At 24.8% G+C, this 115343-nt stretch carries 102 protein-coding genes, 8 tRNA genes, 2 rRNA genes, 1 other RNA gene and 1 pseudogene (2 of these 114 cut by a window edge); 60 read left to right on the forward strand and 54 right to left on the reverse strand.

All coding sequences use genetic code 11. The features are described 5' to 3' along the window. Positions 1-757, forward strand: partial view of an Obg family GTPase CgtA gene (cgtA, locus tag U0T63_01780; GenBank protein ID XBC39074.1) — the 3' portion only. It extends 263 nt beyond the left edge of the window; only the last 757 of its 1020 coding nucleotides appear in the window; the start codon falls outside the window, past its left edge; it ends in the stop codon at positions 755-757. 221 nt (positions 758-978) lie between these two features. Here cgtA and rpsI read toward each other — a convergent pair whose 3' ends face one another. Together rpsI and rplM are read right to left on the reverse strand one after the other, a co-directional pair. Continuing rightward, positions 979-1371, reverse strand: coding sequence for a 30S ribosomal protein S9 (gene rpsI / locus U0T63_01785; GenBank protein ID XBC39075.1), 393 nt, complete (start codon positions 1369-1371; stop codon positions 979-981). 19 nt (positions 1372-1390) lie between these two features. Continuing rightward, complete coding sequence (rplM, locus tag U0T63_01790; GenBank protein XBC39076.1) at positions 1391-1819, reverse strand: 50S ribosomal protein L13; 429 nt, start codon at positions 1817-1819, stop codon at positions 1391-1393. 395 nt (positions 1820-2214) lie between these two features. Here rplM and U0T63_01795 point away from each other — a divergent pair, with 395 nt between their 5' ends. The 6 genes from U0T63_01795 (at position 2215) to rplS (ending at position 7150) form a co-directional block, all read left to right on the forward strand. After that, positions 2215-3360, forward strand: a complete 1146-nt coding sequence (locus U0T63_01795; GenBank protein XBC39077.1) for a prephenate dehydratase domain-containing protein — start codon at positions 2215-2217, stop codon at positions 3358-3360. A 364-nt stretch (positions 3361-3724) separates the two neighbouring features. Further along, positions 3725-5068, forward strand: a complete 1344-nt coding sequence (gene ffh, locus U0T63_01800) for a signal recognition particle protein (protein XBC39078.1) — start codon at positions 3725-3727, stop codon at positions 5066-5068. Between the two features lie 93 nt (positions 5069-5161). Continuing rightward, positions 5162-5437 (forward strand): 30S ribosomal protein S16, encoded by a 276-nt coding sequence (gene rpsP / locus U0T63_01805; GenBank protein ID XBC39079.1) that lies wholly within the window; start codon positions 5162-5164, stop codon positions 5435-5437. 32 nt (positions 5438-5469) lie between these two features. Then, positions 5470-5979 (forward strand): ribosome maturation factor RimM, encoded by a 510-nt coding sequence (gene rimM / locus U0T63_01810; protein ID XBC39495.1) that lies wholly within the window; start codon positions 5470-5472, stop codon positions 5977-5979. An 18-nt stretch (positions 5980-5997) separates the two neighbouring features. Beyond that, positions 5998-6753, forward strand: a complete 756-nt coding sequence (gene trmD, locus U0T63_01815) for a tRNA (guanosine(37)-N1)-methyltransferase TrmD (protein XBC39080.1) — start codon at positions 5998-6000, stop codon at positions 6751-6753. A 43-nt stretch (positions 6754-6796) separates the two neighbouring features. Then, complete coding sequence (rplS, locus tag U0T63_01820) at positions 6797-7150, forward strand: 50S ribosomal protein L19 (protein ID XBC39496.1); 354 nt, start codon at positions 6797-6799, stop codon at positions 7148-7150. Between the two features lie 160 nt (positions 7151-7310). Here the strand turns inward: rplS and tldD are convergent, their stop codons facing one another. After that, complete coding sequence (gene tldD, locus U0T63_01825) at positions 7311-8762, reverse strand: metalloprotease TldD (protein XBC39081.1); 1452 nt, start codon at positions 8760-8762, stop codon at positions 7311-7313. Between the two features lie 328 nt (positions 8763-9090). Between tldD and aroQ the strand changes: the two genes are divergently transcribed. Then, positions 9091-9576, forward strand: a complete 486-nt coding sequence (aroQ, locus tag U0T63_01830; GenBank protein XBC39082.1) for a type II 3-dehydroquinate dehydratase — start codon at positions 9091-9093, stop codon at positions 9574-9576. Between the two features lie 326 nt (positions 9577-9902). Here the strand turns inward: aroQ and rluD are convergent, their stop codons facing one another. Continuing rightward, positions 9903-10865, reverse strand: coding sequence for a 23S rRNA pseudouridine(1911/1915/1917) synthase RluD (gene rluD / locus U0T63_01835; GenBank protein XBC39083.1), 963 nt, complete (start codon positions 10863-10865; stop codon positions 9903-9905). Positions 10866-11208: 343 nt separating this feature from the next. Between rluD and alaS the strand changes: the two genes are divergently transcribed. From alaS to U0T63_01865, 6 genes are all read left to right on the forward strand, one after another. Continuing rightward, on the forward strand, positions 11209-13848 hold the full coding sequence (gene alaS / locus U0T63_01840) for an alanine--tRNA ligase (protein ID XBC39084.1): 2640 nt from the start codon (positions 11209-11211) through the stop codon (positions 13846-13848). Positions 13849-14007: 159 nt separating this feature from the next. Beyond that, positions 14008-14193, forward strand: coding sequence for a carbon storage regulator CsrA (gene csrA, locus U0T63_01845; protein XBC39085.1), 186 nt, complete (start codon positions 14008-14010; stop codon positions 14191-14193). Between the two features lie 216 nt (positions 14194-14409). Next, a tRNA-Ser gene (locus tag U0T63_01850) sits at positions 14410-14497 on the forward strand. 18 nt (positions 14498-14515) lie between these two features. Continuing rightward, a tRNA-Arg gene (locus U0T63_01855) sits at positions 14516-14589 on the forward strand. Positions 14590-14706: 117 nt separating this feature from the next. Beyond that, positions 14707-16236 carry a glutamate--cysteine ligase gene (gene gshA, locus U0T63_01860; protein ID XBC39086.1) on the forward strand — a complete coding sequence of 510 codons (1530 nt, stop codon included), beginning with the start codon at positions 14707-14709 and terminating at the stop codon, positions 16234-16236. Positions 16237-16454: 218 nt separating this feature from the next. Further along, a complete protein-coding gene (locus U0T63_01865) occupies positions 16455-17180 on the forward strand; it encodes an endonuclease (protein ID XBC39087.1) in 726 nt (241 codons plus the stop codon). Between the two features lie 120 nt (positions 17181-17300). On the opposite strand, the gene U0T63_01870 is transcribed toward U0T63_01865, so the two are convergent. The 6 genes from U0T63_01870 to U0T63_01895 all read right to left on the reverse strand — a co-directional run bounded on the left by U0T63_01870 (position 17301) and on the right by U0T63_01895 (position 19662). Next, positions 17301-17906 (reverse strand): 5-formyltetrahydrofolate cyclo-ligase, encoded by a 606-nt coding sequence (locus tag U0T63_01870; GenBank protein ID XBC39088.1) that lies wholly within the window; start codon positions 17904-17906, stop codon positions 17301-17303. A 37-nt stretch (positions 17907-17943) separates the two neighbouring features. Then, positions 17944-18231, reverse strand: a complete 288-nt coding sequence (zapA, locus tag U0T63_01875) for a cell division protein ZapA (protein ID XBC39089.1) — start codon at positions 18229-18231, stop codon at positions 17944-17946. A gap of 321 nt (positions 18232-18552) precedes the next feature. Continuing rightward, entirely contained in the window at positions 18553-19212 is a 660-nt protein-coding gene (gene rpiA / locus U0T63_01880; GenBank protein XBC39090.1) for a ribose-5-phosphate isomerase RpiA, read from the reverse strand. A 159-nt stretch (positions 19213-19371) separates the two neighbouring features. Further along, positions 19372-19442: transfer RNA gene (locus U0T63_01885), tRNA-Gln, on the reverse strand. A gap of 32 nt (positions 19443-19474) precedes the next feature. Then, positions 19475-19556 (reverse strand) — tRNA-Leu (locus U0T63_01890). Between the two features lie 32 nt (positions 19557-19588). After that, a tRNA-Met gene (locus tag U0T63_01895) sits at positions 19589-19662 on the reverse strand. 193 nt (positions 19663-19855) lie between these two features. Between U0T63_01895 and glnS the strand changes: the two genes are divergently transcribed. The 3 genes from glnS (at position 19856) to eno (ending at position 24711) form a co-directional block, all read left to right on the forward strand. Continuing rightward, positions 19856-21502 (forward strand): glutamine--tRNA ligase, encoded by a 1647-nt coding sequence (glnS, locus tag U0T63_01900; GenBank protein ID XBC39091.1) that lies wholly within the window; start codon positions 19856-19858, stop codon positions 21500-21502. Between the two features lie 241 nt (positions 21503-21743). After that, entirely contained in the window at positions 21744-23378 is a 1635-nt protein-coding gene (locus tag U0T63_01905) for a CTP synthase (GenBank protein XBC39092.1), read from the forward strand. A gap of 58 nt (positions 23379-23436) precedes the next feature. After that, entirely contained in the window at positions 23437-24711 is a 1275-nt protein-coding gene (gene eno, locus U0T63_01910; GenBank protein ID XBC39093.1) for a phosphopyruvate hydratase, read from the forward strand. 134 nt (positions 24712-24845) lie between these two features. Here the strand turns inward: eno and ispF are convergent, their stop codons facing one another. From ispF to U0T63_01925, 3 genes are read right to left on the reverse strand one after another with little or no spacing between them, the layout of a single operon-like run. Next, on the reverse strand, positions 24846-25340 hold the full coding sequence (ispF, locus tag U0T63_01915) for a 2-C-methyl-D-erythritol 2,4-cyclodiphosphate synthase (GenBank protein ID XBC39094.1): 495 nt from the start codon (positions 25338-25340) through the stop codon (positions 24846-24848). 20 nt (positions 25341-25360) lie between these two features. Further along, positions 25361-26119, reverse strand: a complete 759-nt coding sequence (ispD, locus tag U0T63_01920; GenBank protein XBC39095.1) for a 2-C-methyl-D-erythritol 4-phosphate cytidylyltransferase — start codon at positions 26117-26119, stop codon at positions 25361-25363. Next, on the reverse strand, positions 26088-26357 hold the full coding sequence (locus U0T63_01925; GenBank protein XBC39096.1) for a septum formation initiator family protein: 270 nt from the start codon (positions 26355-26357) through the stop codon (positions 26088-26090). Before U0T63_01925 ends, ispD begins: the two co-directional genes overlap by 32 nt. A gap of 3020 nt (positions 26358-29377) precedes the next feature. Between U0T63_01925 and U0T63_01930 the strand changes: the two genes are divergently transcribed. The 4 genes from U0T63_01930 (at position 29378) to U0T63_01945 (ending at position 32795) form a co-directional block, all read left to right on the forward strand. Next, complete coding sequence (locus U0T63_01930; GenBank protein ID XBC39097.1) at positions 29378-30001, forward strand: DsbA family protein; 624 nt, start codon at positions 29378-29380, stop codon at positions 29999-30001. Positions 30002-30106: 105 nt separating this feature from the next. Continuing rightward, a complete protein-coding gene (locus U0T63_01935; GenBank protein XBC39098.1) occupies positions 30107-31033 on the forward strand; it encodes a 5'-3' exonuclease H3TH domain-containing protein in 927 nt (308 codons plus the stop codon). After that, a complete protein-coding gene (locus U0T63_01940) occupies positions 30994-31248 on the forward strand; it encodes a hypothetical protein (GenBank protein XBC39099.1) in 255 nt (84 codons plus the stop codon). Before U0T63_01935 ends, U0T63_01940 begins: the two co-directional genes overlap by 40 nt. A gap of 113 nt (positions 31249-31361) precedes the next feature. After that, positions 31362-32795, forward strand: coding sequence for a DNA polymerase (locus U0T63_01945; GenBank protein XBC39100.1), 1434 nt, complete (start codon positions 31362-31364; stop codon positions 32793-32795). 23 nt (positions 32796-32818) lie between these two features. Here the strand turns inward: U0T63_01945 and yihA are convergent, their stop codons facing one another. After that, a complete protein-coding gene (gene yihA, locus U0T63_01950) occupies positions 32819-33430 on the reverse strand; it encodes a ribosome biogenesis GTP-binding protein YihA/YsxC (protein XBC39101.1) in 612 nt (203 codons plus the stop codon). Positions 33431-33686: 256 nt separating this feature from the next. On the opposite strand from yihA, the gene typA reads away from it, so the two are divergent. After that, complete coding sequence (gene typA / locus U0T63_01955; protein XBC39102.1) at positions 33687-35513, forward strand: translational GTPase TypA; 1827 nt, start codon at positions 33687-33689, stop codon at positions 35511-35513. Between the two features lie 127 nt (positions 35514-35640). On the opposite strand, the gene gmk is transcribed toward typA, so the two are convergent. The 6 genes from gmk to prfB all read right to left on the reverse strand — a co-directional run bounded on the left by gmk (position 35641) and on the right by prfB (position 42216). Further along, complete coding sequence (gene gmk, locus U0T63_01960) at positions 35641-36261, reverse strand: guanylate kinase (protein ID XBC39103.1); 621 nt, start codon at positions 36259-36261, stop codon at positions 35641-35643. Between the two features lie 70 nt (positions 36262-36331). Continuing rightward, positions 36332-37126, reverse strand: a complete 795-nt coding sequence (thyA, locus tag U0T63_01965; protein XBC39104.1) for a thymidylate synthase — start codon at positions 37124-37126, stop codon at positions 36332-36334. Between the two features lies 1 nt (position 37127). After that, positions 37128-37997, reverse strand: a complete 870-nt coding sequence (lgt, locus tag U0T63_01970; protein ID XBC39105.1) for a prolipoprotein diacylglyceryl transferase — start codon at positions 37995-37997, stop codon at positions 37128-37130. A 187-nt stretch (positions 37998-38184) separates the two neighbouring features. Further along, on the reverse strand, positions 38185-39441 hold the full coding sequence (gene lysA / locus U0T63_01975) for a diaminopimelate decarboxylase (protein ID XBC39106.1): 1257 nt from the start codon (positions 39439-39441) through the stop codon (positions 38185-38187). A gap of 144 nt (positions 39442-39585) precedes the next feature. After that, positions 39586-41085, reverse strand: coding sequence for a lysine--tRNA ligase (gene lysS / locus U0T63_01980; protein XBC39107.1), 1500 nt, complete (start codon positions 41083-41085; stop codon positions 39586-39588). A gap of 33 nt (positions 41086-41118) precedes the next feature. Next, complete coding sequence (gene prfB, locus U0T63_01985) at positions 41119-42216, reverse strand: peptide chain release factor 2 (GenBank protein ID XBC39497.1); 1098 nt, start codon at positions 42214-42216, stop codon at positions 41119-41121. Between the two features lie 277 nt (positions 42217-42493). Between prfB and ygfZ the strand changes: the two genes are divergently transcribed. The 9 genes from ygfZ (at position 42494) to tusA (ending at position 52372) form a co-directional block, all read left to right on the forward strand. Beyond that, positions 42494-43453, forward strand: a complete 960-nt coding sequence (gene ygfZ / locus U0T63_01990; protein XBC39108.1) for a tRNA-modifying protein YgfZ — start codon at positions 42494-42496, stop codon at positions 43451-43453. Between the two features lie 139 nt (positions 43454-43592). Continuing rightward, positions 43593-44933: a tRNA (N6-isopentenyl adenosine(37)-C2)-methylthiotransferase MiaB gene (gene miaB, locus U0T63_01995; GenBank protein XBC39109.1), complete on the forward strand. Its 1341-nt coding sequence runs from the start codon at positions 43593-43595 to the stop codon at positions 44931-44933. Positions 44934-44978: 45 nt separating this feature from the next. Then, positions 44979-45458 carry an rRNA maturation RNase YbeY gene (gene ybeY / locus U0T63_02000; protein XBC39110.1) on the forward strand — a complete coding sequence of 160 codons (480 nt, stop codon included), beginning with the start codon at positions 44979-44981 and terminating at the stop codon, positions 45456-45458. A gap of 45 nt (positions 45459-45503) precedes the next feature. Then, on the forward strand, positions 45504-46385 hold the full coding sequence (gene corC, locus U0T63_02005; protein ID XBC39111.1) for a CNNM family magnesium/cobalt transport protein CorC: 882 nt from the start codon (positions 45504-45506) through the stop codon (positions 46383-46385). Positions 46386-47618: 1233 nt separating this feature from the next. Then, entirely contained in the window at positions 47619-50207 is a 2589-nt protein-coding gene (gene leuS, locus U0T63_02010; protein ID XBC39112.1) for a leucine--tRNA ligase, read from the forward strand. A gap of 204 nt (positions 50208-50411) precedes the next feature. Continuing rightward, the gene (holA, locus tag U0T63_02015) at positions 50412-51428 is read left to right on the forward strand and encodes a DNA polymerase III subunit delta (GenBank protein ID XBC39113.1); all 1017 of its coding nucleotides are present in this window, start codon (positions 50412-50414) and stop codon (positions 51426-51428) included. Between the two features lie 11 nt (positions 51429-51439). Beyond that, positions 51440-51697 carry an adenylyltransferase/cytidyltransferase family protein gene (locus U0T63_02020; GenBank protein ID XBC39114.1) on the forward strand — a complete coding sequence of 86 codons (258 nt, stop codon included), beginning with the start codon at positions 51440-51442 and terminating at the stop codon, positions 51695-51697. A 14-nt stretch (positions 51698-51711) separates the two neighbouring features. Beyond that, positions 51712-52080 carry a hypothetical protein gene (locus U0T63_02025; protein XBC39115.1) on the forward strand — a complete coding sequence of 123 codons (369 nt, stop codon included), beginning with the start codon at positions 51712-51714 and terminating at the stop codon, positions 52078-52080. A 37-nt stretch (positions 52081-52117) separates the two neighbouring features. Continuing rightward, positions 52118-52372: a sulfurtransferase TusA gene (gene tusA / locus U0T63_02030; GenBank protein ID XBC39116.1), complete on the forward strand. Its 255-nt coding sequence runs from the start codon at positions 52118-52120 to the stop codon at positions 52370-52372. Between the two features lie 186 nt (positions 52373-52558). On the opposite strand, the gene asd is transcribed toward tusA, so the two are convergent. Then, positions 52559-53671 (reverse strand): aspartate-semialdehyde dehydrogenase, encoded by a 1113-nt coding sequence (asd, locus tag U0T63_02035; protein XBC39117.1) that lies wholly within the window; start codon positions 53669-53671, stop codon positions 52559-52561. A 464-nt stretch (positions 53672-54135) separates the two neighbouring features. Here asd and U0T63_02040 point away from each other — a divergent pair, with 464 nt between their 5' ends. From U0T63_02040 to recD, 8 genes and pseudogenes are all read left to right on the forward strand, one after another. After that, positions 54136-54729: a YhgN family NAAT transporter gene (locus U0T63_02040; GenBank protein ID XBC39118.1), complete on the forward strand. Its 594-nt coding sequence runs from the start codon at positions 54136-54138 to the stop codon at positions 54727-54729. Positions 54730-55113: 384 nt separating this feature from the next. Continuing rightward, the gene (locus U0T63_02045) at positions 55114-56274 is read left to right on the forward strand and encodes a phosphoglycerate kinase (protein ID XBC39119.1); all 1161 of its coding nucleotides are present in this window, start codon (positions 55114-55116) and stop codon (positions 56272-56274) included. Positions 56275-56319: 45 nt separating this feature from the next. After that, entirely contained in the window at positions 56320-57399 is a 1080-nt protein-coding gene (gene fbaA, locus U0T63_02050; protein ID XBC39120.1) for a class II fructose-bisphosphate aldolase, read from the forward strand. A gap of 133 nt (positions 57400-57532) precedes the next feature. Then, complete coding sequence (gene mscS, locus U0T63_02055) at positions 57533-58375, forward strand: small-conductance mechanosensitive channel MscS (protein XBC39121.1); 843 nt, start codon at positions 57533-57535, stop codon at positions 58373-58375. 35 nt (positions 58376-58410) lie between these two features. Next, positions 58411-59403: pseudogene (locus U0T63_02060) on the forward strand (exodeoxyribonuclease V subunit gamma). Positions 59404-60555: 1152 nt separating this feature from the next. Further along, positions 60556-61737 carry a hypothetical protein gene (locus U0T63_02065; GenBank protein XBC39498.1) on the forward strand — a complete coding sequence of 394 codons (1182 nt, stop codon included), beginning with the start codon at positions 60556-60558 and terminating at the stop codon, positions 61735-61737. A 45-nt stretch (positions 61738-61782) separates the two neighbouring features. Further along, entirely contained in the window at positions 61783-65274 is a 3492-nt protein-coding gene (recB, locus tag U0T63_02070; protein XBC39122.1) for an exodeoxyribonuclease V subunit beta, read from the forward strand. A 95-nt stretch (positions 65275-65369) separates the two neighbouring features. Beyond that, a complete protein-coding gene (gene recD / locus U0T63_02075) occupies positions 65370-67139 on the forward strand; it encodes an exodeoxyribonuclease V subunit alpha (protein XBC39499.1) in 1770 nt (589 codons plus the stop codon). A 66-nt stretch (positions 67140-67205) separates the two neighbouring features. Here the strand turns inward: recD and U0T63_02080 are convergent. Beyond that, a tRNA-Met gene (locus U0T63_02080) sits at positions 67206-67279 on the reverse strand. A 414-nt stretch (positions 67280-67693) separates the two neighbouring features. Here U0T63_02080 and ribE point away from each other — a divergent pair. From ribE to nusB, 4 genes are all read left to right on the forward strand, one after another. Further along, on the forward strand, positions 67694-68158 hold the full coding sequence (gene ribE / locus U0T63_02085; GenBank protein ID XBC39123.1) for a 6,7-dimethyl-8-ribityllumazine synthase: 465 nt from the start codon (positions 67694-67696) through the stop codon (positions 68156-68158). A 57-nt stretch (positions 68159-68215) separates the two neighbouring features. Beyond that, positions 68216-69190: a thiamine-phosphate kinase gene (gene thiL / locus U0T63_02090; protein ID XBC39124.1), complete on the forward strand. Its 975-nt coding sequence runs from the start codon at positions 68216-68218 to the stop codon at positions 69188-69190. A gap of 97 nt (positions 69191-69287) precedes the next feature. Next, positions 69288-70388 (forward strand): bifunctional diaminohydroxyphosphoribosylaminopyrimidine deaminase/5-amino-6-(5-phosphoribosylamino)uracil reductase RibD, encoded by a 1101-nt coding sequence (gene ribD, locus U0T63_02095; GenBank protein XBC39125.1) that lies wholly within the window; start codon positions 69288-69290, stop codon positions 70386-70388. Between the two features lie 49 nt (positions 70389-70437). Beyond that, positions 70438-70872 carry a transcription antitermination factor NusB gene (gene nusB / locus U0T63_02100; protein XBC39126.1) on the forward strand — a complete coding sequence of 145 codons (435 nt, stop codon included), beginning with the start codon at positions 70438-70440 and terminating at the stop codon, positions 70870-70872. A 5-nt stretch (positions 70873-70877) separates the two neighbouring features. Here nusB and dxs read toward each other — a convergent pair whose 3' ends face one another. From dxs to U0T63_02115, 3 genes are all read right to left on the reverse strand, one after another. Further along, entirely contained in the window at positions 70878-72743 is a 1866-nt protein-coding gene (dxs, locus tag U0T63_02105) for a 1-deoxy-D-xylulose-5-phosphate synthase (GenBank protein ID XBC39127.1), read from the reverse strand. 19 nt (positions 72744-72762) lie between these two features. Then, positions 72763-73662: a polyprenyl synthetase family protein gene (locus U0T63_02110; GenBank protein ID XBC39128.1), complete on the reverse strand. Its 900-nt coding sequence runs from the start codon at positions 73660-73662 to the stop codon at positions 72763-72765. A gap of 375 nt (positions 73663-74037) precedes the next feature. Next, the gene (locus U0T63_02115; GenBank protein ID XBC39129.1) at positions 74038-75210 is read right to left on the reverse strand and encodes an MFS transporter; all 1173 of its coding nucleotides are present in this window, start codon (positions 75208-75210) and stop codon (positions 74038-74040) included. Between the two features lie 100 nt (positions 75211-75310). Here U0T63_02115 and U0T63_02120 point away from each other — a divergent pair, with 100 nt between their 5' ends. Beyond that, positions 75311-75589 carry a TusE/DsrC/DsvC family sulfur relay protein gene (locus tag U0T63_02120; GenBank protein ID XBC39130.1) on the forward strand — a complete coding sequence of 93 codons (279 nt, stop codon included), beginning with the start codon at positions 75311-75313 and terminating at the stop codon, positions 75587-75589. A gap of 14 nt (positions 75590-75603) precedes the next feature. On the opposite strand, the gene cyoE is transcribed toward U0T63_02120, so the two are convergent. From cyoE to cyoA, 5 genes are read right to left on the reverse strand one after another with little or no spacing between them, the layout of a single operon-like run. Then, positions 75604-76461: a heme o synthase gene (cyoE, locus tag U0T63_02125; GenBank protein XBC39131.1), complete on the reverse strand. Its 858-nt coding sequence runs from the start codon at positions 76459-76461 to the stop codon at positions 75604-75606. Between the two features lie 4 nt (positions 76462-76465). Next, a complete protein-coding gene (cyoD, locus tag U0T63_02130; GenBank protein XBC39132.1) occupies positions 76466-76795 on the reverse strand; it encodes a cytochrome o ubiquinol oxidase subunit IV in 330 nt (109 codons plus the stop codon). Next, the gene (locus U0T63_02135) at positions 76792-77403 is read right to left on the reverse strand and encodes a cytochrome c oxidase subunit 3 (GenBank protein ID XBC39133.1); all 612 of its coding nucleotides are present in this window, start codon (positions 77401-77403) and stop codon (positions 76792-76794) included. The genes cyoD and U0T63_02135 overlap by 4 nt, the downstream gene beginning before the upstream one ends. 2 nt (positions 77404-77405) lie before the next feature. Beyond that, positions 77406-79397 (reverse strand): cytochrome o ubiquinol oxidase subunit I, encoded by a 1992-nt coding sequence (cyoB, locus tag U0T63_02140; protein XBC39134.1) that lies wholly within the window; start codon positions 79395-79397, stop codon positions 77406-77408. Between the two features lie 49 nt (positions 79398-79446). Next, the gene (cyoA, locus tag U0T63_02145) at positions 79447-80307 is read right to left on the reverse strand and encodes a ubiquinol oxidase subunit II (GenBank protein XBC39135.1); all 861 of its coding nucleotides are present in this window, start codon (positions 80305-80307) and stop codon (positions 79447-79449) included. 360 nt (positions 80308-80667) lie between these two features. Here cyoA and U0T63_02150 point away from each other — a divergent pair, with 360 nt between their 5' ends. The 8 genes from U0T63_02150 (at position 80668) to U0T63_02185 (ending at position 92036) form a co-directional block, all read left to right on the forward strand. Next, positions 80668-80973 carry a BolA/IbaG family iron-sulfur metabolism protein gene (locus U0T63_02150; protein XBC39136.1) on the forward strand — a complete coding sequence of 102 codons (306 nt, stop codon included), beginning with the start codon at positions 80668-80670 and terminating at the stop codon, positions 80971-80973. A gap of 272 nt (positions 80974-81245) precedes the next feature. Further along, positions 81246-82547 (forward strand): trigger factor, encoded by a 1302-nt coding sequence (tig, locus tag U0T63_02155; protein ID XBC39137.1) that lies wholly within the window; start codon positions 81246-81248, stop codon positions 82545-82547. Positions 82548-82748: 201 nt separating this feature from the next. Continuing rightward, positions 82749-83375: an ATP-dependent Clp endopeptidase proteolytic subunit ClpP gene (gene clpP / locus U0T63_02160; GenBank protein XBC39138.1), complete on the forward strand. Its 627-nt coding sequence runs from the start codon at positions 82749-82751 to the stop codon at positions 83373-83375. Between the two features lie 82 nt (positions 83376-83457). After that, a complete protein-coding gene (gene clpX, locus U0T63_02165) occupies positions 83458-84720 on the forward strand; it encodes an ATP-dependent Clp protease ATP-binding subunit ClpX (GenBank protein XBC39139.1) in 1263 nt (420 codons plus the stop codon). 194 nt (positions 84721-84914) lie between these two features. Further along, complete coding sequence (gene lon / locus U0T63_02170; protein XBC39140.1) at positions 84915-87257, forward strand: endopeptidase La; 2343 nt, start codon at positions 84915-84917, stop codon at positions 87255-87257. A 125-nt stretch (positions 87258-87382) separates the two neighbouring features. Beyond that, positions 87383-88456, forward strand: coding sequence for a SurA N-terminal domain-containing protein (locus U0T63_02175; protein ID XBC39141.1), 1074 nt, complete (start codon positions 87383-87385; stop codon positions 88454-88456). 72 nt (positions 88457-88528) lie between these two features. Further along, positions 88529-90277 (forward strand): ABC transporter transmembrane domain-containing protein, encoded by a 1749-nt coding sequence (locus tag U0T63_02180; protein ID XBC39142.1) that lies wholly within the window; start codon positions 88529-88531, stop codon positions 90275-90277. A 13-nt stretch (positions 90278-90290) separates the two neighbouring features. Next, positions 90291-92036: an ABC transporter transmembrane domain-containing protein gene (locus U0T63_02185; GenBank protein XBC39143.1), complete on the forward strand. Its 1746-nt coding sequence runs from the start codon at positions 90291-90293 to the stop codon at positions 92034-92036. A gap of 28 nt (positions 92037-92064) precedes the next feature. Here the strand turns inward: U0T63_02185 and ffs are convergent. Next, positions 92065-92162, reverse strand: an RNA gene (gene ffs, locus U0T63_02190) — signal recognition particle sRNA small type. 180 nt (positions 92163-92342) lie between these two features. On the opposite strand from ffs, the gene dnaX reads away from it, so the two are divergent. The 4 genes from dnaX to U0T63_02210 all read left to right on the forward strand — a co-directional run bounded on the left by dnaX (position 92343) and on the right by U0T63_02210 (position 96796). Then, the gene (gene dnaX, locus U0T63_02195) at positions 92343-93440 is read left to right on the forward strand and encodes a DNA polymerase III subunit gamma/tau (GenBank protein ID XBC39144.1); all 1098 of its coding nucleotides are present in this window, start codon (positions 92343-92345) and stop codon (positions 93438-93440) included. A gap of 183 nt (positions 93441-93623) precedes the next feature. Further along, on the forward strand, positions 93624-93956 hold the full coding sequence (locus U0T63_02200; GenBank protein XBC39145.1) for a YbaB/EbfC family nucleoid-associated protein: 333 nt from the start codon (positions 93624-93626) through the stop codon (positions 93954-93956). Between the two features lie 234 nt (positions 93957-94190). Beyond that, a complete protein-coding gene (gene htpG, locus U0T63_02205) occupies positions 94191-96068 on the forward strand; it encodes a molecular chaperone HtpG (GenBank protein XBC39146.1) in 1878 nt (625 codons plus the stop codon). A gap of 89 nt (positions 96069-96157) precedes the next feature. After that, the gene (locus U0T63_02210; protein ID XBC39147.1) at positions 96158-96796 is read left to right on the forward strand and encodes a nucleoside monophosphate kinase; all 639 of its coding nucleotides are present in this window, start codon (positions 96158-96160) and stop codon (positions 96794-96796) included. Positions 96797-96839: 43 nt separating this feature from the next. Here the strand turns inward: U0T63_02210 and U0T63_02215 are convergent. Then, positions 96840-96913: transfer RNA gene (locus U0T63_02215), tRNA-Arg, on the reverse strand. 212 nt (positions 96914-97125) lie between these two features. On the opposite strand from U0T63_02215, the gene folD reads away from it, so the two are divergent. Beyond that, positions 97126-97980 carry a bifunctional methylenetetrahydrofolate dehydrogenase/methenyltetrahydrofolate cyclohydrolase FolD gene (folD, locus tag U0T63_02220; protein ID XBC39148.1) on the forward strand — a complete coding sequence of 285 codons (855 nt, stop codon included), beginning with the start codon at positions 97126-97128 and terminating at the stop codon, positions 97978-97980. 65 nt (positions 97981-98045) lie between these two features. Here the strand turns inward: folD and cysS are convergent, their stop codons facing one another. Next, entirely contained in the window at positions 98046-99449 is a 1404-nt protein-coding gene (cysS, locus tag U0T63_02225) for a cysteine--tRNA ligase (GenBank protein ID XBC39500.1), read from the reverse strand. A gap of 508 nt (positions 99450-99957) precedes the next feature. On the opposite strand from cysS, the gene ybeD reads away from it, so the two are divergent. Continuing rightward, positions 99958-100221 carry a DUF493 family protein YbeD gene (gene ybeD, locus U0T63_02230; GenBank protein XBC39149.1) on the forward strand — a complete coding sequence of 88 codons (264 nt, stop codon included), beginning with the start codon at positions 99958-99960 and terminating at the stop codon, positions 100219-100221. Positions 100222-100381: 160 nt separating this feature from the next. Here the strand turns inward: ybeD and cspE are convergent, their stop codons facing one another. The 6 genes from cspE to U0T63_02260 form a co-directional block, all read right to left on the reverse strand. Beyond that, entirely contained in the window at positions 100382-100591 is a 210-nt protein-coding gene (gene cspE / locus U0T63_02235; protein ID XBC39150.1) for a transcription antiterminator/RNA stability regulator CspE, read from the reverse strand. Between the two features lie 253 nt (positions 100592-100844). Continuing rightward, positions 100845-100960 (reverse strand): 5S ribosomal RNA (gene rrf, locus U0T63_02240). A gap of 99 nt (positions 100961-101059) precedes the next feature. Then, positions 101060-103995, reverse strand: a 23S ribosomal RNA gene (locus U0T63_02245). A 174-nt stretch (positions 103996-104169) separates the two neighbouring features. After that, positions 104170-104242: transfer RNA gene (locus U0T63_02250), tRNA-Glu, on the reverse strand. Between the two features lie 123 nt (positions 104243-104365). Continuing rightward, a complete protein-coding gene (aroE, locus tag U0T63_02255; protein ID XBC39151.1) occupies positions 104366-105190 on the reverse strand; it encodes a shikimate dehydrogenase in 825 nt (274 codons plus the stop codon). Beyond that, entirely contained in the window at positions 105183-105767 is a 585-nt protein-coding gene (locus tag U0T63_02260; GenBank protein XBC39152.1) for a Sua5/YciO/YrdC/YwlC family protein, read from the reverse strand. Before U0T63_02260 ends, aroE begins: the two co-directional genes overlap by 8 nt. A 177-nt stretch (positions 105768-105944) precedes the next feature. Here U0T63_02260 and def point away from each other — a divergent pair, with 177 nt between their 5' ends. Continuing rightward, entirely contained in the window at positions 105945-106433 is a 489-nt protein-coding gene (gene def / locus U0T63_02265; protein ID XBC39153.1) for a peptide deformylase, read from the forward strand. 3 nt (positions 106434-106436) lie between these two features. Continuing rightward, on the forward strand, positions 106437-107414 hold the full coding sequence (gene fmt / locus U0T63_02270) for a methionyl-tRNA formyltransferase (GenBank protein ID XBC39154.1): 978 nt from the start codon (positions 106437-106439) through the stop codon (positions 107412-107414). 420 nt (positions 107415-107834) lie between these two features. Here the strand turns inward: fmt and rplQ are convergent, their stop codons facing one another. From rplQ to rplE, 15 genes are all read right to left on the reverse strand, one after another. Then, complete coding sequence (gene rplQ, locus U0T63_02275) at positions 107835-108212, reverse strand: 50S ribosomal protein L17 (GenBank protein XBC39155.1); 378 nt, start codon at positions 108210-108212, stop codon at positions 107835-107837. 51 nt (positions 108213-108263) lie between these two features. Continuing rightward, entirely contained in the window at positions 108264-109253 is a 990-nt protein-coding gene (rpoA, locus tag U0T63_02280) for a DNA-directed RNA polymerase subunit alpha (GenBank protein XBC39501.1), read from the reverse strand. Positions 109254-109278: 25 nt separating this feature from the next. After that, complete coding sequence (gene rpsD / locus U0T63_02285; protein ID XBC39156.1) at positions 109279-109899, reverse strand: 30S ribosomal protein S4; 621 nt, start codon at positions 109897-109899, stop codon at positions 109279-109281. 35 nt (positions 109900-109934) lie between these two features. Beyond that, positions 109935-110324 carry a 30S ribosomal protein S11 gene (gene rpsK / locus U0T63_02290; protein ID XBC39157.1) on the reverse strand — a complete coding sequence of 130 codons (390 nt, stop codon included), beginning with the start codon at positions 110322-110324 and terminating at the stop codon, positions 109935-109937. A 17-nt stretch (positions 110325-110341) separates the two neighbouring features. After that, positions 110342-110698 carry a 30S ribosomal protein S13 gene (gene rpsM / locus U0T63_02295; protein ID XBC39158.1) on the reverse strand — a complete coding sequence of 119 codons (357 nt, stop codon included), beginning with the start codon at positions 110696-110698 and terminating at the stop codon, positions 110342-110344. Between the two features lie 118 nt (positions 110699-110816). Continuing rightward, positions 110817-110933, reverse strand: a complete 117-nt coding sequence (rpmJ, locus tag U0T63_02300; GenBank protein XBC39159.1) for a 50S ribosomal protein L36 — start codon at positions 110931-110933, stop codon at positions 110817-110819. A gap of 35 nt (positions 110934-110968) precedes the next feature. After that, complete coding sequence (gene secY / locus U0T63_02305; GenBank protein ID XBC39160.1) at positions 110969-112294, reverse strand: preprotein translocase subunit SecY; 1326 nt, start codon at positions 112292-112294, stop codon at positions 110969-110971. Positions 112295-112306: 12 nt separating this feature from the next. Continuing rightward, positions 112307-112741: a 50S ribosomal protein L15 gene (gene rplO, locus U0T63_02310; GenBank protein XBC39161.1), complete on the reverse strand. Its 435-nt coding sequence runs from the start codon at positions 112739-112741 to the stop codon at positions 112307-112309. A 16-nt stretch (positions 112742-112757) separates the two neighbouring features. After that, positions 112758-112943 carry a 50S ribosomal protein L30 gene (rpmD, locus tag U0T63_02315; protein ID XBC39502.1) on the reverse strand — a complete coding sequence of 62 codons (186 nt, stop codon included), beginning with the start codon at positions 112941-112943 and terminating at the stop codon, positions 112758-112760. 4 nt (positions 112944-112947) lie between these two features. Further along, positions 112948-113454, reverse strand: coding sequence for a 30S ribosomal protein S5 (rpsE, locus tag U0T63_02320; protein XBC39162.1), 507 nt, complete (start codon positions 113452-113454; stop codon positions 112948-112950). Between the two features lie 13 nt (positions 113455-113467). Continuing rightward, a complete protein-coding gene (gene rplR, locus U0T63_02325) occupies positions 113468-113821 on the reverse strand; it encodes a 50S ribosomal protein L18 (GenBank protein XBC39503.1) in 354 nt (117 codons plus the stop codon). Positions 113822-113834: 13 nt separating this feature from the next. Next, the gene (rplF, locus tag U0T63_02330; protein ID XBC39163.1) at positions 113835-114371 is read right to left on the reverse strand and encodes a 50S ribosomal protein L6; all 537 of its coding nucleotides are present in this window, start codon (positions 114369-114371) and stop codon (positions 113835-113837) included. An 11-nt stretch (positions 114372-114382) separates the two neighbouring features. Continuing rightward, on the reverse strand, positions 114383-114778 hold the full coding sequence (gene rpsH / locus U0T63_02335; protein ID XBC39164.1) for a 30S ribosomal protein S8: 396 nt from the start codon (positions 114776-114778) through the stop codon (positions 114383-114385). Positions 114779-114808: 30 nt separating this feature from the next. Further along, complete coding sequence (gene rpsN / locus U0T63_02340) at positions 114809-115114, reverse strand: 30S ribosomal protein S14 (GenBank protein ID XBC39165.1); 306 nt, start codon at positions 115112-115114, stop codon at positions 114809-114811. A gap of 23 nt (positions 115115-115137) precedes the next feature. Continuing rightward, positions 115138-115343: the 3' portion of a 50S ribosomal protein L5 gene (gene rplE, locus U0T63_02345; protein ID XBC39504.1), read on the reverse strand. It continues 334 nt past the right edge of the window; the window shows 206 of its 540 coding nt (coding positions 335-540); the start codon falls outside the window, past its right edge; it ends in the stop codon at positions 115138-115140.

The raw sequence follows: 115343 nt of genomic DNA on the forward strand, positions 1-115343 counted from the left end.
TCAAGTACCAATAGGAACAAGAATTATTAATAATGATACGAATGAAATAATAGAAGATATAATAGATGACAACAAATATGTTTTAATAGCTAAAGGTGGCTGGCATGGATTAGGTAATACAAGATTTAAATCTTCAACTAATAGAACACCTAGAAAATGTACTTCTGGAACTAAAGGAGAAGAAAGAAAAATTAAATTAGAATTGATATTACTAGCTGATGTAGGCACATTAGGTCTACCTAATTCTGGAAAATCTACTTTAGTAAGCCACGTATCTCAAGCAAAAACTAAAATAGCAAACTATCCTTTTACAACACTTCAACCAGTATTAGGAACTGTAAAAATTAAAAAACACAAAAAATTCGTAATCGCCGATATACCTGGTTTAATTACAGGAGCATCAAAAGGCTATGGACTTGGAATTAAATTTTTGAAACATTTAGAAAGATGTCACTTATTACTTCATATTATTGATATTTCTATTAAAAAAAAATCTAATATTTTAAAAAATATCAAAACCATACTAAAAGAAATACAAAACTATAATAGATTTCTATGTAAAAAACCAACTTGGATTGTCTTTAATAAAATTGATTTATTAAAAAAAAATGAAATTAATAACGTTGTTACATTTGTAAAAAATAATTTAAAAAATATACAACCATTATATTTAATCTCATCCATTAAAAACAATGGGATTAAAAAAATGTGTCAAGATATTTCAAAATTTTTAAAAAAATTAACTTCTAAAACATAAAATTTAATATAAAAATAAAAAAGATTTTCCTTCATTTTAAATACACAATATATTTAATGTATTCAATAAATTTAAATAATTAATAAAATTTTAGACGCATATATAACTACATATGGAATGTCCAAATTTAGAATATGTCTCATTAAATAATGAGAATAACCCGGTTTCATTCCGGGCAACTAATATTTACAATTGTAACACTATCTTAATGTAATAAAATATTAACGTTTAGAAAATTGAGGACGTTTTCTTGATTTTCTAAATCCTACTTTCTTTCTCTCTACTTTACGAGAATCACGAGTAACAAATCCAGATTTTCTTAACTCGCTTCTAAAAGAAGAATCAAAATCTATTAAAGCACGAGTAATACCATGGCGAATAGCACCAACTTGTCCTGAAATTCCCCCACCTTTTACAGTAATGTATAAATTACATTTATATAACATATCAACAAGTTCTAAAGGTTGTTTTATTATCATAATAGTTGTTTTGCGACAAAAATAACTTTCTAATATACGATTATTAATTATTATTTTTCCAGTTCCAGAACTTAGAAAAACACGAGCAGAAGAACTTTTTCTGCGACCAGTACCATAATTATACATTTGACTCATTACCAGTACTTCCTCCTTACTAAACCGTTAATATATCAGGATTTTGTGCTATGTGAGCATGACTTTCATTAGAATATACTTTGAGTTTTTTAAACATTTTTCGGCCAAGAGGACCTTTTGGAAGCATACCTTTTACAGCTATCTCAATTACTCTAGTAGGAAAATCACGCATCATATCTTTTAAAATTACTTTTTTAATTCCACCTATATAACCTGTATGACGATAGTAGACTTTATTAGTATATTTTTTCCCAGTAACTATTATTTTACTGGCATTAATAACAATTAAGTAGTCACCTACATCAACATGTGGAGTATATTCTACTTTATTTTTTCCACGCAATCGACTGGCAATAAAAGAAGCTAACCTTCCTAAAATTTTTCCAGTAGCATCAATACAATACCAAGATCTTCGTATATTTTCATGTTTAGCAGAATAACTTTTCATAATTAATTATCCAAATAAAATTGTTTTCTTTAAATTTTCATAAAAACTTTATATTGTAAATAATATCTTAAATATTAATAATTTAATAGCATTTTAAAAGTAATGAAACATAATTATAACTATAAATAAAATTGATGTAATTTAAATAAAATTCGAACATAATTCTAAAACTAAATTAAAATAATAATAAAGTTATTGAAGTAAATATATCTTATATTAAACTTCTCATAATACTTTAATATTATATAAGAACTATAAACTAAAAAATTTTTATAATTCTAATTTAATATCACTGTCATTTTATTAATATTTAAAATAATTAATTGTTAAAAACAAAAATAAATGTCATTTATCTTAAAATTATATGTTTAAGATCACTGTAAAAGGCAATGAATATGAAATCTAAAAAAACTTTGTTAACATTACGAAATATCATTAATACTTTAGATTATGATCTTGTTACTTTACTTTACAAAAGGAATACGATAGCAACAAAAATAGCAAAAATAAAAATAAAAAAAAAATATCCGATAAGAGATATAAAAAGAGAGCAGTTATTATTAAATAATATTACAAAACTCGGAAAAAAATACAATCTTGATTATAATTATATTTATGAAATATTTCAAGTTATCATAAAAAATTCAATTTCTATCCAAAAAGCTTGGATAGAAAACAATTACCAAAAAAAAGAAGAACTAAAAAGTTTTTCTTTACTAGGCAATTTAGGATCATATTCTTACTATGCTGTTCAAAAATATTCCGAAAGAAATTTCGAATTTTTTTCTAAAAATTATTACAACAACTTTCAAGAAATTATAGATAGTGTTGAAAATAAAAAATCTGATTATGCAATACTCCCAATAGAAAATAACTCTTCAGGATATATTGATGAAACATATAATTTACTTAAAAATACCAAATTATTTATCATTAGTGAAATTAACATTTCTATAAATCACTGTCTTTTATCTCAACGCAAAACTCAATTTATAAATATTGAAACTGTCTATAGTCATAGACAACCTTTTATGCAATGTAGTAAATTTGTTAAATATTTTCCTCACTGGAGTTTAAAATATACTGATAGTACTATTCATGCAGTGCAACAACTTTCCAATGACGAAAACTATACATTTGCAGCGTTAGGAAGTGAATCATGCGCAAAAATATACAAATTAAAAATTATAGCTAAAAACATTTCTAATTTAGAAAAAAATATAACTAGATTTATAATACTAAGAAAAAAAAAACAAAATGTACCTATTAATATTCAATCTATTACAACTATTATGATTTCAAGTGGAGAAAATAAAAATTTAATCATAAAAGTAAAAAACATACTCAAAGAACACAATTTAGAAATAAAAAGATTAAAATCTCATATATATTCTCAATCATCTAAAAATGCAAAAATTTTTATTGATATCAAAAATAATATTAATACTAGTCAAATGCAGAAAGCTCTTAAAAAACTAAAAAACATCACCTCAATTAAGATATTAGGATGCTATCCTGAAGATAAATATCTAAATAACTAAAAAAGTTTTATCCTAATGAGCTTCAAACATAAAAACAGCTCTATTTTAACTTCAATTAAAAAATAGAGCACATACAATAACTTTAAAAAATTTAACTTACATACTTTACATATTTTCTTAAGTCAAAAGATATTGAAAAATTATTTATAATATTTTGCCTAAAAATCAATCAAAAATGTTTAAAAAATAAAATTTAATTATTTTACATGTTTAACAAAATATTCAAAAATATATTTTACTTTATAAAAATAATAGCTATTATTTAATTAAATATATTAAAAACAAAAAATATAAATATAATCAAAACTTTATTTATGTAATAAATTATTTAAAATCTTTCTAAATTAATCATAGAGAACACATTATGTTTAGTATTTTAACTAACAAATTTGTAAAAATTTTTAATAAGCTTTCAAGAAAAGGAACATTGACTGAATCAAATATAAAAGAAGCATTAAGAGAAATAAGAATAACTTTATTAGAAGCAGATGTAACATTATCAGTAGTTCAAGATTTTATAAATTTTGTATCAAAAAAATCCATAGGAAATAATGTAAGTACAAGTTTTACTCCAGGACAAGAACTAATAAAGATAGTTAAAAAAGAATTAATATCAATATTAGGAGAAAATAATAGTTCTTTAAATTTATCTAATAAAATTCCAACAATAATCATGTTAGTCGGATTACAAGGACAAGGAAAAACAACTAGCATAGCTAAATTAGGAAGTTTTATTAAAAATAATAATAATAAAAAAATACTAGCAGTGTCTGCAGATACTTATCGACCCGCAGCCATTAAACAACTAGAAATACTTTCAAAACAAGCTAAAATTGACTTTTATCCTTCTAACATGAATGAAGATCCAATAAAAATAGTTAGATCAGCGTTACAATTTTCTAAATTAAAACTATACGATGTATTATTAGTAGACACAGCCGGACGTCTTCATGTAAATCAAACAATGATGCATGAAATAATACAAATAAACAAAACAATTAAACCTACAGAAACTTTGCTAGTAATTGATGCAATGATAGGTCAAGATGCTACAAACATAGCTCATACGTTTAACAAAAGTTTGCCTATTACTGGATTTATCATAACAAAAACAGATAGCGATTGTAGAGCAGGTATTATATTTTCAATGAAATATATTACAAAAAAACCAATTAAATTTATAAGTACAGGTGAGAAACTAAACGAATTTGAGATATTCTACCCAAATAGAATTGTTACTCGAATTCTTGGAATGGGAGATGTATTATCACTGATCGAAAATATTGAAAACAAAATAAGCAAAAAAAATATTAAACAATTAACTAACTCTGTGAAAAATCAAGATAAATTTAATTACAATGATTTATTAATTCAAATAAAACAAATTAAAAAAATTGGAAACATTTCTTCAATATTAAAAAAATTACCTCGAAATCAAAAAACATTTGAACATATTCATAACAATATAAATGAAAAACTATTGTCACAAATGGAAACGATGATTTATTCTATGACTCCAGAAGAAAAATACAAACCAGAGCTCATCAAAGGGTCAAGAAAAAGACGCATTTCGAAAGGATCAGGATTGTCTATACAAACAATAAATTTATTAATAAAGCAATTTAATAATATAAAAAAAATAATGAAAAACATAAAAAAAAACGGAATCAATAAAATAATGAAAAAAATTAGTAATATTATGTATTAATAAATTATACTACTAAATACAAAATATTTTTATCAAATTATTTTAATTTATATTAAACAAGAAACAATTACAACTACTAAAAAGAAGACCAGAATGGTAAAAATTCGATTATCAAGATTAGGAGCAAAAAAGCGTCCTTTTTATCAAATAGTAGTATCTGATAACAGATCACCTAGAAACGGAAAATTTATTGAAAAAATAGGATTTTTTAATCCAATAATACTAAAAAATTCTAAAAATACTTTACAAATTAATTTTGACAGATTGAAATACTGGAAAAACAATGGTGCTTTAATATCTAATAGAGTAAAAAGTTTAATTAAGAAATCTATTAAAAACACAACAATCATAAAAGAGCTAAAAATATAAATACTAAAACTAAAAATTATAAAAATTTAACTATCGCTCAGTTCGGAGCACCTTATGGTATATTAGGATGGATTCACGTATTTTCTTTTACAGAAAAAAACTACAATATTTTTAACTATCTGCCATGGTTTATAAAAATAAAAAAAGAAAAGAATATTATACATGTTTCTAATTGGAAAAAAAAACAAAAACACTTCATAATAAAAATAAAAAATATTGAAAGTCGCTCTATTGTTCAAAAATTAACTAATCATTATATTAATATTGAAAGAAACTCACTTCCAAAACTAAAAGCTAATAATTATTACTGGAGAGATATAATAAATTGTAACGCTATAAATGAAAGCAATGAGTTTTTAGGAACAGTTAGTAATATAATTAGAACTTCTTCAAATGACATACTAGTTATTAAACGTCAACAAACCAACAAAAAAAAAGATATTTTAATACCTTTTGTATTAAAAAATATTATAAAAAAAGTAAATATTGAAAAAAAAACAATCATAGTAAATTGGGATGATACTCTTGAACAAAAATACTAAAAAAAAAATAATATAACATTGTTACACATAGGAATAATTAGTATTTTTCCAGAAATGTTTCGTGCAATTATAAATTATGGAGTTACCAAAAAAGCAATTACACAAGGAATAATAAAACTTAACATTTTAAATCCAAGAGATTATACAAATGATAAGCACCGAAATATTGATGACCGTCTTTATGGAGGAGGACCAGGGATGCTTATGATGGCTGAACCACTTAAACTAGCTATTGAGCATGCAAAATCTATAATACATTGTAACTCTAAAGTATTTTATCTATCACCAAAAGGACAAAAAATAAATCAAGAAAAAATTAAAAAATTATCTAAAATGCCAAACATGATTTTATTATGTGGTCGATATCAAGGTATAGATGAAAGGCTAATAAATAGCGAAATCATAGATGAAGAAATATCAATCGGAGACTATGTTCTTAGTGGAGGAGAATTACCTGCTATGATATTAATTGATATGTTATCTCGATTTATACCTGGAACTTTAGGAAAAGATCAATCAAAAAAAAATAATTCTTTTTATAATGGATTGTTAGATTGTCCTCATTATACCAAACCCAGAATTTTTAATAATATTAAAGTTCCTCATGTTCTACTTTCTGGCAATCATAAAAAAATAAAACAATGGAGACTAAAACAATCATTAGGTCAAACATGGATGAAAAGACCCGATTTATTTAAAAATATAAAACTTTCACAAGAAGAATTAAAATTACTTAAAAACTTTAAAATAGAAATGTTAAAAAAAAACAAATGATAAAATTATTCCCTATTAATAAAGTATATAACAGGAACATATTATCGTGAATATTATTCAAATAATAGAACAAGAGCAAATTAATAAAAAGATACCTTTATTTAAATCAGGTGATACTATAGAAGTTAAAATATGGATCGTAGAAGGATCTAAAAAAAGAATTCAATCATTTGAAGGAATAGTAATAGCAAAAAGAAATAGAAATTTTAATTTTTCATTCTGTGTACGAAAAATATCTCATGGAGATGCTATAGAACGTGTTTTTCACGCTAATTCTCCTAATATTGAGACTATTAATATCAAAAGACATGGAGATGTTCGAAAAGCAAAATTGTATTACCTACGAAACAGAGTAGGAAAATCAGCCAAAATTAAAGAACTATTAATAAAGAAATAATTAAAACTTTAAATAAATTAATCATTCCATATTTCATACACACACATAATCATCATGCAGTCATATTTTATCACAACTTTGACTGCATAACTTATATTTATATTAATCTATTAATTTCTAAAATCGCAAAATTAAAAACTATATTTTAAATGATAATATTTTATGACGTACCTCCTACCGTGATATTATTTAATTTTATTGTAGGTTGACCTACTCCAACAGGAATATTTTGTCCATTTTTAACACATGTTCCCACTCCTCCATCTAGTAAGAAATCATTTCCAACCATAGAAATCTCTTGCATTACATTATGACCAGATCCAATTAACATAGCGTTTTTTATAGAATTTAAAATCTTACCATTTTTTATTAAATATGCTTCAGAAGTGGAAAAAACAAAATTTCCAGAAGTAATATCAACTTGTCCTCCACTAAAATTAAGTGCATATACTCCATATTCTATGCTACTAATAATATCTTCGGGAGTTGAATTTCCTGGTAACAAATATGTATTTGTCATACGAGGATAAGGTAAATGAGCATATGATTCTCGCCTACCATTACCAGTAGATTCCATTTCCATTAAACGGGCATTAAACTTATCCTGAATGTAATTTGTTAAGATTCCATCTTTTATCAATATATTATATTTACTTTCCACTCCTTCATCATCAATAGTTAATGAACCCCTTCTATTCTCTATAGTTCCATCATCTACGATTGTACATAATTCTGAAGCAACTTTATGCCCCATTTTATCGAAGAACACTGATGTTTGTTGACGATTAAAATCTCCCTCTAACCCATGACCTACTGCTTCATGCAACAAAATTCCAGGCCACCCTGGTCCTAAAACAACAGGAAACATTCCTGATGGAGCACTTTTTGCAAATAAATTAACTAAAGCAATTCTTACTGATTCTCGAGCATAATATTCCACTAAAGGCATTCCAGAAATATAATTTTCTAAAAAAAAATTATATCCACTTCTATTACCTCCTCCACTGGAACCATATTCACGCCTACCATCACTTTCTACTATAACATTAACCGAAAGACGAACTAACGGCCGAATATCAGCCGCCAGATTGTTATCTGTAGACGCAACTAAAATTTGACTATATTCACTACTTAACGTAGCATTAACACTAATAACACGATGATCAATACTTCGAGCAATAGAATTGATGTTGTAAAGAATATCAACTTTTTCTTTAGAATTAAATCGTGCTAATGGATTTTTCGAGGTATATAAAGGTTTTCTTTTAATTTTTAAAAACGGTTTTATACGAGTACAACAACTATTTTTTTCTAAAATACTACTTGCTAATTTCGCACTTTTATCTAAAGAATATAATGTAATATCATCAGAGTAAGAAAAACCAGTACTTTCTCCAGATATAACTCTCACTCCTACTCCTTGACTAATTCGAAAACTACCTTCTTTTACAATGTTATCTTCTAATATCCAAAATTCACTTTTGTTGGATTGAAAATATAAATCAGAATAATCTACTTTATTTTTTGAAATATCACTTAAAACCTTCAAAAGATCATAATCGGAAATTTTATTTGAAAGTAATAAATTTTCAGTAACTAAATCAAGAATCATTTTGACTCACTTATTAGAATTTAAAATATCAATATAATTTATGATTTTTACTATAATAGTGGTATTATACTATTAATATATTTCTATTAATATCTTATATCTATAACATATAATTAAATTAATAAAATTATTGAAACATGAACTTTAAAATTAAATTTAAAATCTCTAAAATATATCATAACGTTTAACTGAAGTTTTTATATTAATCATTCTCTAACTTATACATTTTTTATTATGATATTTATATGAGTAAAATTTGTATATAAAACATGAAAATACAATATTTATACAAAATGCGTATCACATTAACTACTAAAAAGAATATTATATGAAATATTTATTTAATATTTTGATCATCAATGGACCTAATTTAAATCTTTTAGGAGAAAGAGAGCCAAACATTTATGGAAGCATAACGCTAAAAGAACTAATCAAAAAATTGAAAAAAAAGGCTAAACTTTTAAACGCAAACATACTTCACGTACAATCTAATTCAGAAAGCACTCTAATTAACACTATTCATAATGCTAACAAAAATATAGATTATATAATAATAAATGCAGGCGCTTATACACATACTAGCATAGCTATACGTGATGCGCTATTAAGTATTAACGTGCCTTTTATAGAAGTACATATATCTAATATTTATGCACGCGATAATTTTCGATTTCATTCATGGTTATCAGATATTTCATCTGGAGTAATTTGTGGATTTGGATTGGACGGATATGTTTGGGCATTAAAAACAGCAATAAAAAGAATCGAAAAAAGCAAAAAACTTTATCATTGTAGCTCTAAAATAAAAACATAATAATATCAAATATATATATCACTCTTTTAAAACACTATGTTTACTAAATAACTGAAATGCAAAATTTCAATAGTTTTAAACTAAAATCTTATCAAGCTAAAACTACATACTTACAATTTGCAATTAAGTAGCTTTTGTAAAATATTTAAATATTTCGGAATCTAAATACATTTTAAAAAATTTTTTATTAAATTAGAAAATTAATTTAAAATAAATATTAAATTTAAAAACATACAACATAATATGAATTTATTTCTCAATCTATTAAATTTTTGAAACATAAATAAAATTTTTAAATATTAGTACTAAAAAATCGTAAATATACACTACGTATTGTATAAGTTCAAATGACTTAATAAGTCTAACATATCTTTAGGAATAGGACTATTCCATTTCATCCACAAATTTGTAGTTGGGTGCTTTAAACATAATTCACTAGCATGCAACGCTTGTCTTGGAAAAGCTTTAACTACTTTATGAACTGAAGCAACCATATTCCTACTAAATTTATATTTATTACCATATTCACGATCACCTATTATTGGATAGTTAATACTTAACATATGTACTCGAATTTGATGAGTACGACCTGTTTCCAATTGAATCATTAAATGAGTATAACAAGAAAACCTTTTTATTATTCGATAATGAGTAATCGCTTTTTTTCCTACCACTCCAGTAGTCATAATAGTACGCCGAAACGGATGTCTCTTAATAGATGCAAAAACGCTTCCACCAGAAATCACTCTTCCATATACTAATGCTTCATATTTTCTAACTATTTTTCTAGATTTCATGGACTTAGCTAAATTATTATAAGACAAAACATTTTTTGCGATCACCATTAATCCTGTAGTATTTTTATCTAATCTGTGAATTATTCCAGCACGAGGAATACTCAAAAAATTATGGTTTTGATATAGTAAAGCATTCAATAAAGTTCCATCTTTATGTCCAGCTCCTGGATGAACTACTAAATTAGCTTGTTTGTTAATTACTAAAATATCATTATCTTCATAAATAATATTTAATGGAATTTTTTGAGGATACTTTAAACTATTTAAATATGAATTATGTATAATTTTAATAGTTATTTCATCTCCAAACAATACTTTTGTATTAGGTTTACTAAACACTTTTCCATTAATATTTACTTGGTTATTTAAAATCCATTTTTTTAAACAAGTGCGAGAATATTCAAAAAATAATTTAGCTAAAACTTTATCTAATCTCATATTAGACTTTAACATAGTAGGAACAACAACTCTAAGAATCTTAATATTAACCATATAAACATTCCAAAATAACCATGAAAATAAATTTATATAACTTAATTATAACTAATCTAAAAAAAAAATTACTATATTGAAAAAATAAATATAATCATTTTAAATATTTAGTATGATATAAAATAAATCTATTTTTACATACAACATTACTTTCATTTTACATGGAAAATAAAATATATAAGTAAAACACAAAATTTTTTGTGAAAATCTATTATTTATTAAAACGTTAAAAACTAATTTTAAAATGAAAATATATAAAAAACATATCGACATACTCTCGCTTTGATATTGTAAATTAAAACATGTTTTAGTTACTTTTAAACCTCTTACGCATATTTTAAAAATGAAAAAAACAACTAACGAAGTAAGAAAAATATTTTTAGATTTTTTTAAAGAAAAAAAACACACTGTTATACCTGGAAGTTCACTAATTTCTTCAGAACATTCGTCTCTATTATTTACAAATGCTGGAATGAATCAATTTAAAGACCTATTTTTGAAAAGAGACTCTAAACTTAAATATACTCGAGTAGTCACAGTGCAAAATTGTTTGAGAACAGGAGGTAAACACAACGACTTTGAAAATGTAGGATATACTTCTAAACATCATACATTCTTTGAAATGCTAGGAAACTTCAGTTTTGGAGACTATTTCAAAGAAAAAGCTATTACATATGCATGGGAATTTCTTACGTCAAAAAAATGGTTAAATTTATCTGAAGAAAAATTATGGATCACTGTTTATGAGCATGATTTAGAATCATATAATATATGGAAGAAAGAAACTAACGTAAAAAAAGAAAAAATTATAAAAATAGGAGATAAAAAAAATTTTAAATATACTTCAGACAACTTTTGGCAAATGGGAGATACTGGTCCATGCGGACCATGCACAGAAATATTTTACGACAAAGGAGATCATTTATTAGGAAATCCTCCTGGAAATCATGCAAATCATGGAGAAAGATTTGTAGAAATTTGGAACATTGTATTTATGCAATTTAACAAAATTAGTAATACAAAAATGACAAAATTATATATACCTTCAGTAGATACTGGTATGGGATTAGAACGGATTTCAGGAATTATACAAAATGTAAATTCTAATTATGAAATTGATCTATTTCAACCATTAATAGACTCAATTTCGAAAATGAGCAATACTCATAAAATAAATTACAAACATGTATATGTCATTGCTGATCATGTCAGATCTAGTGCATTTATTATATCTGAAAACATTGTTCCTTCAAATGAAAAACATGGTTATGTACTTAGAAGAATCATTAGAAGAGCAATACGACATGGACATCAAATTGGAATAAAAGGTATATTTTTATATCGACTTATCCCTATTTTGATAAATTCTATGGGAGACTATGCAAATATTTTAAGAATAAAACAAAAATATATTGAAACCACATTAAAATTAGAAGAAAAAAAATTTATTAAAACTCTCGAAATAGGATTAAAATTACTCAATGTAGAAATTAAAAAACTTAAGACAAACATATTAAGTGGAAAATTAATATTTAAACTATACGATACATATGGATTTCCTCCAGACTTAACTATAGATGTTTGTCGTGAAAAAAATATTATTGTAAATTTAGAAGAATTTAAAAAAAAAATAAAACGCAACAAAAAAGAATCACATAATAAAAATTTTTATAAAAAAAATAATATTCAAACTACAATTCTACAAGAAAATAATATATTTTCTGATTTTACTGGTTACACACACATACAAACTCAATCATTAATTACTAATATAATTAAAAATAATGCTTGTTGCTCAACACTAAAAGAAAATGAATCAGGAATAATTATATTAGAAAAAACACCTTTTTATGCAGAACGAGGAGGTCAAATAGGAGATATAGGAACTATAAAAAATACTAACGGAAAATTCGAAGTCTATGATACTCAAAAACATAAATATGCTATTTTACATATAGGAAAAGTAATATCAGGGAAATTCGAAGTTAAAAATATAGTAACAGCTAAAATCAATTCTGTGCGACGAACTTTAATTCAATCAAATCACACTGCTACTCATTTATTACATTCTTCACTACGAAAAGTATTAGGACCTCATATACTTCAAAAAGGTTCTTATATAACAGATCACTTCTTACGTTTTGATTTTTCTCATAAAGCTCCTCTAACTTTAAACGAGCTACATGAAATTGAAAATATAGTAAATATAATAATTACTCAAAACATACTTATCAAAACTAACATAATGACGCTAAAAGAAGCTCAAAAGAAAAATATTCTAGCTCTATTTCAAAAAAAATATGATGAAACAGTCCGTGTTCTCTCAATTAAAAATTTTTCATCCGAATTATGTGGAGGTACTCATACTAAAAGAACAGGAGATCTCGGTTTATTTAAAATTATTAATGAAAGAAGCATATCATCTGGAACAAGGCGAATAGAAGCAACTACTGGTCAAATAGCTTTATCTCATATTCACAAAAAAGAAAAAGAACTAAAAAACATTTGCGATATATTAAAAACTAATACTAAAAACATTAAAAATAATATTGAAACTCTTATACTAAACAATAAACAACTAGAAAAAAAAATAAATAAAATAAACGACCGAGAAACATGTAGAATAGTCGATACAATCGGTAAAAATCTTTTTTTCATTAAAAATACAAAAGTTGTTATACATTCTTTTACGAAACATAATCCTCAATTATTAAAAATAATAACAGATAAACTTAAAAATAGATTAAAATCAGCCATAATTATATTGATAAATATATTTAATGACCACGCTACAATACTTATAAGCGTTACATCAGACATATCTAAAAACATTTCTTCGAAAAAATTATTACAAGTACTTTTAAAACGATTAAATGGAAAAGGAGGAGGAAACGCTTTAATAGCAGAAGGTGGAATAAAAAATTTAAAATTACTTCAAAAAGAACTAAGTAATATAAAAATTTGGATCAATTCTAATTTATAAAAAAATATAAATTAAATTAATTTGAATATAAAAAGCTAAAATTATGCAATTTTTTATAATAAAACAACACTTTAAAACTTGTGTTTAACCTAATATAGGCATTATGCCAATATAACTTAGATAAGATCACAACTCTTTTAAAGATTTTAAGGAAAATACATGCTTATTCTAACTCGTCGAGTAGGAGAAACACTTATAATTGGTGATGAAATATCTGTAACAGTATTAGGTGTAAAAGGAAATCAAGTACGTATTGGTGTAAATGCTCCTAAAACAATTTCAGTACATCGTGAAGAAATATATCAAAGAATTCAAGCCGAAAAAAACCAAAAACCTAATCGATAAATATCTCTCAGCATCTTGCTATTCTTTATTAAAGCGAGGTGCTGAATAATTCATACCACTTACTTTTAATCTTGCATTTCGAAAATTTATAATTAAAATCCTAAAGAAACAATCTAACTAAAAACATTTTTAAAACTACTATACAACATAAAATCAATGTGATACTCTAATCTAAATAAAATGTAAATCAAAAATATAATTTTAAAATAAATTTTAGGTGAGATGGCCGAGTGGTTGAAGGCACTCCCCTGCTAAGGGAGTATGTAAATTTTTTGCATCGAGAGTTCGAATCCCTCTCTCACCATTATAAAATTATACAATAGCATCCGTAGCTCAGTCGGATAGAGTACTCGGCTACGAACCGAGAGGTCGGAGGTTCAAATCCTTCCGGATGCAAAAATTTTATATTTCAAATTTGATCTACATATACGTAATTTTTAATTTACTTTCTCATATAATCTTCGAAATAGTATAATATTTTAATATTATCAAAATTGAGTATAAGAGGCTTATTTGATTCCTAAAATATTAAATAAAATTAATTGGTTAAAATCTATTCCTAATATTACAAATCACATATTAAGAGGAATTGAAAGAGAAACATTACGAGTCACTTTAAATGGAGAAATTTCAAAAAACGATCATCCCTATAATTTAGGATCAGCCTTAACAAATAAATGGATTACCACCGACTTTTCTGAATCGTTATTAGAATTCATTACCCCTCCTATTAAAAACTTAGATTCTACATTAAAATGTTTGTGTGACATTCACAAATTTGCTAGTAAAAATATAAATGACGAATACTTTTGGCCTTTTAGCGTTCCACCTTCTATAAATTCTCAAAATTCTATAATTTTAGCAAAATATGGAACATCTAAAATTGGAAAAATGAAAACGCTATATAGAGTTGGGTTAAAAACCAGATATAGTACAATAATGAATATTATCTCTGGAATACATTACAATTTTTCACTACCAATGACATTTTGGAAGACATGGAAACAATATAATAAAGTTTCTGAAAAACATTTTGTTTCTAACGGATATCTGTCTTTAATTAGAAATTTTTACAAATTTGGATGGATTATACCTTATTTATTTGGCGCATCTCCTGCCATTGAACCATCTTTTATAAAAAATAAAAAAACTAATTTGAACTTTCACACAAAAAACGGAATTTTATATTTACCATGGTCTACATCCTTAAGACTAAGCAAATTAGGTCACAACAACGAATCAATAAAAAATTTAAAACTAACATTTAATTCTTTAAATAGTTATATATCCTCACTTAGATATGGACTAAAAACATCGTCTAAAAAATTTGAAAAATTAGGGCTCATAGATTCATATGGAAACTTAAAACAAATTAATACTAATATATTACAATTAGAGAATGAATTGTACACTTATATTCGTCCTAAAACAATTTTAAATTCTAAAAGTTCTATATTAAATACTTTTATAAAACAAGGAATTCAATATGTAGAAATAAGATCATTGGATATTAACCCATTTTCGCATATTGGAATCAATAAAACACAAATATTGCTATTAGATTTATTTTTAATCTGGTGTTCAATTATAGATTCTCCTAAAATGACTAATCAAGAATTACAATATTATTCTAAAAATTGGGAAATTATAAGTCTTGAAGGTAGACGCCCAAAACAAACAATATATACTACCATATATAATCAAAAGAAAAAATTAGAATCCGTAGGAAAAAATTTAATAGAAAATCTTTTCTATATAGCAGAAATTTTAGATTTTCAACTAAAAAACAATACATATCAAAAATTATGTCAAAAAATATTTAAATATTTCGATAATATTGATTTAACATATTCTAAAAAAATTTTAGAGCAATATATGGATAAAAATATTATGGAAATTGGGATACAATTAGCTATAAAAAATAAAAATAAATATGTACAAAAACAATTTGAAATACTTCAAGAAAAAGATTTTATTAATGAAACATTGAGATCTCATTGTATGCAAAAAAAAATAGAAAACCACGACACTACAAGATTATAAGTATTTATATACTAAGATAAATGTTTTAATAAAATATCATATATAAAATAACGCTTCTGATTTAAATTTTAAATTAAATTAATATTATTTTCATAACTAAAGTACATGTAATATTTGGTACTTAAATACTAATTTAAAAAACTGTTTTTTAACATATTAAAATATTTTTACTTTATTTAAAACCTTTCAAAAATCAATATAAAAATTAAGCTTATAAAATGTTTACTAAAACTCTATTCATTCTTATTTTCGTGTTATTTTCATTATCATTTAAAAAACACAAAACACATGAAAAAAATTATAATAATTTTTATAAAGCAAAAATATTAGCGCAAAAAATTAATTCTAACGCACCTAGCTCTTTTTATTGTAGATGTAAAATATTATGGACTAAGAAAAAAGGTATTCCTCAATTGCAATCATGCGGTTACAAAATTCGAAAAAATGCAAATAGAGCTAATCGAATAGAATGGGAACATGTTGTACCAGCATGGCAATTTGGACATTTAAAATCATGCTGGAAAATAGGAGGAAGAAAAAATTGCTCTAATAACAAAAACTATGAAAAAATAGAAACTGATCTCCATAACTTACAACCTGTAATAGGAGAAATAAACGCAGATCGTAGCAATTTTATGTATGGTCAATTAAAGAATACAGAAAAATATCAATATGGTTATTGCTCTATGAAAATCGATTTTAAAAACAAAATAGTTGAACCTCCTAATACATCTAAAGGAGCTATTGCTAGAACATATTTTTATATGAACGAAAAGTATAATTTAAATATTTCAAAACAACAAATTAAACTATTTAATTTGTGGGATAAAAAATATCCAGTTACTTCTTGGGAATGTAAAAGAGATGAATTAATATTCAATGTTCAAGGAAACCACAATCCTTATATATATCAAAATTGTATTAAAAAAAATAATCAAAAATAAAGAATTCTATTTATAATAAAACAAATAACACATTAAATATATAGTTATATATTATAAACTTATACTAAAAAACATACACCAATATATTTCATTATTGTTTTCTATAAAACCTTAAAAATGTTATTTCCATATCCAAAACTTGGTGGGAGTAAAAATAGCTGGAAGAAATGTTTCCCAGGGAGCAGGAATAATTTTATTTGCTAATTGAAAATCATAAGCTAATCCAATGGGAAGGAAATTTTTGCTTCTCCAATTATGTAAAATATTATCATAAAATCCTCCCCCCATTCCTAAACGATACCCTAATCTATCAAAAGCTACTAACGGGAAAAAAATGATATCCATATTACAGCAAGATAAATAATCTTCTGAATTAGATATTGGCTCTAAAATATTATACCTATTAGATACAAAACATGTATTAGGACAATATTTAGAAAACAACAATATTTTTTTATGATATGAATAAACTACAGGTAAAAAAATGTTATATTTTAACTTCCATAATTCTGAAACTAATATATTAGTATCGATTTCCCCATCAAATGGCAAAAAAATTGCGATATTTTTGCAAAAATAAAAAATTTTTGAACATAAAACTATATTAGAAATTTTATAAGAAAAAAAAATTTTTTCTCTTAATGTAAGTTTTTTTCTTAATCCTCTAAAATAAGTTCTCTGAATATTACGACTCAAAAAAACTTTTTGAAATGTCTTAGAAATCAATTATTATTATCCTAAATTTTGTAAAAACATAATTTATTTATTTTTTTTTAATTATTGATAGTTTCTTTAAATATAAAATAATTTTATTTAATCTAGAAATAATTTCTTTTATTTTTAACTTTTCATTTTTAAGTTCATAAGAAATATTTAGTGCTGTTATAAATATTAATTTTTCTGTATTAGAAATTCCAGTTTTTATTTTTAAATCATTTAAGCGTTTATTTAAATAATCAGCTGCATTTTCTAAATCTTTTTTTAGCTCAAAAGGACAAAGAACCTGGAAGGATTGACCAAACAATTTTACATCTATGTACTCAAACGACATTTTATACTTACCTATTATAAATCACCAAATATCACTATTAATAAAAATTAATTATTACGTATTACTAAAATTTCTATTATAAGCTTTTAAAAACAAGATATATAACATAAATGATACTGTTGATAAATTTATAATTTCTCGGTTTATTTTAAAATAAAAACATATATTTAATATATATTGGAACGTAAAATCTCTAATATGTTAAATATTTTAAAAATCTGTTTAATTATTTGTCAGTTTAATATAGCTATATTAAAATTCTTATAATATAAAAAATTCGAGAAAATGTTTTGTATTACGTTTAATTTTAAAGAAATAAAATTATTTTTTAATAACTGTTATTCCAGATGATTTACTAATTAAAGCAATATCTGCTGTTCGAGATGCAAATAATCCTACACTAACAACACCTGGAAAACAATTAATTTTTTTTTCTATTAAAATTGGATTTGATATTTTGAAATTGTATACATCTATTATTATATTTCCATTGTCTGTAGTAACATTCTTCCTAATTTTAGGTGTACCTCCTAACTTTTTTATTTTTTGGAATATATAAGAAGCAGACATTGGTATTATTTCTATAGGAAGCGGGAATTTTCCTAAAACTTTAACTAATTTTGTTTCATCAGCAATACAAATGAACGTTTTAGCTACAGAAGCAATAACTTTTTCTTGTGTTAATGCAGCTCCCCCTCCCTTAATCATTTGCAAATTAAAATTAATTTCGTCTGCGCTGTCAAAATAATGCGTTAACAACTTTACATCACCTAAATTACATACAGGAATTCCATATTTTTTTAAAAACGATGTAGAAAGACTAGAACTAGACACTACTCCACTAACTAAATTTTTAAACAAACTCAATTCTTTAATAAAATATGATATAGTAGATCCTGTTCCGATTCCAATTATAGAACCAGGACAAATATAATTTATGGCAGCAGATGCTGCAGATTTTTTTAATTTATTTAAATTCATCATCTAAAATCCATATTAAATTTGCTATATTAATTAACAAATATAACTTTTTTAAAATACGTTAATTATATATTTTATTTCAAATACAATATAATGTTTAATAAAATAAAAAATTTATTTTGAAATTTTAAAATTATATAATCAAAATTAATAAGGTTTCCGGGGTACCTGGATTCGAACCAGGGATGCCGGTATCAAAAACCGGTGCCTTACCTCTTGGCTATACCCCAAAAATAAAATATTCTACTTAATATCCTTTATATACGGAAGACGAGAATCGAACTCGTAAACCAAAAGGTGCCAGAACCTAAATCTGGTGCGTCTACCAATTTCGCCACTTCCGCAATTTTGCAAAAACAAAAAATTTAATAATAAATAGCTACGACAGGATTTGAACCTGTGACCTCAGCGTTATGAGTGCTGTGCTCTTTCCAACTGAGCTACGTAGCTATAAAATATTTTTATACTTTAAATTATGCTGTGTTATACTAATAATGTCAATAATGAATTTAAACAAATTATAATTTTTAAATTTGATTTCTATATACATTGAAAGCACAGCATACTTAAAGTTGATCTTATATAGACAATAATTTATATTTAAAATATTTTATTATTTATATAAATACGTATGGAGTATGGAATGAAACAAACAACACAAAACTTTATCCAAAAAATAATTCATCATGATTTAGTAAACAATAAAGTTAACAATATTAAAACAAGATTTCCTCCTGAACCAAACGGTTATTTACACATAGGACATGCAAAATCTATATTCTTAAATGTTTATTTATCCGAAAAATTTAAAGGAACATGTAATTTAAGATTCGACGATACCAACCCAAAAAAAGAAAATATTCACTTCATCAAGAGTATTATAAAAGATATAAAATGGTTGGAATATAAATTTGAGAAAAATATCTTTTATGCTTCTTCTTACTTTGAAGAAATGTATAAATTTGCAAAAGAACTAATTTTAAAAGGATTAGCCTATGTTGATCAATTAAATAAAGAAGAAATACGAAAATATAGAGGAACATTAAATTCTCCAGGAATCAATAGCCCATATCGAACACAAACTATTAAAGAAAACATTTCATTATTTAAAAAAATGAAAAACGGATATTTTTCAGAAGGATTTGCATGCCTAAGGGCTAAAATTGATATGAAGTCACCTTTTATTGTTATGAGAGATCCTGTTTTATATCGAATTTTATTTTTTGAACATCATCAAACTAAAAAAAAATGGTGTATATATCCTACATACGATTTTGCACATTGTATTTCTGATTCATTAGAAAAAATTACACATTCTTTATGTACATTAGAATTCCAAGATAATAGAAAATTATACGAATGGATTCTAAATAATATTAATATTTCTCATCGTTCTCATCAATACGAATTTTCTAGACTAAAATTAGCATACTCTGTTTTGTCCAAAAGAAAATTACAAATTTTAGTATCTAATAATATTGTAAATGGATGGGATGATCCTAGAATGCCTACAATTTCGGGACTAAAAAGAAGAGGATATACTCCTCGTTCTATAAAACACTTCTGCAAAAAAATTGGAATAACTAAACAAGAAAACATAATAGAATTGTCCTTTTTAGAATCCTGTATTAAAAAAGATTTAAATTTAAATGCTTTTCGCTATATGGCAATTATTAATCCAATAAAAATATATATTTGTAATTTTCCAAAAAACTACAAAAAAGTACTAATAATTCCTAATCATCCCAACATTTCAAAAATGGGAACTCATAAATCTATTTTTAGTAATGAAATATATATAGATCGATTAGATTTATGCGAGAATAATGATATGTCAAATAAAAAGCTAGCAATAGGAAGAGAAATTAGATTAAGACATGCATACACTATCAATGCACAAGAATTTATAAGAGATAACAATAACAACATAAAAAAAATTATTTGTACATATAATAAAAATACATTAGGTAAAAATCCTATTAACAAAAAAGTATCAGGAGTAATTCACTGGATTTCTACTAAAAATGCATTACCAGCACAATTTAATCTATATGAAAAGTTATTTTTATTAAAAGATCCTGAATCTAAAAAAGACTTTTTAAAATATATCAACAAAAATTCTCTAGTTGTAAAAAATGGTTTTGTAGAATCTGGAATATTGAAGAATATTTCTAGAAAACAATATCAATTTGAAAGAGAAGGATATTTTTGCATTGACAAAAAATATTATTTTACAAATATATTAACATTCAACAGAATAGTTCAACTAAAAAAAAATAAAAATATTTAATATTATATATTTTTAAAATTTTAAATTAAATCATTTAATAAAAATTTAAATTATTTTATAAATTATTGCTTTTCATATCAAAACTTTAAAATCTAATTCAAAAATACATATCTAAATCTATTTTAATTAATTTAATTTTTTATCGATAACAAAATCAAAAAATCGCAAGAATTTTAAAACTATATTATTTTATCCAACAGTTTTCTATTCGATATTTATTCTATTTTTATTTTGGTTAGATATGACAACACATTACGTTTTTATAACCGGGGGGGTAGTATCATCCCTAGGAAAAGGTATTACAACAGCTTCTTTAGCTGCAATTCTTGAAGCACGACATCTCAATGTCACGATTATAAAACTAGATCCATATATTAATATAGATCCAGGAACTATAAGCCCAATACAACATGGAGAAGTATTTGTTACTGAAGACGGTGCAGAAACAGATTTAGACTTAGGACATTATGAACGATTTATTCGGAACAAAATGACCCATAAAAACAATTTTACTACAGGAAGTATTTATGCAGAAGTATTACAAAAAGAAAGAAATGGAGACTATTTGGGATCCACTATTCAAGTAATTCCTCATATTACTAATGCTATTAAAAACAGAATTTTTTTATGCTCTGAAAACAAAGATATTATATTTGTTGAAATCGGAGGAACAGTAGGTGATATAGAATCTTTACCTTTTCTAGAAGCAATACGGCAAATAGCAATAGATGTAGGAAAAAAAAATACCATATATATTCATTTAACTCTTATTCCTTATATATCTGTAACAAAAGAAATTAAAACTAAACCTACTCAACATTCAGTTAAAGAACTACTATCAATTGGGATACAACCTGACATATTAATATGTCGTTCACAAAAAATAATTTCAACTTCGGAACAAAAAAAAATTGCTTTGTTTTGTAACGTATCAAAAAACGCAGTAATTTCTCTGTATGATGTAAAATCTATTTATGCTATTCCAAAATTATTAAATTCTCAAAAAGTAGACGATTTAATTTGCAATCATTTTAATCTTCAAACCCCTCAAGCTGACTTGTCAGAATGGGATCAAGTTATATATAACGAATATAGCTCTCAAAAAACAGTAACTATTGGAATTATCGGAAAATATGTAAAGCTTCCAGATGCTTATAAATCAGTTATAGAAGCGTTAAAACATGGCGGTTTAAAAAACAAAACTATTGTTGAAATAAAACTAATTAATTCCAAACACATTAAAAAATCCAACATAAAATCACTGAAATCGTTACATGGTATTTTAGTTCCAGGAGGATTTGGAAAAACAGGAATAAACGGAAAAATAATGTCTACGCAGTATGCTAGAGAGAAAAACGTTCCTTTTTTTGGAATCTGTTTAGGCATGCAAATTGCATTAATAGAATTTGCTAGAAATGTTATAGGTTGGAAAGAAGCTAATTCTACAGAGTTTTCACCTACATGTAAATATCCTGTAATTTCTTTAATACAAGAACAAGAAAAAACCCCGATTAAAAACTTAACTAAAAAAACCAAAAACAACTTAAAAGGATCAATGAGATTAGGAAATCAATTATGTTATTTAAAAAAAAATAGTTTATCTAGAAAATTATACAAAACCAATACTATATTAGAAAGACACAGACATCGATATGAAGTCAACAATAACTTTTTAGAAAAAATAGAAGAACACGGACTACATGTCACAGGAATATCTAAGAATAAAAAATTAGTAGAAATTATAGAATTGTCCAATCATATCTGGTTTCTTGCATGCCAGTTTCATCCAGAATTTACATCAACGCCAAGAGATGGACATCCTTTATTTTCTAATTTTATAAAAGCAGCAATAAAATTTAAAAGTTTAAAATATTAACCTATAATTCCTCATATATTTAAAATTCTTCAATATGTTATTTAAAAGAGAGCAAACTATGTCTAAAATTGAAAAAATCATTTCCAGAGAAATAATAGACTCTAGAGGATATCCAACAATTGAATCTGAGGTTCACTTAACAGGAGGATGTGTTGGACTAGCATCTATTCCTTCTGGATCTTCAACTGGTTCTAAAGAAGCCTTAGAACTACGAGACAATGACAAATCACGATTTTTTGGAAAAGGAGTGATTAAATCTGTTGAACTCATTAATAATATTATTTCTAAAAATTTGAAAAACAAAGATTCTACAAATCAAAAAGATATAGATGAAATTATGATCCAATTAGATGGAACAAAAAATAAATCTAAATTGGGATCCAATACTATTCTTGCAGTATCTTTAGCTACAGCTAGAGCTGCAGCATCATACAAAAATATACCTTTATATCAACATATTGCAGAATTAAATAATACACCAGGAAAATTTAGTATACCTGTTCCTATGATAAATATTATCAATGGAGGAAAACATGCTGATAATAATATAGATATACAAGAATTTATGATACAACCTATTTGTTCAAAAACCATAAAAGAAGCTATTCGAGCAGGATCAGAAATATTTTATACGTTAGGGACTATTTTAAGAAAAAAAAAATTGAGCACATCTGTTGGAGATGAAGGAGGATATGCTCCTAATCTAAATTCAAACGAATCAGCACTAAAAATAATAAAAGAAGCTATTGAATCATCTGGATATATTTTAGGAAAAGATATTACGTTTGCTATAGATTGTGCTGCTTCAGAATTATATGATAAAAATACGAAACAATATATATTAAAAGGAGAAAACAAAACTTTTACATCAAAAGAATTTACTCATTATTTAGAAACTCTTACTAATAAATATCCTATTACATCTATAGAAGATGGGCAAAATGAATCAGACTGGTCCGGATTTTTATATCAAACACAAAAGTTAGGAAAAACAATCAAAATAGTAGGAGACGATTTGTTTGCTACTAACGTTCATCTCTTAAAAAAAGGAATAGAAAAAGGTATTGCTAATTCTATATTAATTAAATTAAATCAAATTGGAACGCTAAGTGAAACTCTAGAAGTTATTAAAATGGCTAAAAACTCGAAATATACTACAATAATATCACATAGATCAGGAGAAACAGAAGATACATTTATATCTGATCTATCTGTAGGAACAAATTCAAATTATATTAAAACAGGTTCTATGAGTAGGTCTGAACGTACATCTAAATATAATCGATTAATAAGAATTGAAGAACATTTACATACAAACATAAATATCTTGTAAAATATTTACAAACACACAAACAACGTAAAATCAAATAGCAGGAATTAAAATGCAATCTAAATTTAGTTTACCTGCTATTTGTTTCATCTTAAATTTTATATGATCTTGAAAAATATATATTTTTTTTAATTATTCTATACTTTATCATTATTATTTTTTTTTAAATCTTCTAACATAACCACAACTTCACACGCTATTCCTTCTTTTCTTCCAATAAAACCTAATTTTTCAGTAGTAGTAAACTTAACACTTACGTCACTCATTAAACAAGTTAAGTCGATAGAAATATTTTTCCTCATAGCATCTCTATACAATATCATTCTAGGAGATTGCGCAATCACCGTTACATCTATATTAGATATAACGTACCCTATTCTCAAAATTATTTTCCAAACTTTTCTCAATAAAATCCGACTATTGATATTTTTATATTTTTTTTTATTGGGAAACATCAAACCAATATCACCATTAGCAGTAGCACCCATTAACGCATCAATAATAGTATGTGCAATAATATCACCATCAGAATGAGCAATCAAACCATGCATATAAGGAATAATTACTCCTCCAATAATTAATGGTTTTTCACTACCAAAAGCATGTACATCAAAACCATGTCCAATTCTCATAAATATATTCTCTTAAAACATTATTTCTTTAAATAATAACTAGCTAAGTCTATATCTTCTTGATAAGTTATTTTAATATTTTTACTACTTCCTCTCACCAGCTCCGGATAATATCCAAAATATTCCATAACTGATGCTTCATCAGTTACACTTATCTTTTTTTTTATTATTTTTTTTACACAAGATATTAATAACTCTAAAGGAAAACATTGAGGAGTTAACGCATTCCATAATTTATCACGATTAATTGTGTGCAAAACACTTAAGTTATTTATACTATACTTAATAGTGTTAATTACTGGAGTAGCTAATATTCCACCAAATGTACTATATTTAATTACATTCATAATTTTTTCTAAATCATGAAAATCCAAACATGGTCTGACTGCATCATGAATTACAACCCACTCTGAATCGTGAATAGCTAATAAACCCAACAACACAGAATTGATACGAGATCGTCCTCCTATAACAGAAAAGACTTTAGGATGCAATGCAATAGGTAATTTGTAAAAAAAATTATCTTTCTTATGTAAAACAATTATTATTTTTTTTATATTAAAGTTCATTAAAAAAATATTTACACTATGTTCAAGAATAGTACGTCCTTTTATTTTGATATATTGTTTAGGAATATTTGATAACATTCGACTTCCAATTCCAGCAGCAGGAATAACAGCTGCCACTTTAACACGTAACAAACTACTACTTTTTTCATAAAATAACATGTCAGCAATCTTATAAATATTAATCAATCTTGTTAAGATGATACTTATCATCCATTATAATTCTATAAAAAGTTTCATTATTTTTTATCATATCTAAATTACTTTGAACATATTCTTCTTCTAATTCACTATGTGTACTACAATGTTTTATTTCTAATAATAATTTCGCATTTCGTCTACTAAGACGAAGAATATCTGACTTTTTTTTTAATATTTTTTCATGCAATATTATATAATTATATAAACCACTATCTCCTAAAAAAAAATTTGCTTGTACAAAAAATAACAAGATCAATAATCCTGATTTTATTAACATTACATATATACTCTAAAAAATTACTAATTAAAATATCATTAAAGTATTAAAATAATAAACTATCCTATAAAATGAAATTTTACACTGCATATTTACAATATATAATAATTAAAAAACTTAAAACCTAGAAAATATTATGATATTTTCTAAAAGTTACTACTTATAAAAAGTTCTATATATATTTAAATGTAATAAATCATTAAATTTTAAAAATTACATTTTATATGTTTATAAATGGGAACGTTAATACTAAACAAAAACTATCATTTTATTCAAACGTCAAAATTCAAATATAATATACATTGACAAATTTTTAAAATTTTCAAAATATGTTTCTAATACATTTTTTTACTATTTAAAACAACATTTTGATAAAAATTTTAAAGTTCAATAAAATATATAATAATTTTCTTTAAAAAATTTTAAAAAATTTAATTTAATATTAAGTATATAGTAAATATAAATATCATCTTTATTATAAAATTTAATACACCTTCAATAAATGCATATTTTATCTTTATAAAAAACTACAAATAACACATATAAAATACATATAATGTTTATGTTATGTTAGAGAAATGCTAAAATAAATTATATTTTAAATACTAAATTAAAATTAAAAAATTTATATATCATATTATACATTATTATTATTTTAAAAATAAAATGTTAAATTAGATTAGAATATTCATAAACATGATGTAAAATACAAAATTTTACATGATGAATTTTTATAGTAAAATATTTAAATTTTATTCATCTTATTAAAACTTTAATTATATTTATTTATTCGAATACTTTAATTTATAAAATTAAAATTATAGGAAGGTTAAAAGAATTTTTATAAAATTAAACTATGTACTTTACTTATTTAATAACTTTCTAAAATTTATCTGTATGTAAAATTAATTTAAAAAATTGTATTAATCTAGGAATAATTAAAATTATAATTTAAAAATATGAATCTAAATTTTAAAATACACAAAAATTAATTTAATATATTCTATTATACTAAGATATACTGAACGTTTCTAATATTTTGTCGTAATATCAATTGTTTTTAATTCTGAATCGTTTTAAAATAATCTTATTAAATGTTTTATTAAAAATTTTAAATTCTGAAATATACTTCACGGATAAAAATTATCTATTTAATTCCATGACAATAAGAAATAAAATACAAATTACATAAATTGTTATTTTTTTATAATATTAGAACTCATAATCAAAAATTATTTCAATAAACCTACTTAATTTAAAATAAAAGAAATTTTCAAATTATTTAAATAACAAAATTTTTTTATTTTAAAATATTTTATATTTATTGTATAAGATTAAAGTAACTTAATATATAAGCGCTTTTCAAAAAGACTACTACAGTCTAAATTATATAATATTAACTATTGCGTATAATTTTAAAATGTTATTTAAACATATTTTCCATTAATTTATATTATAATAACTTAATATTTTGTTATATTTTATTTAATAATGCAATATTTATATTTCTCTCTTTTTTATCTCAAAAAATTTTAAATAATTGAACTTATCACCTTATCATTCTCTATTTATATAATTTAATGTTATAATTATTGTCATAACATTATTTTAAACACCATCAAAAGAAAATCATATATAAAATTTATTAATAATTTTAAATCAAATTATTAAATTAAACTTCTAACATTCTTTAAAAATTTAACAATCATATTATTATTTTAAACTTTAGAAAACTCGCATGGGTTCGAAATGCTAAAAGCATATACTTTGAAAAACAAAAAAAAGAAATGCAAAATAGTTCTTCTTAAATCTTTTAGTGTTTTCAAAATGTCTACAAAAAACAACTCTTTTTAAAGATTTTAATTTAATATATTTATTTCTTACTACATAAATATCTCTGATGAAATAATTTAGTTAATTTAGTAATTTTACTTTTTTATCGAAAAAATCAAATTTTAACTAAAATATATTGTTTTATATCAATTTTTTAAAAACTTCTAATGTTTTTTTGAGTATTAAAATTTATAAAAGTACAATTTTGTAAATTCAATATTTATTAATCCTAAAAAATCAAAGACATCATATTAATTTAATATATTTTGATAAAGAACTTAATACTCAAACGAATAAATAAAGAATTTTTATTTTAATATTTAATAAATATTTAAAATCAAATTAATTATTTAACTATTCTTATGTATTTTAAACTAAATTTATACAAAAATTTATTTCTAATATGCTTGTTTCTACAATTTCAAAAAATTTTCAAATACTTTAAATAATTAATAGATTCTTTAAAATCTATTTTTTAACTTAAAATATACTTCTATTTTATAATATTATAAATTGTAGAATTCTCTAAAATATAAGCTTTAAACATAACATTCACATTTTCTACTGTTATAATCAACAAATCTTAATAAATCATTATCATTTTAACAAATATTTACATACTACTATTTTTATAATCATCTCTCTTAATACTATACAATTAATTTAACCTATATAGATAAACTTTGACATCTATCTTTTAAAATATTATTATGAATTTTTTCTAAGTCTATCGATTCTATAAAAGAATTGCTGAACGTACTAGTTAACACATTTTCTATAAAAATTTTGCATTAGAAATATTTATTTATCAAAAATCAGTTTTTAATAAGTTAAAATACGTTTAATATTATTGTAGAAAATTAATAAAGTTATTCACCTTATAAAACAAAAAATTTCTAAACAATTAATTTCATTTATAAATATTATTTTTGTCATAAAAAACATAATTTAAAAACATTGTTTTTATCTATAAATAAATCCAATTAATTAAACACACCAACAATAAATAAACTATAATACATACCAAATTTAATAGTATATTTTAGAAAATAAAATATAAAATTTAATCTAGCGTTTTTATTCATAAAAGCTATAAAATTTTTACATCACAATTAATTATACTGTATACTTTTAAAAACAAAAAACTAAAAATAAATAATATGAAAAAAATTTTATTAATTTTTATATTAACATTATTTGGATTTCAAAATGTTGATAAACTACTAATAGAAAAGGAATACAATACACTAAATCAAAAAATTCCTAATACTCCTCAAATAATAGAATTCTTTTCTTTTTTATGTCCACATTGTTATGAATTTGAAAAACTTTGCAATCTAGATTATTATGTAAAAAAACAAATATCTAGTGCTATTAAAATTGAAAAATATCATACTAGCTTTTTAGGAGGAAAATTTGGTCGTTCACTAACTCGAATATGGGAAATATCAAAAATTATTGGATTAGACCAAAAAGTTTTGATTCCTCTGTTTAAAAAAATTCAAGATGAAAAAACTATAGTTAATTCTTATACTTTAAAAAAAGAATTTTTAAAACTAACTTCAATTGATGAGAAAGAACTGAAATTTTTATGGAATTGTTTTGCCATAAAATCAATATTGTACAATCAAAATATCATTCAAAATGCTATAAATTTAGATCGTGTCCCTTTAATGCTAATAAATGGAAAATATATTATAAACAATGCAAATATAAGTCATGAGTCAACACAAGATTTTATTAAAAAATATACACATATCATACAGTTATTACTCGAAAAGTAGAGATTTAAAAATTTTTAAAAAATTTTAAAATAATAAATTACTTTATAATTTCTAAAGTTCTAATTAATATTAAAGTATTCGAAAATTCTATTATATAGTTTATTTATGAAATTTGACAAAAAAAACATTGACTATTTACTAGTAGATGGTACATCTTATATTTACCGATCTTATTATTCTTTTCCTTTGTTTAAAAATAAAAATAATGCTCCTTCTGGAGCAATATACGGAGTGATAAACATGCTAAAAAAATTATCATTTCAATATCCAAATACTCAAAAAATTATAATATTTGATTCTTCAAAAAAATCATTTAGACATATTTTATTTAAACCATATAAAAAAAATCGACCAACCATTCCATATAATCTAAAAATTCAAATTAAACCATTATATAAAATAATCAACGCTATGGGATTTCCTATTATAACAATACCTAGTTTTGAAGCGGATGATATCATAGGAACTTTAGCTTATACTGCTAGTTCTCAAAGTAAATCTACTTTAATTAGCACTAATGACAAAGATTTAGCACAACTAGTTAATAAAAATACCTGTATATTAGAAAATATTTCTGGAAAAATTTTAGGAAAAAAAGAAATTAAAGAAAAATATGGAGTATTACCATCACTAATACCAGATTTATTAGGACTAATGGGAGATCAGTCAGATAACATTCCCGGTGTTCCAAAAATAGGAAAAAAAACGGCATTATTTTTATTAGAAAAATTCGGATCTTTGAAAAATATATATAAAAACTTTGAAAAAGTATCTCAATGCACACTAAGAGGTGCTAAAAATATAGCTAAACAATTAATCATAAATAAAGATTTAGCTTTTCTTTCAAAACATCTCGCTACAATAAAAAAAAACATATCAATAGATAAATCTATATATAAATTTCAAATGTCTTGTCCATCTATGAAAGAGTTATTATATTATTTTGAATATTATGAGTTTTACAACTGGCTAAAATTACTAAAAGAAAAAAAATGGATAATGAATACAAACAATTTAAAAAAAAAGAAATAAAGTTAATATGTTCTAAAAAAACACAATTCTATATTATTACAACACTAAAAGAACTTAATATATTAACGTTGAATTTAAAAAATTCTTCTCATTTTTCTTTTTATTTACATATAAATACAAAAAATACTTTGTCTATTCTAGGAATAGCTTTTTCAATTGATATTAATTGTTCTAGTTATCTACCATTAATATTTAAAAAAAAAACAAATATATAACTTTAAAAAATATACTTTTAAGTTTAAAAGAAATATTTGAAAATTCAAAATCTACTAAAATTAGTTACAGTTTAAAAAATGATATACATGTTCTAAAAAAATATAACGTAAATTTGTCAAAAAATCAATACGACGTTACATTAGCAACATATTTATTAAATAATACACTAAAAAAAGCAGAATTATTAAATAACATTGAAGATAACTGGATTAAAAATTATAATACTTTTCAAAAAAAGTTTAAAAATACCCTTATAGAACTTAAAAAAACTTATTTTTCTTTAGAGCAATCTAAAAAGATTTTGAGTTTATATATAAGTACGAAAGAAAAAATTGATAAAAATACACAAACAAAACACATTTTTAAAAACATAGATTTAAACTTAATTGAAGTTCTAAGTACTATAGAAAATAATGGAATATATATTAGTAAAAAAATTCTAGAAAATATTTCAAATATATTCAATTTAAAACTATTATATTTACAAAAAAAATCGTATATTGCACTACACAAAAAAATAAATTTATTATCCAATTTAGAATTAATGCAAGAAATTCCTATTCTTAAATCACATAAAAAAGTAAATAAAACAATATTGACCATTCTATCCAAACAATACTTGTTACCTAAAATAATTTTAAAATATAGAAATTTATACATGCTAAAAAATACATATTCTGAAAAGCTTTTAAATATGATAGATAAAAAAACTAAGCGTATTCACTGCTGTTATAATCAAACTAACACTATTACTAGTAGACTTTCTTCTTCCCATCCTAACTTGCAAAATATTCCAATTCATAATAAAGAAGGTAAATACATAAGAGCCGCTTTTTTAGCTCCTAAAGATTGCTTATTAGTATCAACTGACTATTCTCAATTTGAATTAAGAATCTTAGCCCACTTTTCACAAGATGAAAAATTCTTAGATGCGTTTTTAAAAGATAAAGACATACACTTGATTACAGCATCTGAAATATTTAATACTACTTTTAAAAACATTACTTATCATGAAAGACATCATGCTAAATTAATAAACTTCTCGATTCTCTATGGAATGTCTTCTTATGGATTGTCTAAACAGTTAAATATCAATATAAAAAAAGCAAGAAATTACATACAAACATATAAAGAAAAATACAAAAAAATATTTCAATACATTGAAAATACTAAAAATATGGCATTAAAAAACGGATTTGTAACAACGTTAGAAGGAAGAAAATTATTTATACCCAATATTAAATCCAAAAATAAAAAAATACAAAAAATAGCAAAAAAAACAGCTATAAGTGCAGTTATACAAGGAACCACATCAGATATCATGAAAATCTCTATGATAAAAATCAATAACTTAATAAAACAAGACTTTAAATCACATGCAAAAATAGTACTTCATATCCACGATGAATTAATATTCGAAATAAAAAAAGAAAAAATAAAATTATTCTGTGAAAAAATAATAAACATAATGGAAAATATTAAAACACTAAAAGTTCCTTTAAAAATTAATACAAAAATAGGAAAAAATTGGCTAGAAATTAATTAAATGTAAAACAAAAAACTATATATTTAAGTTACGTTTTCATTAATCCAAAAATTTACTTGACTTTTTAACTTATTCAATCCAATATTTTTTAATGTTGAAAATAATTCTACTGATATATTATTATTTGAAAGTACTAACTTGTTAGAACGTACACAATTTAATTTTTGATTTCTCTTAGATATATTTACTTTATCTGCTTTACTTAATAAAATTAAAATTGGAATACAATGTAACTTTGCTAAATTAAGTATAATCTTATCCCAATATTTTATAGGACGTCGAATATCTATTAACATTACTAGTCCTATTAAACATTTTTGAATTTCTAAATATCGAAAAATTATATTTTTAAAAGTTAATTTGATATTTTTGGAAGTTTTAGAATAACCATAACCAGGAAAATCTACTAAACGCATTCCAGGAAATATTTCAAAAATATTAATTAATTGTGTTCTTCCTGGAGTTTTACTTACTCTAGTTAGTTTTGTTTGATTAGTTAGAGTATTAATTACAGTAGATTTTCCAGAATTAGAATATCCTAAAAATGCAATTTCAAATCCATATTTATATTTTTCTTTCTTTATATTAAAAATACTTTTTAAAAACACAGTATTACAATAATTAATTTCACACAAAATAAAATTCCTAAGAACATATAATGAATTTATGATCTTAATACAAAACATAAATTTTGTAAAAACACAAATATCAACAACACTATTTTAAAATTTATAAAAATGTAGTCCTCTCTAAATACATAGTTTTTAACTATATCATCTAAAAACTAAATATGAAATAATTACTATTTCTATATAATTATGTTAGAATTAGAACTCAATAATATGATGTTTTATCATATTTAAAGCACTTTTAAAACATATAACATATAACATGAATAAAAATTTAAGAAACATAGCTATTGTGGCTCATGTTGATCATGGAAAAACTACTCTAGTAGATAAATTATTACAACAATCAGATACTTTTAAAAATCAAAAAAACATATCTGAACGAATCATGGATTCAAACGATTTAGAAAAAGAAAGGGGAATTACTATTATTTCAAAAAATGTTTCCATTCAGTGGAAAAATTATCGAATTAACATAATTGATACACCTGGGCATTCTGATTTCGGGGGGGAAGTAGAAAGAATTCTATCTATGGTAGATTCTGTTCTATTAGTCGTAGACGCGTTAGACGGACCTATGCCACAAACGAGATTTGTTACTAAAAAAGCCTTTGACTATAAAATCAAACCTATCGTAGTAATTAATAAAATTGATCGAAAGTATGCAAGATCAAATTGGGTTCTTGATCAAATTTTTGATTTATTCGTTAATTTAAATGCTACCGATGAACAATTAGATTTTCCTATAGTATATACTTCAGCTTTACTAGGAACTTCTGGAATAGATTGCAAAAAAATGCAACCTGACATGTCATTATTATATAAAACTATAATTAAACATACGCCTCCACCCAAAACAAACCACAATAGCTCACTCAAAATGCAAATTTCTCAATTAGATTATGATAATTACCTAGGAAAAATTGGAATTGGTCGAATCCATCAAGGATCTATTAAACCCAACCAAACCGTAGTAATTGCAAACAACCAAGGCATAAAAACTACTAAAAAAATAAAAAATGTACTAAGTTATTTTGGTTTAAAAAAAATAAATACTCAATTAGCACACTCTGGGGATATCATAGCTATCACAGGAATTGAAGAATTAAATATATCCGATACTATTTGCGATCCTAACAATATCGATCCATTACCAAATTTAAGAATTGATAAACCTACAGTAAGAATGACATTTTCTGTCAATACTTCCCCATTTTCTGGAAAAGAAGGAAAATATGTTACATCTAGACATATATTAAATCGATTAAAAAAAGAGATAACTCATAATATCTCCTTAAGATTTAAAGAAACTAAAAATTCCAATACTTTTCTAGTATCTGGAAGAGGAGAACTGCACTTATCAATATTAATTGAAAATATGAGAAGAGAAGGGTTTGAACTAGAAATATCACGTCCAGAAGTAATTATTCGAACTATTGAAGGAATCAAAAAAGAACCATTTGAAATAGTTGTATTAGACATTGAAGAAAAAAATCATGGAGCAATAATGAAATTGTTAGGAGAAAAAAAAGGAAAAATTTCTAATATTACTTCAAATAAAATAGGTCGAATACAAATTAACTGTATTCTTAGTAGCAATTCTTTAATTGGGTTCAAATCAGAACTCGAAACCGTTACTTCAGGGTCCGGAATATTTTATTCTTCTTTTAGTCATTATGGAAAAATTCAATTTAAAAATTTAGGATTACGAAAAAACGGAGTTTTGATTTCAAAACACACAGGACAATCAGTAGGATTCTCCTTATTTAGTTTGCAAAATAGAGGAAAACTATTTATAGGACATGGAGAAAAAGTATATGAAGGACAAATCATTGGAATTCATAAAAGAAATAATGATTTAACTGTGAATTGTTTATTAAGCAAAAAATTAACTAACATGAGAGCCTCAGGATCAGACGAAGCAATAACATTAACTCCACCTTTAAAAATTAATTTAGAATATGCTATTAATTTTATAAATCATGACGAATTAATAGAAATAACTCCATCGTCTATTAGATTAAGAAAAAAGATCCTCAAAGAAAACGAAAGAAAAATTTTTTTAAGAGAAAAATTATTTAATAAATAAAAAATTATTTATTTACATAAATTGAAAAGTTATTTATATTTTATTTTTATATTAAGACAAAATTGTATCATTAAAAATGAACATCAAATTCTATTATTAACTCGTTATATTGAACAAAATAATTATTTTAATTCAATAGATTTTTTATAAGTTCACTGTTTTTCCTAATTTGGTATTTTTTTGATAAATGTTCTACTTGAACAATACGACATAAATCTGATACAGCAATTTTGAAATTATCATTTATAACCAAATAGTCATATTCAACATAATGTTTCATTTCAGACACTGCTTGTTTCATTCTTTTTTCTATCACAGCATCACTATCTTGTGCCCTCTTATATAATCTTCTACGCAATTCATTTCTAGATGGTGGAAGTATAAAAATACTTCTAGAATCTGGAATTTTTCGACGAATTTGTTGAGCCCCTTTCCAATCAATATCTAAAAAAATATCTATTCCAGTAAGTAAACGGTCATATATTTCTTTTTGAGATGTCCCATAATAGTTATTAAATACCTTCGCATATTCTAAAAATTTTCCCGTTTCAATCATTTTTTCAAATTGACTAATAGAAACAAAATAATAATGCTTACCATGACATTCACCTGGTCTAATTACACGAGTAGTATAAGATATTGACACATGTATTTTAAATATAAAATTAGAATTTAATATTCCTTGAATTAAACTAGATTTTCCCGTTCCACTAGGAGCAGAAATAATAAATAATATACCTTTTGTCATAATTCTTATAAAATTTAAACGATTTTTAACATATTTAGAAAATTGTAAGAATACAAAATTTAAAATTTATTTAAACTGCTATAATTGCCTTTATAGGAGGATGTGAATTATATCTCAATAAACTAAAATCTTGTATGCAATAATTAAATATACTTTTAGGCTTGTTATTGAATTTTAAAGTTGGAAGGCAATAAGGTACACGCAACAATTGTTCTTGAGCCTGTTCAGTATGATTTTTATACAAATGAACATCACCTCCTGTCCATAACAAGTTTCCTACTTTTAAACAACACTGTTGTGCTATCATATGAGTTAACAAAGCATAACTAGCAATATTAAACGGAAGTCCTAAAAAAACATCACAAGAACGTTGATATAATTGACAACTTAACACGTCATTTAAAACATAAAATTGAAATAACACATGACATGGAAATAAAGCCATACTTTCTAATTCTCCTACATTCCAACTAGATACTAATATCCTTCTAGAATAAGGATGATATTTTATTTGCCTAATCACATTATCTATTTGATCAATTTCTAAACCATTAGAAGACTTCCATTTTCTCCATTGTTTTCCATAAATAGGACCAAGATTACCTAATTTATCTGCCCATTCATTCCAAATAAATACCTTATTATCATTTAAAAATTTTATATTGGTGTCTCCTTTAAGAAACCATAAAAGCTCATAAACAATAGAAGGAAAATGACATTTTTTAGTCGTAAGTAACGGAAATCCAACTTTTAAATTAAATTTCATATTATAACCAAAAATAGACAACGTTCCTATACCGGTACGATCTTGTCTAGTTTTTCCTTTTTTTAATATTTTTTTTAACAATAATAAATAAGATTTCATATCAACTCATCTCATTGAAATTTCTATTTTTGCAAATTGAAATAACAATTATTAAAGCACCAAATATTACCATAGGGATAGATAAAATTTGACCCATAGTAAAAAAATGATTAAAAAATCCTATTTGATAATCAGGTTCACGAAAAAATTCAACTAATATACGAAAAATACCATATACGATTAAAAATATACCCGATACTACTCCAACAATATTTAATTTTTTAGAAAAGAACTTTAATAAAAAAAATAAAACTACACCTTCTAAAAAAAACTCATATATTTGAGATGGATGTCTTGGTAGAACTCCAAACTTATGTATTAATAACTGTAATTGCAAATTATTCTTAGATATTTCTAAATCTATAAATTTAGAATTAGGAAATAAAACAGAAAAATAAAAGTTTGGAGCTATTCGCCCCCAAAGCTCTCCATTTATGAAATTTCCTATTCTTCCTAAACCCAACCCAAACGGGACAAACGGAACAATCAAATCAGAAATCAAAAAAAAATTTTTACTGAATTTTTTTGAAAAATAAAAAATCGCTACAATTACTCCTAATAATCCTCCATGAAACGACATTCCTCCTTCCCATACTTTAAATATATAAAAAAAATTACCTAAAAAAAATAGCGGATTATAGAATATCACATACCCCAATCTTCCTCCAATGAGTAATCCCCAAAAACTAAAATAAAACATATGTTCTATTTCTTCCTTTTTTAATCCTATTCGTTTTAAGCAAATCTTTCCTTTATACAAAATAAAAATAAATCCTAATAAATACATAACTCCATACCAATAAATAGGAATGTTATATATATAAAACATCACAGGATTAAAATTAGGAAATAATATATATGTATTATACATAAACATTTTCACCCTAACATGAAATAGCATATTTTAAAATAAAAATATATTTATCAAAATCTAAAATGTTATTAAAATTACTTATGACAATATTATATTATTATATTAAATGAATTTAATATTAATATAAAATTTACATATATTTTAAAATTAAAATATAAAACATTTATATAAAAAATATTACGATCTATATACAATCTATTTCTAATTTTAAAAGTTCTTGTATAGTTTGACGTCTTCTAATCATACGAAATACTCCCTGTTCGAACAAAATTTCTGGAATTAAAAAACGACTGTTATAATTAGATGACATAGATGCTCCATATGCTCCTGTATCATGAAATACTAAATAATCACCGATTTTTACTTTAGGAAGCATTCTCGTTTCTATATCTCCGTTTTCATTTTGAGTAAATACGTCTCCTGATTCGCATAATGGCCCTCCTACTACTGTTTCTACGGTATCATCTTTATCTATAATTCGTCCGTCACCAGAAATAACAGAAATGTAATGATAACTACCATACATAGCTGGTCTAACTAAATCATTAAACCCTGCATCAACAAGAACAAAAAATTTAGAACTAGTAGATTTTATCGATCTTATCTCAGAAACTAGTATTCCAGATTCTGCTACTAGAAATCTACCAGGTTCTATTTCTAACTGAACAGAATGATTTAAATAATTAGAAATTTCATTTCGTACTTTATTCCATAAGATAAAATACTTATTAATATCAAAGTGATTTTCATTTAACTTATAAGGAATAGGTAAACCTCCTCCAGCCGATATCATTTTTATATCGTAATTAAGATACACAACTTGTTCAATCATTTCTTGACATACACGCTCTAAACACCTATAATTTGCACCTGATCCAATATGCATATGTAAACCTATCAGTTTCAAATTATATTTTTTAATGAACGGAATGGCTTGACTAATATCCCAAATTCCATGTTTACTATTATCTCCTCCAGTATTAGTTTTTTTACTATAACCAGATCCAAATTTTGGATTAATTCGAAGCCAGATATGATGCCCAGGAGACACTTTTCCAATTTGCTCTAACATATTGATAGATCCAATGTTAACTGTAATATTATGTTTTTTCACTGTGTCTAATGTTTTTCTATCAATAACATCGGCTGTAAATACAATTCCTTGATTAACAGCACTATAACCAGAAATTAACCCTCTCTCAATTTCTCCTAATGATACAGCATCAATTTTTAATCCATTTTTACGAAATAAGCTCAAAATATGAATGTTAGAACAAGACTTTTGAGCGAATCGAATTTTATCGAATTGATATAATTTTTTTATATTTTCTAACATAATATTAGAATCGTATATCCATAAGGGCGAACTATATTTTTTAACTAATTGCAATATATTTTTGTCTCTAAATATTGCCTTTTTTTTACTAAAATTATTAAACATACACATGTTCTCAAGAAAAAACATTAACTTATACGTAAATTTCATAAAGATTAAAAATAACAAAATTAAAATTTTAGATAATAAAATTTTAAAATATAAAATAAAAAATAAAATAATATAACGTATTCACAAATAAACAATAATTTATAAAACAGGATTAATAGGTTTAAGAATAGGGAAAAAAATGACATCACGAATACTAGCTTGATTAGTTAAAATCATAATTAATCGATCAATTCCTATACCCAATCCAGAAGTAGGAGGTAATCCATATTCAAGTGCAGTGATATAATCTTCATCATATAACATTGTATTCTCTTCATATTGCATATTTTCCAATTTTTTCTGATTTAAAAATCGGTTCTTTTGATCTTCTGAATCATTTAATTCTGAAAATCCATTTGCTAATTCATAACCAGAAACAAATAATTCAAAGCGATCAGCAATATCATAATTAATATCATTTCTTCTAGACAAAGGAGAAATTTCTATAGGATAATCAGTTATAAAAGTAGGCTGAATCAAATTTTTTTCAACTGTTTTTTCAAATATCTCTGATATTAATTTTCCTAACCCCCAAGTTTTTTCTATCTTTATCCCAAGCATACTAACTATGCTCTTTACTTTATCTAGATCATTCAAATCAGATAATGTAATATCTGAATTAAAATATAATATTGCTTGCTTCATAGTTAACTTCTGAAAATTTTTAGAAAAATCTAAATCATATTTTCCATATTTAAATTTTAAACTACCGATAATTACTTTAATTATATCTTTTAAAAATTTTTCAGTAAAAATCATCATATCTTTATAATCTGAATATGCTATATATACTTCCATCATAGTAAATTCTGGATTATGCCATCTTGAAACTCCTTCATTTCGAAAATTTCTATTAATTTCAAAAATTTTATTAAATCCTCCAATAATCAGTCGTTTTAAATATAATTCAGGTGAAATTCTTAAATACAAATCAAGATCTAAAGAATTGTGATGTGTTACAAAAGGACGAGAAGAAGCTCCTCCAGGAATATTTTGCATCATAGGAGTTTCAACCTCTAAAAATTCATTTTCTGACATAAACCTTCGGATACTTGTAAATATATCTGACCGAACTTTAAAAATAAAACTTAAATTTTTATTACTAATAAGATCTAAATATCTCTGTCTATATCGTATTTCTTTGTTATATAATCCATGAAATTTATTTGGTAATGGCCTTAACGATTTAGTTAATAATTTTAACTTTTTACAATAAATAGATAATTCTCCAGTGTTGGTTCTAAACAAATATCCTTCAGTGCCTATAATATCACCTAAATCTAATTTTTTTACTACATCTATATAAAACTTATCAACGAAATTATTCTGGGAAACATATAATTGCATCTCTCCTTGACAATCTTTTATAATAAAAAAAGAACTTTTTCCCATTACTCGTTTCTTTAAAATTCGACCAGCAATACTTATAAAAATATTTAACTTTTTTAATTTTTTACTACTATATAATTTATAAGTGTTATTAATACTTATAGAATTATTTTTAGGTTTAAAATCATTAGGAAAATTAAAACCACAATCTTTTAACACATCTAATTTTTTCCGTCGTTGTTTTTCTTCATTATTAATAATATTATTCATAATAACCTCTTATTATTTTAAAAAATTATATATTTAAAAACCTTGCATTAAACTAGGTTTAATGAATAAATCTAAATTTCCATCTAAAACAGACTGTATATTTTTTGTTTCAATACCTGTTCTTAAATCTTTAATTCTAGAATTATCTAATATATATGAACGTATCTGATAGCCCCATCTTATATCCGATTTTTTATCTTCAAGAATTTTTTTTTCATCATTTTGTTTATCCATAGTAATCTTATACAACTTTGCCTTTAACTGTTGCAATGCTGTATTTTTATTTTTATGTTGAGAACGACTACTTTGCGATTGAGTTACTAACCCCGAAGGAATATGCGTAATTCTTACTGCAGATTCAGTTTTATTAATATGTTGTCCTCCCGCACCAGATGCACGATATACATCAATTCTTAAATCGCAAGAATTAATTTTAACTTGTATAGAATTATCAATATCCGGATAGACAAATGCAGAAGAAAAAGAAGTATGACGTTGATTATTAGGGCTAAATGGACTTTTTCTAACTAAACGATGAACACCTGTTTCAGTACGTAACCAGCCAAAAGCATATTTTCCTAATACTTTAATCGTCGCAGATTTTATTCCAATTATTTCACCATATGTTCTTTCTAAAATTTCAGTTTTAAAACCTTTTAAACTAGACCATTTTAAATACATTCGAAATAACATATTAGCCCAATCTTGTGCCTCTGTTCCTCCAGAACCAGATTGTATGTCTAAATAACAATTTAAATAATCGTATTTCTTAGAAAAAATAAAATTTAATTCTAATTGATCAATAGAATTATTCAATAATTCTAATTCGCTAACAATGTCATGTAACAAATATTCATTATTTTCTTTAATAGACATATTAAGAATTTCTATTATTGCATTTAAATTAGACTCTGCATTCCCTATTGAATTCGTTACTGACAATAAAAAATTTTTTTCTTTATTTAAATTTTCCACTAAACTAAAATTTTTCCAAATTTCAGATTCTTTTAATAAAGAGTTAATCTCTAATAACCTATCTTTTTTACAATCATACTTTAAAAATTTTTTTAAATCATTAATCTTTTTAAGACATATTTTAATACGACGTTGAATTAAACTAATATCATACATTTTTAAAAATCTCTCAATTTTCATATGAATTGGTATGTTTAAAAATACAAAATATACTTTATGTAAAACTATATATACAAATTAATTAAAATATAAAATATTTGTATAAATATACTTTAAATACTTAATTATATATATTATATGATATATACATTGTTTTTTTGTTAATAATTGAATAACTGATTAAAATAATTAAATTATTTAATAAAAATAAATTATATAATTTAAATTTCTGAAATATATTAATTTCTATTTGTAAGACCTGGATAAAAATTAAATGAATACATCTAAGTTAATAAAAAAATATTTCCCTTATTTATTTGAAAACAATATAACACTTATAACCTTAAAAAAATGGACGTTAACAAATATAATAGGATCCAATAGTAAAGAATATTTACAAAATCAAATAACTATTGATGTAAATAAACTAGATTCAAATCACGCAATATGTGCTCATTGTAATATTAATGGAAAAGTATGGAGCAATTTACGTATATTTAAATTTTGTGAAAACAATTATATGTACCTTCAAAGAAAAAGTACATCCAATCTCCAAATTCAAGAACTAAAAAAATATTCTATTTTCTCTAAAATAAAAATTTTTAATAACATCAATATGTTGTGCTTGGGAATTATCGGAAAAGAAGCACAAACAGAATTATCAAAATATTTTCAAAACTTTCCAAAAAAAAACTCTTCAGTATATCGTCAAGATAACATTATTTTATTAAAATTTGACTTTCCATGCGAAAGATTCTTACTTATTTCAGAAAAAAATAATATTATTTTAAAAAAAATATTACAATTAACAAAAAAAACAAACAATGATTTATGGCTTACATTGGATATTGCTTCTAACATTCCAATTATAGAAAAAGAGACCAGCGGAAAATTTCTTCCACAATCACTTAATTTAGAAAAGTTAAAAGGTTTAGACTTTAAAAAAGGATGTTATTATGGACAGGAAATGATCTCCAAAGCACATTATAAAAACTTAAATAAATATAATTTATCTTGGATAACTACAAAATCTGATACAATTATAAAAGTAGGAGAAATCATAGAATCAAAAACTAAAGATAAACAATGGAAAAACATTGGATACGTTTTAGCAACATCCCAAATTAATACTAAAACTAAATGGATTCAAGCAGTAATAAAAAAAAACATTTCAAATAATGATAAAATTCGCATTAAAAATGCTACCAATAAAAAAATATGGATAAAATCGTAAAATATATTAGATAAATATATTTTTAATACATATAAACTATATAAGTTATATATATAATATGTGCATTAACTTTAAACTAACATTAAAACGCGCTTCATAACATCTATTTGACCCATTTATTTTTACAACGAAAAATATCATGACTAAAAAAAAAATATATATAAAAACATGGGGTTGTCAAATGAATGAATATGATTCTTCTATGATAACTAATTTGTTACAAAATAAATACAAATTTGAAAAAACTTACTTTCCTGAACTGGCAGATATTCTAATTTTAAACACATGTTCTATTCGAGAAAAAGCACAAGAAAAAGTTTTTCATCAGCTAGGAAGATGGAGGAAATTGAAAGAAAAAAAACCAAATGTTATTATAGCAGTAGGTGGTTGTGTAGCAACTCAAGAGGGAGAAGAAATTTTCAAACGTGCAAAATACGTAGACATCATTTTCGGAACGCAAACATTACATAGACTTCCATACATGATAGAAAAAGTAGAGAAATATAATAAACATGTAATTGATATTGAATTTCCTTTGATAGAAAAATTTGATTTTATTGAATATCCTAAAACAACATCGGTAACAGCTTACGTAACTATAATAGAAGGATGTAATAAATTTTGCTCATTTTGTATAGTACCTTATACTAGAGGTTATGAAATTAGTCGTCCAGTAGACGATATCTTGTTAGAAATCTCTATCCTATCAAAAAAAGGCGTTCGAGAAGTTAATTTGCTAGGGCAAAATGTTAATGCATATCGAGGAAAAACTTTTGACGGAAAAATTTGTAAGTTTTCAGAACTGTTAAAACTAGTATCTCTTATAGAAGGAATTGAAAGAATTAGATTCACAACAAATAATCCTATCGAATTTACAGATGATATAATTGATACTTATTTATATACAAAAAAAATAGTTAATTTTCTTCATTTACCAGTACAAAGTGGATCTAATCGAATATTAAAGCTCATGAAAAGAGCTCATAACATTCAAGAATACAAAAAAATTGTTCAAAAAATAACCAAAAACCGACCAAAAATTCAAATTAGTTCAGATTTTATTGTTGGATTTCCAGGAGAAACTCAAGAAGATTTCGAAGAAACTTTACATTTAATAAAAGAAATAAACTTTGACATGAGTTTTAGCTTTATATATTCCCCTAGACCTGGAACACCAGCTTCAGAACTATCAGATATAAACTCAATAAAAATAAAAAAACAACGACTTTATAAACTTCAAACGCTTATTAACAAAAATGCAAAACTATGGAACAAAAAAATGTTAGGAAGTATACAATCAGTATTAGTAGAAGGACCATCCCTTAAAAATCCAATGGAATTATCAGGCCGTACAGAAAACAACCGAGTAGTAAACTTTAAAGGTAATCCTAATATGATAGGACAATTTGTTAATTTAGAAATTGTAAAAATAAACCCTAATTCTCTCAAAGGTTATTATTATAAAAAATTTAACAGTTAAAATCTTAAAAAATTTTTATTAAAACAATATGCGTATATTACTTTAATGACATCAATAATTATTAATTTGCAAACAGCTTGTTATAAACAGTCATATTTTCCAAAAAAAGAAAAATATGCAAAATGGATACAAGCTAATTTAAAGAATCAAAGATCTAACATTGAAGTAACAATCAGAATTGTCAAAAAATCTGAAATAAAATTATTAAATTTTAAGTATAGAAAAAAAAATAAAACTACAAACATATTGTCTTTTCCATCTACTACAAATAAAATAATCAAATCTGATTTTATCGGTGATCTAGTAATCTGTGGAAATATTATAAAAAAAGAAGCACAAATAAAAAATATAACAATAGAATCACATTGGGCACATATAATAATACATGGCACATTGCATTTATTAGGATATAATCATAAAAATTATAATAATTTTAAAAAAATGAAAGATCTAGAAATAAAAGCCATGGTATCTCTGGGATATCAAAATCCTTACAAAATAAATACAAAAATTAAAACATCTTAAAATACCAATTTCAACTAACATATAAGAGATATATATTAATACGAAATGAATGACAATCATTCACAAAAAAGTGATAATAACAAAAAAAAAAATTTCTTTTCTGTTTTACTCAAGCAGGTATTTCATGAAGAACCAAAAAGTAAAAAAGAACTATTAACGTTAATACACTATTCTAAAAAAAACAAATTATTAGACTCAGATATTTGCGATATGCTGAAAGGAGTAATCAATATCACACAACAGAAAATTCGAGATATAATGGTTCCTAGAGCTCAAATGAAAATTTTAAAATTAACTTATTCATTAAACGAATGTTTAAATATAATTATAAAATCCTCCCATTCACGTTTTCCAGTTATGAACTACGACGAAAACTATATTGAAGGATTTTTAATGGCTAAAGACCTTTTACCTTTCGTAGAAAATGAAAAAAATAATTTCTGTATAAAAAATATATTAAGACCTTCTGTTGTGGTACCTGAAAGTAAACATGTTAACTGTATGTTAAAAGAATTTAGATTAAAAAAAAATCATATGGCAGTAGTAATAGATGAATTTGGAGCTGTTTCAGGTCTAGTAACAATTGAAGACATACTAGAACTAATTGTAGGTAACATCGACGACGAATATGATAAAAACGAATTAAATATTCATCAGTTAAATCCATATACATTTATGATAAAATCTTTTACTTCTATAAAAGAATTTAATGAAACTTTTAAAACTAGTTTTAGTAACGAAGAAGTTGATACTATCGGTGGTTTGATTATGAAAATCATTGGACATCTTCCAGTACAAGGTGAAATTATAAAAATTTCAAAATATACATTCAAAGTACATATTGCTAATAATAGAAGAATAAAACAATTAAAAGTTACTATTCCAAAAGATAGTAAAACTCCGATAATTATTAAAAATATTGACTAATGTTATGAAACGCATATCTTGGAAATAAGATATTATTTTAAATAATTTTATCAATAACTTCAAGAAATACAAAAAACATTTCTATATACTTACGCATAAACTATGCGAGCTATGTTCTAAACTATCTTCAATAAAACTATAAAGTTTCATAAATTATAAACAATAGGAATATTTTAGAAATTAATTTTTTAGATATTAAAGTAATCAAATCGATATAAATATTAGTTGTATAAAATTTTATTATCATATGTAAATAGTTTACTTACTGTTTTATAATATATCTTTCTAAATACTCCTTTCTATCTTATATCATTTTAATATGTTTAATTAAAATTTTATGATTTAAAATATTACTTATTTCTGTATCATTATAAAATACAATTTAAAACGTTGAAATTTTACATACTCTATACCAATACCAATAATTTTGCATCATTATAAAAACTTTTATAATGACATAAAAAGTTAAAATATCAACACTCCCATTGTCAAAATTAATATTTTACAAACAAATCATAATTCTGAAAGAAGTTATAAAATTTTAAACAACTATTACCAACTAATAAAATAATATCAATAACAATATGTTATAATTTTTAAATTTAAAGTACTAAATTTGTTTTTAAACGAAAACAATGAATTTATAAAACTATATAAAATATCTCTACAACATAACTACTATATTTAAAATAAATAAACAAAAACATTTATAATTGTAAAATTAAATACAAAAATATGTTCTAATGTTATTTAAAAAAATATATTTTTTAAAGAAATATTGTTAAACATTACAAATGTTCCTTTCTTTACTTTTTTGATGCAAATATACATACTAAATTTAATTAAAATCAAAATTTTTATTTTATCGATTTTTTGTAATATTACCTTATTAAGAAAAACAAGAAATAAATTTCTTTTTAAATTAAATTTTTTAATTTTTATCATTAACAATGTATGGTTTGAAAAATTTGTTCAATTATGGCAATGTTCTTAAAAAATTCATATAAAAACTTTAGATTTTAGAAAAGTGTTAATTTATTACTCTAATACTATTATTATAATAATCCATACTACAAAAATTATAAATACAACATTTTTAAATTTCAAAATATATAATATCTATGTCAAAAAATTATTCTTTATTCAAAATTAGAAAATTGTCAAATTTAAATTGTTTTAATAAGATACATTACAATATTTTTAATTAAATTAAACAACTACATAACTAAAACTATGAAAAAAAGATACATACCAAAAGAAATAGAAAATGATATTCAAAAAATGTGGGAAAAAAATAATACATTTTCAGTCATTGAAGATAACAACAAAAAAAAGTACTATTGTCTGGCAATGATTCCATATCCTTCTGGGAAATTACATATGGGTCATGTTAGAAACTATACTATCAGTGATGTTATAGCCAGATATCAACGCATGATAGGAAAAAACGTTTTACACCCTATAGGATGGGATGCATTTGGACTACCTGCAGAAATAGCAGCTATACAAAACAACGTTACTCCTTTCAAATGGACTGAGAAAAACATTCAATATATGAAAAAACAACTAAAATCATTAGGGTTTAGCTATGATTGGAACAGAGAAATTACTACCTGTAAACCTGAATATTATAAATGGGAACAATGGTTTTTTATAGAGCTATATAAAAAAAACTTAATATATAAAAAAAAATCTTGGGTTAATTGGTGTCAAACTGACCAAACAGTGCTAGCTAATGAACAAGTCATAGATGGATTATGCTGGCGTTGTAATACAAAAGTTATTAAAAAAAATATTTCTCAATGGTTTATTAAAATAACCAAATATGCTGAAGAACTACTCAAAGGATTAAACGAATTATCTGAATGGCCAGAAAAAGTAAAAATAATGCAATCAAACTGGATTGGACGTACATCTGGAATTGAAATTTGTTTACAACTATTTAATGCAAAACAAAAACTTACCGCGTTTTTATCTAAACCGGAAGAATTAATGGGAGTAACATATGTCGCCATATCTCCTTTGCATAAATTAGCAAAAAAAATTTCCTATATTGATAAAAACGTTAAGTCATTTATAAAAAATATAAATTATCAAGATATGTTTAATAATAATTTTGATAAAACTGAAGGGGTAAATACAGGTATGTTTGTTTTACATCCAGTAACTCAAAAAAAAATACCTATATGGATAGCCAATTATATGTTATCAGAACATGTAGCTAAATCTATTCTATGTGTACCTGCTCATAATCAAAATGATCTTAATTTTTCTTTAAAACATAAAATAAAAATAAAACCAGTAATATTTCAAGAAAATAAAACAGCATCATATATAACAACTAAAGCTATCGTAACAACAAAAGGAATGTTGTTTAATTCTGAAAAATATGACAATTTAAATATTCCCCAAGCACGACTTTCTATTACATCAATGTTAGAAAAAACAAAAATAGGAAAAAAAAAGACATATTATAAATTAAAAGATTGGGGAATTTCAAGACAACGCTATTGGGGTGTTCCTATTCCTATGGCAACTCTAAAAAACAATAATGTTATTCCTATACCTGAAACTTATCTTCCAATTACACTACTTAAAAATACAAACCTTACTCATTCTAAACAAGAATTCTCAAGAAAAAAAACAATACTTATTAATAATGAATTAGCAGTACGTGAAAACGATACCTTGGATACGTTTGTAGAATCTTCTTGGTATTATGCTAGATATACTTGCCCTAACTTTAACGGGGGTATGATAGAGAAAAATTCTGCAAATTATTGGCTCCCTATAGATTTATATATTGGTGGAATAGAACATTCTACTATGCACTTGATGTATTTTCGATTTTTCCATAAACTTTTAAGAGATTTTGGATTCGTTCAGTCTAATGAACCAGTAAAAAAACTCTTGTGCCAGGGAATGGTATTATCTGATGCTTTTTATTATTTCGATCAAGAAAATCATAAACATTGGATTAACATTTCATCTTCTCATATACCATATGATTACAAGGGAAATGTAAAAAAGCATTTCACATACAAAAAAAAAGAAGTTTTTCATGCAGGAATGATTAAGATGTCTAAATCTAAAAAAAATGGAGTAGAACCTGAAAACATTATCGAAAAATATGGAGCGGATACTATAAGATTATTTATTGTATTTTCTGCACCGATAGAATCTTCATTAGAATGGAAAGATTCTAGTATAAAAGGAATGTACCGATTTCTAAAAAAAATATGGTCATTATGTTATAATCATGTTCAAAATAATAAAAACATAAACACTCTGCTAAATTATAAAAGTTTAACGAATGTTCAAAAAAAATTATACTTATTTTTATACAATACTATACAAAGCGTAACGTACGATATTGACAAAAGACAGTCTTTTAATACAGCAATCTCTAAGATAATGATATTAGTTAACAAATTCTCAGATATCTTTAAAACTTCCCATAATAAAAATATAGCACTTATGCAATTAATACTTGTATCTATTGTAAAAATGATGTATCCCTTTACGCCTCATTTTAGTCATAAATTATTAACATATCTTTTAAAAAATAAAAAAAATATAGAAAATATTAAATGGCCTAAAATTAAAAAAGAAAACATTATAAACAAAAACCTTATAAATATATTAATTCAAATTGATGGAAAATTTCGAAAAACCATGCTAATAAAAAACAATCTTTCTAAAAAAGAAATATTAGAACTAGTTCTAAACGATCCTAAAATATCCAATCATATTAAAAACATAAAAATTTATAACACCGTATATATTCCTAACAAATTAATAAATTTAGTTACTCATTATTAGCATAGAATTAAAATATTAAAAATATATTTATTACATATTTAAACATGTAAGTACCTTTGCATATATAACATGTAAATAATTTATGTTATGATTTCAAAAATTTAATTATATTTTTTATAAAAAAAGTAGTTTGTACAAAACGTTCCAAATTAAAAAATTTAAAATTTTTTAAACAAAAATCATATTTATGTCTAAAATCACACTATGAACATTATTAATTCAGAACAATTATTTCCTTCTTACTTTAAAAAATTAAGCCCTTATTATATTATTTTAGGAACTGAATATTTGTTTATTCAAGAGAGCAAAAAAAATATATTACAGCTAGCTAAAAAACATGGATTTTCTGAATTTTTTATGCACCAAGTAGAATATAATGAAAATTTAGAAATTTTTTCTTACAATTTTAAAACTAATAATCTATTTCTCGAAAAAAAAATCATTTTCCTTGATTTATCTAAAACTCTATTGACTAAAAAAGTTAAAACCCAATTATCTTACTTGTCTAACTTTATAAATTCAAATCTTCTATTAATTATCCATATAAGTACAAACAAAAAAATAGAAAACGAAATATGGTTTAATATATTTAAATCAACCGGTACAATTATTTATTGTAATAATCTTACAGAAAAAACAATAAATATCTGGATAAAAAATAAAGAAAACAGCTTAAAGATAAATCTTCATAAAAGTTCTAAAGATCTACTTCTTAAATATTTTTCAAAAAATACATTACATTTATATAATATACTTAATATCTCAAAACTAAATTGGCCTACAACTTTAATTACTTCTAAAAATATTCAAAAACTCATTTATGAAGCAGCTATTTTTACTCCGAACGATTGGATTAACGCAATTTTAATTGGTGATTATAACGAATCTATTAGAATATTAAATAATTTTTATATAAAAAATTATAATCAAATAATTTTGATACGATACTTACAGAACACTTTACTAACTATATTAATGATACAACGTAAAATACCAGAGAAAGTTGACTATACTTTAACACAAAGAAATGTCTTAAAAAAAAATCAAAAACTCATAATTAAGTTTTCACATAAAAGAAGTACTCAAATTATTCATCAAGTAATTAAACTATTAACAAAAATAGAAATTAACGTTAAAAAGCACTACACGAAATCTATTTGGAATCAACTAAAACTTTTATCATACATTATGATCAAAAATGTTAGTATATTTTATTATTAAATGGAAATAAAATGGCAAAATTGTATGCATTATTAGGCGGAACTTTCAATCCTATTCACTATGGTCATATTATTACATCAGAAATATTAGCAAAAAAAATTAATTTAAAAAAAATTATTTTATTACCAAGATATATTAATTTATATAAAACTCAATATAAAATATTGACAAAACATAGAATTGAAATGATAAAACTAGCAATAAAAAATAATAAATTATTATTTGACATAAATTACTTAGAAATAAAAAAAAAATCCCACATACAATAACAACTTTAAAAATATTGAGAAAAAAATTAGGATATCAAAAGCCATTAGGATTTATTATCGGATTTGACAATTTAATAAACCTAGATCAATGGTACAAATGGAATAAATTGTTAAAATGGTGCCATTTAATTGTATTATCGAGATATTTAAAAAAAAAAGATATATATAATAGAAATTTAAAAATATGGATAGAAAACCACAAAACTACAAATTATATCTTATTAAAGCAAAAACCTTCTGGACACATTTTTTTCTCTGATACGCCCTGCGTAAATATTTCTTCAACAAAAATTAGATTTTTCTTAAAAAATAATTTATCTTGCTGTAATTTTATTCCTATTTCTGTAATTAATTATATTAAAAAACATAAGTTATACATTTAACATATTTACATAAAATAAAACATTTAAAACAATATATATGAACATTAAAAAAAGTAAAAAATATAAATTATTAGACTTAAGAACCTTACGTTGTCCTGAACCTCTTATGCTATTACGAAAAACTGTTAGAATAATAAAACATGGACGCATACTTTTAGTGTTAGCAGACGATCCATCGACTATTAGAGATATTCCAAATTTTTGCCGATTCATGAATCATGTATTACTAAAAACTTCCATTGAAATACTACCTTATCAATATCTAATTCAAAAATTTAAATCTGATCTATAACTCATAAAAACAATACAATTTTATAAAAAATACTAAAATAAAAGCTTTTAGTATTTTTTAAATTATTCTATTAAAGAAACAAATAACACTTAAATGAAACATAAATACTTATAAAATATATACTTCATAAAATAATTACGTGAGTAATATTAACTAACATTAAATCAACTAATGCTAGCTACTTCTTTATTTAATAAGTATTTTTAACATACGCCTTAAAGGCTCTGCAGCACCCCATAACAATTGATCTCCTACAGTAAACGCAGATATATATTTTTTTCCAATATTTAACTTTCTCAATCTTCCAACAGGAGTAAGTAGAGTGCCAGTAACCGAGAGGGGAGTTAAATACTTGATGGTTTCACTAATTTCATTAGGAATCACTCGTGTCCATCGATTATGATGTGATAAAAGATTTTCTATTTCTAATAAAGATATATCTTTTTTTAGCTTAATTAAAAATGATTGACTATGACATCTCAAAGATCCTATGCGCACACATAATCCATCCATTAAAATATTTTTTGGAAATGATAAAATTTTGTTTGCTTCAGCTTGAATCTTCCATTCTTCTTTGCTTTTTCCGCATTTTGTTTTTACGTCAATCCAAGGAATTAAATTATAAGCTAATGGAGCATGAAATTGATCAATAGGAAAAGTTTTAGATACACTTATTTTATGAATTTTTCTTTCAATATCTAAAATCGATTCAGCGGGATTTTTTAAATAAGTAGAAATTTCTTTATCAATAAGACTTGTCTGATTTAATAATTCGATCATATGGAGTGCTCCGCTTCCTGATGCAGCTTGATAAGTAGATACTGTAATCCAATCAATTAAATTATTAACAAACAATCCACCTAAAGACATTAACATTAAACTAACAGTACAATTTCCACCTATAAAAGTCTTAATTCCTTTATCAATAGATTTATTAATAACTGACAAGTTGACTGGATCCAGTACAATAATGGCCTCTTTTTTCATCCTAAGATAAGATGATGCATCTATCCAATATCCTGTCCAATTGATATTTCTCAACTTATAATAAATACTTTTTGTATAATGACTTCCCTGACACGTGATAATTACATCTAATTCTCTTAATAAATCAATATTGTAAGCATCTTTTAAGTTTCCATAATATTTTCCACTAATAACGGGTCCCTTTTCATTTATTTGAGAAGTAGAAAAAAAAACCGGGTTAAAACGCAAAAAGTCTTTTTTTTCTTTCATACGTTGTATTAACACCGATCCAACCATACCTCTCCATCCTATTAAACCAACAGATTTTTTCATTATTTAATTTATCCAACAATTAATATTGCAATAATCATAAAATAAAATTTATTTAATTTTAAATTCATATTTAAACAAATTTTAAAATTTTATGCCATACTTAAGTTTTAGCTTTATTCTAAAAATCGAAAATATCTATAAATAAAAACTTACCAAAACAAAAACATAATGTTTTCAGAAAATTACATAAACAAAATAAGATTTTATATTAAGTTTATTTAAATTTGAAATACTAAAAATTTAAAATATAAAATTATCTTAACACGTTTATATTACAATAATTATTACATCGAAATAACTTTAAAATTTTTTATAATTCTAAATTTCTATATTAATATCTCAATATTTAAAAACTTTAAATTATATCTTTCAAAAATCATTCTAAGTCGTCTATAATTAATTTTTGATAAATATAATTTATTATATTATTTCGCATATAAAAACAAATTTAATCAGAGTAGATTATGAAAGAAATGATTTCTTCAACAGTTTTATTAATTTTAATTATGGATCCACTTGGAAATCTTCCTATATTCATGTCTATATTAAAAAATTTAGAACCAAAACGTCGTCGTATCGTTTTACTAAGAGAAATGATAATAGCTTTATTAATAATGCTATTATTTTTATTTTTAGGAGAAAATATTCTTAAATTTTTAAACCTAAAAACTGAAACAGTTTCTATATCAGGAGGAATAATTTTATTTTTAGTAGCAATTAAAATGATCTTTCCATCCCATGCACATGAAAATCACGAATTAAAAATCAAAAAAGAACCGTTTCTAGTACCTTTAGCCATTCCTCTAGTAGCGGGACCATCACTTTTAGCCACATTAATATTATTATCACATGAACACTTAAACAAAATTTTATATCTTACTGGATCTCTTTTAATAGCGTGGATTTGTACAGTAATAATTTTATTATCATCTAACATGTTTTTGCGTTTATTTGGAACAAAAGGAGTAGATGCTTTAGAACGATTAATGGGACTAATTTTAATTATGTTATCTACTCAAATGTTTCTAGATGGTGTAAAATCATGGTTTAAAACTTAAATAAAACTTGTATAAAAATACTCCGATACAGCATCAGTTTTTTGAAAATACATTAAAATATAAAATACATCAAAAGTTCTAAATATAGCGTCTCAGTGTCAATACACCTAAAACATAAGTCATGCATACAATAAAAATTAAATTTAAAAAAGAACCAAAATGCTTATTTATATAATGCATATGATTAAAACATTTAATATATAAAAACATTAAATACGTATTTAAGTTTTACTACAATTCAATATTAAAAGCGTTAAAATATATATTTATGTCTATTTAATATGATTGATAATAATATATAAAATTAACATAAGTTTTAAAATAATTCCAAATTAATTTATTTTTTGGGTCTTACTCCATTAAATATTTGTTGACGGTAAAAAAATGTCAATTATAAAAATAACAGATTTAGATTTGTCTAATAAAAAAGTACTTATACGATCAGATTTAAATGTTCCGATCGAAAATAAAAAAATTACTTCTTACGCTCGTATTCATGCATCATTGCCTACTATAAAATTAGCACTAAAAAAAAATGCAAAAGTCATTGTTGCTTCTCACCTAGGAAGACCAAAAGAAGAAATATATGATCCAAAATTATCATTATTTCCTATATTTAAATATTTAAAAAAAATATTTAAAACAACTAAAGTACACTTTTATAAAAGTTATTTAAATGGAATTAATATTAAATCAGGAGAATTAGCAATATTAGAAAATGTACGTTTTAATAAAGGAGAAAAAGAAAATAGCATATTCCTATCTAAAATATACGCTGATTTATGCGATATATTTGTTATGGATGCCTTTGGATCACTACATAGAAACGAATCATCTACATACGGTCTTTCTAAATATTCAAAAATAGCATGCTCTGGATTACTTTTAGATTTTGAATTAAAAACATTAAAAAATTTTTTAAAAAATCCTATTAAACCAACAGTTACAATTGTTGGAGGTTCCAAAGTATCAACTAAATTTAAATTATTACAATCACTAGCAAAAATATCTGATACCTTAATAGTAGGTGGGGGTATTGCTAATACATTTATAGCTATTGATCACCACGTCGGAAAATCTCTTTTTGAACCTAATTTTGTTAATCAAGCTAAATTACTACGAGATAAATATAACATTTTTGTACCAATTGATTCTCGAGTAAGCACTACGTTTCATAAAGATAGCATTGACACTATAAGAAATATTTCTGAGATAAAAATAAACGAAGAAATAATGGATTTCGGAAATAAAACTATAGAAAAAATGATTCCAATATTACAAAAAGCAAAAACAATCTTTTGGAACGGCCCTATAGGAGTATTCGAATTTAAAAATTTTCGAAAAGGAACAGAAGCATTAGCTATAACTATTGCAAACAGTGATGCTTTTTCTATAGCAGGTGGTGGAGATACTTTATCTGTAATAGATATGTTAAATATAAAAAACAAAATTTCTTACGTATCTACAGGAGGAGGATCCTTTCTAAAAGTTTTAGAAAAAGAAGAATTCCCAATAATAAAGTTATTAAAACGTTTTTCTATATAAAATAATTTTGTTTGTATTGCAATTCTTCTTTAATAGGATATTGAAATGTGTAATATTTTAAATTTTGTAAAACCAGGTGTAATGAATGGACATGAAGCACTCAAAATATTTGATATAGCAAAAAAAAACCATTTTGCCATACCAGCTATAAACTGTATAGGAACTGACTCTATAAACGCAGTTTTAGAAACGGCAAAAAAAGTCAACAGTCCCATTATTATACAATTTTCTTATGGAGGAGCAAAATTCATTTCAGGACAAGGAATTACAACTAATAATCTACATAAAAAAGCAATTTTAGGTGCTATATCAGGAGCACAACATGTACATTTAATGGCAAAAAATTATAAAATTCCTGTTATCTTACATACTGATCATTGCGATGCAAATATGTTACCATGGATCGATAAATTAATAAAAAAAGGAGAAAAACATTTTAAAAATAACAAAAGACCTCTTTTTACTTCTCACATGATAGATTTATCTAAAGAATCATTAGAATGTAATTTAAACATCTGCGAAAAATACCTAAACAAACTAAAAAATATCAATATGTTATTAGAAATAGAACTCGGTTGTACAGGAGGAGAAGAAGACGGAATAGATAACAGGAATATAAGCAAATCTTCTTTATACACAAAGCCTATAGATGTAAATATTGCATATAAAAAATTGTCTTGTATTAGTCCTTGTTTTACCATTGCTGCATCTTTTGGAAATGTTCATGGCGTATATAAATCAGGAAATGTTTGCCTAAAACCCAGTATTTTAAAAAAATCACAAAGTTACGTTTCAAAAAAACATAATTTATCACATAACCCATTAAATTTTGTATTTCATGGAGGTTCAGGATCATCTTTATATGATATTAAAAAGTCTATACAATACGGAGTAGTAAAAATAAACTTCGATACCGATATTCAATGGTCTACTTGGAAAGGAATATTAGATTTTTACAAAAAAAACCGAATTTATTTGCACAATCAAATAGGAAATACACTCGATCCCAATAAACCTAACAAAAAATATTATGATCCTAGAACATGGATTCGTTTTTCTCAAATATCAGTATCAAATTATCTAAAAAAAATATTTAAAGTATTAAATTCTTGTAATACTCTATAAAAACTATTTTAAATAATTATAAATTTTAAAATTAGAGGAGGATAATTATTATTCTCCCTGATTTTATAATATTTTGAAATGAACTTTACAAAATTTTAATACTAAATAAGATAATATTTAAAGAAATATAAAAATGAAAAAATTAAATACAGTTCATGATATCAATCATACAAGTAATTGGTTTACACGAAATCAAGAACTTTTAGTAAGTTATGCTATTAGCTTTGTATCAGCTATTACAATTTTGATAGTAGGTTTGTTTATAGCAAAAACAATTTCAAAAGTTGTCAATAAAGTTCTAATTACAAGAAAAATAGATAGTACTATTTCTGAATTTCTTGCTGCATTACTAAAATATATAGTAATCACATTTGCCATTATAGCTTCATTAGGATGCATTGGAGTACAAACAACATCTATTATTGCTATATTAGGTGCAGCTGGAATGGCTATCGGATTAGCTCTACAAGGATCACTTTCTAATTTCGCAGCAGGAGTTTTGCTAGTCACTTTACGACCACTGCGAACTGGAGAATATGTAAATTTAGGAAATATATCTGGAACAGTATTGAATATTCATATATTTTATACTATGCTACGTACTTTAGATGGAAAAATTGCTGTTGTACCTAATGGAAAAATTATATCTGGAAATATAATAAATTATTCTAGAGAAAAAGTTAGAAGAAATGAATTTATTATTGGAGTTTCATATGACTCTGATATTGATTTAGTAATAAAAGTTTTAAAAAATGTTATAGACAAAGAAGAAAGAGTTTTAAAAGATAAAGATATTACAATAGGACTAAGTGAACTTGCACCATGTTCTTTAAATTTTGTTATACGTTGTTGGAGTAATACAGAAGAACTAAATACAGTATATTGGGATTTGATGGCACAATTCAAAAAAGCTTTAGACAAAAATAATATTGAAATTCCCTATCCGCAACTTAAAATTCACTATTACAAAAAATAATCTAATAAAAGTTTAAAACTTATCAAAATAAAATTATGTTAATAATATATAAATCATACAATTTTCAAGATCTTATAGAAAAAGCATGTACTATTTTTACAAAGTTTCCATTATCCCATCCATTACAACATGAAATATTTATTACAAAAAATAAAAACATAGATCGTTGGATAAAAATTTTTATAGCTAAAAAATATTCAATATCTTCAAATATAGAATTTCTTAGATTTCAGAAATTTGTATGGAAAATATATCGATATTTCAATTCTAATTACTATTCTAAATTAGAATTTGAAAAATACTACCTAATATGGAAGATGATGAATATTAAAAACATAAAAGAATTAACTAATTTTATCGGTAATAACACCTCACAAATAAAGTTATTTGAAATAATATCTTATTTATCGAAAAAATTTGAAGAATATTTATTTTATCGTCCAGATTGGATTAAAGAATGGGAAACAAATTTAAAACCATTAAAAGATGAACACTTATTGATTAATAAATACAAATTAATATGGACACAACTTTTAAAACATATAACAAATAAACATCAATCTATTCTAAATAATTAAAAATTAATTTTATTTTTAAAAAAAAAAATACAAAAAAAAAAAAAAAATATAAAAATTCAAAAATTTCCATCTAGAATTTTTATTTTTGGAAATCAACATTTAAAACCATTTAATATGATTTTCTTAAAAATAATAAGTAAAATATGTACAATACACTTTTTCTATATAACTCCCTATAAAAATGAAACAAAAATATTATTAGATAAAATAAAATTTAAACAGCATGAACTTACATTAATAAAAAACAATACATCATGCTTTTTTAAAGCAACTCAAACTTATAAAACTATTTTGGAAAACATTTTTAATAAAAAAAACAACACAAATGAAACTATGCTGTTAGGAAAATATGGGTGTGAATATACTATTTTACTACATTTAATCAAAAAAAAAGAAATCAATATATTTAATTTCAAAAAACCCACTTGTCTGCTTCAAGAAATACAAAAAAAAATTATTAACACTCAAATAAAACCAAGTTCTGATATTAATAAAATCCAATTAAATAAAAAAACATATGAAAAAGACCAATCTATTTCTATACATGTATGTTCAACAATAAAAAGAGAAATAGAAGTATTACACGAAAATTTATTAAACGTATTTAATACTTACCATGACATACTATTTAATGATGTTTTAATAATTAGCGCAAACATAAACCTATACACTCCATTTATTTATTCTATATTTAATTCATTTAATCCAAAACATTATATTCCTTTTTGCATTTTATCAAATTTCGACAAAAAAAAAGAAACTATTCTAAACACTACAATTAAAATCCTTGATTTACCTTATAACTCTCTTGATAACGAAAATATTTTTACCTTTTTAGAAAATTCTTTTATACTAAAAAAATTTGAGATAAAAGAAAAAGAAATAAATATCCTACATAAAATAATAAAACAATCTCAAATTAATTTCGAAAGTACAAGATATTCTTCAAAATTCCAATTTAAAAAAAATAACCAAGAATGTATCTTAAATGATGGAGAAAAAAGAGTTTTTTTAGGACAAGCAATAAATGATAAAAATTACACTATATGGAACAAAAATGTTCCTTATAATTTTTCAAATACAAAACATTTCGATATCTTTAACAAATTAATAAAACTTATAATTTTGTTAAGAAAATGGAAAAAAATATTATCTACTTCGAAATGTCTTAAATCCTGGAAATTAATTTTTGAAGAATTATTAAACAACTTTTTTAACAAAAATAAAAAAGAACAAAAAGAAATATCGTTTATTAAAAAACAATGGAACTCCATAGTCCAACCTGGAATTTTAGAAAATTATAAAAAAAGAGTTTCTATTAAACTATTAAAAAACGAATTGTTAAAGAGTTCTTCTAAAAAAGAAAATACCCACGATCTTTTTTCTGGAAAAATTACTTTCTGTAATAAATTTATACTAAGAAGTATACCTTTCAAAGTTATTTACATTTTAGGAATGAACGAACTTTTTTCAAACAAAAAAATTTTTCATGAAAATTTTGATTTAATAAATAAATATCCTAGAATTTGCGATCCAAATAGAAAAGACGAAGATGAATATCTGTTTTTAAAAACTTTGCTATCTGCACAAAAAGTATTAATTATGAGCTATTATAAAAACTCTGAAAATAAAGAAAAACATAAACCATCATATATTATTCATAAATTATCTTTATATATTTCTAAAAACTTTAACATTTTTAATATTCAAAAAAAAAATAAACATGATAACAATAGGAATAAATTATCCTATAATCTATATCATTATCATACAAAAATACCTTATCAAATTGACAATTTCATTGAAAAATCTAACCATCAAAATTTTAATAAAACATGGCTAAAAATTTCTCGACTACAAAAACAACCAAATAAAAATATCCTAAAACCTCTTAAAAAAATTGAATGTAAACATGTTAACATTACATCACTAATATCTTTTTGGAAAAATCCAATTCAAAATTTTTTTAATAAACGACTTCATATTAAATTAAATCCCATCGAAGTTCACGACCTAAAAAAAGAAAATTTTCAAATCAATAAACTCAATAACTATACAATTAACCTCAATATAATTGATTTTTTGTTGAAAAAGAAAGATACTAAAAAATTGTTTCTATATTTTAAAAGCAAAAACATCATACCACACGGATGTTTAGGAGAAATATATTGGGAAAATCAAATTTCTTCTCTTGAACCATTATGTAAAAAAATCAATACCATTAAAACAAAATTGATAGACAAAAAATTCTGTTTTAAAATAAAAAAATATACTGTATACGGAACCCTAAAGAACATAAACGAAACTGGATTATTACGTTGGAAGCCTAATTTTATAACTAATAAAGATATGATTTCTCTATGGTTAGAACATTTAATATGTTGTTCTATATTTAAAACTAGTTATAGTATTATGCTAAGTCCAAAAAATAAAAGTTTAATTTTTTTAAAAATAAAAAAAAAAAGAGCAAATGATCTTTTAAACAAATATATTATTGGATACTTAAATGGAATGCAAAATCCTTTACTTTTAACAAATTCTGGAATTATATGGTTAAATTCTGTATATAATAAAAAAAACCAAACTATTTCTAAAAATATAGAAATTTTAAAAAAATCGAGAAAAAAAATGATGAATGTATGGGAAGGAAATAATTGGATCCAAGGAGAAAAACATAACTTATATTTAAAAAAAATCATATATACCCTAGACAAAAAAATTGAATCTAAAATATGTAACGTGGCTAAAAAATGGATATTGCCTATATTAAAACATATTAAATAAATTAAAATACTTATATTCAAATACATCATAATAATCTAATATAAAATGCAAAAAAAAATAAAAATATCTACATTAGATGTAATTAATCTTCCTTTATCAGGAAAAATATTAATTGAAGCATCAGCAGGAACAGGAAAAACGTCTTCCTTAATTATATTGTATCTTAGACTCATATTAGGAATAACACATACTCATAAAAATTTTCTAGTTAAAGAAGTATTGGTAGTAACATTTACAAAACACTCAAAAGAAGAACTAAAAACTAGAATAATAAAATATATTCGTGATTTTAGAAAAATCTGTGAAAAAAAACTTGAAAATAATATTACTATTTTTCAAAATTTATTAGATAAAATTAAAAACTTAAAAAAAGCCATTTTTATATTAATCCAAGCTGAACAATCTATAGATGAATTAGCAATTTATACAATACACGAATTTTGTTACAAATCATTACAAATTAACAAATTTTGTTCTGAAATATTCACTCAAAATAAAATTATAAAAAATTCATATTTTTTATATCTTAAGTCTAGCAACTTATTTTGGAACAAATATTTTTCTAAAGTACCTAAGGATGTCGCAAAAATAATTCTAAAATATTTTCAAAATCCAAATAACTTATTAAAAAATATTTTACCATTCTTATCAAATTATAATATAAAAAATAAAATATTCTTAAAAAAAAATACCGTTCAACTTTACGAAATACTAATCCAAAAAATAAAAAATTTTAAAAAAAAATGGATAGAAAATTATATAAAAATGCTGATATCTATTGAAAAGTCTAATATAAATAAATATAGTTACAATAAATCAAACTTATTAAGATGGACAAGCATTATCACAAAATGGACGAAAGAAAATACAACAAATTTTAACATCCCTAAACAATTAAAATATTTTCAAAGTAACTATTTAATTAAAAAAACTCTTTCTGGGAACAGTCCTAAACATGATATGTTTAAAATCACTGAAAATTTTTTAAAAATAGATTTTTCGTTAAAAACTTCATTTATTATAGAATCAACATTACAAATAAAACAAGAAATTGAAAAAGAAAAAAAAAATCAAGGAATATTTGAATTTGATGATTTAATTACATTTCTTCATAAAGTTCTAAATAAAAAAAACGAAAAAATTTCTAAAATTATTAAAAAAAGTTATCCAGTATTACTAATTGATGAATTTCAAGACACAAATTATCAACAGTACGAAATATTCAGAAATATCTATAAATTAAAGAAAGATCTATTTATTCTAATAGGTGATCCAAAACAAGCTATTTATAGCTTTAGAGGGGCTAATATTTCTTCATATATACAAGCAAAAAAAAACATAAAACAAATATACGAACTCAGCGTAAATTGGAGATCTTCAAAAGAAATGATAGACAGTACAAATTTTTTATTTTCTGAAGCTAAAAATCCCTTTTTACTCTCTGCAATAAAATTTGATCCCGTAAAATCCATATATAAAAAAAAAGAAATAATTTTTAAAATAAAAAAAAAATCTCAACCAGCTATACGTTTTCTTTATAACAAAAAATTAAAAATAACAAAAGACAGTTATAAAAATTGGATTATAAATTCTTTTGTAAGTTATATTCTATTTTGGTTAAATGAAGGAGAAAAAAAAAATGCTATTATTATACACAACAAAAAAACAAGATGCGTATCTTTAAATGATATTTGTATATTAGTGAATAACAAAAAAGAAGCATGCATGATGCAACAAGCCCTACATAAAGTTAATATTCCATCAAAATATTTTTCTGAAAGAAAGAGTGTGTTTCATAGTGACGATGCATTAGAACTATTTTGGATATTTCAAGCTATCTTAAATCCTAAAAATGAATTTATTTTAAAAAGAGCTATATCTACTAAAATTATAAACAAAAATTTTCAAGAAATTGATTCTCTTACAAGAAACTACCTATTTTGGTCAAGTTTAATAAATATTTTTTATAATTATTTGTCACTTTGGAAAAAATTTGGTATTACATGTGTAATTCATCAAATAATAATAAACTGTAAAATATCTATCAATAACAATTTATTCGCAGAAAATATTCCCAATATCCACAATATTCTCCATATTGGAGAACTATTAGAGATAAAGTATAATGAAATAAAAAATAAACACGTTTTAATCTTATGGTTCGAAAAAAAAATAGCTGAACAGCACGATATTCCTCATGAAGATTACATACGATTTGAACACAGCAAAAACTATATAAAAATCGTTACTATTCATAAATCTAAAGGTCTTGAATATCCAATAGTACTTATCCCATTTTTAATTCTTTCTTACAAAAATGTAAATTTCGATTTTAAAATTTTTAAAGAAAATAAATTACATTCTATCCCAGAAAAAAATATATTATCAGAAAACATGCGATTACTATATGTTGCATTAACTCGAGCAATTGTACACTGTTGTATAGGAATAGCATCCATACATAACAAAAAAGAAAAAGATAATAAAGGTTTCTATTCTAGTGCTCACAGTAATGCTTTAGAGTATATTATTCAATCACATAAAAAACGTTCAAAACAACCATTACTTAAAATTCTTCTAGACATCAATCATAATGAAAATATAGAAATTACTTCTGAATTACCTCAATATTATTCTTCAAATACAAAAAACAAAATTCAGTACAAAAGATTAAAAAGTAAAAGATTAACTAGAACATTAAAATATAACTATGACATTACTAGTTATTCTAAATTAAAAAAAATGTATAATATAAAAATTCCGTTACAAAAAAATTATAATTCTTTTTTCGAAAATATACATAAAAAACAAAAAAATAAAAAAAGTACTAAAATAATTACGTCATATGAATTTCCCAAAGGAAAAATCTTTGGAACATTTATCCATAACATTTTAAAAAAAATTAATTTTCAAAAAAATATAAATATAATTTGGATTTCAAATGAGCTTAAAAAAAATAACTTCAAGGAAACATGGTCTCAACCATTTAAAAATTGGATTAATTCGATTTTAAATATACCTTTAAATAAAAACAACTTAACACTATCTCAATTAAATCTAAAAAACTGTATAAAAGAATTAAAATTTTTTTTATCCATTAAAACCTCACTCACAAAGAAAAAGATACAAAACCTTATTAAATTAGCAAATATATCTTCAAATATTCCGAACGAAATATCACTAAATCCTATAAATGGAATAATAACAGGATCAATAGACTTAGTTTTTAAATGGAATAAAAAATATTATTTGCTAGATTACAAATCTACCCATTTAGGTTTCTTAAATTCTGATTATACTAAGGAAAAAATTGAGAATTCAATAACAAAAAATTTATATCATCTACAATATCAATTATATAGTATTGCTTTACATAAGTATTTACAACAACGCATGAAGAACTATTCTTTCCATAAACATTTTGGTGGAATGTACATTTTGTTTTTAAGAGCTATAGATAACACGAATTCAAAAAATGGAATATTTTTTACATTACCAAGACTAAGCGTCATAAAAAAACTAAATAAAATGTTTTAAAAATTATATAGGAAAAATATGAATACCACATTTTTACTTAAAAAACTAATAAAAAAAAAATAATTGATTTATCAGATTTGTACTTTTCTTTTACCATTGCTCCGAAACAATCATTTCCAATAATATTTCTCATTGCTTATACCAGTCATTTTATCCGAATGAGTCATACTTGCTTACCTATTTCAATTTTAAGAAACAAAAACGTACTATGCAACAAAGAAAATACAAAATTAATAAACAAAATTTTAAAAAAAATAATATTTGAAAAAAATTTTTTATTACAAACACTTAAAGAGAAAATTAGTAGTAACGGATCTTATCTTACACCTCTAGTTATCTTAAACGAAAAAATATATTTTTTTAAAACATGGAAAGCAGAAAAAAAAATTTTTCATTTTATATCTACACCTCAATACCATAAAAAAGAAAAATTAATAGAAATAAGCAAAAAAATAACCTCTTTACTGCACGAAAATAAAGATGAATTTCAAAAAATTGCTATTCTTTTTTCCATTATAAATCAAATAACTTTTATTATAGGTGACCCTGGAACAGGAAAAACCACAATAGTATCTAAAATATTAACTGGAATAAAAATTATATTTCCTAAAAAAAAATTAAAAATTCAACTAGCGGCTACTACTGGAAAAGCAGCTTATCGATTAACCGAATCTGTTAACAATTCTATATCAAATCTTAAAAACTTTTACAAAAATGAAACAATTTCAATTAAACCTGCAGTTACTTTACACCGATTACTAAAAGTTAATTTTAAAAGCTATCAGTATTTTAAACATTCCGAAAAATTCTTAGATATAGATATATTAATTGTAGATGAATCATCCATGATAGATATTTTTATAATGGAAAAACTAATTGATAGTATATCAAAAAAAACTAAAATTATATTTTTAGGAGATCCTAATCAATTACCACCGATAGGATGTGGACATGTTTTAAAAGATATATATAGCTATCATTATAATGGTTATACAAAAAAAATGACACAAAATATAAGCATTTTTAAAATTAATAGTATAAAACAAATCTCCAATTATAAATTTTCTGAAATTAATGAAAAAATATGTGTCTTAAAAAAAAATTATCGTTTTAATGAAAAATCAGATATTTACTATATATCTAATAAAATTAAAAAAAATAAATTTAATAATTTTAAAAAATTATTTTCTAATACCTATAAAAACATTAAATTTTTTACTTTAAATACCGGTCAAGATTATAAAAGAATGATAAAAAACTTAACTAAAAATTATATAAACTACTGGAATATCTTAAATAAACAAAAAATATCAGACATAATTTCAATATTTAATAATCATAAATTAATTTGCATTTTTAAAAATGGACCATTTGGAATTCAAGGATTAAATGAAGAATTAGAATACGAAATGAATAAGCAAGGATTAATTAAAAAAATTGTTATAGATGAGAAAATAATATATTTTGGACAACCTATATTAATTTTAAAGAATGACTATACAATGAATTTATACAATGGGGATACAGGAATAATTATGTATGGAAAAAACAATACACTGCAAGCATTTTTTGAAATTAACAAAAATAAAACGAAAGCAATACCAATTAATCTGTTACCAAAATTTCAAACAAACTGGGCTATGTCAGTGCATAAATCTCAGGGATCAGAATTTAATCATGTTAGTTTAGTACTGCCACACACTCAATTAAATATTTTAAACAAAGACATAATCTATACAGCAATCACTAGAGCTAAAAAAACGCTAACTATATATAGTAGTAAAAAAACGTTTAAAAAAGCAATAAAAAATAAAACTGTAAGATATGGAGGATTATCTCAAAATGAATGTATTTATGCTAAATAATTTTGTAAACTACAAATATCCAACTTAAAAGAACTTAAACATAATATTATTAAATATCAATCTTTATTGCGGGAGTTGGATTTGAACCAACGACCTTCGGGTTATGAGCCCGACGAGCTACCAAACTGCTCCACCCCGCGTTCTATAGATAAGACTATATACACATTACAATAAAGATGCAATCTTTTTTTTAAATTAATTTAAAAACGCTTAAAATACTATTTTGTTTCTCTGAAGTAAAATAAACTTGAAATATTACGACATTCACTCAAAATATAAAATATATTTTTCTAATAAAAATACAGGACAGTTCTATAAAACTTACAATTTATCAAAAATTATATAAAACTAAATAATTAAAATATTTCTTTTAAATAAATCATATTAAAATATAATTTTGCAAAGGCATAATAAAATTATCAACATAATTATATCAAAACTTAATTAAAAAAATAAAATAATTAACATCAAAATATAAAAAAAGTAAAATTAGATTCAAACATCATAAAACATACCTTATAATAAAAGTACTAATATATTAAAATAACAAAAATATGAAAATAATTAAAGAAACTACATTAGCTAAGAAAGCAAAAATAGCCATAATTATTAGTAGATTTAATTACTTTATTAATAAAAATTTATTAAACGGTGCACTAGACATTCTTCAAAGAATTGGGCAAGTACAAGATGAAAATATAATGATTATATATGTTCCAGGAGCATTTGAAATACCTATCATATCGGAAATAATTGCTCAAAAGGACCAATATGATGGTATTATTACCTTAGGAACTATTATAAAAGGACAAACGCTACATTTTTCACTTTTGTCACACGATATTAGTAGTAAAATATCTAATATTAGTATCCAATATAAAGTTCCTATTTCTTTTGGAATAATTATAGCTGAAAATATAGAACAAGCAATTGAACGTTCAGGAACTAAAATAGGAAATAAAGGATCAGAATCAGCTTTAGCAGTATTAGAAATGATTAATGTTATTAAAAAAATCTAAGATTTTACTAAAATAAGCATACAAAACATAAAACACATCTTTATAAAGTAGATTTATATGAACTTAAGTGAAAACATAATAATTCAAAACTATTTTAGTGAAACACTAAATAAACACGACAAAAATGTTATACAAGACATAGGAGATGATTGTGCACTAATTACAATTCCAAAAAACCATGTACTCTCAATTAGTACTGATACTTTAACAGAAGGCACTCATTTTCTTAAAAACATTAATCCTTCCGACTTAGGATATAAAATCGTTGCTGTAAATCTTAGTGATCTAGCAGCAATGGGGTCAAAACCTAAGTGGATTACTTTATCTTTAACTATTCCTAATAATAATATATGTTGGATAAAAAAATTTAGCAAAAGTTTATTTAAAACATTAAAAGATTATAATATGAAACTAATAGGAGGAAATACAAACTGTGGTAAATTAAGCATAACTACTAGTATCTACGGAATCATTCCAAAAAATCAAGCTTTATTAAGAAAAGGAGCTCAAATAGGAGATTTAATATATGTTACAGGAACTTTAGGTGATAGCGCAGCTGGACTTTTTCTTCTTCAACAAGGAAAAAAAAATATTAAGGAAAATCTTAATTTTCTAATTAAAAAACATCTGCATCCCATTCCAAGAATCAAACATGGACAATTACTTAGAAACATTGCTAGTTCTGCTATAGATTTGTCAGATGGACTATTATCCGATTTAAAAAAAGTTCTAGATTTAAGCAACTGTGGCGCAAGTATTAATATAGAACAATTACCAATATCCCCATTACTTAAGAACAATTTTACACAAGAAAAATGGTTAAATTTTGCTATTAACTCAGGAGAAGACTACGAATTATGTTTTACTATTCCAAAAAAAAATATATTAGCTTTAAAAAATTCTATTGATCCTCTTGGAGTTAATTATAATTGTATAGGAAAAATTAACCATATTAAAGACGGATATAACATATTGTACAATGGTAAAAAAATACACTTTTCACACACTGGATATGATCATTTTTCTAACTAATTATAATTTTAAAAAATGTTTAAAGTACTTTATACTTGAAAAAGTTAAAATTCAAAAAAACCATTGCTATCTTAAAATACTTTTACATCAAATGTATATGAACGATAATTTTTATATGAACAAAGCTATTCAACTAGCAAAAAAAGGCATATTAACTACTTCTCCAAACCCTAACGTAGGATGTATTATAGTTAAAAATAATGTTATTGTTGGAAGAGGATGGCATAAAAAATCTGGATACCCGCATGCGGAAATATATGCCTTAAAACAAGCAGGAAATAAAACAAAAGGAGCTACAGCATATGTTACATTAGAACCATGTAGTCACTTTGGAAAAACTCCTCCATGCTGTATAAAACTAATAAAATCAGGCATTCAAAGAATTGTAATATCCACAATAGATCCTAATCCGAAAGTGTCTGGAAAAGGTATAAAATGGCTCAAAAATAAAGGAATTGTAGTAAAAGTAGGAGTAATTCCTCAAAAATCTAAAAACATAAATAAAGGATTTTTTAAAAGAATGTATACAGGAATTCCTTGGGTTCAATTAAAACTAGCTAGCTCTATCGACGGAAGAACTGCTTTAAAGAATGGATTAAGCAAATGGATTACTTCAAAAAAATCTCGGAAGGACGTACAAAACTACAGAAAGCAATGCGATGCTATTATAAGCAGTAGTAAATCTGTTATTATAGATCAATCACTACTAACTGTAAGAAATATTACAAAACAATATTGTCTTAACACACTATCTAAAATAATAACAAAGCAACCAATACGGGTTATTATTGATAGAAAAAATCGCATTAAACCTTCACATAAATGTATTCAAGAACCTGGAAAAATATTATTAATTAGATTAAAAATAGATAATGAAAATTGGCCTGATAATGTTGAACAAATAGTTATGCATACACATAGATCTAAAATTAACTTATTAAATCTTCTAAAATTTTTAGGAAAAAGACAAATAAATAAAGTATGGATAGAATCAGGAGCATCACTATCAGGGTCTTTTTTAAAATCAAATTTAGTTAATGAATTAATTATTTACATGGCTCCAAAATTACTAGGACATTGTGCAAAACCGTTGTTTATATTAAAAAATTATGAAAAACTATCTTCTGTTCCTCAATTTGTCTTTAAAAGCATTGTTAAAATAGGACAAGATATAAAATTAACTCTTATAAACAAATAAACGTTTTAGAATTTTTATTCGAAATAAATATATAAGGAAAATTTCATTTATGAAACCTTTATCTAGAAGAAAAGCAAGAGAATGTGCTGTACAAGCACTGTACTCATGGCAAATATCTAACAATAATATTCATGATATAGAAAACCAATTCTATGAAAAAGATGACTTAAAAGATATTGATAAAATTTATTTTCATGAATTAATTATAGAGATTACAAACAATCAAAAACATTTAGATACTTTAATGACTCCTTACCTTTCCAGAACTATTCACGAATTAGGTCATATCGAAAAAGCTATTCTTAGGATTTCATTTTACGAATTAGAAAAAAGACATGATATCCCTTTTAAAGTAACAATAAATGAAGGAATTGAACTAGCTAAAAGATTTGGAGCGAAAGCAAGTCATAAATTTATAAATGGAGTTTTAGATAAAGCCGCAGCACACATCCGAGATTACACTAAAAAAAACATCAAAAAATAATAATTTTATTCGTTCAACCATAACAAAATTTTTTCTAAAATTCCATCTGCATCTAATTTATATTCACTACGAATTTCAGATTGATTTCCTTGAGGAATAAATATATCTGGAATTCCAATATTTAAGATAGGAATAGAAATTTTTTTTCTCATAAATAGTTCGTTAATATAACTTCCAGCACCACCTGAAATTACACCTTCTTCAAGAGTAACAAAAAAACTATGATTTTTAACTAAATTTAAAACTAAACTGACATCTAAAGGCTTTACAAAACGCATATCTACTAAAGTAGAATCTAAATTCTGTGCTACTTTCTCGGCAAAAACATATAACGGACCAAAATTTAAAATAGCTATTTTTTTACCTATTCTTGTCACAATTCCTTTTCCAATAGAAATTAACTGCATAGATTTTAAAATAACTCCGATACCACTACCCCTAGGATATCTTACTACACAAGGACCTTTCTCGTAACAATATCCAGTATAAAGCATATTTAAAAATTCATTTTCGTTACTCGGAGTCATAATAACAATGTTTGGAATACATCTAAGATAAGTTAAATCAAATATTCCTTGATGAGTTTCACCATCTTTTCCTACTATTCCCCCTCGATCTACTGCAAATAAAACAGGTAATTTTTGTAAAGCTACATCATGTATAACTTGATCATAAGCTCTTTGAAGAAAAGTAGAATAAATTGATAGCACAGGCTTATATCCACTAATAGCCAATCCAGCAGAAAAAGTTACAGCATGTTGCTCTGCTATTGCAACATCAAAAAATTGATCAGGAAAAAGTTTAGAGAAACGTACCATACCTGATCCTTCTGCCATAGCTGGAGTAATTCCTATTAACTTCTTATCTATTGCAGCCATAGAACATAACCAATTCCCAAAAATTTCAGAATAAGTAGATATAGATCTCTTTTTTTTTAATATTTCACCAGTAGAAATATCAAATTTAGGAACAGAATGCCACTTTATAGGATCCAATTCAGAAGGTGAATATCCTTTTCCTTTTTTAGTAATTATATGTAATAAATTAGTACACTTTTGAGTATTCAATCGACTAATAATATCTACTAATAAAAATATGTCATGTCCATCTATTGGACCAAAATATTTAAATCCTAAACTATCAAAAAAACTATTTGATGATTTTATACTCTCTAAATATTTTTTTTGATATAATGGATTATCATTTAAAAAATCAGATTTAATACCAAAATTGTTCTTATTCTTATATTTTTGCATTACGTCGAAATCTAATAAAATTTTAGAAAAATATGAACTTAAAGCACCAACATTATTAGAAATAGACATATTATTATGATTTAAAATTATTAACAAATCTATATTACTACATCCGGCATGATTTATAGCTTCAAACGCCATACCAGAAGTTATTGCACCATCTCCAATTACACATATTGTACGTCTATCCTTGTTTTCTTTTTTTGAAGCAATAGCCATACCTACTCCTGCACTAATAGAAGTAGCAGCATGACCTACCCCTAAAACATCATATTTACTTTCTTTTCTACATGGAAAAGAATGAATTCCATTTCTTTTTCGAATACTAAAAATACTGTTCCTTCTTCCTGTTAAAATCTTATGAGGATAAGTTTGATGACCTACATCCCAAATTAAGTTATCAAAAGGAGTATTAAAAACATAATGTAAAGCTACTGTTATTTCAATAACTCCTAAACTAGATGATAAATGACCACTAGATTGACTAATAACCTCTAATAAATATTGACGTAATTCATAACATAATTGAGGCAATTTTTTGAGAGGTAATAATTTTAATTCTTTAATCGAATTCACCAAATGCAATACTGGATATTTTATGTAGTTAAAACTCATTATAAACTCTTTATAAAAGTTATTTATTACGTATAATAATGAAATATGCTAATTCTTTTAACAATGTTATATCTACATGATTGCTAGATAATACTTTTAAAGATTGTAATGCATCACTATATAATTTTCTTAATTTTTCTTGAGATTTTTTTAAACCAATTACTAATGGAAATGTATTACTTCTCGAATATTTTTCATATCTTGTATGATAGCTTATACAACTCATATCATTTGAAAAATCAAGAATATCATCTCGAATTTGAAAAGCTAAACTAATATTTTTAGAATATTCTTTTAATGCTAAAAGTACACTACTATTATTTATATTACTAGAAATTAAAACTAATTGAACTGATGTATTAATCAATGATCCAGTTTTATACCAATAAATTTCTTCTAATTCGCACAATTTCAATTTTTCATATTTAAATTTTAAGTCACGAAATTGACCAATACACATACCAGAGATACCAGAATAATGCGATAACTCTGAAATCATTTTTACTTTTTTACTATCAGAAATTATATTTGAATTAAGATTAGAAATAATATTAAAAGATAAACATTGCAATGCATTTCCCGCTAATATAGCAGTAGATTCTCCAAATTTTACATAACATGAGTCGTATCCTCGTCTTAACTTATCATTATCTAAAGATGGTAAATCATCATGAATCAAAGAATATGCATGCATAAATTCAATAGAAGATGCAAGAATGTCTACAATATTATCATTAACTTGAAATATTTTTCCTAAAATATACATTAATACAGATCGAATTCTTTTACCTCCTAACAATACCCCATATTTCATAGCATCTACAAGTAAGGAATCCTGAAAAGGGATATTTTTTAATAATTTTCGCATAAAATCATTAATTCTCTTTTTTTTGATATTAAAAAATTCAAATAAATCCATTTCTACTTCCCAAAAATAAAATCTAAAATAAAACCATGTAAAGTTCTAACAATCTAAATACAATTTTAATAACTATTTAATTAAATATTTAAATATAAAACTACATTAAGATACTTAAAAACGTTATATAAACATTAAAATATCTAATACTCGCACTGAAATTACTAATTATTTTATGACATTTTATAATATATATGCATATTATTTTACATATGCATTATTAAAACGTGTTTGGATACTGTTTGAGTATAACCTATTAAAATATTAATTCTTATTATATTACATAATATAAATATAAAATTATAAATATAATTTTTTAAACAACTTAACTAAGTTAATAAAAATTTATTTATAGAAAAATAAAACTTTACATTTCTATAAACGCCATAAGTTTATAAAAAGCCAAATACAAACCATAAAAAATCTAAATAAAAATAAAATACTACTATTAAAGTAATGTAAAACAAACCCTCCTAACATTCCTCCTAAAGAAGAACCTAAAAATTGATTAATGGAATACAAAGCCATAGAAGTACCTTTATAACTTTTAGGAGAATACTCACTAATTAAGATAGGTAAAACCATTTCAAAAAAACTAAAAACTACAAAAAATACTTGTAAATTAAAAATAAAAAAGAAGAAATAATTTTTAATTAACACTAGAAGTAAATCAGATATGACTAATAAAACTATCAAAAAAAAAGCAATTTTCTTTTTAGATGTATTTGTTTTAATATTTTCTGTAATTGGTAATACAACCAAAAAAGAGATCACAATAACAACTAAATATAATATCCAAGATAAATGAACAAAACACTTATATATGTTTAACTGAACTGGAATTATAATAAAATATAAAATTAAAATAAAGTGAAGAAAAAAATTATTTAAATTTAGTTGACACAAATTAGGATTTTTTAAAATTTTTAAAAAGTTTTTGTATTCAGTTTTTATACTAAATATATTATTTTTATGTTTAAAAGATGGAATAAAATAAAAAGCTACTATAATACATATTACAGAAAATATTAAACTAACTAAAAATAAAACATGAAAACCAAAAATCTTAACTATAATAGGACTAATCACTACAGACAATAAAAAACTTAACCCGAAACTCATTCCTAAGCATCCCATAGCTCTTGTAAGATTTTTTCTAGACACTATATCGGACAAAAGAGCCATACATACTGAAGAAATTGCACCTGATCCTTGTATACTGCGCCCTAAAATAATTCCAAAAATAGAACTACTATTTAAACATATAAAACTTCCCATTGAAAAACACAATAAGCCTAAAATGATAACATACTTCCTTCCTATTTTATCGGATAACCATCCATAAGGAATTTGAAATATAGCTTGAAAAAATCCATATGCTCCCATTGCTAAACCTATTAATAATATAGTACTATTTTTTAAATTAATTCCATAAATACTGAAAACAGGATAGATCATAAACATCCCAAATGCACGCAAAGAAAAAATAGTGCACACTCCTAAAATGAACTTCCATTCTTTTATTTCAAAATTGAATTTATTTGTCATACATTGAACATTTTTGTTATAATATTTAAATACATTTTATATGCATAGATATATTATCTATCATAAAAATAAAATTTAAAAACATTTATAAAAATACATAATGAATAAAAATAAACCTTGGAATAAGTATATAGCACAAAAAATCGCAAAAAAAGAATCCATTGATATTACCAAAGATCATTGGGAAGTAATATATACTATTCGTGACTTCTATTTAAAATTTAATATCACTCCATCCATGAGAATATTAATGAAACTAATGGAAAAAAAAAACTTAAAAAAGATGACAAGTTGTTACTTATTTAAATTATTTCCTCGTGGTCCAGTTCAACAAGCGAGCAAAATAGCAGGAATTCCCAAGCCATCTAGCTGTTTTTAATAATATGAATTATTTCAATTTACAAAATCAATTGATATCATAATGTTTAATACTATCATAATAACAATAGAAAGATAAAAAATGTTTTTTGACCAAAATATATTTTTTTTATCATTGTGATATTCTTTTATAGAAAGAAAAAACCAAATTATAGAAAGCAATGATAAAATTAAAAAAAATTTGTATCCAGCATATCCAATAGCAGTCAAACAAAAAATAGAAATTAAAAACAAAAATATAAATATACTAACGCAACGCTTAGTAACCCAAATAGGTTTAATAACAGGATATACAGGTATCTTAGCTTTCTTATAATCGTCTAAATTCATTACGAAAATAGCATAAGAATGAGGAATTTGCCAAAAAAACATAATTATGAATAAATTAACAGTACATAAATCTATATAGTTAGTAACTGAACAATAACCTAATAAAGAAGGAATAGCTCCAGAAATACTTCCAATTATCGTAGAATATATTGATTTAGTCTTTAAAAGAAAACTATAAAAAAAAGAATATACTATTACTCCTAAACACGAAAGAAACACACATAATATATTTATAAACCACCCAAATAAAAATAACCCTAACATTGCTAGAAATATGGAACTAAATATTGAAAAACGATAAAAACAAGGATTAATTACTAAAATCCTTTTTTTAGTTCTATTCATATTCTTATCGATATTTCGATCAATAACATTATTCAATATACAAGAAGAACCTACAACTAATGATACACTTATCAAACTCCAAAATAATAGATTGTAGTTAACATTTCCTTTAGAAGCTAGCAAAAAACCACCTAAACAAGATATTATATTTCCAAAAACAATTTTCGGCTTCAAAATTCCTAAAAGAGATATGATCATATTATTACATTATCTCTGTATTATGATTTAAATTACTCATTATCCAATATGATCCTATTAAAATAATCATAATAATTAAAAAAGAAAAAATAATTGATATCAAATTCCATTTATGTTCATTAAAATAATTTAAATGAAAAAAAAATTTAAAATGAATAAATACTTGAAAAACTAAACATAGAACTATTAAGAAATAAGTAATTTCTTTAGAAAATAATTTTTTCCAAACTAAAAAAAATGGAAATATAGTTAAAATAGACAATATTAAAAAATTTAAAATATAAAAAAAATATTGGTTTTTAGAAAAAAACCTTCTTAAACTAATAAATTTCATAAAATTGCTCCTACTAAATGAACTGTAGAGAATATAAACACCCATATTATGTCTAAAAAATGCCAAAATAAACTTAAAAAGAAAATTCTTGAATATATTTTGTATGTTATTCCAAACTTTATTACTTGTACAATCAAAACACAAGCCCATAAAATAGCTACCAAAACATGAAATCCATGAGTTAATAGAAGAGTAAAAAAAGCAGATAAAAAACCATTATGAGATGGGCCACAATCATTCTTTATAAGAAAATAACACTCAGAAGTTTCTAAAATTAAAAAGAATAGTCCTAATAAAATGGTAACAATAAACCAAAATACAACCTCATTTTTCTTATACTCTTTAATTTTTAAAATAATAAAACTATAAGAAAAAGAACTTAATAACAAAACAAAACTCTCTAAAACAACTATAGATAAATTAAAAATTTCCTTTTTATAAAAATCAAAAAATATACTAGACCTCATAACAAAATAAACAGAAAATAACGTAGAAAACATAATACAATCACTCATCAAATACAACCAAAATCCAAATGCTTCACTAGAATTCAAAACTTTAGTGGTTAATTTAGCCATATTTTCTTTCACATTTATTACATTATTCACGATTATTTTAATCCTACATGTTTAAGATTGTTGATATGTTTATTTTCAATGTTACTAACTTGATTTTTAGATATTGTATATCCATGATCCAAACAAAAACTTTTAAAAATTAACAAACATGCAATTACAAAAAATGACAAAATAGATAACCAAAAAATATACCAAACTAAGGAAAAAGCCAAAATAACAGAAAAAAAACTGATAAAAATACCTAAACTAGTCTTTTTTGGAAGATGAATATCAGAATATGAAATATGAAAAGACGTTTTTTTTGTCTCTCTATTCATTTTTAACTTCCAAAAATGATCACGACACGAAATCACAGGTATAATTGCAAAGTTATATAATGGAGGAGGTGAAGGAATTGACCACTCTAATGTCCTACCATTCCATGGATCACCTGTAATGTCTCTATTAATGTTCCGATCACGAATAGACACTATAATCTGAATAACTTGACATATAATTCCAATAGCAATCAAAAAAGTCCCAAAAGAAGCCAACACTAGAAAAGAATGAAATTGAGGATCTATGTTCTGACTAATTCGACGAGTCATTCCCATCAGTCCTAAAATATACAAAGGCATAAAAGCAAAAAAGAAACCAAAAATCCAAAACCAAAATGCTCTTTTTCCCCATATTTCAGATAAAGAAAATCCAAACATTTTAGGAAACCAATAAGTTATTCCAGAAAAACATCCAAATACCACACCTCCAATAATAACGTTATGGAAATGAGCTACTAAAAATAAACTATTATGTAAAACAAAATCAATAGCTGGTAAAGATAGTAATACACCTGACATTCCACCTATTGAAAAAGTAATTAAAAATCCTATAGTCCATAACATCGAAGAATGCATATAAATACGACCGCGATACATGGTAAATAACCAATTAAAAATTTTTACTCCCGTTGGTATTGCTATAATCATAGTAGCTATACCAAAAAATGCATTTACATTAGCTCCTGCGCCCATGGTAAAAAAATGATGCAACCATACAACAAACGATAAAATAGTAATTACAATAGTCGCCCAAACTAAAGATATATATCCAAACAAAGCTTTTGCAGAAAAAGTAGCTACAACTTCTGAAAAAATCCCAAATGCGGGCAATATTAAAATGTATACTTCAGGATGACCCCAAATCCAAATTAAATTAACATACATCATTACATTTCCTCCAAAATCGTTAGTGAAGAAATGAAATGCTAAATATCTATCTAATGTCAGCAATAATAAACTAATAGTTAAAACAGGAAAAGAAGCAAGAATCAAAACATTTGTACAAAATGCAGTCCATGTAAATACAGGCATTCTGAACAAATACATTCCAGGAGCACGCATTTTTAAAATAGTGACTAAAAAATTAATAGCTGTCAGAGTTGTTCCTATTCCAGACAATTGCAAACTCCATATCCAATAATCAACTCCTACTCCAGGACTAAATCCAATTTCTGACAAAGGAGGGTATCCTAACCATCCTGTGCGTGCAAACTCACCAACTCCTAAAGATATATTTATCAAAATGGCACCGCTAGCAGTTAGCCAAAAACTTAAATTGTTAAGAAATGGAAACGCAACATCACGAGCACCAATTTGTAAAGGAACAACCAAATTTATAATTCCGATTATAAGAGGCATAGCTACAAAAAAAATCATTATCACACCATGCGCAGTAAATATTTGATCATAATGATGAGGAGTCAAAAATCCTATTCCTGCTTTAGATGAAGCTAATACTTGCTGAGCTCGCATCATTATAGCATCAACAAAACCACGAAATAACATGATACTTGCAAGTATTATATACATAACCGCGATTTTTTTATGATCTACAGAACAACACCATTCATCCCATATATAATTCCATTTCCTCAAATAAGTAATTAAAATAGATATAGATATAATACATAAAAAAATCATAAAATATGTTACCATGATAATAGGATCATTATATGGAATAGAATTCCAATTCAATCTTCCAAACATTCTTAATCATTCTCCTTACATTTAAATAAAATATAATTTAAAAACCAAATTATTTTTTTAAATATTTGTTACTTTCTAAAATTAATGTAAATAAATTATCTTTAACATCAGAATAATATTTAATTATATTATTTTCACTAGGGATAGCTATTTTTTTAAAACTTAAAAAAGAACTCAAATGATGTTCAGAATTCCTAACTTTATATATCCATGATTTAAATAATGAAATATTAGGAGTTACTATCGTTTTAAATTTCATATTAGAAAATCCATGTCCGCTGTAATTAGCTGATATGCCTTTATACGTTCCAAATTGATTAGCTATCAAATTTAACGTAGTACGCATACCTGCCATAGCATATATTTGACTTCCTAATGAAGGAATAAAAAAAGAGTTAATTGCAGAATTAGACGTCAACTCAAATATAACTGGAGTATTAACAGGAAATACTAATTCGTTTATAGTAGCAATTTTTTCATTAGGATAAATAAACAACCATTTCCAATCTAACGATACAACATTAATTTTTATAGGAGCAACATTAGAAAAAATACGTTTTTTAGGATCTAAATCATGCGTAGATTTCCAAGATAATATTGAAAGAAAGATAATTATAACTATTGGAAAACCCCATGCTAATAATTCAATAATATTAGAATGCGACCAAGTAGGATCATAATTAGAATTAATATTAGATTTTCTATATCTCATTACAAATAAAAACGTCATAAAAAACACTGGAATTATAATAAACAACATAACTATAAAAGCAATCGTTATCAACGATTTTTGTTCTGTTGCAATCATACCTTTTGAACATAAAAACCCACTATTACATCCATTTAAAGTTAAAATAGCAGTTACTATACAAAAACTTAAAACAAATGTACGATATCTTAAAAAAAGCATTTAATAACCTCAAAATAGATCTTATTTTAAAAGTAAATTAACTAATATTTCATTTTAAAAACTAAAGTTTTCAAACAAAAATCATACAGTAACACTAATTATTATCCATACTTATTTAAATATAAATACAAATGTAATAATTAATTATATTCGAAAAGTGTTAGTTCTTCACTAACGTAACATTTTTCTAAAAATTTTATTTAATTTTTATAATTTATAATAAATTTTATATTATAATTTTTTAAAAAAACTAAAATATACATTTTTATTTTTCAACATAAAATAAAAATAAAACACTTCTATACTCCAACTGATTTAATATATATTCAAAACACATTTAATATATTAAAATTTAAAACAATGATTATAAAAAAAATAAAAAATTTGTTAGTATCGCAATTTAATATAAAAAAAATTAAAATTGTCAATGAAAGTAAAAAACATAAATTTATTTATAAAAACTATTCACATTTTAAAATTATTATCGTGAGTGACGACTTTAAAAAATATAGTTTGTTAAAAAGACACCAGAAAATATATCATATATTGTCTTCATACATTGCTATATATAACATTCATGGACTAGCATTATATACATATACTCTTAGTGAATGGAAAAAAAAATGTAATGAACATTTAATATCTCCTATATGTTTAAAAAAATAAATAAAATTAGATCAAATATCAATTCATAACAACGATATTCGAAAATATAAACTTTGAATAATATATCTATACATATCAATTAAAATATATAATTAGTTATTATATTTAAAACAGTTCGTTCTTAAAAAAATTTTAATTTTTATATAAAATTTTATTTATATATAAAAAATTGAAATATTAAGATATATAAATAATAAAATTAAATGTTTAATAAACATTAAACGTTTAAAACTCATACATATCGTTATTCAAAAATTATTTTAAGGGATGCAATGAAACTTAAAATTGAAGAAAATCAAAACTTATTTAAAAAAATTCATATCACTATTCCGAACGACGTAATACAAAAATATATACAACTAGAATTTATTACGTTAAATAACACTATTAAAGTTAATGGATTTAGAAAAGGAAAAACACCATTATTAATTTTAGTTAATAAATATGGAGAAAAAGTACAACAACAAGTGTTGCAAAAATTAATCAAAAAATATTTTTTAAACATAGTAAGCAAAAAGAAACTGCACGTAGCTGGAATGCCTAAATTTATTTTTCATAAATATAAAACCAATTCAGATTTCAATTTTTCCATAGAATTAGAAATATATCCACAATTCATACTAAATATCCATCAAAAAACTATAAATATTCCAAAAATCAATATTACAAACAAAGATATCCAAACTATAGCTTATAGTATGTTTAAAAAAGATGTTTGGATAGAAGTAAATCAAAAAATTACATTACATGATAAAGTTACTATTGCTTGTATTTTTAATAATTCAACTAAACATCAAAAATATAATGTACAAAACTTTCAATTTATCATTGGAACAAACAAAATATTTTCTCAAATTGAAAAAAAATTATTTGAACATAAAGTTAACGAATCTTTTTTAATTAATATTACTTTTTCAGAATATCATTGTGAAGAAAAAATTGCAGGAAAAACATTTGAAATAAAAGTAATTATAAAAAAAGTCGAAAAACTCGAGCAAAACTTAATACAACAAAAAGCAAAAAACACTGCCTATTTAAATGCAAAAAACTTCGAAAAAATTAAAAATATTTTGAAAAATCAATCCGATATAATAGTTAAACAACATATAAAATCACAAATCATACAATGTTTAATAAAATCTAACCCAATAGATGTCCCATCTACATTAATACAAGAAAACTTTTTAATTTTAAAACAAAAAAACAAAGAGCTATATGAAAAAAATAATAAAAACGTTTTTATAAAAGATTTCCAAAAAAATTTGATTTTAAAAGCCAAAAATAAAGTTATTACAGCAATTTTAATCCAAAAATTTATAAAAGACAATTCTTTAGAACCTAATTTAAATACAATAGACTTACTTATTAAAAACATAGCAACATCTCAAGATCATATTAAAACACTAATGTACTTATATAAAAATAATAAAAACGTTAAAAAATATTTAAATAACATTGACCTCGAAGGACAAGTCATTACTCAACTTGAAAAAAAATTTATTAAAAATTTTAAAGAATGTAACTTTTGTAAAGCATTATATAATTTAAATAATATAAAAAGTAGCAATATTTAAAACTTTATGAATCTTAAATGAAAAACTATATTTAATTTAATATTAGTAACGTAACTAAAATCTTAAAATAAAAACTCATTCTATAAATTATTTCTGAAAATACAAATTTAAAAAGCTATACATTCTAATATTAGACTAAAACATTTTAAACAACTTTTAAATATTATAAAATATTTACTAATTTTATATACTGGAGAAAACATGTTATACAAAAAAACAAACCGTGAACATAACAAAAATACAACACTTTTGATTCCCATGGTAATAGAAAAAACATCTTATGGAGAAAGATCATATGATATATATTCGAGATTACTAAAAGAAAGAATAATTTTTCTAACAGGAATAATTGAAGATTCTTGTTCTAATTCTATAATAGCTCAAATTCTATTTTTAGAGTCTGAAAATCCAGAAAAAGACATTTTTTTATATATTAATTCTCCAGGAGGAAATATTTCATCAGGTATGTCTATTTATGACACTATGCAATTTGTAAAACCAAATGTTAATACTATATGCATAGGTCAAGCATGCTCCATGGCTGCTTTAATCCTAACATCAGGTGCAAAAGGAAAACGATTTTGCCTTCCAAACTCAAGAATTATGATACATCAACCCTTAGGTGGTTGCAATGGACAGGCATCAGACATAGAAATTCACGCTAAAGAAATTATAATTATTAAAAATAGAATTAATAAATTAATGTCCATTCACACTGGAAAAAGTTTAAAAATTATAGAACAAGACACTGAAAGAGACCATTTCTTTTCCGCTACAGAAGCTATTAAATATGGATTAATAGATTACATCTTGCACCATAGAAAATAATCTTTAAAAAACAATTGTACTCAATACAAATATGATTAAATAAAAACTTAAAACATTGCATTATATTTTATCAGGAAAACTAATGATAGATAATACGAATAACAACAAAGAAAAAATATTGTTTTGTTCATTTTGTGGAAAAAACCAAAAAGAAATAAAAAAAATAATTGTAGGACCTTCAGTTTATATTTGCGATGAATGTATAAAATTATGTAATAAAATTATTTACGAAGAAATTCAAAACACAAAAAACTCAAATAGTAAAAAATATGATATTCCTATACCTAAAAAAATTAAAGATTACCTTGACGACTATGTAATAGGACAGGATGAAACTAAAAAAGTTTTATCAGTTGCAGTGTACAATCATTACAAACGCATAAAGAACTTAAATTCAAAATATGATATTGAACTAGGAAAAAGTAACATTTTACTAATAGGACCTACAGGAAGTGGAAAAACATTATTAGCAGAAACATTAGCAAAATTGCTTAAAGTTCCTTTTACTATAACTGATGCTACTACTCTTACAGAAGCTGGATATGTTGGAGAAGACGTAGAAAATATTATCCAAAAATTGTTAAGAACATGTAACTATGATATAAATCAAGCAGAACAAGGTATTATTTATATAGATGAAATAGACAAAATTTCTAGAAAATCTGATAACCCCTCTATAACACGAGATGTATCTGGAGAAGGAGTTCAACAAGCCCTATTAAAATTAATAGAAGGAACAATTGCATCAGTTCCTATGCAAGGTGGAAGAAAGCATCCACAACAAGAATTTTTTAAAGTAAATACCTCTAAAATTTTATTCATATGTGGAGGAACGTTTTCTAACTTAGAAAAAATAATTTCAAAAAGGTTAGAAAAAGAAATAAATATTGGATTTAATGCTAAAATTAAGAATAAAAAAAAGAAGAACAAAAAAAATAGTTTATTAAAAAAGGTAAAACCTGAAGATTTAATTAAATTTGGACTAATTCCAGAATTTGTTGGACGATTACCTATACTTACTACATTACATGAACTTAATAAAAAAGCATTAATAGAAATATTATGCAAACCTAAAAATGCGCTAATAAAGCAATATCAAACATTATTTGACATTGAAGGAGTACAATTACAATTTCATGAAGACGCTATTTCATGCATTGCTAACAAGGCTATAACTCGGAATATAGGTGCACGTGGATTACGTTCAATAATGGAAATTATTTTACTAGATACAATGTATAATTTACCTTCTAAGACAAACGTTAAAAAAATTTTAATTAATAAATCAGTAGTTAATGGAAAATCAACACCAAAAATAATTTACCAAAAGTGTGGATCCATGTAAGAATCTAAAAAATTGAAAATTATTTAATATCTCAATATGATATATTTTACTTTTATTATCTTAATTTATTAGTATTGAATATTGAATTTTCATTTCAAAATACTCAAGAGCTTATCGTAGTTTTAAACTATATATTGGTTATTCAATACAATTTTTAAAATTTAAAAATATTATTGAAACTAAGAGAGAGTTTTATGAATCTAGAACGTTCTAAATACGTTGAAATTCCAGTTTTACCATTACGAGACGTAGTAGTATACCCATATATGGTTATCCCTTTGTTTGTAGGACGACAAAAATCTATAAAATGTATCGAAGCTTCTATGACAAATAACAAAAAAATTATGTTAGTTGCACAAAAGAAAGCAGAAATTGATGATCCTACTAATAATGATTTATTTACTATTGGAACTACTGCTTCTATTTTGCAAATGTTAAAACTACCTGATGGAACAGTAAAAGTATTAGTGGAAGGTATACAACGCGCTAATATAAAAAAATTGCAAAATAATGGAGACTATTTTGTTGCACAAATAGAACCAATTGTTACTCCAAAGATCTCAGAAAAAGAACAAATTGTGCTCATAAGAGCCACACTAAATCAATTTGAAACATATGTTAAACTAAATAAAAAAATTCCATTAGAAATATTAAATTCTTTGTCTAACATAAAAAATGCAGCACAATTATCAGATGTTATCGCCACACATATGCCGTTAAAACTATCTGAAAAACAATCCATTTTAGAAATGTATCGAATTAACGAACGATTAGAACATTTAATGGCATTAATGGAATCTGAAATTGATTTATTAAATTTAGAAAAAAACATTCGAAATCGGGTAAAAAAACAAATGGAGAAAAGTCAAAGGGAATACTATTTAAACGAACAAATAAAAGCAATTCAAAAAGAACTAGGAGAAATAGACGAAATCGTAGACGAAAACAAAATTTTAAAAAGAAAAATTCATTCTGCCAAAATGCCAAAAGAAGCAAGAGAAAAAATTAAATCCGAGTTTAACAAATTAAAAATGATGTCACCTATGTCAGCTGAAGCAACAGTAGTACGAAGTTATATAGATTGGATGATACAAATTCCTTGGAGCAAAAGAAGCAAAACAAAAAAAAATCTTCAAGAAGCAAAAAATATCCTAGATTCAGACCATTTTGGTCTAGAAAAAGTAAAAGAACGCATCTTAGAGTATTTAGCAGTACAAAGCAGAATAAAAAAAATGAAAGGACCGATATTATGCTTAGTAGGACCACCTGGAGTAGGTAAAACATCTTTAGGACAATCTATAGCACGAGCTACTGGAAGAAAATATATTAGAATGGCTTTAGGAGGAATTAGAGATGAAGCAGAAATTCGAGGACATAGAAAAACGTATATAGGATCTATGCCTGGAAAATTAATGCAAAAAATTTCAAAATCAGGAGTAAAAAATCCACTTTTTTTATTAGATGAAATAGATAAAATGTCTTACGATGTACGAATAGATCCTGCATCTGCTCTTTTAGAAGTATTAGATCCAGAACAAAATACCACTTTTAACGATCATTACTTAGAAATAGACTATGATCTATCTGAAGTCATGTTTATTGCAACTTCTAATTCTACAAATATTCCCGCTCCATTACTTGATAGAATGGAAATTATTAGAATTTCAGGTTATACCGAAAACGAAAAATTACATATAGCAAAATCTTATTTAAGTCCAAAACAAATTAAAAGAAATGCTCTAAAAAAACACGAATTAAAAATAGAAGATTCTGCTATAATAAATATAATTCAAAATTACACTCGAGAAGCTGGAGTTAGAAATCTTGAAAGAGAATTATCAAAAATATGTAGAAAATGCGTCAAAAACTTAATTTTAAATAAAAATTTAAAACAAATACAAATAAATAATGATAATTTACATCATTATTTAGGAATTCAAAAATTTAATTATGAAAAAAAAACCAAAAAAAATCAAATTGGACAAGTTATTGGGTTAGCTTGGACAGAAGTCGGGGGAGAATTACTAACAATTGAAGCTGTATGCGTACCAGGAAAAGGCAAATTAATTTATACAGGATCATTAGGAGAAGTAATGCAAGAATCTATTCAAGCTGCATTAACCGTAGTGAGATCCCAAGCACATAAATTAGGAATACAACATGACTTCTATGAAAAACGTGATATTCATGTACACGTACCAGAAGGTGCTACACCTAAGGATGGACCCAGTGCTGGTATTGCCATGTGTACAGCAATAGTTTCCTGTTTAACAAACAATCCAGTACGATCAGATATTTCTATGACAGGAGAAATTACTTTAAGAGGAAAAATTTTATCTATAGGAGGATTAAAAGAAAAATTATTAGCCGCCCATCGAGGAGGTATTAAAAAAGTACTAATTCCTTATGAAAATAAAAGAAACCTAGAAGACATTCCTCAAAATGTTCTTATAGGATTAAATATCCATCCAGTAAAATACATTGAGGAAATATTAAATTTATCACTCGAACGCATGCCCTATGAAATGATAAAATAAAATATTTTAAGATTTTAATAAATTTATCAAATAGGCTGGCAAAAAAAATAAAAATGTTATTTGCCAGTCAATGCAAAACTATATTCAAAACAAATAAAAATAATAATTATATATAATTTCTTAAAATGATTAAAAAAATAAAATCGATATTATCTAAAACAATTATATTAATATTATTGATAATAATATTATTTTCATTAATTTTTACAAAAGTCAACTATTATCCTATTAATCAAACAAAAAGTTATTTAATAAAAATTAACGATGACAAAATTGATATAGAAGAATTTAAAAAATTATATAATTTTTCACTATTAGAATATGAAAAAAAATTTAACTTAAAAAAATTAAATAATTTGCATAATGAAAGTTATAAAAAAAAAATATATAAAACAGTAATTTCAAATATAATATATCAAACTTTATTAAAACAATATGTTAGCAAATTAAATATAATTTTGGATAATGATGAAGTTAAACACTATATATATAATGAACAACTCTTTAAAGAAAATAATATATTTAGTATAAAGAAATATTATACTTTTCTTAATATAGAAAATCTTAGTTCTAATGAATACATTAAAAAAATACGAGATAATCTCAAAATAAAAAAATTTCTTTCTCTTATTTCTGACTCAATATTTATTTCAAAAAAAGAAATTGACAACTTTATTAAGTTATTTTCACAAATTAGAATAATTAGAACAACTTCTATTAATCTCTATAAAATTTTTGAAAAATTAAATACTGATAATAAAAATATAATAAATAACCTTATAAACCATAATTTTAACGCGCTTTTAATAAAAAAATATAAAAATGATATCTTTTTAATCTTTAAAAAAACAACATACCAAAATCGTCGAAAATTAACTAAAATTTTAAAAAAAATCCAATTAAAATTTAAAAAACCATTATTTTTTTCAAGATTTAATACAAGTAAATTTAAAACGTTTATATTTAATCTTCCAAATCTAAAAAAAAATAAAAAAAGTTATTTTGGTACTTTTAAAAACAACGGCAATTTATTTTTAATTCAATTTTATAAAACTAAATACATGAAATTCTCTAGTCAACAAAAAAATAATATCATATCACAATTTAAAGAATATAATTTAGAAAGAATATTAAGTTCTATTTTAGACGATTTATATAAAAAAGCACATATTTCATATGGAGAACTAAAAAACTCTTAAAAATAGCTGAATACTTAATAAAAATTTGTAAACATATAAAATATATTACTAATTTAAATACTAGGAAATTGCGTGAACTTGTTTAGACAGCTAAATTGGTATTTTATACAAAAATGGAAACAATATTTAATATCCATTTGTTTGTTAATTCTAATCTCTATACTTCAATTATTTCCACCAAAATTAATAGGGTTATTAATCGATTCTATTATAAAAAAAAACACGAAAAATGTAAAAATATTACCCTGGATTATAATAATCATATGTATTGCAATAACAGTATATATTTTTCGATATATGTGGAGAATTTTTTTATTTGGAGCGGCTTACCAACTAACTTTTGAACTTAGAATAAAAATTTATGATCGTATTAGTAAACAAAATCAAATTTTTTATTCAAAATATAAGTCTGGTGATTTGATGACACGAATAACTAACGATGTCGATAAAGTTTCATTCGCAGCAGGTGAAGGAGTACTAACATTAATAGATTCTTTAGTAATGGGGATCTCTGTTATAACTGTGATGATTACACAAATTAACTGGAAACTTACTGTATTTTCTCTTATTCCTATGCCTATTATGGTGATAATAATAAACAAACTGGGAAAAAAAATGCACTATGGTTTTCGAGAAGTTCAAAAAACATTTTCATGTCTAAACAACCACACTCAAGAAAGTTTAAATAACATTAACTTAATTAAATCTTTTAGATTAGAAAAATACCAAAAACAGAAATTTTTCAAAATTTTAAAATGTCTAATAATAAAAAATATTCAAGTCTCAAAAATAAATTCTATGTTTGATCCAATCATACATCTATCTATTTCTATATCTAATTTAATAGCTATTACCGTTGGAGGATGGCTATTTTGGAATAAAATAATAAGTATTGGACAACTAACTAGTTTTATAATGTATTTAGGATTAATGATTTGGCCTATGCTAGCTTTAGCATGGATGTTTAACATTGTAGAACGAGGAAGCGCAGCATGGAATCGAATACAATCACTTTTAATTTACAAAAAACAAAAAAACAAAAATTATATAAATATTCCTACACATTTTAAAAAATTAAATATATATATAAAATATTTTTATTATCAAGAACATGAAAAAAAAATATTAAAAAATATTAAATTCTCATTGTTTCCTAACCAAATATTAGGTGTATGTGGACCAACAGGATCTGGAAAAAGCACGTTATTTAAACTAATTCAACAACAGCACCTGGTATCTAATGGAAACATATTATACAATTCTATTCCAATCTCATTCTTTAAAATTAATCAATGGAGAAAAAAAATAGCTATAGCAGATCAAACTACTTTTCTATTTTCAGATACTATCTATAATAACATTGCAATAGGAAAAGATCACGCTTCCAAACAAGAAATTGAAGAAGTAATTTATCTTTCCAATTTGCATAAAGATATTAAAAATTTTCCAAAAGGTTTTCACACTCAAGTAGGAGAACATGGAATAGCTCTATCAGGAGGGCAAAAACAACGTATTTCTATTGCTCGAGCACTATTATCAAATGCAGAAATATTAATATTGGACAATGCTCTCTCTGCAGTAGATGGAGATACTGAACTAAAAATATTAAAAAATCTTGAAACTTTAAAAAAACAAAAATATGCAATTATTCTTTGTACTCATCACTTACCTTCTATAGCTAATTCAGATAAAATCATAGTTATACAGAAAGGAACTATCACACAAAAAGGAAAACACGAAGAACTAATAAAAGAAGCACATAAATGGTACAACATGACATACTCATATCAAAAATCATCTAAAATTCATAAAAACAAATAAGAAGTTCTATGAAATGAAACATTTTGCAATATTTTATCCTATATTAATACGATTATTAAATTATGGAGTTAAATATAAAAAATCATTAATATTAGGATGTATTTTACTACTGTTTTCTATAATATGTGAAATATTAGGTCCTATTTTAATTAGCTATTTCATAAGAAATAGCATAATAAAAAATTATGTGAACTTTTATTTATTACTTTTAATAACTACTACTTATATATTTTTACAAATTTTATCTGCTATTTGTAATTTTTTTCAAAATACTATTTTTAGTAAAACATCGATACAAATTATTGAAACATTACGATTTGATTTAATGTCGTCAATATTAAAATTGCCAATTAAAAGCTTTAATAAAAAACCAATAAGTCAATTTGTTTCATGTATTAATAACGACATAGAAATTATTAAAGAACTATATGAGACATTTATTATTATATTATTAAAAAATACAATACTCATCATAATTACGTTAATAGCTATGTTTACTTTAGAATGGAGAATGGCTATTGTAGCTGTTATCATGTTTCCATTAGTTTTAACAATATCTTTTTTATACCAACATTACAGCACACCAATATTTAAACAATCTCAAATATATATTTCAAAAATTTACGAGATTTTTAATGAAATAATTAATGGAATTACTGTAATACAGCAATTTAGATTAGAAAAAAAATTTAAACATTCTATAGAACATTTCAGTAAATTACATTATTTAAATCGTATGAAAATATTAAAATTAGATGGAATTTTTTTACGTCCATGTCTTAGCTTTTTTTCAACTATCATACTTTGTAGTTTAATTATATTATTTGCATCTTATCCTCAAGGGTTTTTTGAAATCGGAACTTTATATGCTTTTATTACATATTTAGGACGTCTTAACGAACCATTAATTTCTATTACTGCTCAACAATCTGTTTTGCAACAATCTATCATATCAGGAAAAAGAATATTTAAGTTAATAGATGCTCAAAAACAAAAGTATGGAAAAGATTTTATCAATCTAAAAAATGGAGAAATATATGTCAAAAACGTAAGCTTTTTTTATAAAAATAATCATATCAACATACTAAATAATATTGATTTAAAAATCTCTTCAAAACAATTCGTGGCTTTTGTAGGACGTACAGGAAGTGGGAAAAGCACTCTAACAAAACTTTTAATGGGACATTATCCTATTAAAAAAGGTAGCATTTATTTAAATAAAAGAAACATAAATTCATTAAGTAAATCAGTTTTAAAGAATGGAATATCTATTGTCCAACAAGATCCAGTTATCTTAGACGATTCAGTTTTTAAAAACATAACTTTAGGAAAAATAGTTTCTGAATCTAAAATTTGGGATATTTTAAAAAAAATACATCTTTATAAATTAATAAAATCTCTTCCTAATGGTATACATTCATTATTAGGAGAAAATGGCAACATATTATCCATAGGTCAAAAACAATTATTATGTATTGCTAGAGTTTTAGTATCTCACCCTAAAATATTAATCTTAGATGAAGCTACTTCTAATATAGATATAAAAACTGAGCAAGAAATTCAAACAATATTATCCTATATTAATTCTTATGCTACATTAATAGTAGTTGCTCATAGACTATCAACAATAAAAAATGCAGACAAAATTTTTGTTTTTCATGATGGAAAGATAGTAGAAAGTGGAAATCATAATTCTTTAATAAAAAATCAAAAATACTATTGGAAAATGTATAAACATCAAAACAAAATCTTATTATAAAAATTTTATAGATTTAATAAAATCGAACCTCTGATAGCGTTATCATAATACCTGTTTATACTTAATATGGCTGCTATTTTCCAATTCTGACCAAATTTTCAAGATAACAGTATTAGACCACTAACAGAGAGTTCTTAAAAATATTTTACATGAAATTATTTCTAATTACAAAATATTTTTAACATATTTTAAATTAATATATATATAAATAACTACAATTGACTTATTATATTCTTCTTTAAAATCTTTTTTGTAGGCATAATATATGCTAATATTATTTGATAAGTACAAATAGTTTTTATAATTATGAATCACGAAATTTTAGCTAATAAATGGCGTCCTCAAGAATTTAGTAATGTAGTTGGACAAAAATACGTTGTTTCTGCTATACGTAATGGACTAAAATTAAAACGCATACATCATACATGGTTACTTTATGGAATGCGAGGTACTGGAAAAACAACAATTGCACGATTATTGGCAAAAAGTTTAAGCTGTGAAAAAAAAATAACACATAACCCATGTAGAACATGTTCAAATTGTTGTGAAATAGAAAAAGGAAAATTTATTGATCTATTTGAAGTAGATGCTGCTTCCAGAACAAAAATAGAAGATATGAAAGAACTATTAGAAAATATATATTATTTACCTGTCAAGGGAAGATTTAAAATATATCTTATAGACGAAGTACATATGCTTTCTACACACAGTTTTAATGCTCTTTTAAAAATAATCGAAGAACCTCCTAAACATGTAAAATTTATTTTAGCTACTACTAATTTAGAAAAAGTTCCCAAAACTGTTCTGTCACGCTGCTTACATTTTCAACTAAAACCTATTGGCATACATAAAATATTAAAAAAAGTTGAATACATTCTATCTCAAGAAAATATATATTTTGAATATGAAGCGATAAAATTAATATCTATAGAATCAGAAGGAAGTTTAAGAGATACATTAAATTTAATAGAACAAGTTATTTCTATAGGAAATGGAAAAATTCTAACTAAAATCACACAAAAGATACTAGGAAAATTAGACAATTATCAAATATTAAAAATAACATTAGCATTATTCAAAAAAGATTTTAAAAAAATGTTATTATTATTTCAATATATAGAACAATTAGATATTACTTGGGAACATATATTAACAGAAATTTTGAAATTATTACATCAAATAGCCATGCTCAAAACATTTCCTCAAATAAAGCAAAACTGTACTTTTTTTGAAGATGAAGAAATTAATAAAAAAATATATCAAATTTCGAAAATTTACAAATATTCTGATATTCAATCATATTATCATACTATATTAATGGGAAAAAAAGAACTATATATAGCTCCTAGTTATCAAATTGGAGTAGAAATGACTTTGTTACGTGCATTAAATCTTAAAATTTAATTGAAAAAACTATTTGAAAATAAAAGTAACATACCATTAACATATGAAAAATATAAAATATACATATTATAGTTTGATATTTTAAATGCATCTTCATGCTAATTATAAAATTTTTATAAAATTAAAGTGTTAAAAACTATTAACTATACGATAACAATAATAAAATTAAAATAGGAAATAAACATGTTTTCTAAAACAGGATTAAATGACTTAATCACACAAGCACAAAATTTACAAAAAAAAATGACTAAAATACAAGAAGAAGTATCTTCTATAGAAATTGTTGGAGAATCTGGAGCTGGAATCGTAAAAGTAACATTAATTGGATCTAACAACTGCAAAAAAATAGAAATAGATCCCAAACTAATAAAAGAAAACAATAAAGAAATACTAGAAGATCTAATCGTAGCAGCGTTTAACGATGCAGTGAGACGTATATCCGATCTTAAAAAACAAAGAATGTCTACTATTTCATCAGATATCCCATTTTCTAATAATTTAAATATTCCATTTTGAAGATCTATAATAAAATACTTAAATTAGAATTTAATATTCCAACATTGTTCAAACAATAAACATTTCTAAAATATTTAAATTACTATTTGAGACATAAAACTAATAAAGTTATTATAAATATTTTATAAATATAATTTTTATCATATTTATGTTTTAAATAAAAATAACCTTTATATCTAAATACATTTAACTGTTAAAGTTCTACTACTAAAATTTCTAAAATAAGGGAATTACATGAATTCTAGTGAAAAAAAAATATACGAATTTCAATCAGAAACAAACGAAATATTACATTTAATGATCCATTCTCTATATTCTAATAAAGAAATATTTCTGAGAGAACTAATTTCTAATGCTTCAGATGCTATAGATAAACTTAAATTTAAATCAATATCTATTCCAACACTATATGAAAATAACACTAAAATGTGTATTAAAATCTCTATAGACAACACAAATAAAACTTTAATAATTAGAGATAATGGAATAGGAATGACGTATGAAGAAATAATTAATAATTTAGGAACTATAGCGAAATCAGGAACGAAAGAATTTCTTGAATCTTATAATAAAATAAATAATAAAAAAAGCAATTTAATCGGAAAATTTGGAGTAGGATTTTACTCGGCGTTCATTGTATCTAAAAAAATAATAGTAAGAAGTAGATTTGGTGGATTTCCTGAAAGCGAAGGTGTTTTATGGGAATCTGAAGGTAAAGGAAAATACGAAGTTAGCAAAATTAATAAAAAAGAACGAGGAACAGAAATTACTTTATATTTAAAACCAAAAGAAGAGTTTTTTTTAAAACTATGGAATATAAAAAATATAATACAAAAATACTCTAATCATATATCTATTCCAATAAAAATAAGTTCATTAGACAAAAAAACAAAAACCGAAACATGGGAACAGATAAATCAAGCACAAACACTATGGTCCTTAAAACAATCCGAAATTAAAGATGAGGAATATATAAATTTTTATAAACAACTAACAAACGATTCTCAAGACCCTATTATATGGACTCATAACAAAATTGAAGGTATACAAGAATATACAATTTTGTTATATATTCCTTCAAAATCTACTTGGGAAATTTGGAATAGAGATAACAAACACGGTTTAAAATTATATGTTAAAAGAATATATATTATGGATGACGCAGAACAATTTCTTCCTCATTATCTCAGATTTATAAAAGGAATTATTGACTCAAATGATTTACCATTAAATATCTCTCGAGAGATATTACAAGAAAATCATATTGTTCAAAATTTAAAAAAAGCACTTACTAAACGAGTTTTAAACCTATTACAAAAACTTTCCAAAAATTCTCATTCTTATCAATTATTTTGGATTCAATTTGGTTCAATATTAAAAGAAGGACCAGCTGAAGACTACGAAAACAAAGACTGTATAGCTAAATTATTAAGGTTTCATTCTATGAAACAAAATTCTTCAGAAAAAGTAATATCTCTTCAAAACTATATTGATAATATGCAAGAAAAACAAAAAAAAATCTATTTTATTACATCAGATAGTTACTTTTCAGCAATAAATAGCCCGCACTTAGAATTTTTCAAAAAGAAAAATATTGATGTTTTACTTTTAATTGAAAAAATTGACGAATGGATGATGAATTACCTGACTGAATTTGATGGAAAAAAGTTTCAATCAGTTAGCAAACATGATAAATCTATCGAAGAATTAAATGACGATAATGAAAATCAAAAAAAAGATTTAAATCTAAATATGAATTCTTTTATAGAAAAAATAAAAAAAACATTAAAAAACAAAATAAAAGATGCTCGATGTACTTATAAATTAACACATACTCCAGCTATGGTTATAACTGATTCAAATGATATGACTACTCAAATGGCTAAATTATTTTCTGCAGCGGGACAATCAGTACCTGAAATAAAATATATATTTGAAATCAATCCCAATCATAAATTAATTAAAAAAATACAAGAAGAAACAAACCAGGAAAAAATCGAAAATTGGATAAAAATATTATTTGATCAATCTCTTCTTTTAGAAAAAAATACTCTAGAAAATCCTAGCAAATTCATTAATAGAATCAATAATCTTTTGATTAATTGTAATTAATTAGAAGATTAAAAATCTTACTTACAAAAACGCTTAATAGCAATCATTGAAATATATTTTCAAACATTTAAGGTGTAAAAAGAGAAAATATGCGAATTTTTTTAATAGGAGCACCAGGATCAGGAAAAGGTACACAAGCTAGATTACTTTCTAAAAGATATCATTTAATAAAAATTTCTATCGGAGAAATACTAAGAGAGCTAATACATAATAAAACTTCACCAGAAAAAAAAATTAAAAATCTTATAAACAAGGGAAAACTAGTTTCAGACAAAACTATTATAAGAATAGTAAAAAATCGAATTTCTCAAAAAGATTGTATGTCAGGATTTATATTAGATGGATTTCCAAGAACTATCGGACAAGCTAAAATAATTAGTAAAAATGAAATATCAGTTGACTACATTTTCGAACTTAAAATACCTACTAAAATAATCATAGAGCGAATTTTGAAAAGAAAAAAAGATTCCCTTACTCCTAAAAAAACTTATAGTTTAAAAAATGAGAATCTGCCTCACGCAAATAACAACTTTTTTTTCAGAAAAGATGACGATGAAGTAATTATTAAAAAAAGATTACAAGAATACAAAAAATTTACACAACCTTTAAAAACATATTGGAATAAAAATTTTAAAAATAAAAAAATTCAATTTTTTGAAATAGATGGAACTCAAACTATACTTAATGTATATAAAGATATAAAAATAATTTTAGAAAAAAAGACATAGAATTTCATAAAACTTAATTTTTATATTAAATTATTACTGTTATTGCGCTCTATAGGATTTGAACCTATGACCTACGGCTTAGAAGGCCGTTGCTCTATCCAACTGAGCTAAGAGCGCAATTTTTAAAATAAACTTTTATTTAATTTTTAATAAAAATATAAAGAAACCATTTGATAAAAAATTACACTTAAAAAAGCATGCAAAAAAATTCATTTACATTTTTATTAATGTTAAAATAGTATTATATACTATTATTTGTATCAAAAAAATATTTTTGTTATTTTTAATTACATAAACATACAATACTTAAACTAAAATGAGTACATTCAATGCTTAAAAAAATTTTAAATGGAAAAAAAATTTCTAGAGAAATACATCATGATATAAAAAAACAAGTACAAAAAAAAATATTACTAGGAAAAAGACCACCCGGACTAGCAGTAATATTGATAGGAAATTATCCACCATCAGTTATCTATGTCAACAAAAAAAAAATAGCTTGCAAAAAAGCTGGATTCAATTTAAAAATATGGAATTTTTCTCATACTACACAAGAAGATAAAATAATAAATTTAATAAAGATACTTAATAAAGATTCAAACATAGACGGTATCTTAGTACAACTACCTATTCCTAAACAAATAAATATTAACAATATATTTGATAGTATTACTCCTGAAAAAGACGTAGATGGATTACATCCATATAATATAGGACGACTATGTCAAAAAAATCCTCAATTGCGACCTTGTACACCATTTGGAATTATTACACTTTTGAAACATTATAACATCAACATACAAGGTCTACATGCTGTTATAATAGGAGCCTCTAACACAGTAGGACGACCTATGAATTTAGAGTTACTATTATCTGGATGCACTACTACAGTTACACATAGATTTACCAAAAATATAAAATACTTTATTGCGCAAGCTGATATAATAATAATAGCAATAGGAAGGAAAAAATTTTTAAAAGGAAATTGGATAAAACCTGGAGCAATAGTTATTGATGTAGGAATTAATAAATTAGAAAACGGAAAAATAGTAGGAGATGTAGATTTTGAATCAACTATTCAACGTGCATCGTATATTACTCCAGTACCTGGTGGAGTAGGTCCCATGACTGTAATTACATTATTATATAACACATATAAAGCCTATATAAATAATAATATTTAAACGTTTTAACCCCATTTCTAAATTTTTATTTTATAAAAAACATTAAAACGATTTAAAAGATAATTTTATTTCTTTCTCCAAAAAGTATTAAGCTTTGAATCTTCTAAAACTATGCCTAACTTTGATAAATTTTTACGTATTTCATCAGCATACATCCAATTCTTTACTCTTCTTGCATTGTTCCTTTTTTGTATTAAATTATTAATATTATCTATTTCATTAGAACAAAATTGATCGTATCTTTGAAAAAAATATTTAGGGTTCTTTAACAATATTCCTAAAACATTTCCTAATTCTCGTAATATATATGCTAAATTCACAATTCTATCGTCATCATGATCGTATTTTAATTTTAAAAGGTTTATCTTGTGAGATATATTAAGTAATATTGATAACGCCTCAGGAGTATTAAAATCATTGTTTAGAGCTGAACAAAATTTTACTTTTAAAAATTCATAATGTTCTAACACATTTAACTTGTAAAAATTTACATCCTTTAAAGAAGAATACAGCTTTTTTAGCAGAATTTCAGAATTTTTTAATTTTTTTTCACAAAAATACAACGGATGACGATAATGAGTAGATAACAAAAAAAATCGAATACTTTCTGAATCATAACGTTTTAAAAGATCTTTCAGCAATAAAACATTACCCAAAGATTTAGACATTTTTCGATTTTTTACAATAACTAGTTCAGTATGCATCCAATGATTAACAAAAAACCGTTCATTTATACAACTAGATTGAGCTAATTCATTTTCGTGATGAGGAAAAATTAAATCTTTTCCTCCACCATGAATATCTATTCTGTCCTTTAAAATAGACATACTCATAGAAGAACATTCTATATGCCATCCAGGTCTTCCTATCCCCCATGGAGAATTCCAAAAATGTGTCTCATTTTTATTTGAAATTTTCCATAAAACGAAATCCATTGGATTTTTTTTATTTTTATTTCTAGATACACGTGCACCAACCTTAAGACTTTCTATACATTGGTTAGAAAAAACCCCGTATTTCGGATAAGTGTCAACTGAAAACATTACATCTCCATTATTTGATATATAAGCATGATTTTTTTTTAGCAATTTTAAAATTAACTTAATAATAACGTTTATATTTTCCGTAACACGCGGTTCATAATCTGGAGTGATAATATTTAAATCTAAAAAATCTTTATTCATTTGTAAAATCATTCGAGTAGAAAAGTCTGAAATAGTTTCATTATTTTCTAAAGATTTAGAAATAATTTTATCATCAATATCTGTAATATTTCGTACATATTGCATTTCATAACCACAATAGCATAAATAACGAAATACTATATCAAAAAATATAAAAGTTCTTCCATGACCAATATGGCAATAGTCATATGAAGTTATACCGCAAACATACATCTTAATTATTTTGTCTGAATTGATTTTTAACATTTCACATTTTCTTGTGCGAGAATTGAAAACATTCAACATTATTCTGATCTTATAAAAACATAAAATTATAGAGATATTTATAATAACATAATTAATTCTCTGATATGAAATATTCATGTTACAATGCTAAAATATTTTTGTTTTCTAACACTAAATTTTAAGAACATAACATCTTAAAATAAAATTATGAAAAATTCTTAAAACAAAAGCTATATGATAAGTAAGATATTTTAAAATTTCAAAAATTACACTATTACTTACAATAACTCATATTGTTTCTTAAATATTAATTACATTTATTGATGTACCAAATTATATTTTTATCGAAAAAACTAAATCATAAACATCAAATACGTAAGTTTATATATATTACTATAAATCAAAATTTTTAAAAAACTATAAAATTTAATTTAAATAAATGATTTCATTTTTTAAAAATACTTTTAATTTAAAATTAAAAAAACACATCAATATTAATCCTAAAATACTTTATTAATATTCTAATGAGTACTATTAATCTCAAAAAATATACTACATAGGAAAAAATATGAAAAATAAACTTGAAAAAATGCTAAAATTTCCTTGTTTATTTACTTATAAAGTTATTGGATTAGCAGAACCTGATCTTATTGATCAAATAATAAGAGTAATTCAGTATAAATTACCAGGTGATTATATTCCACAAATAAAATCTAGTAATAAAGGAAATTATTTATCTATTTCTATTACAATTTTGGCTAATAACTTTGAACAAATAGAAAGTTTGTATCACGAATTAAGTAATATTAATATTGTTCGAATGGTACTATAAATAAAATTTTAACAAAATATATAGTTAAAATTTATTTTTAGAAAAAATACAAAAAATAAAATCATGAATACAAAATTTTATTTAAATATAACAAACACGTAATGCAGCAGTTAGCTGCATTACAATATTGAAAATATTTATAATTACTTTAATAAATACTCTATAGACTAATAACATTAGCCGCTGACGGACCTTTTGCTCCTTCGGTAATTTCGAATTCAACACTTTGACCTTCTGACAAAGTTTTAAATCCGTTGCTTTGGATAGCTGAAAAATGTACAAAAACATCTTTACTTCCATCTTCAGGTGTAATGAAACCAAACCCTTTAGATTCATTAAACCATTTCACATTACCTTTAATCTTAGACATCTATATTACCTTCACATTAAAAATATACACTAAACTTAAATTACAAGCTAGCACAACGATTATCGATTATTTTACTTCTAATTTTAATATAATATTAAAAAATAATAAATTAAAACTTGCTTAAATTTTTATAATAACACTTATTTTCTAAGTATAAAATATAAAATTTTTTATATCATTTATAATGTTTATTATATTAATTTTAGCTAAATAAATGTAAAAAAAAAAATCCGAAATAACTCGGATTTTTGCAACCTGGCAATGTCCTACTCTCACACGGGGAAACCCCGTACTACCATTGGCGTTGAAATGTTTCACTTCTGAGTTCGACATGGATTCAGGTGGTACCATAACACTATTTTTACCAGGTTGCTTAAACATTTGAATATGTTAGATATTTAAATAAATCAAAATCGGACTTCAAAAATTTATTATATTAAGAAATTATTTAAACATCTCTGGCGTTGTAAGATTAAGCCTCTCGGGTCATTAGTACTGGTTAGCTCAACATATTGCTATGCTTACACACCCAGCCTATCAACGTCGTAATCTTCAACGTCCCTTCAGTAAACATTAACATGTTTCAGGGAAGACTAATCTTGGAGTAAGTTTCGTGCTTATATGCTTTCAGCGCTTATCTTTTCCGCATTTAGCTACCGGGCAATGCCATTGGCATGACAACCCGAACACCAGAGATGCGTCCACCTCGGTCCTCTCGTACTAGAAGTAGATCTCCTCAATCTTCCAACGCCCACGGCAGATAGGGACCGAACTGTCTCACGACGTTCTAAACCCAGCTCGCGTACCACTTTAAATGGCGAACAGCCATACCCTTGGGACCTGCTTCAGCCCCAGGATGTGATGAGCCGACATCGAGGTGCCAAACACCGCCGTCGATATGAACTCTTGGGCGGTATCAGCCTGTTATCCCCGGAGTACCTTTTATTTGTTGAGCGATGGCCTTTCCATACAGAAACCACCGGATCACTAAGACCTGCTTTCGCATCTGCTCGCGTTATCACGCTCGCAGTTAAACTGGCTTATGCCTTTGCACTAACCTTACGATGTCCAACCGTAATTAGCCAATCTTTGTACTCCTCCGTTACTCTTTGGGAGGAGACCGCCCCAGTCAAACTACCCACCAGACACTGTCTCTGTACCGGATTTACGGTACTAGATTAGAAAATTGACCATTAAAGGGTGGTATTTCAAGGTCGACTCCTCTTAAACTTGCATTCAAGACTCGCAGTCTCCCACCTATCCTACACATCAAAAATCAATGTTCAGTGTCAAGTTATAGTAAAGGTTCACGGGGTCTTTCCGTCTTGCCGCGGGTACACTGCATCTTCACAGCAATTTCAATTTCACTGAGTCTCGGGTGGAGACAGTCTGGCCATCATTACGCCATTCGTGCAGGTCGGAACTTACCCGACAAGGAATTTCGCTACCTTAGGACCGTTATAGTTACGGCCGCCGTTTACCGGGGCTTCAGTCTAGAGCTGTAGAGTTTCCTCTTTTACTCCTTCGATTAACCTTCCGGCACCGGGCAGGCGTCACACCGTATACTTCCACTTTCGTGTTTGCACAGTGCTGTGTTTTTAATAAACAGTTGCAGCCAGCTATTATCTTAGACTGATTTCAGCTCATAAACGCATGTTTTACTCACTTAACGTCAGCGTGCCTTTTCCCGAAGTTACGGCACTATTTTGCCTAGTTCCTTCACCCGAGTTCTCTCAAGCGCCTTAGTATGCTCTACTTAACCACCTGTGTCGGTTTTGGGTACGATTTAATATTGTTTATAGCTTAGAGGCTTTTCCTGGAAGTTTGGTATAGGTTACTTCACTAAATTAATAGCTCGTCATTACGCCTCAGATTAAAAAAACCGGATTTTCCTAATTTTTAGACCTACACGCTTAAACCAGGACAACCGACACCTGGATAACTTAACCTTCTTCGTCCCCCCTTCGCAAACAATACTAAGCACAGGAATATTAACCTGTTATCCATCGACTACGCCTCTCGGCCTCACCTTAGGAATCGGCTTACCCTGCCCCGATTACCGTTGGACAGGAAACCTTGGTATTTCGGCGAATAGGTTTTTCACCTATTTTATCGTTACTCATGTCAGCATTCGCACTTCTGATACCTCCAATATACCTTACAATATATCTTCATAGGCTTACAGAACGCTCCCCTACCCAATAAAAGATAATAATATTTATTGCCGCAGCTTCGGTGCATAATTTTAGCCCCGTTACATCTTCCGCGCAGGCCGACTCGACCAGTGAGCTATTACGCTTTCTTTAAATGATGGCTGCTTCTAAGCCAACATCCTGGCTGTTTATGCCTTCCCACATCGTTTCCCACTTAATTATGACTTTGGGACCTTAGCTGGCGGTCTGGGTTGTTTCCCTTTCCACAACGAACGTTAGCACCCGCTGTGTGTCTCCCGTGATAACATTCAATGGTATTCGGAGTTTGCATCGGATTGGTAAGTCAGTATGACCCCCTAACCGAAACAGTGCTCTACCCCCAAAGATGAATTCACGAGGCGCTACCTAAATAGCTTTCGGGGAGAACCAGCTATCTCCCGGTTTGATTGGCCTTTCACCCCTAACCATAGGTCATCCGCTGATTTTTCAACATCAGTCGGTTCGGTCCTCCAGTTAGTTTTACCTAACCTTCAACCTGCCCGTGGCTAGATCACCGGGTTTCGGGTCTGTATCCTGAAACTAAATCGCCGTTTTAAGACTCGGTTTCCCTACGGCTCCCCTATTTAAACATTGGTTAACCTTGCTACAGAATACAAGTCGCTGACCCATTATACAAAAGGTACGCAGTCACCCTAAAAAAACAGGCTTCTACTGCTTGTACGTATACGGTTTCAGGTTCTATTTCACTCCCCTAACCGGGGTTCTTTTCGCCTTTCCCTCACGGTACTAGTTCACTATCGGTCAGTCAGGAGTATTTAGCCTTGGAGGATGGTCCCCCCATATTCAGACAAGATTTCTCGTGTCCCGTCCTACTTCTTGAACTTATAAAACTAATAATTTTCGTATACGGGGCTATCACCCTATATTGCAAATTTTTCCAAATCATTCTACTAAAAATTAGTTTATAATTATGTTCTAGGCTGTTCCCTTTTCGCTCGCCACTACTTAGGGAATCTCGTTTGATTTCTTTTCCTCGAGGTACTTAGATGTTTCAGTTCCCTCGGTTTGCTTTGTTAATCTATGAATTCAATTAACAATGATGCCACTTAAACGTAACATCGGGTTTCCCCATTCGGATATTATCGGATTATAACGCGTCATATCAACTAACCGATACTTTTCGCAGATTAGCACGTCCTTCATCGCCTCTGACTGCCAAGGCATCCACCATATACGCTTTTATGCTTAACCTTACAACCCACAGATGTTTAATTTATAATTTAATATAAAATTTTTGATTCCGAATTTTTAAAGAGCTAAAATTTTTTAAACTTAAAAAATTTATGAATATTTCATAAACAAATTAGAGAATAACACATTGCAATAATATAGTATACAAATAATTTTGATAATTATATATTTATTTGTCTCCTAGGGGATTTGAACCCCTGTTACCGCCGTGAAAGGGCGATGTCCTAGTCCTCTAGACGAAGGAGACGAAACATATAAAATTAACAATACGAAATTAAATTATATATCTTTTATCTATGTTACATAATGAAAAAAAAGAGTCAAGAGTTTTTTAACTTTAAAACTTATAAAATATGTTTTTTTATATATATTAAGTTTTTTGTAACTTTAAAATAACTGAATCAACATCTGGTAAAATATTATGCCACAAAAAGAAAGAATATGCCGCTTGACTAACTAACATACCTATTCCATCAGAAAATGTAGACATGCCGCAATTTTTACACCATATAAGAAAAGGAGTTTTTTTTTCTACAGAATAATTAATATCATAAAAACGTGTTTTCTCATTAACTAAAAATAAAATTGAATCCCAAAAAAAATTAGTTTCAATATGAGAAATAGCATTAATCACTAAATCAAAAAAAATATTTTTTATCTTTTCCCTTTGTAATACAAAAATTTCTCCAAACGATTTTAAACTATGGACTAAAATCGAAGATCGACTAGTAGTTCTATTTAAAACAAATACACGACATCCATATAATAATAGTGAGAAGATGATTCCTCTAGCAGCGCCACCCGCACCTAATACCAAAATAGTATCGGAATGTCTTATAAAATTTAAGCGTTTTAAATCATATAAAATACCCTTTCCATCTGTATTATCCCCCAAAATTTTTCCATTTTTCAATTTTTTTAAAGTATTTACTGATTTTGAAATTTTAGCATAACTAGTAAGTTTGTTTGATATTAAAAATGCTTCTTCTTTAAAAGGAATAGTAACATTTGCTCCTATACCTTTTTTTAAAAAAAATTGAACTATAAATTTTTCAAACTGATGTAAAGGAACTAAAGTACTATCATAATTATGAATTATACCAGTTTGTTGAGAAAACAACTGATGAATATAAGGAGATTTAGTATGACATATAGGATTTCCAAATACTGAAAATTCACTTATTTTTTTAAGCACAACGTATTAATTCTCCACTTATAAGATTTATAATTTTGGTAGGAAATTTATTATTTCCTAGTTTTCCATACAAAACAGGAAAATTATCTCCAAATTGTTCTACAATTTCTGTATATGTTCTACACGGAATAAATCCAGACTTATTGGCGCTAGTAGAAATTAGCGCTTTTCCAAATGCATTACACAATCCTTGAATTGAAGCATGAGCACTTATTCGAACTGCTACAAACCTAGACATTCCAGTTAACCAATGTGGAACTGTATTTCTCGCTGGAATTAAAAAAGTAATAGGGCCAGGCCAACTATTTAAAAGAACGTTTTTATTTTGAACAGATATCATACTTTCAGAAATATATTCTCTGATTTGGCTATAATTCGATGCTACTAATATAAACCCTTTATTACAACTTCTGTTTTTTAGCTTCAATAATTTTTTAACTACATATTTTTTACTCGGATCACATCCTAATCCAAATACTGATTCTGTCGGATAGGCAACAATATAATTATTTTTTAATTTATCAACACATTCCGATAAAGATATGTTTTTAACCACTGTATATATTCCAATATTCAAAAACTACGTTTTATAAGTCAATATGTATTTTAAAATATTATTTAAATATAAAGATTATTTTATATAAAAATTTCGATCGTTTTACTTAACAAAAAAATAAAGGTATACTTTTATTTCGAAATTCAAAAACGTTTATAATTAAATATTACTTCAAAATAACTAAAGTTATACTAAATTATGTCTATCCTAAAAATATTAAAATATCCTAATGAAAATCTTCGAACTATTGCAAAACCTATTTTACATATAAATAGATCAATTCAAAAAATTATTGACAATATGTTTGAAACTATGGTCTTTAAAAACGGAATAGGGTTAGCTGCTACTCAAGTCAACATACCTCTACAAATTATAGTTATTAATAATGTTTCAAAATTAAAAAAACCAATAGCATTAATTAATCCTAGAATAATTCAAACAAATGGAAATACGAGTATAGAAGAAGGATGTTTGTCTATTCCAAACTATAGCATGTTTGTTCCAAGATCTTCTGAAATTATTGTAACTGCTCTGAACTATTTTGGAAGAAAAATTCAAATTAAAGCTACTAAACTATTATCAATCTGCATACAACATGAAATAGATCATCTAATTGGAAAATTATTAATAGATTACCTATCTAATATCGAAAAACAAAAAATATTAAAACTTCTGAAAAAATTTTAAACTATGACATATAATTCTACCTTTACAAACAACAACACATCTTTAAAAATTGTTTTTTCTGGAACATCTGAATTTTCTGCACAGCATCTAAAAACATTAATTTCTTCTCAATACAATGTCGTTGCAATACTTACTCAACCAGACCGAATTTCAGGAAGAGGACAACTAGTAGTTGAATCCCCAGTAAAACAAATAGCTAAAAAACATCATATTCCGATATTACAATCAAACAATTTGAAACTCCTAAAATTACATTATCAATTATATGAATTTCACGCTGATATAATGGTTGTAGTTTCATATGGTTTAATAATTCCAACAAACATACTTAATATATTTAAAATGGGATGTATCAACATACATGCCTCTTTACTTCCTAGATGGAGAGGAGCTTCTCCTATACAATCAGCAATATTACATGGAGATACTATAACAGGAGTGACAATTATAAAAATGAATAAAAAAATAGATTCTGGAAAAATTTTGTATTCATCTACTTGTAATATAGAAAAATCAGATACAAGCGATAGCTTGAAAAAAAAGCTAGTTAAACTGGGTTGTAAAGGAATGTTAATAACATTAAAAAAAATTGAAACAGGAAAATACTCTTCTGTAAAACAAAGCAAGTTAACAACTTATGCTAAAAAAATTAAAAAAAACGACGCATTAATAAACTGGTCTCAAGATGCAATAACATTAGAAAAATGTATAAGAGCATTTAATCCATGGCCCGTCAGCTATTTCAGAGTACAAAACCAAAACATAAAAGTGTGGGAAGCTCATGTTATAATGCAATATAATCTTAATATATATGAAATAGGAGAAATAATATTACTAAACAAAACTGGATTACAAATACAAACCAAAAAAAACATATTAAATATTAAAAAAATTCAAATTCCTGGAAAAAAAATAATACATGCATATAATTTAAAAAATTTAAAAAACAATCAATTTATTCCAAAAAATAAACTTAATTAAATTTAAAATAATATTCTTTACATCAATTTTAATTTACAAAATTTTAGTTAAACAATATTTATTACATTACAAATCAAATTATATTTTTTTAATTATTTATTTGTTTAAAATTACATAATTGAAATATGTTTAATTTTAAACTTTATATTAAATTAAAATTTATAAAACATTTAATTATATCGTCAATCTATCTCTTATATATATTTCAATAACTTTCAATTAAAACTAAAACATGCACTTCAAATATTAATATTTTAAATTTTTAACTTCATAAAATATAAAACCTAATATACTTCAACAACAGAACGGCATTAAATGCCGTTTGTTATCAATCAAATATAAAAAACTTTTATTAATTATGCAAACAAAATGCTTTTATAAAATATAATTTCAATAATTCTAATATTTTATTTTTTAAATTCATTTTAATTTCTCAAACTTTGACCTGTTTACAAGTTGTATATATGCCATAGGTGCTTTATCGCCAGAACGATAACCACACTTTAATACTCTAGTATATCCACCAGGTCTTTTTAAAAAGCATGGTCCAAGATCATTAAACAATTTAGTTACTATGGAATTATTTCGAATTTTAGAAAACACAAAACGTCTATTAAAAATAGAATCCTTTTTAGATCGAGTTATTAAAGGTTCTACAACACGGCGCAACTCTTTTGCTTTAGATACTGTTGTTTTTATAATTTCATAGTTTAATAACGAACATATCATATTATTTAACATTGCTTTTACATGAACCCTATTTCTGTTAAATTTACGACCAATTTTTCTATGTCTCATCACACTGCAACCTTTTATATAAATTGCTCAACTTTATAAAATAATAATTAACTAATCATTCGAAATACTGATAGGAGGCCAATTTTCTAACTTCATACCTAAAGACAATCCTCGGGATGCTAACACATCTTTAATTTCAGTTAAAGATTTTTTTCCTAAATTAGGAGTTTTGAGTAATTCTACCTCTGTTTTTTGAACTAAATCCCCGATATAATGTATAGATTCTGCTTTTAAACAATTAGCAGATCTTACTGTCAACTCTAAATCATCAACTGAACGCAACAAAATAGGTTCAAATTCGGGTTTTTCTTCTTTTACTTCTGGTTCACGAACATCTTTTAAATCTACAAACGCTTCCAACTGATCTGATAAGATTGTAGCAGCATAACGAATAGCCTCTTCTGGATCAATAGTACCATTAGTTTCTATTTCGATTATTAATTTATCTAAATCAGTTCTTTGAGCAACTCGAGCAGATTCTACATTATATACAATTCTTTCTATCGGGCTATAACAAGCATCTATTAACAATTTTCCTATAGAATGTTCTCTATCTACTAGATTTATTCTAGAAGCAGCAGTAACATAACCTCTACCTCTTTCTATTTTTATTCTCATAGTTATCGAAACACTATCATAAGTCAAATTACAAATTACATGTTCAGGATTAACAAATTCTACATCACTGTTATGAGTAATATCAGAGGCTTTGACTGTTCCTACACCAGATTTATTTAATGTTAAAATAACTTGATCTCTTCCATATAACTTTACTGCTAATCCTTTTAAATTTAGTAAAATTTCAATAATGTCCTCTTTTATCCCTTCTTTAGTACTATATTCATGAAGAACACCTTCAATTTCAACTTCTGTCACTGCACAACCTGGCATAGAAGATAATAGAATTCTTCGCAAAGCATTTCCAAGCGTATGACCGAAACCTCGCTCCAAAGGTTCAAGAATAATTTTAGAATGTTTAATACTAATATGTTTAACGTCTACTAATCTTGGTCTCAAAAATTCATTAACAGAACCTCGCATCATTGCTCCTTATACAATCTATGTTTTATTTAGAGTAAAGTTCAATAATTAAATGTTCATTAATTTCTGCAGATAAATCTGAACGTTCAGGAATACGTTTAAATACACCTTTCATTTGAGAAATATTAATTTCTATCCAATCTGGAAATTCCCTCTGTTCAGTTAACTCTAAAGCAGCTTTAATACGAGTTTGTTTTTTTGATTTATTAGATACTTCAATCACATCCCCCGAAGAAACTTGATAAGAAGGAATATTAACTACTTTTTCATTGACTAAAATCGACTTATGATTTATTAACTGACGAGATTCGAAACGTGTAGCTCCAAATCCCATTCTATAAACCACATTGTCTAAACGCCGTTCTAATAAAATTAATAAATTCTCTCCAGTATTTCCTTTCAATCTAACAGAACGTTTATAATAATTGTGAAATTGTGATTCTAATACACCATACAATCTTCGAACTTTTTGTTTTTCTCGCAATTGTATTCCATAATCTGACAAACGCGATTTTTTGGAACCATGTTGACCAGGTAACTTGTCTAATTTACATTTAGAATCAATAGAACGCATTCCCGATTTTAAAAACAAATCTGTTCCCTCACGTCGAGACAATTTTAGTTTAGGTCCTAAATATTTTGCCACTTTTATCTCCAATATAAAGTACAAGTTAATTTATATTATACTCTTCGTTTTTTAGGTGAACGACAACCATTATGAGGAATAGGAGTAACATCAGTAATATTAGTAATTTTAAATCCAGAAGAATGTAAAGCTCTAATAGTTGATTCTCTTCCAGGTCCAGGCCCTTTAACCATAACTTCCAAATTTTTAATACCATAATTTTTAACAATTTCCGAACAACGTTCAGCCGCTACTTGAGCTGCAAAAGGAGTAGATTTTCTAGATCCTCTAAATCCAGATCCACCTGCTGTTGCCCAACCTAAAATATTTCCTTGTTTATCACTAATAGAAACAATAGTATTGTTAAAAGAAGCATGAATATGAGCAACTCCATCTACTATTTGTTGTTTAATGCGCTTTTTTACACGAGCCCCTTCTTTAGCCATAATTTTCAAACCTTATATTATTTCTTAACTAATTTACGAGAACCTTTTCTAGTACGAGCATTAGTTTTAGTTCTTTGACCACGAACAGGAAGGTTCTTCCGATGACGTAATCCACGATAACAACTAAGATCTATCAAACGCTTTATATTCAAATTAACTTCTCTTCGAAGATCACCTTCTACAATAAATTTAGATACTTCATTTCTTAATAACTCTATTTTATCTTCTGTTAAATCACACGTCTTTACATCTTGTACTATGCCTGATAATTTACAAATTAACTTAGAACGTTCTTTTCCTATACCATATATACTTGTCAATGCAATAATAATGTGTTTATTATTAGGAATATTAATACCTGCTATACGTGCCACTATAAAATCTCCTCCTAATGTGCTATATTATATAAATTTATATATTTGAATAACTCAAAATAAAAAAGCAAAATGTTATATCATATTTACTCTTAAACATTAACATTAATTAAAAATTTTAACCTTGTCTCTGCTTATGCTTAGGATCAATACTACAAATTACTCGAACAACTTTATTTCTACGAATAACTTTGCAATTCTTGCACAACCTTTTTACTGAAGCGCGTACTTTCATAATTTTACCTACAATAACAACATAAATTTAAATTTTTAAAGATTTAAATTAGATTTTTTTAAAACAGATTCATATTGAGTAGACATGATATATGTTTGTATTTGAGAAATAAAATCTATAACTACTACAACTACAATCAGCAAAGAAGTACCGCCAAAATAAAAAGGCACTTCCATAAACATGCGTAAAAACTCCGGAACTAAACATATAAACATCATATAAATGGAGCCAATTAATGTTAATCTTAATGTTATCTTATTAATATATTTAGCTGTTTGTAATCCAGGTCTAATACCAGAAATAAATGCTCCAGATTTTTTTAAATTATCTGCTGTTTCTTTAGGATTAAAAACTAATCCAGTATAAAAAAAACAAAAAAATATAATAGCTACTGCATAAAATAACATATATATAAATTGATTAGGTTGTAAATAAAAAGCAACATTTATTAACCATTTCCAATCGTTTCCACCTCCAAACCAAGAAACAACAGAAATAGGAAATAAAACAATACTAGAAGAAAAAATAGCAGGTATGACTCCTGCCATGTTTAATTTCAAAGGCAAATGTGTATAGTTCTTTGAATAAATACGACGACTTTGATAATTTCTAGCATAATTTACATGAATTTTCCTATAACTTTTTTCAATAAACACAACAAAAAATATAACTAAAAAAATAACTACTGAAATTAAAAAAAATAAAAAATAACTCAGACTACCTTGCCTTAATTGCGCTACCGTATGTTCAATAGCAGAAGGTAAACTAGAAACAATTCCTAAAAAAATTATAATTGAAATACCATTACCAATTCCTCTTTTAGTAATTAACTCACCTAACCACATTAAAAACACAGTTCCTGTAACTAAACCCACAATTGAAGTACAATAAAAATATATATCTGGATTAATAACTAAATGTTTTAAACCGGATATATTAGGTAAACTTAAAGCTACACCAAAAGATTGCAAACTAGCTAACACTAAAGTAGTGTATTTTATATATACATTAATTTTTCTTCGACCCATTTCTCCATCTTTCTTCATTTCTATGAATTTTGGATATACTAAAGTAAGCATTTGTATGATAATTGATGCTGATATAAAAGGCATAATACCCAATGCAAAAATCGACGCTCGACTTAACGCTCCACCAGAAAACATGTTGAACATTTCTACAAGAGTACCTTTCTGATTTTGCAATAATTGCGACAATACAGAAGTATCAATACCTGGAACAGGGATAAAAGATCCTATTCTAAAAATTACTAAAGAGATTAAAACAAAAAAAATTCTTCTTCTTAAATCAGTTGACTTAGTATTAAACGATGCAAAACTTTTATTATTTTTTTTTTTTATCATAATGTTTATTAATTACTCCTGAACTGTTCCACCAGAAATTTTAATCATATTACGAACTCCTTTAGTCATATACAATCCACGAATTTTTAATGGAACAGTAATTGTTCCAGATAAAATTACTTTAACAAACTTAACATTTTTATTTACTATTCTATGTTTTTTCAACAAATCTAAATCAATTGTATGATTTGAAAATCTTAACAATTTTGATAAGCTTATTTCAGATTTATTTTTCAATTTATAAGAAATAAATCCGTATTTTGGAATTCTTCTATATAAAGGAGTTTGTCCACCTTCAAATCCTCTATTTACCTTTCCTCCAGATCTAGATTTTTGACCTTTATGTCCTCGACCTGCTGTTTTTCCTAATCCTGATCCAATACCTCTTCCTTTTCTTTTTCGAACTTTATGGGAACCAATAGACGGAATTATATTATTTAAACGCATTTTAATGATTCCTTACTTATGGTATTAAAACAACTTTTAACATATAAGATATCTTTTTTATCATACCTTGAATAGAAGGAGTGTTCTGACGTTTTACTGTATGCCCAATATGACGTAATCCCAATCCCATTAAAGTTAATTTGTGCTTAGGTAATCGCCCTATAGAACTTTTTACCTGAGTTATTTCTAAATATTGCATTATTTTTCTATCCTAAAATATATTTAACTGATTTATTACGCTTAGCAGCTATCGTTTCAGGTGACTTCATATTTTCTAATCCTAATATTGTCGCTCTCACTACATTAATAGGATTAGTAGATCCATAAGTTTTTGCTAAAACATTATAAATACCAGCTACCTCTAACACTGCTCTCATAGCGCCTCCTGCAATAATTCCAGTTCCTTCTGAAGCTGGCTTCATAAAAACATTCGAACTAACATAAGTACCTATAATAGGATATTGCAAAGTATTTTTACTTAAAGGAATAGTAATCATATTTCTACGTGCTTTTTCCATAGCTTTTTGAATAGCAGATGGAACTTCACGAGCTTTTCCATATCCAAAACCAACTTTACCATTTCCATTTCCAACTACTGTTAAAGCAGTAAACGAAAAAATACGGCCTCCTTTTACTGTCTTTGAAACACGATTAACTGAAATTAATTTTTCTTTTAAATCTAAACTATTTTTTTTATCAATATAAATTGCCATAAAATTTTATCCCTTAAAATTTTAATCCTACTTTTCTTGCTTCATCTGCTAAAGCTTGGACTCTACCATGATATCGAAAACCAGAACGATCAAATGCAACAACATTAATACCTTTTTCTAAAGCTCGTTTTGCAATAATGGCCCCAATAACAGAAGCTGCTTCTTTATTTCCTGTATACTTAAAAAACTTTAAAAGTTTTTTTTCAAGAGTTGAAGCGACTACCAATACTGAAGAATTATCAAAAGAAACAATTTGAGCATAGATATGTCTAGGAGTACGATGAACAATTAAACGAACAGATTTTAATATCTTAAGTTTGTGCCGTGCTCTAGAAGCTCTTCGAATACGAGCTTGTTTTTTATCCACTGAAACCATCATTTTATTTCTTTTTAGCCTCTTTTATTCGTACAATCTCATCACTATAGCGAATACCTTTTCCTTTATAAACTTCTGGAATTCTATACGATCTTATATCAGAAGCAACTTGTCCCACTAATTGCTTATCATGTCCTTTTATAATAATTTCTATTTGAGATGGACATTCTATAACAATACCATCTGGAACCAAATACTTAATAACATGAGAATACCCTAAAGACATTTGAACAATATTAGAATTTACTATTGAAGTCCTAAAACCTACTCCTAATAATTGTAATGTCTTTAAAAATCCCTTAGTCACACCAACAATCATAGAATACACTAAAGATCTAGCTGTTCCAGCTTGTGCCCAATCTCTAGAAGAATTAGTTTTACTATTGAAAATCAAATATCCATCAACATAATTTATTATAACACTATTATGTATGACACGACTTAAACTTTTGTTATCATTTTTCACTACAATATTTTGTCCAGATAATTTAACTTCAACATAAGGAGGGACAACAACTGACTTTTTTGCAATACGAGACATATTTTCTCCAATTAAGTTACATGACAGATAATTTCACCACCTAAACCAGCACAACGAGCTGATTTGTCAGTCATAACTCCTTTTGAAGTAGAAATTATAGCTATACCTAGTCCAGCCATGATTATCGGCAATTTATTACTTTTACTATACACTCTCAAACTAGGAGAACTAATTCTCTTTATATTTTCAATAACAGGTTTTCCATTAAAATATTTTAAAGTTAATTCTAATTCAGGTTTAGAACCATTTTCTTGTACAAAATAATCTTTTATATAACCTTCTTGTTTTAATATAATACTAATTGATAATTTTAATTTTGAAGAAGGCATAATAACTGATGTTTTATTTGCTAACTGACTATTTCGAATTCTAGTTAACATATCCGATACAGGATCTTGTATTGTCATATATATATTTCCAAAAATGTTAATAATTTTCTACCAACTAGCTTTCTTTAAACCAGGAATCTCTCCTCTCATGGCTACTTCTCGTAATTTAATTCGACTTAATCCAAATTTTCTTAAAAAAGCATGTGGTCTCCCAGTTTGACGACAACGATTACGTTGACGAACAGGACTAGAATCTCTAGGAAACTTTTGTAATTTTAATACAGCATTCCAACGATCCTTTTTTGATATTTTTATATCAGATATTATAGTTTTTAGATGTTGTCTTTTCAAAAAAAACTTATTAGCTAATCTAATACGCTTCATTTCACGTGCTTTTATCGATTGTTTAGTCATATTATGAAACTCCTATCTCTTTTTTATTTTTTAAATGGAAAATTAAAAGCAGATAATAATGCACAACCTTCACTATCAGAAATAGCTGTAGTAGTAATAGTTACATTTACACCTCTAATACGATCTATTTTATCATAATCAATCTCAGGAAAAATAATCTGTTCACGAATTCCAATACTATAATTACCTTTTCCATCAAAGGAACGTTTAGAAAATCCTCGAAAATCAC

The sequence above is a fragment of the Buchnera aphidicola (Nurudea shiraii) genome, from assembly GCA_039829955.1.
GTDB classification, from domain to species: domain Bacteria; phylum Pseudomonadota; class Gammaproteobacteria; order Enterobacterales; family Enterobacteriaceae; genus Buchnera_B; species Buchnera_B aphidicola_AY.

What these genes read in the sequence shown, in the direction of transcription:
- cyoD (XBC39132.1), bottom strand. Translation starts at nt 76,795, where the DNA reads ATGAAATTTATTAGTTTAAGAAGGTTTTTTTCTAAAAACCAATATTTT.
- tldD (XBC39081.1), bottom strand. Translation starts at nt 8,762, where the DNA reads ATGATTCTTGATTTAGTTACTGAAAATTTATTACTTTCAAATAAAATT.
- alaS (XBC39084.1), top strand. Translation starts at nt 11,209, where the DNA reads ATGAAAAAAACAACTAACGAAGTAAGAAAAATATTTTTAGATTTTTTT.
- rpsI (XBC39075.1), bottom strand. Translation starts at nt 1,371, where the DNA reads ATGAGTCAAATGTATAATTATGGTACTGGTCGCAGAAAAAGTTCTTCT.
- fbaA (XBC39120.1), top strand. Translation starts at nt 56,320, where the DNA reads ATGTGTAATATTTTAAATTTTGTAAAACCAGGTGTAATGAATGGACAT.
- mscS (XBC39121.1), top strand. Translation starts at nt 57,533, where the DNA reads ATGAAAAAATTAAATACAGTTCATGATATCAATCATACAAGTAATTGG.
- U0T63_01930 (XBC39097.1), top strand. Translation starts at nt 29,378, where the DNA reads ATGAAAAAAATTTTATTAATTTTTATATTAACATTATTTGGATTTCAA.
- U0T63_01905 (XBC39092.1), top strand. Translation starts at nt 21,744, where the DNA reads ATGACAACACATTACGTTTTTATAACCGGGGGGGTAGTATCATCCCTA.
- typA (XBC39102.1), top strand. Translation starts at nt 33,687, where the DNA reads ATGAATAAAAATTTAAGAAACATAGCTATTGTGGCTCATGTTGATCAT.
- rpsE (XBC39162.1), bottom strand. Translation starts at nt 113,454, where the DNA reads ATGGCAATTTATATTGATAAAAAAAATAGTTTAGATTTAAAAGAAAAA.
- lysA (XBC39106.1), bottom strand. Translation starts at nt 39,441, where the DNA reads ATGTTTAATAATTTTAGTAAAAAAAAGGCAATATTTAGAGACAAAAAT.
- ffh (XBC39078.1), top strand. Translation starts at nt 3,725, where the DNA reads ATGTTTAGTATTTTAACTAACAAATTTGTAAAAATTTTTAATAAGCTT.
- U0T63_02150 (XBC39136.1), top strand. Translation starts at nt 80,668, where the DNA reads ATGATTATAAAAAAAATAAAAAATTTGTTAGTATCGCAATTTAATATA.
- ybeY (XBC39110.1), top strand. Translation starts at nt 44,979, where the DNA reads ATGACATCAATAATTATTAATTTGCAAACAGCTTGTTATAAACAGTCA.
- cyoE (XBC39131.1), bottom strand. Translation starts at nt 76,461, where the DNA reads ATGATCATATCTCTTTTAGGAATTTTGAAGCCGAAAATTGTTTTTGGA.
- U0T63_01865 (XBC39087.1), top strand. Translation starts at nt 16,455, where the DNA reads ATGTTTACTAAAACTCTATTCATTCTTATTTTCGTGTTATTTTCATTA.
- corC (XBC39111.1), top strand. Translation starts at nt 45,504, where the DNA reads ATGAATGACAATCATTCACAAAAAAGTGATAATAACAAAAAAAAAAAT.
- U0T63_01940 (XBC39099.1), top strand. Translation starts at nt 30,994, where the DNA reads ATGGATAATGAATACAAACAATTTAAAAAAAAAGAAATAAAGTTAATA.
- rpmJ (XBC39159.1), bottom strand. Translation starts at nt 110,933, where the DNA reads ATGAAAGTACGCGCTTCAGTAAAAAGGTTGTGCAAGAATTGCAAAGTT.
- U0T63_02185 (XBC39143.1), top strand. Translation starts at nt 90,291, where the DNA reads ATGAAACATTTTGCAATATTTTATCCTATATTAATACGATTATTAAAT.
- U0T63_02175 (XBC39141.1), top strand. Translation starts at nt 87,383, where the DNA reads ATGATTAAAAAAATAAAATCGATATTATCTAAAACAATTATATTAATA.
- clpX (XBC39139.1), top strand. Translation starts at nt 83,458, where the DNA reads ATGATAGATAATACGAATAACAACAAAGAAAAAATATTGTTTTGTTCA.
- cyoA (XBC39135.1), bottom strand. Translation starts at nt 80,307, where the DNA reads ATGCTTTTTTTAAGATATCGTACATTTGTTTTAAGTTTTTGTATAGTA.
- U0T63_02045 (XBC39119.1), top strand. Translation starts at nt 55,114, where the DNA reads ATGTCAATTATAAAAATAACAGATTTAGATTTGTCTAATAAAAAAGTA.
- csrA (XBC39085.1), top strand. Translation starts at nt 14,008, where the DNA reads ATGCTTATTCTAACTCGTCGAGTAGGAGAAACACTTATAATTGGTGAT.
- ribE (XBC39123.1), top strand. Translation starts at nt 67,694, where the DNA reads ATGAAAATAATTAAAGAAACTACATTAGCTAAGAAAGCAAAAATAGCC.
- holA (XBC39113.1), top strand. Translation starts at nt 50,412, where the DNA reads ATGAACATTATTAATTCAGAACAATTATTTCCTTCTTACTTTAAAAAA.
- tig (XBC39137.1), top strand. Translation starts at nt 81,246, where the DNA reads ATGAAACTTAAAATTGAAGAAAATCAAAACTTATTTAAAAAAATTCAT.
- asd (XBC39117.1), bottom strand. Translation starts at nt 53,671, where the DNA reads ATGAAAAAATCTGTTGGTTTAATAGGATGGAGAGGTATGGTTGGATCG.
- leuS (XBC39112.1), top strand. Translation starts at nt 47,619, where the DNA reads ATGAAAAAAAGATACATACCAAAAGAAATAGAAAATGATATTCAAAAA.
- htpG (XBC39146.1), top strand. Translation starts at nt 94,191, where the DNA reads ATGAATTCTAGTGAAAAAAAAATATACGAATTTCAATCAGAAACAAAC.
- fmt (XBC39154.1), top strand. Translation starts at nt 106,437, where the DNA reads ATGACATATAATTCTACCTTTACAAACAACAACACATCTTTAAAAATT.
- zapA (XBC39089.1), bottom strand. Translation starts at nt 18,231, where the DNA reads ATGTCGTTTGAGTACATAGATGTAAAATTGTTTGGTCAATCCTTCCAG.
- rluD (XBC39083.1), bottom strand. Translation starts at nt 10,865, where the DNA reads ATGGTTAATATTAAGATTCTTAGAGTTGTTGTTCCTACTATGTTAAAG.
- rpsP (XBC39079.1), top strand. Translation starts at nt 5,162, where the DNA reads ATGGTAAAAATTCGATTATCAAGATTAGGAGCAAAAAAGCGTCCTTTT.
- def (XBC39153.1), top strand. Translation starts at nt 105,945, where the DNA reads ATGTCTATCCTAAAAATATTAAAATATCCTAATGAAAATCTTCGAACT.
- rpiA (XBC39090.1), bottom strand. Translation starts at nt 19,212, where the DNA reads ATGAATTTAAATAAATTAAAAAAATCTGCAGCATCTGCTGCCATAAAT.
- cspE (XBC39150.1), bottom strand. Translation starts at nt 100,591, where the DNA reads ATGTCTAAGATTAAAGGTAATGTGAAATGGTTTAATGAATCTAAAGGG.
- U0T63_02200 (XBC39145.1), top strand. Translation starts at nt 93,624, where the DNA reads ATGTTTTCTAAAACAGGATTAAATGACTTAATCACACAAGCACAAAAT.
- lgt (XBC39105.1), bottom strand. Translation starts at nt 37,997, where the DNA reads ATGTATAATACATATATATTATTTCCTAATTTTAATCCTGTGATGTTT.
- miaB (XBC39109.1), top strand. Translation starts at nt 43,593, where the DNA reads ATGACTAAAAAAAAAATATATATAAAAACATGGGGTTGTCAAATGAAT.
- rpoA (XBC39501.1), bottom strand. Translation starts at nt 109,253, where the DNA reads ATGCGAGGTTCTGTTAATGAATTTTTGAGACCAAGATTAGTAGACGTT.
- rpsK (XBC39157.1), bottom strand. Translation starts at nt 110,324, where the DNA reads ATGGCTAAAGAAGGGGCTCGTGTAAAAAAGCGCATTAAACAACAAATA.
- nusB (XBC39126.1), top strand. Translation starts at nt 70,438, where the DNA reads ATGAAACCTTTATCTAGAAGAAAAGCAAGAGAATGTGCTGTACAAGCA.
- dnaX (XBC39144.1), top strand. Translation starts at nt 92,343, where the DNA reads ATGAATCACGAAATTTTAGCTAATAAATGGCGTCCTCAAGAATTTAGT.
- clpP (XBC39138.1), top strand. Translation starts at nt 82,749, where the DNA reads ATGTTATACAAAAAAACAAACCGTGAACATAACAAAAATACAACACTT.
- U0T63_02115 (XBC39129.1), bottom strand. Translation starts at nt 75,210, where the DNA reads ATGACAAATAAATTCAATTTTGAAATAAAAGAATGGAAGTTCATTTTA.
- lysS (XBC39107.1), bottom strand. Translation starts at nt 41,085, where the DNA reads ATGAATAATATTATTAATAATGAAGAAAAACAACGACGGAAAAAATTA.
- U0T63_02065 (XBC39498.1), top strand. Translation starts at nt 60,556, where the DNA reads ATGAGCTATTATAAAAACTCTGAAAATAAAGAAAAACATAAACCATCA.
- U0T63_02040 (XBC39118.1), top strand. Translation starts at nt 54,136, where the DNA reads ATGAAAGAAATGATTTCTTCAACAGTTTTATTAATTTTAATTATGGAT.
- rpsH (XBC39164.1), bottom strand. Translation starts at nt 114,778, where the DNA reads ATGACAATACAAGATCCTGTATCGGATATGTTAACTAGAATTCGAAAT.
- dxs (XBC39127.1), bottom strand. Translation starts at nt 72,743, where the DNA reads ATGAGTTTTAACTACATAAAATATCCAGTATTGCATTTGGTGAATTCG.
- glnS (XBC39091.1), top strand. Translation starts at nt 19,856, where the DNA reads ATGAAACAAACAACACAAAACTTTATCCAAAAAATAATTCATCATGAT.
- lon (XBC39140.1), top strand. Translation starts at nt 84,915, where the DNA reads ATGAATCTAGAACGTTCTAAATACGTTGAAATTCCAGTTTTACCATTA.
- cyoB (XBC39134.1), bottom strand. Translation starts at nt 79,397, where the DNA reads ATGTTTGGAAGATTGAATTGGAATTCTATTCCATATAATGATCCTATT.
- rpsN (XBC39165.1), bottom strand. Translation starts at nt 115,114, where the DNA reads ATGACTAAACAATCGATAAAAGCACGTGAAATGAAGCGTATTAGATTA.
- folD (XBC39148.1), top strand. Translation starts at nt 97,126, where the DNA reads ATGCTTAAAAAAATTTTAAATGGAAAAAAAATTTCTAGAGAAATACAT.
- rplO (XBC39161.1), bottom strand. Translation starts at nt 112,741, where the DNA reads ATGCGTTTAAATAATATAATTCCGTCTATTGGTTCCCATAAAGTTCGA.
- rplQ (XBC39155.1), bottom strand. Translation starts at nt 108,212, where the DNA reads ATGAGACATAGAAAAATTGGTCGTAAATTTAACAGAAATAGGGTTCAT.
- thiL (XBC39124.1), top strand. Translation starts at nt 68,216, where the DNA reads ATGAACTTAAGTGAAAACATAATAATTCAAAACTATTTTAGTGAAACA.
- eno (XBC39093.1), top strand. Translation starts at nt 23,437, where the DNA reads ATGTCTAAAATTGAAAAAATCATTTCCAGAGAAATAATAGACTCTAGA.
- ispF (XBC39094.1), bottom strand. Translation starts at nt 25,340, where the DNA reads ATGAGAATTGGACATGGTTTTGATGTACATGCTTTTGGTAGTGAAAAA.
- U0T63_02110 (XBC39128.1), bottom strand. Translation starts at nt 73,662, where the DNA reads ATGGATTTATTTGAATTTTTTAATATCAAAAAAAAGAGAATTAATGAT.
- U0T63_01795 (XBC39077.1), top strand. Translation starts at nt 2,215, where the DNA reads ATGAAATCTAAAAAAACTTTGTTAACATTACGAAATATCATTAATACT.
- ispD (XBC39095.1), bottom strand. Translation starts at nt 26,119, where the DNA reads ATGATAAGTATCATCTTAACAAGATTGATTAATATTTATAAGATTGCT.
- cysS (XBC39500.1), bottom strand. Translation starts at nt 99,449, where the DNA reads ATGTTGAATGTTTTCAATTCTCGCACAAGAAAATGTGAAATGTTAAAA.
- gmk (XBC39103.1), bottom strand. Translation starts at nt 36,261, where the DNA reads ATGACAAAAGGTATATTATTTATTATTTCTGCTCCTAGTGGAACGGGA.
- aroQ (XBC39082.1), top strand. Translation starts at nt 9,091, where the DNA reads ATGAAATATTTATTTAATATTTTGATCATCAATGGACCTAATTTAAAT.
- ribD (XBC39125.1), top strand. Translation starts at nt 69,288, where the DNA reads ATGAACGATAATTTTTATATGAACAAAGCTATTCAACTAGCAAAAAAA.
- recB (XBC39122.1), top strand. Translation starts at nt 61,783, where the DNA reads ATGCAAAAAAAAATAAAAATATCTACATTAGATGTAATTAATCTTCCT.
- thyA (XBC39104.1), bottom strand. Translation starts at nt 37,126, where the DNA reads ATGAAATCTTATTTATTATTGTTAAAAAAAATATTAAAAAAAGGAAAA.
- U0T63_02120 (XBC39130.1), top strand. Translation starts at nt 75,311, where the DNA reads ATGAATAAAAATAAACCTTGGAATAAGTATATAGCACAAAAAATCGCA.
- ybeD (XBC39149.1), top strand. Translation starts at nt 99,958, where the DNA reads ATGAAAAATAAACTTGAAAAAATGCTAAAATTTCCTTGTTTATTTACT.
- U0T63_01935 (XBC39098.1), top strand. Translation starts at nt 30,107, where the DNA reads ATGAAATTTGACAAAAAAAACATTGACTATTTACTAGTAGATGGTACA.
- U0T63_02210 (XBC39147.1), top strand. Translation starts at nt 96,158, where the DNA reads ATGCGAATTTTTTTAATAGGAGCACCAGGATCAGGAAAAGGTACACAA.
- prfB (XBC39497.1), bottom strand. Translation starts at nt 42,216, where the DNA reads ATGTATGATATTAGTTTAATTCAACGTCGTATTAAAATATGTCTTAAA.
- secY (XBC39160.1), bottom strand. Translation starts at nt 112,294, where the DNA reads ATGATAAAAAAAAAAAATAATAAAAGTTTTGCATCGTTTAATACTAAG.
- rplM (XBC39076.1), bottom strand. Translation starts at nt 1,819, where the DNA reads ATGAAAAGTTATTCTGCTAAACATGAAAATATACGAAGATCTTGGTAT.
- ygfZ (XBC39108.1), top strand. Translation starts at nt 42,494, where the DNA reads ATGAATACATCTAAGTTAATAAAAAAATATTTCCCTTATTTATTTGAA.
- rplF (XBC39163.1), bottom strand. Translation starts at nt 114,371, where the DNA reads ATGTCTCGTATTGCAAAAAAGTCAGTTGTTGTCCCTCCTTATGTTGAA.
- tusA (XBC39116.1), top strand. Translation starts at nt 52,118, where the DNA reads ATGAACATTAAAAAAAGTAAAAAATATAAATTATTAGACTTAAGAACC.
- U0T63_02020 (XBC39114.1), top strand. Translation starts at nt 51,440, where the DNA reads ATGGCAAAATTGTATGCATTATTAGGCGGAACTTTCAATCCTATTCAC.